The 115,343-nt window shown below is 63.4% G+C and carries 93 protein-coding genes and 4 tRNA genes (2 of these 97 only partly in view); 59 read left to right on the top strand and 38 right to left on the bottom strand.

Translation table 11 applies throughout. The features are described from left to right. The 3 genes from BV82_RS19100 to BV82_RS19090 all read left to right on the top strand — a co-directional run. Positions 1–146, top strand: partial view of an acyl-CoA thioesterase gene (locus tag BV82_RS19100; RefSeq protein WP_036996474.1) — the final stretch only. 295 nt of this gene lie to the left of the window's left edge; the window shows 146 of its 441 coding nt (coding positions 296–441); the start codon falls outside the window, past its left edge; it ends in the stop codon at positions 144–146. 49 nt (positions 147–195) lie between these two features. Continuing rightward, on the top strand, positions 196–1,155 hold the full coding sequence (locus BV82_RS19095; RefSeq protein ID WP_036996473.1) for a tRNA dihydrouridine synthase: 960 nt from the start codon (positions 196–198) through the stop codon (positions 1,153–1,155). A gap of 115 nt (positions 1,156–1,270) precedes the next feature. Further along, the gene (locus BV82_RS19090) at positions 1,271–1,717 is read left to right on the top strand and encodes an Hsp20 family protein (protein WP_036996472.1); all 447 of its coding nucleotides are present in this window, start codon (positions 1,271–1,273) and stop codon (positions 1,715–1,717) included. 481 nt (positions 1,718–2,198) lie between these two features. Here the strand turns inward: BV82_RS19090 and BV82_RS19085 are convergent, their stop codons facing one another. Together BV82_RS19085 and BV82_RS19080 are read right to left on the bottom strand one after the other, a co-directional pair. Then, the gene (locus BV82_RS19085) at positions 2,199–5,495 is read right to left on the bottom strand and encodes a sensor domain-containing protein (protein ID WP_036996471.1); all 3,297 of its coding nucleotides are present in this window, start codon (positions 5,493–5,495) and stop codon (positions 2,199–2,201) included. A gap of 61 nt (positions 5,496–5,556) precedes the next feature. Beyond that, the gene (locus BV82_RS19080) at positions 5,557–6,441 is read right to left on the bottom strand and encodes a LysR family transcriptional regulator (protein WP_010223251.1); all 885 of its coding nucleotides are present in this window, start codon (positions 6,439–6,441) and stop codon (positions 5,557–5,559) included. A 130-nt stretch (positions 6,442–6,571) separates the two neighbouring features. On the opposite strand from BV82_RS19080, the gene leuC reads away from it, so the two are divergent. The 22 genes from leuC to BV82_RS26465 all read left to right on the top strand — a co-directional run bounded on the left by leuC (position 6,572) and on the right by BV82_RS26465 (position 26,580). After that, positions 6,572–8,005, top strand: a complete 1,434-nt coding sequence (gene leuC, locus BV82_RS19075; protein ID WP_010223252.1) for a 3-isopropylmalate dehydratase large subunit — start codon at positions 6,572–6,574, stop codon at positions 8,003–8,005. Continuing rightward, positions 8,002–8,646 (top strand): 3-isopropylmalate dehydratase small subunit, encoded by a 645-nt coding sequence (leuD, locus tag BV82_RS19070; RefSeq protein ID WP_036996470.1) that lies wholly within the window; start codon positions 8,002–8,004, stop codon positions 8,644–8,646. The genes leuC and leuD overlap by 4 nt, the downstream gene beginning before the upstream one ends. Before the next feature lie 116 nt (positions 8,647–8,762). Next, positions 8,763–9,527: a class I SAM-dependent methyltransferase gene (locus tag BV82_RS19065; RefSeq protein WP_010223254.1), complete on the top strand. Its 765-nt coding sequence runs from the start codon at positions 8,763–8,765 to the stop codon at positions 9,525–9,527. A 53-nt stretch (positions 9,528–9,580) separates the two neighbouring features. Further along, the gene (gene leuB, locus BV82_RS19060; protein ID WP_036996469.1) at positions 9,581–10,663 is read left to right on the top strand and encodes a 3-isopropylmalate dehydrogenase; all 1,083 of its coding nucleotides are present in this window, start codon (positions 9,581–9,583) and stop codon (positions 10,661–10,663) included. A 68-nt stretch (positions 10,664–10,731) separates the two neighbouring features. Beyond that, positions 10,732–11,844: an aspartate-semialdehyde dehydrogenase gene (gene asd, locus BV82_RS19055; protein ID WP_010223256.1), complete on the top strand. Its 1,113-nt coding sequence runs from the start codon at positions 10,732–10,734 to the stop codon at positions 11,842–11,844. Between the two features lie 232 nt (positions 11,845–12,076). Beyond that, a complete protein-coding gene (locus BV82_RS19050) occupies positions 12,077–13,087 on the top strand; it encodes an aspartate-semialdehyde dehydrogenase (RefSeq protein WP_036996468.1) in 1,011 nt (336 codons plus the stop codon). A gap of 70 nt (positions 13,088–13,157) precedes the next feature. Further along, on the top strand, positions 13,158–15,881 hold the full coding sequence (locus tag BV82_RS19045; RefSeq protein ID WP_036996466.1) for a motility hub landmark protein FimV: 2,724 nt from the start codon (positions 13,158–13,160) through the stop codon (positions 15,879–15,881). 119 nt (positions 15,882–16,000) lie between these two features. Then, positions 16,001–16,825 carry a tRNA pseudouridine(38-40) synthase TruA gene (gene truA, locus BV82_RS19040; RefSeq protein ID WP_010223259.1) on the top strand — a complete coding sequence of 275 codons (825 nt, stop codon included), beginning with the start codon at positions 16,001–16,003 and terminating at the stop codon, positions 16,823–16,825. A 61-nt stretch (positions 16,826–16,886) separates the two neighbouring features. Continuing rightward, positions 16,887–17,507: a phosphoribosylanthranilate isomerase gene (locus tag BV82_RS19035; protein ID WP_010223260.1), complete on the top strand. Its 621-nt coding sequence runs from the start codon at positions 16,887–16,889 to the stop codon at positions 17,505–17,507. Between the two features lie 279 nt (positions 17,508–17,786). After that, on the top strand, positions 17,787–18,707 hold the full coding sequence (accD, locus tag BV82_RS19030; protein WP_010223261.1) for an acetyl-CoA carboxylase, carboxyltransferase subunit beta: 921 nt from the start codon (positions 17,787–17,789) through the stop codon (positions 18,705–18,707). Further along, a complete protein-coding gene (gene folC, locus BV82_RS19025; RefSeq protein WP_010223262.1) occupies positions 18,704–20,011 on the top strand; it encodes a bifunctional tetrahydrofolate synthase/dihydrofolate synthase in 1,308 nt (435 codons plus the stop codon). The genes accD and folC overlap by 4 nt, the downstream gene beginning before the upstream one ends. Continuing rightward, positions 19,995–20,663, top strand: a complete 669-nt coding sequence (locus BV82_RS19020) for an SPOR domain-containing protein (protein WP_036996464.1) — start codon at positions 19,995–19,997, stop codon at positions 20,661–20,663. Before folC ends, BV82_RS19020 begins: the two co-directional genes overlap by 17 nt. A 99-nt stretch (positions 20,664–20,762) precedes the next feature. Continuing rightward, complete coding sequence (locus BV82_RS19015) at positions 20,763–21,317, top strand: CvpA family protein (RefSeq protein WP_036996463.1); 555 nt, start codon at positions 20,763–20,765, stop codon at positions 21,315–21,317. Positions 21,318–21,358: 41 nt separating this feature from the next. After that, positions 21,359–22,864: an amidophosphoribosyltransferase gene (gene purF, locus BV82_RS19010; RefSeq protein ID WP_010223267.1), complete on the top strand. Its 1,506-nt coding sequence runs from the start codon at positions 21,359–21,361 to the stop codon at positions 22,862–22,864. Between the two features lie 15 nt (positions 22,865–22,879). Continuing rightward, positions 22,880–24,091, top strand: coding sequence for an O-succinylhomoserine sulfhydrylase (locus BV82_RS19005; RefSeq protein WP_010223268.1), 1,212 nt, complete (start codon positions 22,880–22,882; stop codon positions 24,089–24,091). An 11-nt stretch (positions 24,092–24,102) separates the two neighbouring features. Then, entirely contained in the window at positions 24,103–24,861 is a 759-nt protein-coding gene (locus tag BV82_RS19000; RefSeq protein WP_200874285.1) for an SDR family oxidoreductase, read from the top strand. A 159-nt stretch (positions 24,862–25,020) separates the two neighbouring features. Beyond that, a tRNA-Val gene (locus tag BV82_RS18995) sits at positions 25,021–25,096 on the top strand. A gap of 76 nt (positions 25,097–25,172) precedes the next feature. Further along, positions 25,173–25,249, top strand: a tRNA-Asp gene (locus tag BV82_RS18990). A 98-nt stretch (positions 25,250–25,347) separates the two neighbouring features. Continuing rightward, a tRNA-Asp gene (locus BV82_RS18985) sits at positions 25,348–25,424 on the top strand. A 111-nt stretch (positions 25,425–25,535) separates the two neighbouring features. After that, positions 25,536–25,612 (top strand) — tRNA-Asp (locus tag BV82_RS18980). 217 nt (positions 25,613–25,829) lie between these two features. After that, positions 25,830–26,465, top strand: coding sequence for an SDR family NAD(P)-dependent oxidoreductase (locus BV82_RS18975; RefSeq protein ID WP_244993525.1), 636 nt, complete (start codon positions 25,830–25,832; stop codon positions 26,463–26,465). After that, positions 26,389–26,580 (top strand): hypothetical protein, encoded by a 192-nt coding sequence (locus tag BV82_RS26465; protein ID WP_244993524.1) that lies wholly within the window; start codon positions 26,389–26,391, stop codon positions 26,578–26,580. The genes BV82_RS18975 and BV82_RS26465 overlap by 77 nt, the downstream gene beginning before the upstream one ends. Before the next feature lie 8 nt (positions 26,581–26,588). On the opposite strand, the gene BV82_RS18970 is transcribed toward BV82_RS26465, so the two are convergent. Next, positions 26,589–28,142: a methyl-accepting chemotaxis protein gene (locus BV82_RS18970; RefSeq protein WP_036996461.1), complete on the bottom strand. Its 1,554-nt coding sequence runs from the start codon at positions 28,140–28,142 to the stop codon at positions 26,589–26,591. 271 nt (positions 28,143–28,413) lie between these two features. On the opposite strand from BV82_RS18970, the gene BV82_RS18965 reads away from it, so the two are divergent. Beyond that, positions 28,414–29,289, top strand: coding sequence for a DUF2242 domain-containing protein (locus BV82_RS18965; protein ID WP_036996460.1), 876 nt, complete (start codon positions 28,414–28,416; stop codon positions 29,287–29,289). A gap of 203 nt (positions 29,290–29,492) precedes the next feature. Here BV82_RS18965 and BV82_RS18960 read toward each other — a convergent pair whose 3' ends face one another. Together BV82_RS18960 and BV82_RS18955 are read right to left on the bottom strand one after the other, a co-directional pair. Continuing rightward, on the bottom strand, positions 29,493–30,533 hold the full coding sequence (locus BV82_RS18960; protein WP_036996459.1) for an AraC family transcriptional regulator: 1,041 nt from the start codon (positions 30,531–30,533) through the stop codon (positions 29,493–29,495). 4 nt (positions 30,534–30,537) lie between these two features. Further along, positions 30,538–31,659, bottom strand: coding sequence for a nitrilase-related carbon-nitrogen hydrolase (locus tag BV82_RS18955; protein ID WP_010223275.1), 1,122 nt, complete (start codon positions 31,657–31,659; stop codon positions 30,538–30,540). Positions 31,660–31,852: 193 nt separating this feature from the next. Here BV82_RS18955 and BV82_RS18950 point away from each other — a divergent pair, with 193 nt between their 5' ends. Both BV82_RS18950 and BV82_RS18945 read left to right on the top strand, forming a co-directional pair. Continuing rightward, on the top strand, positions 31,853–33,889 hold the full coding sequence (locus tag BV82_RS18950; protein ID WP_036996457.1) for an NADPH-dependent 2,4-dienoyl-CoA reductase: 2,037 nt from the start codon (positions 31,853–31,855) through the stop codon (positions 33,887–33,889). A gap of 78 nt (positions 33,890–33,967) precedes the next feature. Further along, positions 33,968–34,867, top strand: coding sequence for a 1-aminocyclopropane-1-carboxylate deaminase/D-cysteine desulfhydrase (locus BV82_RS18945; protein ID WP_036996455.1), 900 nt, complete (start codon positions 33,968–33,970; stop codon positions 34,865–34,867). Here BV82_RS18945 and BV82_RS18940 read toward each other — a convergent pair. Then, positions 34,864–35,412: a cytochrome b gene (locus BV82_RS18940; protein WP_010223278.1), complete on the bottom strand. Its 549-nt coding sequence runs from the start codon at positions 35,410–35,412 to the stop codon at positions 34,864–34,866. The genes BV82_RS18945 and BV82_RS18940 overlap by 4 nt on opposite strands. Positions 35,413–35,583: 171 nt before the next feature. Between BV82_RS18940 and BV82_RS18935 the strand changes: the two genes are divergently transcribed. Beyond that, positions 35,584–36,870, top strand: coding sequence for an arsenic transporter (locus BV82_RS18935; protein WP_010223279.1), 1,287 nt, complete (start codon positions 35,584–35,586; stop codon positions 36,868–36,870). A gap of 75 nt (positions 36,871–36,945) precedes the next feature. Here the strand turns inward: BV82_RS18935 and BV82_RS18930 are convergent, their stop codons facing one another. Then, a complete protein-coding gene (locus tag BV82_RS18930; RefSeq protein WP_036996454.1) occupies positions 36,946–37,890 on the bottom strand; it encodes a DUF1853 family protein in 945 nt (314 codons plus the stop codon). A 133-nt stretch (positions 37,891–38,023) separates the two neighbouring features. Between BV82_RS18930 and BV82_RS18925 the strand changes: the two genes are divergently transcribed. The 11 genes from BV82_RS18925 to BV82_RS18875 all read left to right on the top strand — a co-directional run bounded on the left by BV82_RS18925 (position 38,024) and on the right by BV82_RS18875 (position 50,049). After that, positions 38,024–38,914 (top strand): NAD(+) kinase, encoded by an 891-nt coding sequence (locus tag BV82_RS18925; protein ID WP_010223281.1) that lies wholly within the window; start codon positions 38,024–38,026, stop codon positions 38,912–38,914. Continuing rightward, positions 38,914–39,885, top strand: coding sequence for a metallophosphoesterase (locus BV82_RS18920; protein WP_010223282.1), 972 nt, complete (start codon positions 38,914–38,916; stop codon positions 39,883–39,885). The genes BV82_RS18925 and BV82_RS18920 overlap by 1 nt, the downstream gene beginning before the upstream one ends. Next, on the top strand, positions 39,882–40,754 hold the full coding sequence (locus BV82_RS18915) for a rhomboid family intramembrane serine protease (protein WP_036996453.1): 873 nt from the start codon (positions 39,882–39,884) through the stop codon (positions 40,752–40,754). Before BV82_RS18920 ends, BV82_RS18915 begins: the two co-directional genes overlap by 4 nt. A gap of 14 nt (positions 40,755–40,768) precedes the next feature. Continuing rightward, positions 40,769–41,029 (top strand): YeaC family protein, encoded by a 261-nt coding sequence (locus BV82_RS18910; RefSeq protein WP_010223284.1) that lies wholly within the window; start codon positions 40,769–40,771, stop codon positions 41,027–41,029. Beyond that, a complete protein-coding gene (locus BV82_RS18905; protein WP_026001334.1) occupies positions 41,026–41,856 on the top strand; it encodes a DUF2797 domain-containing protein in 831 nt (276 codons plus the stop codon). Before BV82_RS18910 ends, BV82_RS18905 begins: the two co-directional genes overlap by 4 nt. A gap of 14 nt (positions 41,857–41,870) precedes the next feature. Further along, positions 41,871–44,528: an aminopeptidase N gene (pepN, locus tag BV82_RS18900; RefSeq protein WP_036996452.1), complete on the top strand. Its 2,658-nt coding sequence runs from the start codon at positions 41,871–41,873 to the stop codon at positions 44,526–44,528. 231 nt (positions 44,529–44,759) lie between these two features. Continuing rightward, positions 44,760–45,815, top strand: coding sequence for a WD40/YVTN/BNR-like repeat-containing protein (locus BV82_RS18895; RefSeq protein ID WP_081839698.1), 1,056 nt, complete (start codon positions 44,760–44,762; stop codon positions 45,813–45,815). Between the two features lie 20 nt (positions 45,816–45,835). Further along, positions 45,836–48,214 (top strand): efflux RND transporter permease subunit, encoded by a 2,379-nt coding sequence (locus BV82_RS18890; protein WP_036996519.1) that lies wholly within the window; start codon positions 45,836–45,838, stop codon positions 48,212–48,214. 147 nt (positions 48,215–48,361) lie between these two features. Then, on the top strand, positions 48,362–48,655 hold the full coding sequence (locus BV82_RS18885; RefSeq protein WP_010223289.1) for a DUF5629 family protein: 294 nt from the start codon (positions 48,362–48,364) through the stop codon (positions 48,653–48,655). Then, entirely contained in the window at positions 48,618–49,748 is a 1,131-nt protein-coding gene (locus tag BV82_RS18880) for a lactonase family protein (RefSeq protein ID WP_081839697.1), read from the top strand. Before BV82_RS18885 ends, BV82_RS18880 begins: the two co-directional genes overlap by 38 nt. 121 nt (positions 49,749–49,869) lie before the next feature. Beyond that, the gene (locus BV82_RS18875) at positions 49,870–50,049 is read left to right on the top strand and encodes a hypothetical protein (protein WP_010223291.1); all 180 of its coding nucleotides are present in this window, start codon (positions 49,870–49,872) and stop codon (positions 50,047–50,049) included. A gap of 212 nt (positions 50,050–50,261) precedes the next feature. Here BV82_RS18875 and BV82_RS18870 read toward each other — a convergent pair whose 3' ends face one another. From BV82_RS18870 to BV82_RS18810, 13 genes are all read right to left on the bottom strand, one after another. Next, a complete protein-coding gene (locus BV82_RS18870; RefSeq protein WP_036996449.1) occupies positions 50,262–50,855 on the bottom strand; it encodes a glutathione S-transferase in 594 nt (197 codons plus the stop codon). After that, positions 50,852–54,499, bottom strand: coding sequence for an AAA family ATPase (locus BV82_RS18865; RefSeq protein ID WP_036996448.1), 3,648 nt, complete (start codon positions 54,497–54,499; stop codon positions 50,852–50,854). The genes BV82_RS18870 and BV82_RS18865 overlap by 4 nt, the downstream gene beginning before the upstream one ends. Further along, complete coding sequence (locus tag BV82_RS18860) at positions 54,496–55,737, bottom strand: exonuclease SbcCD subunit D C-terminal domain-containing protein (RefSeq protein ID WP_036996447.1); 1,242 nt, start codon at positions 55,735–55,737, stop codon at positions 54,496–54,498. Before BV82_RS18860 ends, BV82_RS18865 begins: the two co-directional genes overlap by 4 nt. A 51-nt stretch (positions 55,738–55,788) precedes the next feature. Next, positions 55,789–57,414: a BatD family protein gene (locus tag BV82_RS18855; protein WP_036996446.1), complete on the bottom strand. Its 1,626-nt coding sequence runs from the start codon at positions 57,412–57,414 to the stop codon at positions 55,789–55,791. Further along, entirely contained in the window at positions 57,411–59,132 is a 1,722-nt protein-coding gene (locus BV82_RS18850) for a VWA domain-containing protein (RefSeq protein WP_036996445.1), read from the bottom strand. The genes BV82_RS18855 and BV82_RS18850 overlap by 4 nt, the downstream gene beginning before the upstream one ends. Continuing rightward, positions 59,129–60,205, bottom strand: a complete 1,077-nt coding sequence (locus tag BV82_RS18845; protein ID WP_010223298.1) for a vWA domain-containing protein — start codon at positions 60,203–60,205, stop codon at positions 59,129–59,131. The genes BV82_RS18850 and BV82_RS18845 overlap by 4 nt, the downstream gene beginning before the upstream one ends. Next, positions 60,198–60,692, bottom strand: coding sequence for a DUF4381 domain-containing protein (locus BV82_RS18840; protein ID WP_036996444.1), 495 nt, complete (start codon positions 60,690–60,692; stop codon positions 60,198–60,200). Before BV82_RS18840 ends, BV82_RS18845 begins: the two co-directional genes overlap by 8 nt. Continuing rightward, positions 60,689–61,633: a DUF58 domain-containing protein gene (locus BV82_RS18835; RefSeq protein WP_010223301.1), complete on the bottom strand. Its 945-nt coding sequence runs from the start codon at positions 61,631–61,633 to the stop codon at positions 60,689–60,691. Before BV82_RS18835 ends, BV82_RS18840 begins: the two co-directional genes overlap by 4 nt. Before the next feature lie 4 nt (positions 61,634–61,637). Then, the gene (locus BV82_RS18830) at positions 61,638–62,597 is read right to left on the bottom strand and encodes an AAA family ATPase (protein ID WP_010223302.1); all 960 of its coding nucleotides are present in this window, start codon (positions 62,595–62,597) and stop codon (positions 61,638–61,640) included. A 213-nt stretch (positions 62,598–62,810) separates the two neighbouring features. Beyond that, positions 62,811–64,139: an MFS transporter gene (locus BV82_RS18825; protein ID WP_036996443.1), complete on the bottom strand. Its 1,329-nt coding sequence runs from the start codon at positions 64,137–64,139 to the stop codon at positions 62,811–62,813. Positions 64,140–64,184: 45 nt separating this feature from the next. After that, positions 64,185–65,378 (bottom strand): L-2-hydroxyglutarate oxidase, encoded by a 1,194-nt coding sequence (gene lhgO / locus BV82_RS18820; RefSeq protein WP_036996442.1) that lies wholly within the window; start codon positions 65,376–65,378, stop codon positions 64,185–64,187. 110 nt (positions 65,379–65,488) lie between these two features. After that, positions 65,489–66,199 carry a FadR/GntR family transcriptional regulator gene (locus BV82_RS18815; RefSeq protein ID WP_010223305.1) on the bottom strand — a complete coding sequence of 237 codons (711 nt, stop codon included), beginning with the start codon at positions 66,197–66,199 and terminating at the stop codon, positions 65,489–65,491. A 75-nt stretch (positions 66,200–66,274) separates the two neighbouring features. Beyond that, complete coding sequence (locus tag BV82_RS18810; protein ID WP_010223306.1) at positions 66,275–66,628, bottom strand: hypothetical protein; 354 nt, start codon at positions 66,626–66,628, stop codon at positions 66,275–66,277. A gap of 347 nt (positions 66,629–66,975) precedes the next feature. Here BV82_RS18810 and BV82_RS18805 point away from each other — a divergent pair, with 347 nt between their 5' ends. Then, a complete protein-coding gene (locus tag BV82_RS18805; RefSeq protein ID WP_036996440.1) occupies positions 66,976–71,841 on the top strand; it encodes an NAD-glutamate dehydrogenase in 4,866 nt (1,621 codons plus the stop codon). 147 nt (positions 71,842–71,988) lie between these two features. Here BV82_RS18805 and ppsR read toward each other — a convergent pair whose 3' ends face one another. Continuing rightward, positions 71,989–72,807: a posphoenolpyruvate synthetase regulatory kinase/phosphorylase PpsR gene (gene ppsR, locus BV82_RS18800; RefSeq protein WP_036996439.1), complete on the bottom strand. Its 819-nt coding sequence runs from the start codon at positions 72,805–72,807 to the stop codon at positions 71,989–71,991. A gap of 176 nt (positions 72,808–72,983) precedes the next feature. On the opposite strand from ppsR, the gene ppsA reads away from it, so the two are divergent. The 8 genes from ppsA (at position 72,984) to BV82_RS18760 (ending at position 81,170) form a co-directional block, all read left to right on the top strand. Continuing rightward, on the top strand, positions 72,984–75,359 hold the full coding sequence (gene ppsA, locus BV82_RS18795; protein WP_010223311.1) for a phosphoenolpyruvate synthase: 2,376 nt from the start codon (positions 72,984–72,986) through the stop codon (positions 75,357–75,359). A gap of 107 nt (positions 75,360–75,466) precedes the next feature. Beyond that, the gene (locus BV82_RS18790) at positions 75,467–76,456 is read left to right on the top strand and encodes an alpha/beta fold hydrolase (protein WP_010223312.1); all 990 of its coding nucleotides are present in this window, start codon (positions 75,467–75,469) and stop codon (positions 76,454–76,456) included. A 197-nt stretch (positions 76,457–76,653) separates the two neighbouring features. Then, the gene (gene rraA, locus BV82_RS18785; RefSeq protein ID WP_036996437.1) at positions 76,654–77,142 is read left to right on the top strand and encodes a ribonuclease E activity regulator RraA; all 489 of its coding nucleotides are present in this window, start codon (positions 76,654–76,656) and stop codon (positions 77,140–77,142) included. 28 nt (positions 77,143–77,170) lie between these two features. Then, a complete protein-coding gene (locus BV82_RS18780; protein ID WP_010223314.1) occupies positions 77,171–78,166 on the top strand; it encodes a zinc transporter ZntB in 996 nt (331 codons plus the stop codon). A 93-nt stretch (positions 78,167–78,259) separates the two neighbouring features. Beyond that, complete coding sequence (locus tag BV82_RS18775) at positions 78,260–78,514, top strand: CrfX protein (RefSeq protein WP_371128640.1); 255 nt, start codon at positions 78,260–78,262, stop codon at positions 78,512–78,514. Between the two features lie 2 nt (positions 78,515–78,516). Further along, positions 78,517–79,341, top strand: coding sequence for a mechanosensitive ion channel family protein (locus BV82_RS18770; RefSeq protein ID WP_010223316.1), 825 nt, complete (start codon positions 78,517–78,519; stop codon positions 79,339–79,341). A gap of 114 nt (positions 79,342–79,455) precedes the next feature. Continuing rightward, on the top strand, positions 79,456–80,022 hold the full coding sequence (gene sigX, locus BV82_RS18765; protein ID WP_010223317.1) for an RNA polymerase sigma factor SigX: 567 nt from the start codon (positions 79,456–79,458) through the stop codon (positions 80,020–80,022). A 110-nt stretch (positions 80,023–80,132) separates the two neighbouring features. Next, a complete protein-coding gene (locus BV82_RS18760) occupies positions 80,133–81,170 on the top strand; it encodes an OmpA family protein (protein ID WP_010223318.1) in 1,038 nt (345 codons plus the stop codon). Between the two features lie 64 nt (positions 81,171–81,234). On the opposite strand, the gene BV82_RS18755 is transcribed toward BV82_RS18760, so the two are convergent. Continuing rightward, positions 81,235–83,358, bottom strand: a complete 2,124-nt coding sequence (locus BV82_RS18755) for a flavin monoamine oxidase family protein (protein ID WP_036996436.1) — start codon at positions 83,356–83,358, stop codon at positions 81,235–81,237. A gap of 197 nt (positions 83,359–83,555) precedes the next feature. Between BV82_RS18755 and BV82_RS18750 the strand changes: the two genes are divergently transcribed. After that, on the top strand, positions 83,556–85,976 hold the full coding sequence (locus BV82_RS18750) for a penicillin acylase family protein (protein WP_036996435.1): 2,421 nt from the start codon (positions 83,556–83,558) through the stop codon (positions 85,974–85,976). On the opposite strand, the gene cobA is transcribed toward BV82_RS18750, so the two are convergent. The 5 genes from cobA to BV82_RS18725 form a co-directional block, all read right to left on the bottom strand. Beyond that, complete coding sequence (cobA, locus tag BV82_RS18745; protein WP_010223321.1) at positions 85,887–86,690, bottom strand: uroporphyrinogen-III C-methyltransferase; 804 nt, start codon at positions 86,688–86,690, stop codon at positions 85,887–85,889. The two genes, BV82_RS18750 and cobA, sit on opposite strands and share 90 nt — an antisense overlap. Positions 86,691–86,719: 29 nt before the next feature. Then, positions 86,720–88,390, bottom strand: a complete 1,671-nt coding sequence (locus BV82_RS18740; RefSeq protein ID WP_010223322.1) for a bifunctional protein-serine/threonine kinase/phosphatase — start codon at positions 88,388–88,390, stop codon at positions 86,720–86,722. Positions 88,391–88,400: 10 nt separating this feature from the next. Beyond that, positions 88,401–89,612 carry a nitrate/nitrite transporter gene (locus BV82_RS18735; protein ID WP_036996434.1) on the bottom strand — a complete coding sequence of 404 codons (1,212 nt, stop codon included), beginning with the start codon at positions 89,610–89,612 and terminating at the stop codon, positions 88,401–88,403. 150 nt (positions 89,613–89,762) lie between these two features. After that, on the bottom strand, positions 89,763–90,338 hold the full coding sequence (locus BV82_RS18730) for an ANTAR domain-containing response regulator (protein WP_010223325.1): 576 nt from the start codon (positions 90,336–90,338) through the stop codon (positions 89,763–89,765). 14 nt (positions 90,339–90,352) lie between these two features. Then, positions 90,353–91,567, bottom strand: a complete 1,215-nt coding sequence (locus BV82_RS18725) for a CmpA/NrtA family ABC transporter substrate-binding protein (protein ID WP_036996432.1) — start codon at positions 91,565–91,567, stop codon at positions 90,353–90,355. Positions 91,568–91,719: 152 nt separating this feature from the next. On the opposite strand from BV82_RS18725, the gene BV82_RS18720 reads away from it, so the two are divergent. Then, positions 91,720–92,742 carry a quinone-dependent dihydroorotate dehydrogenase gene (locus BV82_RS18720; protein ID WP_036996431.1) on the top strand — a complete coding sequence of 341 codons (1,023 nt, stop codon included), beginning with the start codon at positions 91,720–91,722 and terminating at the stop codon, positions 92,740–92,742. A 96-nt stretch (positions 92,743–92,838) separates the two neighbouring features. Here BV82_RS18720 and rmf read toward each other — a convergent pair whose 3' ends face one another. Next, positions 92,839–93,054, bottom strand: a complete 216-nt coding sequence (gene rmf, locus BV82_RS18715) for a ribosome modulation factor (RefSeq protein ID WP_010223328.1) — start codon at positions 93,052–93,054, stop codon at positions 92,839–92,841. Between the two features lie 537 nt (positions 93,055–93,591). Between rmf and rlmKL the strand changes: the two genes are divergently transcribed. Both rlmKL and BV82_RS18705 read left to right on the top strand, forming a co-directional pair. Next, entirely contained in the window at positions 93,592–95,790 is a 2,199-nt protein-coding gene (gene rlmKL / locus BV82_RS18710; protein ID WP_036996430.1) for a bifunctional 23S rRNA (guanine(2069)-N(7))-methyltransferase RlmK/23S rRNA (guanine(2445)-N(2))-methyltransferase RlmL, read from the top strand. A 102-nt stretch (positions 95,791–95,892) separates the two neighbouring features. Continuing rightward, positions 95,893–98,286, top strand: coding sequence for a sensor domain-containing diguanylate cyclase (locus BV82_RS18705; RefSeq protein WP_010223330.1), 2,394 nt, complete (start codon positions 95,893–95,895; stop codon positions 98,284–98,286). 7 nt (positions 98,287–98,293) lie between these two features. Here the strand turns inward: BV82_RS18705 and dacB are convergent, their stop codons facing one another. Next, the gene (dacB, locus tag BV82_RS18700) at positions 98,294–99,757 is read right to left on the bottom strand and encodes a D-alanyl-D-alanine carboxypeptidase/D-alanyl-D-alanine endopeptidase (RefSeq protein ID WP_026001339.1); all 1,464 of its coding nucleotides are present in this window, start codon (positions 99,755–99,757) and stop codon (positions 98,294–98,296) included. Between the two features lie 214 nt (positions 99,758–99,971). Between dacB and BV82_RS18695 the strand changes: the two genes are divergently transcribed. Continuing rightward, entirely contained in the window at positions 99,972–100,316 is a 345-nt protein-coding gene (locus BV82_RS18695) for a YggL family protein (RefSeq protein ID WP_010223332.1), read from the top strand. Between the two features lie 57 nt (positions 100,317–100,373). On the opposite strand, the gene BV82_RS18690 is transcribed toward BV82_RS18695, so the two are convergent. The 6 genes from BV82_RS18690 to BV82_RS18665 all read right to left on the bottom strand — a co-directional run bounded on the left by BV82_RS18690 (position 100,374) and on the right by BV82_RS18665 (position 107,503). Next, entirely contained in the window at positions 100,374–104,024 is a 3,651-nt protein-coding gene (locus BV82_RS18690; RefSeq protein ID WP_036996429.1) for a transporter substrate-binding domain-containing protein, read from the bottom strand. Between the two features lie 8 nt (positions 104,025–104,032). Continuing rightward, the gene (locus BV82_RS18685; protein WP_010223334.1) at positions 104,033–104,665 is read right to left on the bottom strand and encodes a response regulator transcription factor; all 633 of its coding nucleotides are present in this window, start codon (positions 104,663–104,665) and stop codon (positions 104,033–104,035) included. Between the two features lie 286 nt (positions 104,666–104,951). Continuing rightward, positions 104,952–106,283: a deoxyguanosinetriphosphate triphosphohydrolase gene (locus tag BV82_RS18680; RefSeq protein WP_010223335.1), complete on the bottom strand. Its 1,332-nt coding sequence runs from the start codon at positions 106,281–106,283 to the stop codon at positions 104,952–104,954. 189 nt (positions 106,284–106,472) lie between these two features. Further along, a complete protein-coding gene (locus tag BV82_RS18675; RefSeq protein WP_036996428.1) occupies positions 106,473–106,805 on the bottom strand; it encodes a hypothetical protein in 333 nt (110 codons plus the stop codon). Further along, positions 106,802–107,179, bottom strand: a complete 378-nt coding sequence (locus BV82_RS18670) for a phage holin family protein (RefSeq protein ID WP_010223337.1) — start codon at positions 107,177–107,179, stop codon at positions 106,802–106,804. The genes BV82_RS18675 and BV82_RS18670 overlap by 4 nt, the downstream gene beginning before the upstream one ends. A gap of 9 nt (positions 107,180–107,188) precedes the next feature. Beyond that, entirely contained in the window at positions 107,189–107,503 is a 315-nt protein-coding gene (locus tag BV82_RS18665) for an ElaB/YgaM/YqjD family protein (protein ID WP_036996427.1), read from the bottom strand. Positions 107,504–107,803: 300 nt separating this feature from the next. Between BV82_RS18665 and BV82_RS18660 the strand changes: the two genes are divergently transcribed. Next, entirely contained in the window at positions 107,804–109,012 is a 1,209-nt protein-coding gene (locus tag BV82_RS18660) for an ammonium transporter (protein ID WP_036996426.1), read from the top strand. Between the two features lie 5 nt (positions 109,013–109,017). Here the strand turns inward: BV82_RS18660 and BV82_RS18655 are convergent, their stop codons facing one another. Continuing rightward, positions 109,018–110,976 carry a monovalent cation:proton antiporter family protein gene (locus BV82_RS18655; RefSeq protein WP_036996425.1) on the bottom strand — a complete coding sequence of 653 codons (1,959 nt, stop codon included), beginning with the start codon at positions 110,974–110,976 and terminating at the stop codon, positions 109,018–109,020. A gap of 178 nt (positions 110,977–111,154) precedes the next feature. Here BV82_RS18655 and BV82_RS18650 point away from each other — a divergent pair, with 178 nt between their 5' ends. The 4 genes from BV82_RS18650 (at position 111,155) to BV82_RS18635 (ending at position 113,259) form a co-directional block, all read left to right on the top strand. After that, positions 111,155–111,391 carry a glutaredoxin family protein gene (locus BV82_RS18650; protein WP_010223342.1) on the top strand — a complete coding sequence of 79 codons (237 nt, stop codon included), beginning with the start codon at positions 111,155–111,157 and terminating at the stop codon, positions 111,389–111,391. A gap of 94 nt (positions 111,392–111,485) precedes the next feature. After that, entirely contained in the window at positions 111,486–111,917 is a 432-nt protein-coding gene (locus BV82_RS18645; RefSeq protein WP_010223343.1) for a D-Ala-D-Ala carboxypeptidase family metallohydrolase, read from the top strand. A gap of 92 nt (positions 111,918–112,009) precedes the next feature. Further along, on the top strand, positions 112,010–112,321 hold the full coding sequence (locus BV82_RS18640; RefSeq protein WP_010223344.1) for a hypothetical protein: 312 nt from the start codon (positions 112,010–112,012) through the stop codon (positions 112,319–112,321). A 50-nt stretch (positions 112,322–112,371) separates the two neighbouring features. Further along, a complete protein-coding gene (locus tag BV82_RS18635) occupies positions 112,372–113,259 on the top strand; it encodes a pseudouridine synthase (RefSeq protein WP_036996424.1) in 888 nt (295 codons plus the stop codon). 42 nt (positions 113,260–113,301) lie between these two features. On the opposite strand, the gene BV82_RS18630 is transcribed toward BV82_RS18635, so the two are convergent. Both BV82_RS18630 and BV82_RS18625 read right to left on the bottom strand, forming a co-directional pair. Further along, the gene (locus tag BV82_RS18630) at positions 113,302–114,867 is read right to left on the bottom strand and encodes a methyl-accepting chemotaxis protein (RefSeq protein WP_010223346.1); all 1,566 of its coding nucleotides are present in this window, start codon (positions 114,865–114,867) and stop codon (positions 113,302–113,304) included. Positions 114,868–115,057: 190 nt separating this feature from the next. Then, a protein-coding gene (locus BV82_RS18625; RefSeq protein ID WP_010223347.1) for a CPBP family intramembrane glutamic endopeptidase crosses the window boundary here: on the bottom strand, positions 115,058–115,343 show its end. Its footprint extends 491 nt past the window's final position; 286 of the gene's 777 nt are visible here — the last part of the coding sequence; the start codon falls outside the window, past its right edge; the stop codon is at positions 115,058–115,060.

The following is a 115,343-nucleotide window of genomic DNA, read 5'->3' as shown; positions in this document are numbered from 1 at the left end:
AGCTGGTTCGTCCCAGCGACGGCACCACCTTGCTGCGCGCGCAGACCACCTTCGTCTGCATTGAGTTATCCACGGGGCGGCCCAAGCGCATGCCGGGCGAGTTTATTGACGGCTATGGCCCGGCGCTGATGGCCGGAGCGCTGTAGGTCGCGGATTTTGCTAGACTGCCGGCCTTTTCCAGCCGAGATGCAACCCATGCAAATTGCCCTGGCCCCGATGGAGGGGCTGGTCGACGACATTCTTCGCGACGTACTGACCCAGGTGGGCGGCATCGACTGGTGTGTCACCGAGTTCATTCGGGTCTGCGACCGCTTGTTGCCGGCGGCCACCTTCGAAAAGCTCGCGCCGGAGCTGAGCCAGGGTGCGCAGACCGCTGCCGGGGTGCCGTTGCGCGTGCAATTGCTGGGCTCCGACCCGGTGTGCCTGGCCGAAAACGCGGTGCTGGCCTGTGAACTGGGCGCGCCGGTGATCGACCTCAACTTCGGCTGTCCGGCCAAGACCGTGAACAAGTCGCGTGGTGGTGCGGTGTTGCTCAAGGAACCAGAGCTGCTGCATGCCATCTTGCGAGAAGTGCGTCGCGCGGTCCCAGCGCATATTCCGGTCACGGCCAAGATGCGCCTGGGCTTTGACAGCCCCGACGGCGCCCTGGACTGCGCCCGGGCCCTGGCCGAAGGTGGCGCCGAGCAATTGGTGGTGCACGCGCGAACCAAGGTCGACGGCTACAAGCCGCCTGCCCATTGGGAGTGGGTGGCGCGGGTGCAGGACGTGGTCAAGGTGCCGGTGTATGCCAACGGCGAGGTCTGGACCCTGGAAGACTGGCGGCGTTGCCGAGAAGTCAGCGGTGTTGAAGACATCATGCTGGGCCGTGGCCTGGTTTCGCGCCCGGACCTTGCCCGGCAGATCGCCGCCGAACGTGATGGTGTCGAGTTCGTGCCCATGGGCTGGCACAGCTTGCTGCCGCTGATCCGGGACTTCTGGGGCCAGGCCCGGGCGCAGATGACGCCGCGCCAGGCACCGGGGCGCTTGAAGCAGTGGGTGGCGATGTTGACCCGCACCTACCCCGAGGCGGTGGCGCTGTTCACTGAATTGCGCCGGGAAACCGACTGTGACCGGGTCGGGCAGTTGATCGGTGTGCCGGTCTGCGAGGCGGCCTGAAAAAAATTTTGCAGGGTTGCTTGAAAAGCAGGCGAGGGTCCTTATCTAGGGAGTACGCGATGCCGAAGTCGGGTCGCGCTACTACACAACCTCGCTGATTTTCAGGAGATGCATCATGACTACTGCTTTTTCTCTGGCTCCACTGTTCCGTCATTCCGTGGGTTTCGACCGTTTCAACGACCTGTTCGAATCTGCGGCGCGTAATGAGGCGGGTAGCAGCTACCCTCCCTACAACGTTGAAAAACATGGCGATGACCACTATCGAATCGTCGTTGCTGCGGCAGGTTTCCAGGAGCAGGATCTGGATCTGCAAGTGGAAAAAGGCGTCTTGACCGTGACTGGCGGCAAGCGTGACAGCAACGCTGATAGCGTTACCTATCTGCATCAGGGCATTGCCCAACGGGCGTTCAAGTTGTCGTTCCGGTTGGCTGACCATATCGAGGTCAAGGCGGCTGGTCTGGCTAACGGGCTGCTGAGCATTGATCTGCTGAGGATCGTGCCGGAAGAGGCCAAGGCCAAGCGGATCCCGATCAATGGGGATGGCAAGCCTGCTCTGAATTGATTGGTTGATGTTGATGTTGATGTTGATGAGGGCACCTTCGGGTGCCCTTTTTTATGGTCTTTGGTTTTTGGTGATTATCCGTTGGCGAGGGTGGTGCTGAGTCACCTTTCCGCCCTTACGGCGGGTTACTTTGGCAGTCGCCCCAAAGTAACCAAAGGGCTTGCCCCACCAGGGGCCCTACGCTGCGCTTCGGGTTCCCTCGCTACGGTGTCGCTACGGGGCATTGCGAACTACGAGTTGCAAGCAACTCTACGTTTCGCAACTTCGGCTAACGCCGAAGGTGCTGCGCACTAGCCCCTTCGCAACACCTGCACTCGGCCCTTCTGGTTAACGGGGCCGGTAGATCAAGATCACAAGCAGATCAAGATCAAGAGCACAATTCGCTTCGCTCTTGCTTTGTGGAAGCGGGCTTGATCCGCGATGCGATTTGGCAGGCAGGGCGCTATCGCGGGGCAAGCCCGCTCCTACATTTTCGGTCGCTTTAGTAGCCTGCCGGCGCTTCAAGCAACATCGCCCGAAACTCCCCCAGCGGCAACGGCCGGCTATGCAGGTACCCCTGGTACAAATGACACCCCAGCCGCTCGAGAAACTCCAGCTGCTCCGACAGCTCCACCCCTTCGGCGATCACCGCCAGGTCCAGGCTGCGGGCCATGGCGACGATGGCGCGGACGATCTCGGCGTCGTTGGGGTCCAGCGGTGCGTCGCGGACGAACGATTGGTCGATCTTCAGGGCGTCCACCGGCAGGCGTTTGAGGTAGGTCAGCGAAGAGTAGCCAGTACCAAAGTCATCCATGGCAAAGCTCACGCCCAAGGCCTTGAGCTCGCGCATTTTGCTGATGGTGTCTTCCAGGTTCTGAATGACGATGCCTTCGGTAATCTCCAGCGTGAGGATTCTGTGCGGCAGGCGGAAGTCGTCGAGGCTGCGCATCACCCGCTCGACGAAGTCGTTCTGGCGGAACTGTCGCGGGCTGATGTTCACGCACAGGCTGAAGTCGTCCGGAGCGATCAGGCCGTCGCGTAGCATGCCGGCACAGGCATCGCAGGCTTCGTCGAGGATCCAGTTGCCAACTTCCAGTATCAGCCCGCTTTCTTCCAGCACCTGGATGAACTGCGCCGGCGGCTGCTGGCCCAGTTGCGGGTGGTGCCAGCGCAACAGCACTTCGGCACCGACGATGCGGTTGTCGCGGGCATCGACCTGGGGCTGGAAGTGCAGGGCCAGTTCGCCGCGGGCCAAGGCCAGGCGCAGGTCGTTTTCCATGCGCAGGCGCTCGCTGGCGGCCTTTTGCATGGTGGTGTGGAACATTTGCGTGGTGTTGCGCCCGGAATCCTTGGCCCGGTACAGGGCGATGTCGGCGCGTTTGAGCAGGTCGGCCGGGGTCGAGCCGTGGTCGGGGATCAGCGCCACGCCGATACTCGGCGTCACCTGCAGGCGCTGGCCGTCCAGCGACATCGGCTCGGCCAGCAGTTCGCGCAGGGTGTCGGCCAGTTCGCGGACTTTCTCCGTGACTTCCTCGCGGCTGCCTTCCAGGCCGCTGAGCAGGACCACGAATTCGTCACCGCCCAGGCGCGCGACGGTGTCCTCCAGGCGCACGCTGGCTTCTAGGCGCGCGGTGATGATCTTGAGCACCGTATCGCCGACCGGATGGCCGAGGGAATCGTTGATGTGCTTGAAGTGATCGAGGTCGAGAAACAGCAGGGCGCCACGCAGGTTGTGGCGCTTGAGCAGGGCGATCTGCTGGCTCAGGCGGTCCATCAGCAGGGCGCGGTTGGGCAGGTTGGTCAGCGGGTCGTGGTAGGCCAGGTGACGGATTTGCGCCTGGGCGTTCTTCAACTGGCTGACGTCGCGGGCGGTGAGCAGCAGGCACTCGGTTTCGTTGAGGTTGATCGGCTCGATCGACACCTCGACGGTAAGAATGTCGCCGCGCTTGTTGCGCCCGAGCATTTCCCGGTGATGCACACGGCCTTTTTCCTGAAATTCGCTGAGCAGCGCCGCGCGCTGCTTGTCGTCGGCCCAGATGCCGATGTCGTGCACGGTCTGGCCGATCACTTCGGCGGCGCTGTAGCCGGTCAGGCGGCAGAAGCCATCGTTGACCTCCAGGTAGCGGCCGCTGTCGCGCTCGGTGATGGTGATGGCATCGGGGCTGGAGTGAAACGCCTTGGCGAATTTCTCTTCGCTGGCCTTGAGCGCCGCCTCGGCGCGCTGCTGCTGAGTGATATCGCGCAGGGTGGTGACGCTGCAGGGCTGGTTGTCGACCTTGATCAGGCGGCTGGAGATCACGCAGGTCAGCGGCTGGCCGTCCTTGTGGTTGACCACCACGGCGACGTTGTTCAGGGCCTGGTCACGGATCACCCGTTCGATGCGTCGGGCGCGTTCGGCGGACTCGGCCCATAGGCCGATCTGTTCGGCGGTGTTGCCCAGTACCTGCTCGGCGTTCCAGCCAAACACCTGGGTAAAGGCCGGGTTGATCTCGATGAACTGGCCGCTGTCCTGGCGAGTGACGCAGATCGGGTCGGGGCTGGCCTGGAACAGGCTGGCGAACTTTTCTTCGGAGCTGGTCAGGCGCTGTTCGCGTTCGACCTGGTCGCTGATGTCCAGCAAGGTGCCGGCCATGCGCAGCGGGTTGCCTTGTTCGTCGCGGTACAGCCGTGCACGGCTTTCGATGTAGCGCGAGGTGCCATCTTCCAGCTGGATGCGGTAGGTGATCTGGTAGTTGCCGGCCGGGCCTTCACGCAGGCTGCGATAGGCCTGGCGCATGGTGCTGCGCTCCAGTTCCGGCACGCCTTCGAAAAACGCCTCGAAGGATTCGTGAAAGGGGGCCGGTTCAAGGCCGTGTAACTGGGCCGCGCGCGCCGAGCCGTAAAGCATGCCGCTGGGGATGTGCCAGTCCCAGGTGCCCAGTTGCGCCGAGTCCAGGGCCAGGTCCAGGCGTTCCTGGCTGTCCTTGAGTGCTTGTTCGGCGCGCTTGCGTTCACTGGTGTCGACAAAGGTACTGAGCAGGTAGGCGGTGCCTTCCAGCTCGATATTCTGGGTGCAGAGAATGCCGTCGTGAATTTCGCCGTTGCTGCCGCGAAACTGCACTTCGAGGGTCACCGGGCCGCTGGTGCCGCTGGTCGCCGCCAGTACCTGGTGGCGCTGCTGTGGATGGACCCACAGGCCCAGCTCCAGGGTGCTCTTGTGGATGATCTGGTGGCCCGGCCAGCCGAGGATGTTCTCAAAATGCTGGTTGACCTCGTAGATCATGCCGTCGGCACGGCGGGTCAGCAGGATGACATTGGGGCTCAGGTGGAAGAGGGTGGCGAAGCGCTTTTCCGAGTTGATCAGTGCCGCTTCCCGTTCGCGTTGACGGGTGATCTCGCGGATTACCCCGACCATTTGCCGCCGTCCGCTGCGGTCCTTGGTGATGCTGCCATTGATTTCCAGCCAGTGCAGGCTGCCATCGGGCCAACGGATGCGATGGCGCAGGGCCTGCTCCACCGGCTCGCCGTTGACCACTGCATGAAATGCCTGCAGGGCACGGGGGCGGTCTTCCATGGGCACTAGTTCGAGGTAGTCCAGGTCGTTGGGCAGTGGGTGGTGCGGATCGAAGCCGAACAGTGCCTGGGTGCCGCGCGACCAGCTGATCTGCCCGGTCTCGACATCCCAGAACCAGGCACCCAGGCGCGCACCGTTGAGTGCCGCCAGCAGTTGCGGGGCGTTTTCCCAGGTTTGCTCCGATTCCTGAGGGTCCGCCGCATGAATTCGGGGCATGCGCGGAAAACGGTTTGCTGATTTGGGCATCGATACCAGACCTTTGGCAGATAACGCGTCCTTGAGCGGGCAGGCTTGCCCGGATGCTACCTCAGTGGTTCAAGGGGCTTGCTTGGCTGTCGAGCAGTGCCATAAAGGCCCTGGCGGCATTCGATAACGTTCGCTCGGTGTGCAGAATGTAGCCTAGCTGGCGCGACAGCTGTATGCCCGGCAAGGCGATGGGCGCAACCTGCTCATCGAGCATAGTACGTGGCAACACACTCCATGCCAGGCCGATGGAAACCATCATCTTGATAGTTTCCAGGTAGTTGGTGCTCATGGCGATGTTCGGGGCCAGGCCCTGGGCTTCGAACAGGCGCTGGACAATATGGTGTGTGAAGGTGTTGCCGCCGGGAAAAACCGCCGGATGGTGGGCAATGTCGGCCAGGCTCACCGCGCCCTTGCGCGCCAGTGGATGCTCGGGGGCGGCGACGAAGTCCAGCGGGTCGTCCCATACCGGCACGGCGCGTACCAGGTGGTGGGGCTCCGGGGCCAGGGTGATTACGGCAATTTCCGCTCGGCCATGGAGGATTTCTTCGTAGGCTACTTCTGAATCGAGAAACTGGATGTCCAGCGCCACCGCCGGGTACTGGCGGGTAAAGGCTCTTAATAGCGGTGGCAGGCGGTGCAGGCCGATGTGATGGCTGGTGGCCAGGGTCAGGCGCCCGCTGACTTCACCGGTGAGGTTGCTCAGGGCCCGGCGGGTGTCGTCCAGCACATTGAGTATCTGGTAGGCGCGCGGCAGCAAGGCGCGGCCGGCCTCGGTCAGGTTGACCTCGCGGCCCAGGCGGTCGAACAGGCGCACATCCAGCTGCTGCTCAAGGCCGGCGATGCGTTTGCTGATCGCCGGCTGGGTCAGGTGCAGGCGTTCGCCGGCCCCGGAAAAGCTGCCGGTCTCGGCGATCGCGATAAAGGCATTGAGGTTGGCCAGGTCCACTACTCGAATTCCTTTTGGTTATCCAAAGTATAAAAAATATGAATTTGAGTTATTCAATCTACCGGCATAGCATCGTCCGTACAAGCCAAGGGGTTATTGGCATAGAAAGACGCTGATGAGGAACAGTCTGATGGCCGGCAAAACGCTTTACGACAAGCTCTGGGATTCGCATTTGGTCAAGCAGCGCGACGATGGTTCGGCGCTGATCTACATCGACCGTCACATCATTCACGAAGTGACGTCGCCGCAAGCCTTCGAAGGCCTGCGCCTGGCCAATCGCAAACCCTGGCGCATCGATGCCAACATCGCCACGCCTGATCACAACGTGCCCACCACTCCTGAGCGCAAGGGCGGTATCGACGCCATTGTCGACCAGGTTTCGCGTTTGCAGGTTCAGACCCTCGATGAAAACTGCGACGAGTATGGCATCGTCGAATTCAAGATGAATGACGTGCGTCAGGGCATCGTCCACGTCATCGGCCCGGAGCAGGGCGCGACCTTGCCGGGCATGACCGTGGTCTGCGGCGACTCGCACACCTCGACCCACGGTGCCTTCGGCGCCCTGGCCCACGGTATCGGCACCTCCGAGGTCGAGCACGTGCTCGCGACCCAGTGCCTGGTGGCCAAGAAAATGAAGAACATGCTGGTGCGCGTCGAAGGCAAATTGCCGTTCGGCGTCACTGCCAAGGACATCGTCCTCGCCGTGATCGGCAAGATCGGTACCGCAGGCGGCAACGGCCATGCCATGGAATTTGCCGGCAGCGCCATTCGCGAGTTGTCGGTCGAAGGTCGCATGACCATCTGCAACATGTCCATCGAAGCCGGTGCCCGGGTTGGCCTGGTGGCTACCGATGAAAAAACCGTCGAGTACGTCAAGGGCCGCCCGTATGCGCCCAAAGGCGAGCAGTGGGCGCAAGCGGTCGAAGCCTGGAAAGACCTGGTGTCCGACGCCGATGCGGTGTTCGACACAGTGATCGAGCTGGACGCTGCGCAGATCAAGCCGCAGGTCAGCTGGGGCACCTCGCCGGAGATGGTCCTGGCCGTCGACCAGCACGTGCCGGACCCGGCTGCCGAAGCCGACCTGGTCAAGCGTGGCTCGATCGAACGGGCCTTGAAGTACATGGGCTTGAGCGCCAACCAGGCGATCACCGACATCCAGCTTGACCGGGTGTTCATCGGCTCCTGCACCAACTCGCGCATCGAAGACCTGCGCGCCGCCGCCGAAATCGCCAAGGGCCGCAAGGTGGCCGCGACCATCAAGCAGGCGATCGTGGTGCCTGGCTCGGGCCTGGTCAAAGCCCAGGCGGAAAAAGAAGGCCTGGACAAGATTTTCCTCGAAGCGGGCTTTGAGTGGCGTGAACCGGGTTGCTCGATGTGCCTGGCGATGAACCCCGACCGCCTGGAGAGTGGCGAGCATTGCGCCTCCACCTCCAATCGCAACTTTGAAGGGCGCCAGGGTGCCGGTGGTCGTACCCACCTGGTGAGCCCGGCAATGGCCGCCGCTGCCGCCGTTACCGGCCGTTTTATCGATGTACGTGAGTTGATCCAAGGGAGCGCAGCATGAAAGCCTTTACCCAGCACACTGGCCTTGTCGCGCCATTGGACCGTGCCAACGTCGACACCGACCAGATCATTCCCAAGCAATTCTTGAAGTCGATCAAGCGCACCGGCTTTGGCCCCAACCTGTTCGATGAATGGCGCTACCTGGATGTCGGCCAGCCGTACCAGGACAACAGCAAGCGCCCGCAGAACCCGGATTTCGTACTCAACCACGCGCGTTACCAGGGGGCCAGCGTATTGCTCGCCCGCGAGAACTTCGGTTGCGGTTCGAGCCGCGAGCATGCGCCCTGGGCCCTGGAAGAATACGGCTTTCGCAGCATCATCGCGCCGAGCTACGCCGACATCTTCTTCAACAACAGCTTCAAGAACGGCTTGCTGCCGATCATCCTCAGCGAGCAAGAGGTCGATGAGCTGTTCAAGCAGGTCGAAGCCGAGCCTGGCTACCAGTTGAACGTGGACTTGCAGGCGCAGACCGTGACCCGCCCGGACGGCAAGGTGCTGAGCTTCGAGATCGACGCGTTTCGCAAGCACTGCCTGCTCAACGGCCTGGATGACATCGGCCTGACCTTGCAGGACGGCGATGCGATCGCCGCCTTTGAAGCCAAGCATCGGGCTAGCCAGCCCTGGTTGTTTCGTGACGTCTGACTAATACGGTGAACCGGCTGACGCCATCGCCGGCAAGACCGGCTCCCACAGGTGCTGTGAGCACCACAGCCTGTGTGGGAGCTGGCGTTGCCAGCGATGAGGCCAAGGAGATCGCAATGACCAGCACCACCCATAAGGACGTCGTCCAGCGCCAGTTCGGCGAACAGGCCAGTGCCTACCTGAGCAGCGCCGTGCATGCCCAGGGCAGTGAGTTTGCCTTGTTGCAGGCCGAACTTGCCGGCCAAGGCCGCGCACGCCTGCTGGACCTTGGCTGTGGCGCCGGCCATGTGAGTTTCCACGTTGCCCCGCTGGTGCGTGAAGTGGTGGCCTATGACCTGTCGCAGCAGATGCTCGACGTGGTTGCCGCCGCAGCTGCCGAACGCGGCTTCGAGAACATCGTTACCGAGCGTGGCGCCGCCGAGCGTCTGCCGTTCGCCGATGCTTCCTTCGATTTCGTCTTCAGCCGCTACTCGGCGCACCACTGGAGCGACCTCGGCCTGGCCTTGCGTGAAGTGCGCCGGGTGCTCAAGCCGGGTGGCGTGGCGGCCTTCATCGACGTGATGTCGCCGGGCAGCCCGCTGCTCGACACCTACCTGCAGAGCGTCGAAGTGCTGCGCGATACCAGCCATGTGCGCGATTATTCGGCCAGCGAATGGCTGCAACAGGTCAGCGAAGCCGGCCTCTTCACCCGCAGCCACAGCCGCCAGCGCCTGCGCCTGGAGTACAGCTCCTGGGTCGAGCGCATGCGCACCCCTGAAGTGATGCGTGGCGCCATTCGCCAATTGCAGCAGGCGATGGGCGAAGAAGTACGGCAGTATTACCAGATTGAAGCCGACGGCTCGTTCAGCACCGATGTCGTGGTGCTCTGGGCCGAACGCTAGGTTTTTTCCGGCAGGCCAACAGGGCGTGCCGCTTGAATTGAATAGAGGAAAGCATGAGCAAGCAGATTCTGATTCTTCCAGGTGATGGCATTGGTCCGGAAATCATGGCCGAGGCGGTCAAGGTTCTGGAGCTGGCCAACGACAAGTTCCAGCTCGGCTTCAGCCTGGAGCACGACGTGATCGGTGGCGCCGCCATCGACAAGCACGGCGTACCCCTGGCCGACGAGACCCTGGCTCGTGCACGCAAGGCCGATGCAGTGCTGCTCGGCGCCGTTGGCGGGCCGAAGTGGGACAAGATCGAGCGCGACATTCGCCCCGAGCGCGGCCTGCTGAAGATCCGTTCGCAACTGGGCCTGTTCGCCAACCTGCGCCCGGCGATCCTCTACCCGCAACTGGCCGACGCCTCGTCGCTCAAGCCGGAAATCGTCGCGGGCCTGGACATCCTCATCGTTCGTGAGCTGACCGGCGGCATCTACTTCGGCGCGCCACGCGGCACCCGCGAGCTGCAAGGCGGCGAGCGCCAGGCCTACGACACCCTGCCGTACAGCGAAAGCGAAATCCGCCGTATCGCCCGGGTCGGTTTCGACATGGCCCGCGTGCGCGGCAAGAAGCTCTGCTCGGTGGACAAGGCCAACGTCCTGGCTTCCAGCCAGCTGTGGCGCGAGATCGTCGAGGAAGTGGCCAAGGACTACCCGGATGTCGAGCTCAGCCACATGTACGTCGACAACGCCGCCATGCAACTGGTGCGTGCACCCAAGCAGTTCGATGTGATGGTCACCGACAACATGTTCGGCGACATCCTGTCGGATGAAGCTTCCATGCTCACCGGCTCCATTGGCATGCTGCCATCAGCGTCGCTGGATGCCGACAACAAAGGCATGTACGAGCCTTGCCACGGCTCGGCACCGGACATCGCCGGCCAGGGCATTGCCAACCCGTTGGCGACCATTCTTTCGGTGTCGATGATGCTGCGCTACAGCTTCAACCAGCAGGCGGCAGCCGAAGCCATTGAAAAGGCCGTCAGCCTGGTGTTGGATCAGGGGCTGCGCACCGGCGACATCTGGTCGGCCGGTTGCAGCAAGGTAGGTACGCAGGAAATGGGCGACGCAGTAGTCGCAGCGCTGCGGAATCTGTAATCTCTCGGGCCCGCTGCTGTTTTTCCTTGTGAAGCAGCGGCCCACTTTTTAGCAAAGGTGTAGTTGCGATGAAACGTGTAGGTCTGATCGGTTGGCGCGGTATGGTCGGTTCCGTGCTCATGCAGCGGATGCTGGAAGAGCAGGATTTTGATCTGATCGAGCCGGTGTTCTTCACCACCTCCAACGTCGGTGGCCAGGGTCCGGCAGTGGGCAAGGATATTGCTCCGCTCAAGGACGCTTACAGCATTGAAGAGCTCAAGACCCTCGATGTGATCCTGACCTGTCAGGGCGGCGACTACACCAACGAAGTCTTCCCCAAGCTGCGCGAAGCCGGCTGGCAGGGCTACTGGATCGACGCCGCCTCCAGCCTGCGCATGCAGGATGACGCGGTCATCGTCCTCGACCCGGTCAACCGCAAGGTCATCGACCAGCAGCTCGACGCGGGCACCAAGAACTACATCGGCGGCAACTGCACCGTCAGCCTGATGCTGATGGGCCTGGGCGGCCTGTTCGAAGCGGGCCTGGTCGAGTGGATGAGCGCCATGACCTATCAGGCAGCCTCCGGCGCCGGCGCGCAGAACATGCGTGAGCTGATCCGCCAGATGGGTGCCACCCACGCCGCCGTGGCCGATGACCTGGCCAACCCGGCCAGCGCCATCCTCGACATCGACCGCAAGGTCGCCGAGGCCATGCGCAGTGAAGCCTACCCGACCGAGAACTTCGGTGTGCCGCTGGCTGGCAGCCTGATCCCGTGGATCGACAAGGAACTGCCTAACGGCCAGAGCCGTGAAGAGTGGAAGGCCCAGGCCGAGACCAACAAGATCCTCGGCCGCTTCAAGAGCCCGATCCCGGTCGACGGTATTTGCGTGCGCATCGGCGCCATGCGTTGCCACAGCCAGGCGCTGACCATCAAGCTGAACAAGGACGTGCCGATCGCCGACATCGAAGGCATGATCAGCCAGCACAACCCTTGGGTGAAACTGGTGCCGAACCAGCGTGAAATCAGCATGCAGGAGCTCAGCCCGACCAACGTCACCGGGACGCTGAACATCCCGGTGGGTCGCCTGCGCAAGCTGAACATGGGCTCCCAGTACCTGGGCGCCTTCACCGTCGGTGACCAGCTGCTGTGGGGTGCGGCCGAGCCGCTGCGGCGCATGCTGCGGATCCTGCTGGAGCGTTGATCGCCAGTCAGTGTTGAACCCAAGCCCGTGCTGGAAACAGCGCGGGCTTTTTTGTTGGCCCTCAAAGCATCGCTGGCAAGCCAGCTCCCACAGGTTCGGTTTGTACAGACCCTTGTGGGAGCTGGCTTGCCAGCGATGGGCTGCATAAGCAGCGCCAGTAGCAGCAGGCACAAGACTGCAAGACGAAATCCAAGTAAAGTGCCGCTCCCGCCGTTTCAGCAGAGGATTTTCCATGAGCCAGCCTATTGATATCGCCGTCATCGGTGCCACCGGTACAGTCGGTGAGACCCTTGTACAAATTCTGGATGAATGCGATTTCCCGGTCGGCACCCTGCACCTGCTGGCCAGCAACGAATCGGCGGGCAGCGGCGTGATGTTTCGCAGCAAGAGCCTGCGCGTGCGCGAGGTCGACAGCTTCGACTTCAGCAAGGTCAAGCTGGCTTTCTTTGCCGCCGGCCCGGCGGTGACCCGCAGCTTCGCGCCACGGGCGCAGGCGGCCGGTTGTGCGGTGATCGACCTGTCCGGCGGCCTGCCGGCCGAACAGGCGCCGGCGGTGGTGCCAGAAGCCAACCCGGCGGTGCTCGACAACCTCAAGGCGCCGCTGCAACTGAGTAGCCCAAGCGCCGCCGCGATCGCCCTGGCGGTCACCTTGGCGCCACTCAAGGGCTTGCTGGAGCTTGAGCGCATCAACGTTACCGCGTGCCTGGCAGTCTCGGCCCAAGGGCGCGAGGCGGTCAACGAGCTGGCCCGGCAGACCGCCGAGCTGCTCAATGCCCGGCCGCTGGAGCCACGCTTCTTCGACCGGCAGATGGCCTTCAACCTGCTGGCCCAGGTCGGCGCCAGCGATGCCGAAGGCCATGGCGTCCTGGAGCGCCGCCTGGTCAGCGAGTTGCGCGAGGTGCTCGGCTTGCCTTCACTGAAGATTTCCGTGAGCTGCGTTCAAGTCCCGGTGTTTTTCGGCGATAGCTACAGTGTGTCCGTGCAAAGCCGTACGCCGGTCGACCTGGCGGCGGTCAACGCCGCGCTGGAAGCCGCTGACAGCATCGAGCTGGTGGAGGAGGGCGATTATCCGACGCCAGTGGGTGACGCAGTGGGCCAGGACGTGGTCTATGTTGGACGGGTACGCGGTGGAATCGACGAGGCTGAGCAGCTCAACCTCTGGCTGACCACCGACAATGTGCGCAAAGGCGCGGCCCTGAACGCGGTCCAGCTGGCGCAATTGTTGATAAAAGGCCTTGTGTAAAAGATACTTGCCGACAATTTGCCCCACTTGTTCTCGGTTGCCGGGGAAGGTTCATTCAAAGGAAGAGGTCATGCTTCGAATTCGCAAACTGGTCTTAGCAATTGCCGCGGCGTCGGCGCTGTCGTCCGGTATGGCGCATGCCCTCGGGTTGGGCGAGCTGACGTTGAAGTCAGCGCAGAACCAACCCCTGGATGCCGAGATCGAACTGCTCGATGTCCGCGACCTGACGGCGGCCGAAGTGGCGCCGAGCCTGGCGCCGCCCGAGGAGTTCGCCAAGGCCGGTGTCGAGCGCCAGGCGTTTCTCAATGACCTGACCTTCACCACGGTGATCAACCCCAACGGCAAGAGCGTGTTGCGGGTGACCTCGAGCCAACCGCTGCCGGCCCCGATGGTCAAGTTCCTGGTTCAAGTCATGTGGCCGAGCGGTCGACTGCTGCGCGACTACAGCGTGCTGGTCGACCCGGCCAAGTTCAACACACCGGCCGGGCAACCGGCGCCGGCGGGCGTTGCACCTGCGGTGACGGCAGCCAACTACACCACCGTGCGTCGCGATACCCTGTGGGAAATCGCCTCGAAAGCCCGTCAGGGTGGTTCGGTGCAGCAGACGATGCTGGCCATCCAGGCGTTGAACCCGGATGCCTTCATCAACGGCAACATCAACCTGCTGAAAACCGGCCAGGTCCTGCGCCTGCCCGATCAGCAGCAGATCACCAGTATTCCTCAGGCCCAGGCCGTCACCGAAGTCGCCGAGCAGTACGCTGCCTGGCGCGAAGGCCGGCGCCTGGGCCCGCGTGCGCGCCAGCTCGACGCCACCCGGCGCAGCGGCACCGAGGCGGCGCCGGCGCGCATCGCCAATCAGGACAACCTCAAGCTGGTCGCGCCCGGCAGCAAGGCCGCCGCGGGCAGCAAAGGCCTCAGCGACAAATTGGCCATGGCCCAGGAAAGCCTGGACACCAGCCGTCGCGACAATGAAGAACTCAAAGGCCGCATGGCCGACCTGCAGAGCCAACTGGACAAACTGCAGCGCCTGATTGCGCTGAAGAACGACCAGTTGGCCAAGCTCGAGGCCCAGGGCGCCGCAGATGCCGCTGCGCCTGAAGCCGCCGCGACCCAGCCACCGGCGATCTCTGCCGAGCTGCAACCGGCCCCGGCACCTGCGCAGCCAGCAGTCACGCCAGCGCCGGCAGCGGTCGATACCGCACCGGTTGACCCGGCGCAGCCTGCGGTCGCCGAACAGGCGCCGGCCGATTCGAACAAAATGCTCGACGATCTGCTCGGCAACCCATTGCTGCTGGCGCTGATTGCCGGCTCCGCGGTGTTGGTGCTGTTGCTTTTGCTGCTGTTGCTGGCCCGCAAGCGCAAGGCCGACCAGGAAGCGGAAAAACACCTGCGCATGGCCCGGGCCCTGGCGGAGGAGGGCGAGCGCGCTGCAGACCTGGACCTGCCGCCAAGCAGCTTTGAAGGCCTGGACGTGGTGCCGCCGAGCGTTACCCTGGCGCCGGCAGTGGTGGCCGCGTCCGCGGCTGCCGCGACAGCCGCCGCATTGCCTGCCGAAGAGCCTGCGCCTGAACCTGCGCAAGCTGCGCCGAGCACACCGGTGCAAGGCCCGATTGCCGCGCCGCTGGTTGCCCCGGCGGCCAGTGCTGCGGCACCGACCGGCGATACCTTGCTCGACGAAGTGGAGCTGAACATCGCCCGTGGCCGCCTCAATCACGCCGCCGAGCTACTGGAGCCCGCGGTTGCCGCCGCGCCGGAGCGCAGCGACCTGCGCTTGAAGCTGATGGAAGTCTACGCCCGTCAGGGCGACCGGGATGGCTTTGTCGGCCACGAGCGCCAGTTGATCGCCACCGGCCAGAACCATGCCGATGTCGAAGCCCTGAAAAACCGCTTCCCGGCCATGCTGGCAGTCGCTGGCGCAGGTGTCAGTGCTGCGGCGCTGGCGGCCGAACTGGACGCCCAGTACGTCCAGGAACTGCTGCAGGACGAAGCGCTTGCCGAGCCGGTTGCTGAAGTCGAGCCTGTGCTCGAGGCCGAGCCGGTCGTTGAGCCTGAGGCTGCCGTTGAGGAGTCGCTGGCGGATCTTGATCCGTTGCCTGAAGACGACCTGGACAGCGCTTTCGACCTGAGCCTGGAGGAAGATCTGCAAGGCCTGGAGCTGGACGAACCGCCACTGCTCGATGAGCCTTCGCTGGCCGTTGAAGAGCCGCAGGTGGCAGAAGTCGCGGGCGAAACCAGCCCCGCTCAACCCGACTTCGACGCCTTGCTGGAAGAGCATCTTGCCCAGCCTGAGCAGGCCCTGGACGACCTGGCCGATTTTGACCTCGATGTCGCCAGCGACGAGCCTGCGCCACAGCCGAGCAGCGAGAACGTCGATGTCGCCGCCGAGCTGGCGGCGTTCGACGAAACCATGCCGGAGTTCGACCCGCTGAGCGAGCTGGACCTGCCGGAAGACTTCGACCTGTCGCTGTCGCTGGACGACTCGGAGGCGGACAAGCACTTTGCCTCGGAGCTCGATGACGTCAACGCCGAACTCGACAAGTTGTCGCAAAGCCTTGAGCAGCCATCGATCGAAGCGCACTTCACTGAAGCGGACGCCGCCTTGAGCGACGACCTGGACGATGATTTCGACTACCTCGGCGGTGCCGACGAAGTGGCCACCAAGCTTGACCTGGCCCGGGCCTATATCGACATGGGCGACCATGACGGCGCCCGCGACATCCTCGATGAAGTGCGCAAGGACGGCAGCGATGCCCAGCGCCAGGAAGCCGACGAGCTGCTCTCGCGCCTGGTCTGAGTTCAGCCTGTGTACCGCCGACGGCAGCCCAAGTGGCTGCCGTTGTCGTTATAATTACCGCCATCTGCTAAACCAACAGGCTGTATCCCTTGGAAATCATTGATAACGCGGCTGCCGAAGTGGCGGCCGAAGGCTTCTTTCGTATTGCTTTGGGCGTTGAGTACAAAGGCTCGCGCTACCGCGGCTGGCAGCGCCAGGCCAGTGGCGTGGCGAGCGTGCAGCAAACCCTGGAAGAAGCCTTGTCGCGGGTGGCTGATTCGCCGGTCACCCTGCACTGCGCCGGGCGCACCGATGCGGGCGTGCATGCCTGTGGCCAGGTGGTGCATTTCGACACCCAGGCGGTGCGCAGCATGAAGGGCTGGACCATGGGCGCCAATATCAACCTGCCCCATGACATCAGCGTGTCCTGGGCCAAGGAAATGCCCGCGCACTTCCATGCGCGCTTCAAGGCCATCGCCCGGCGTTACCGCTATGTGATCTACAACGACCAGATCCGCCCGGCGCACCTGGGCGAAGAGGTGACCTGGAACCACCGGCCGCTGGACGTCGAGCGCATGGCCCTGGCCGCCGAGTACCTGGTCGGCACCCACGACTTCAGCGCCTTCCGCGCTGGCCAGTGCCAGGCCAAGTCGCCGATCAAGAATCTTCATCACCTGCGCGTTACCCGCCACGGCCAGATGATTGTCCTCGACATCCGCGCCAGTGCCTTCCTCCACCATATGGTGCGCAACATTGCCGGCGTGCTGATGACCATCGGCGCCGGCGAGCGTCCGCCGGAGTGGGCCAGGGAAGTGCTGGAAAGCCGCGAGCGGCGCGCCGGCGGGGTGACCGCGCATCCGTACGGGCTGTACCTGGTGCAGGTCGAGTACCACGACGAGTTCGAGCTGCCCGAGCGTTACATTGGCCCACACTTCCTGACCGGCTATGAGACATTGACAGGCTGACGGCCCGCAAGCCATTTGCTAACATCCGGGACTTTCCGCTTTCTGCTGAGGTTCACAGGTCATGAGCGCCGTTCGCAGCAAAATCTGCGGCATTACCCGCATCGAGGATGCGCTGGCCGCAGCCGAGGCGGGTGCCGATGCCATCGGCCTGGTGTTCTATGCCAAAAGCCCGCGGGCGGTCAGTGTGCAGCAGGCGCGGGCGATCATCGCCGCACTGCCGCCGTTCGTCACCACGGTGGGTCTGTTCGTCAACGCCAGCCGCTGTGAGCTGACGGAAATCCTCGAAGCGGTGCCGCTGGACCTGCTGCAGTTTCATGGCGATGAAACCCCGGCCGAGTGCGCAGGTCTCAACCGCCCATGGATCAAGGCATTGCGGGTGCGCCCGGGCGACGACCTGGAGGCCAGCTGCAAGCTCTACAGCGGTGCCAGCGGTATTCTTCTCGATACCTACGTGGCCGGCGTGCCTGGCGGTACCGGCGAGGCCTTCGACTGGTCGCTGGTGCCTGCGCAACTGAGCAAGCCGATCATCCTCGCCGGTGGCTTGTCGCCTGAGAACGTGGCGCACGCCATCCAGCAGGTGCGGCCTTACGCGGTGGATGTCAGCGGGGGCGTGGAGCAGGCCAAGGGCATCAAGGACCCGGCACGGATCGAGGCATTTATCCGCGCGGTCAAGCAGGCGTGAAATCGCTGCATGCTGCGGATGTGACGGCTGGCCGCGCGCCATCGTCCATAGCTTTCGCAGCCTGGTGCTGCCGGATCGCGCCCATGGGCCGGTCGAAATTACCGGGTGACGCCACTGGCGTCGCCCTTACAGGTTGACGATGGTGCGGTATCGGGGTGGCTCGCTGCAGGCGGGCGCCGGAGCCGGACCATCATCGCGTCATACACGAATTGAGCTCAAGGGCATACGCGCGAGCTGGCAGCCATAGCCTGCCGGTCGCCGCTACTGGAGAAAGAAAGCATGAGCAACTGGTTAGTAGACAAACTGATCCCTTCGATCATGCGTTCCGAGGTGAAGAAGAGTTCGGTCCCTGAAGGTCTGTGGCACAAGTGCCCGTCCTGCGAGGCCGTGCTGTATCGTCCGGAGCTGGAAAAGACCCTGGATGTCTGCCCTAAGTGCAACCATCACATGCGTATTGGCGCCCGCGCCCGTATCGACATTTTCCTCGACGCCGAAGGCCGTGTTGAGCTGGGTGCCGACCTGGAACCGGTCGATCGCCTGAAGTTCCGCGATGGCAAGAAGTACAAGGACCGCCTGACTGCCGCGCAGAAGCAGACCGGCGAGAAAGACGCGCTGATCTCCATGAGCGGTACCCTGCTGGGCATGCCGGTCGTGGTCAGTGCCTTCGAATTCTCCTTCATGGGGGGCTCCATGGGCGCCATCGTCGGCGAGCGTTTCGTGCGTGCCGCCAACTATGCCCTGGAACACCGCTGCCCGATGGTCTGCTTCTCGGCCTCCGGTGGTGCGCGCATGCAGGAAGCGCTGATCTCGCTGATGCAGATGGCCAAGACCTCGGCGGTACTGGCGCGCTTGCGCGAAGAAGGCATCCCGTTCATCTCGGTGCTGACCGACCCGGTCTACGGCGGCGTTTCCGCCAGCCTGGCGATGCTCGGCGACGTTATCGTCGGTGAGCCCAAGGCGCTGATCGGCTTCGCCGGCCCGCGCGTGATCGAGCAGACCGTACGCGAGAAGCTGCCAGAAGGCTTCCAGCGCAGCGAGTTCCTCCTCGAGCACGGTGCCATCGACATGATCATCCCGCGTCAGGAACTGCGTCAGCGCCTGGGCAGCTTGCTGGCGCAAATGATGGGCCTGCCGACGCCGAAGTTCGTCGCTCCAGTGAGCGAGCCGCTCGTCGTTCCGCCGGCGCCTGCCACCGTATGACCCAACGTACCCTTGGCGACTGGCTCGCCTATCTCGAGCAGTTGCATCCGTCGGCCATCGACATGGGCCTGGAGCGTTCGCAACAGGTCGCTGCGCGGCTCGGGCTGGGCCAGCCGGCGCCACGGGTAATCACCGTGACCGGCACCAACGGCAAGGGCTCGACCTGCGCCTTCATGGCCGCGTTACTGCGCGCCCAGGGTCTCAAGGTCGGGGTCTACAGCTCGCCGCACCTGCTGCGTTACAACGAGCGGGTGCAGATCGACGGCGCTGAAGCCGGCGATGAGCAGCTGTGCGAAGCCTTTGCCGCCGTCGAGGCGGCCCGTGGCGAAATTACCCTGACCTACTTCGAAGCCGGCACCCTGGCGGCGTTCTGGCTGTTCAAGCAGGCGGCGCTGGACGCCGTGGTGCTCGAAGTCGGCCTGGGCGGGCGCCTGGATACCGTCAATATCGTCGATGCCGACCTGGCGCTGGTGACCAGCATCGGTGTCGATCATAGCGATTACCTGGGGGATACCCGCGAGTCGGTAGCCTTCGAGAAGGCCGGGATTTTCCGCGCAGGCAAGCCGGCCCTGTGCGGCGACCTCAATCCGCCACAGCCCTTGCTGGACAAGGCTCGCGCCTTGCACAGCCCGCTGTTCCTGCGTGGCCGCGACTTCGACCTGGCCAGCACCGACCAGTTCTGGCAGTGGCGCGGGGTCGATGCCCGCGGCGAGGTGGTCGAGTTGCAGGACCTGCCGTTACTCGACCTGCCGATGGAAAACGCCGCGTTGGCGCTGCAGGCCTACCTGTTGCTCGACCTGCCGTGGGATGCCGGGCAAATCGCCGCGGCCCTGCGCAGTACACGCATGGTCGGCCGCCTTGATCGCCGGGCCTTTACCTGGCAAGGCAAAGCGTTGACTATCCTCATGGATGTCGGGCACAACCCGCATGCTGCCGAGTACCTGGCTCAGCGCCTGGCCGCCCGGCCGCTGCCGGGCAAGCGCCTGGCGGTGTTCGGTCTGCTCGCCGACAAGGACCTCGAGGGTGTGCTCAAGCCGCTGCAGCAACAGGTTCAGGCCTGGGCCGTGGCGCCGCTGGATACCGCCCGCAGCCGGCCGGTCGCCGAGCTGCACGCGGCGCTGACGAACCTTGGCGCTGCGGTGCAGTCTTACGCCAGTGTCGCTGCCGCTCTGGAAGGGCAGTGCGCGCAGGCAACGGCGGATGATGAAATCCTGCTGTTCGGATCATTTTTCTGTGTCGGCGAAGCCTTGCAGTGGCTCGACCGGCAGGCCACGGAGGACGGGGCAAATGGCATTGCTGGATAAAGTGGTCAAGCAACGCATGGTCGGGGCGCTGGTGCTGGTGGCACTGGCGGTGATCTTCCTGCCGATGCTGTTCTCCCGCGAAGATGAAATGCGCCAGGTGCGCGTCGAAGCCCCTGAGGCGCCGGCTGCACCGACCCTGCCGCAAGTGCAGGTGGAGCCGGTGCAGGTGCCGGAGCCGCAGGTATTGCCTGAGGAGCCCGTCATCGTCGAGCAGTCCGCTGCCCCGGCGCAGGCGCCCAGCGCGCCAATTGCCCCGGTGCCAAGTGCCACGCCGGCGCCAACCCCGGCCCCGGCTGTACCGGCTGTCGCCGCAAAACCGGCCGAGCCTGCGCCAGCCAAGGCGCCGGCCAAGCCCGCGGCCACGGTCGCCACGGCGCCCAAGCCGGCAGCGGGCAAGATCGACGCCAACGGCCTGCCGGTCAGTTGGTCGATCCAGATGGCCAGCTTGTCCAACCGCGCCAGTGCCGACAACCTGCAGAAAACCCTGCGCAGCCAGGGCTACAACGCCTATATCCGTTCGGCCGAAGGCATGAACCGGGTGTATGTCGGGCCGTTGATCGAGCGCGCTGAGGCCGAGCGCCTGCGTGATGTGATCAACCGCCAGCAGAAGCTCAAGGGCTTTGTCGTACGCTTCCAACCCGAGCGCAGTTGAACCCTTGCCGCCCGGCCCGCACCGGGCGGTAAATCACTGCTTACCGACAGCCCGTTGCTCTGGTAAAATGCGCCGCCTTATCCGTTTGCAGGCACCACTGTGGCATTTACCTGGGTCGACTGGGCGATTCTCGCGATCATCGCCATTTCTTCGCTGATCAGTCTCAAGCGCGGCTTTGTCAAAGAGGCCTTGTCGCTGCTTACCTGGATCATCGCCGGTGCCGTGGCCTGGATGTTCGGTGGCTCGCTGTCGCAGTACCTGGAAGCCTATATCCAGACGCCTTCGGCCCGGGTCATCGGCGGATGCGCCATTCTTTTCGTCGCCACCCTGCTGGTGGGGGCCATGATCAACTTTCTCATCGGCGAGCTGATTCGCGTCACCGGGCTGTCCGGGACCGATCGCTTCCTGGGCATGGCCTTTGGCGCTGCCCGCGGGGCCTTGCTGGTGGTAGTGGCCGTCGGGTTGTTGAGCCTGGGGCCGGTACAACAGGATCAGTGGTGGCAGGAGTCTCGCCTCCTGCCACAATTTCTATTGGTAGCTGACTGGTCGAAAAACCTCATTCTGGGGTTCACCAGTCAGTGGCTAGCCAGCGGGATCAGCGCACCGGCTGATCTCCCGTTCCAGGAACAGCTGCTTGGGCCCAAAACGCCTTGACCGCTGTTCAGTCCAGTTTCATTAAGTAGGGGTTGCGTCGCATGTGTGGCATCGTCGGTATCGTCGGTAAGTCGAACGTCAATCAGGCGCTGTATGACGCGCTAACCGTCCTCCAGCACCGCGGCCAGGACGCTGCCGGTATTGTGACCAGCCATGATGGCCGGTTATTCCTGCGCAAGGACAATGGCCTGGTCCGTGACGTGTTCCAGCAGCGTCATATGCAGCGCCTGGTCGGTCACATGGGTATTGGCCACGTGCGCTACCCGACCGCGGGCAGCTCGACCTCGGCCGAGGCTCAGCCGTTCTACGTCAACTCGCCCTACGGCATCACCCTGGCGCACAACGGCAACCTGACCAACGTCGAACAGTTGGCCAAGGAGATCTACGAGTCCGACCTGCGCCACGTCAACACCAGTTCCGACTCGGAAGTGCTGCTCAACGTCTTCGCCCATGAGCTGGCGGTGCGTGGCAAGCTGCAACCGACCGAAGAAGACGTATTCGCCGCGGTCACCGACGTGCACAACCGTTGCGTCGGCGGTTACGCGGTGGTGGCGATGATCACCGGCTACGGCATCGTTGGCTTCCGTGACCCCAATGGCATCCGCCCGATCGTTTTCGGCCAGCGTCACACCGACGAAGGCGTCGAGTACATGATCGCCTCCGAAAGCGTTTCGCTGGACGTGCTGGGCTTCACCCTGATCCGTGACCTGGCGCCGGGCGAAGCGGTGTACATCACTGAAGAGGGCAAGCTGCACACCCGTCAGTGCGCGACCAACCCGCAGCTGTCGCCGTGCATCTTCGAGCACGTCTACCTGGCTCGCCCTGACTCGATCATCGACGGCGTTTCGGTCTACAAGGCGCGCCTGCGCATGGGCGAGAAGCTGGCCGAGAAGATCCAGCGCGAGCGTCCGGACCACGACATCGACGTGGTCATCCCGATTCCCGACACCAGCCGCACCGCGGCGCTGGAGCTGGCCAACCACCTGGGCGTCAAGTTCCGCGAAGGTTTCGTCAAGAACCGCTATATCGGCCGTACCTTCATCATGCCCGGCCAGGCCGCACGCAAGAAGTCGGTGCGCCAGAAACTCAACGCCATCGAACTGGAATTTCGCGGCAAGAACGTGATGCTGGTGGACGACTCGATCGTGCGCGGCACCACCTGCAAGCAGATCATCCAGATGGCCCGCGAAGCCGGCGCGAAAAACGTCTACTTCTGCTCGGCCGCCCCGGCGGTACGCTTCCCTAACGTCTACGGCATCGACATGCCGAGTGCCCACGAGCTGATTGCTCATAACCGCAGCACCCAGGATGTCGCCGAACTGATCGGCGCCGACTGGCTGGTCTACCAGGACCTGCCGGACCTGATCGAAGCGGTCGGCGGTGGCAAGATCAAGATCGAGCATTTCGATTGCGCGGTGTTCGACGGCAAGTACGTCACCGGCGACATCGACGAAGCCTACCTGGACAAGATCGAGCAGGCGCGCAACGACGCCTCCAAGGTCAAGAACCAGGCGGTCAGCGCGATCATCGACCTCTACAACAACTAAGTTAGGAGCAGCGGCATGACACAGGAATGGGATGCCGGGCGCCTGGACAGCGACCTCGAAGGGGTCGCTTTCGACACGCTGGCGGTACGCGCCGGCCAGCATCGCACGCCGGAAGGTGAGCACAGCGATCCGCTGTTCTTCACCTCCAGCTATGTGTTCCGTACGGCGGCCGATGCCGCCGCGCGGTTCGCCGGCGAGGTTCCAGGCAACGTCTATTCACGCTACACCAACCCGACCGTGCGCGCCTTCGAAGAGCGCATCGCCGCCCTTGAAGGCGCCGAGCAGGCGGTGGCCACCTCCACCGGCATGTCGGCGATCCTTTCGACCGTCATGGCCCTGTGCAGCGCCGGCGATCATGTGCTGGTCTCGCAGAGCGTCTTCGGTTCGACCATCAGCCTGTTCGAGAAGTACTTCAAGCGCTTCGGCGTGCAGGTCGATTACGTGCCGCTGACCGATCTGGCCGCCTGGAACCAGGCGATCAAGGCCAACACCAGGCTGCTGTTCGTCGAGTCGCCCTCAAACCCCTTGGCTGAGCTGGTGGATATCGCCGCCCTGGCCGAGATCGCCCATGCCAAGGGTGCACAACTGGTGGTCGACAACTGCTTCAGCACTCCGGCCTTGCAGCAGCCGCTGAAGCTGGGCGCCGACATTGTCGTGCACTCGGCGACCAAGTTCATCGACGGCCAGGGCCGTTGCATGGGCGGCGTGGTTGCCGGGCGCAGCGAGCAGATGAAGGAAGTGGTGGGCTTTTTGCGCACCGCCGGGCCGTCGCTGAGCCCGTTCAACGCCTGGATCTTCCTCAAGGGCCTGGAGACCCTCAACCTGCGCATGCGCGCCCACTGCGCCAACGCCCAGGCCCTGGCCGAATGGCTGGAGCAGCAGGAGGGCATCGACAAGGTCCACTACGCGGGCCTGCAGAGCCATCCGCAGCATGAGCTGGCCAAGCAGCAGATGAGCGGTTTCGGCGCCGTGGTGAGCTTTGAGGTCAAGGGCGGCAAAGAGGGCGCCTGGCGCTTCATCGATGCCACCCGGCTGATTTCGATCACCGCCAACCTGGGTGACAGCAAGACCACCATCACCCACCCGGGCACCACCTCCCACGGCCGTCTGTCGCCGCAGGAGCGTGAGGCCGCCGGCATTCGCGACAGCCTGATCCGGGTCGCGGTGGGGCTGGAAGACGTGGCTGACCTCAAGGCCGACCTGGCCCGCGGGTTGGCGGCGCTGTGATCGACTGGTCGGTGGGCGACAGCAGCCATAACGGTCGCGTCGCCCTGGTCACCGGCGCGGCGCGCGGTATTGGCCTGGGCATTGCTGCCTGGCTGATCAGCGAAGGCTGGCAGGTGGTGCTCACCGACCTCGACCGTGCCCGTGGCGCGAAAGTGGCCAAGGTGCTCGGCGACAACGCCTGGTTCGTCGGCATGGATGTCGCCGACGAAGCCCAGGTGATGACTGGTGTGGCTGAAGTGCTGGGCCAGTTTGGCCGGCTCGACGCCCTGGTGTGCAATGCGGCGATTGCCGACCCGCACAACACCACCCTCGAAAGCCTGAGCCTGGCGCACTGGAACCGGGTGCTGGCGGTCAACCTTGGCGGCCCGATGCTGCTGGCCAAGCACTGTGCGCCGTATCTGCGCGCCCATTGCGGGGCGATCGTCAACCTGGCGTCGACCCGCGCCGGGCAATCGGAGCCCGACACCGAGGCCTATGCCGCGAGCAAGGGCGGGCTGCTGGCCCTGACCCATGCCCTGGCCATGAGCCTGGGCCCGGAGATTCGCGTCAACGCGGTGAGCCCCGGCTGGATCGATGCACGTGATCCTTCCCAGCGCCGTGCCGAGCCGCTGACCGAAGCCGACCATGCCCAGCATCCGGCGGGCAGGGTAGGGACGGTGGAAGACGTCGCGGCGATGGTGGCCTGGTTGCTGTCGCGCAATGCCGGCTTCGTCACCGGCCAGGAATTTGTGGTCGACGGTGGCATGACCAAGAAGATGATCTATCGGTAGCTGCAAGATGTCCGCAATGTGCTTTTGATTTTGCTTTTTCTTGTGGCTTGCAGCTTGAAGCTTGAAGCTGTTTTTTTCACCTCAGTGAAAAAAACTTCAATCAGGCTATTGACTTAGGTTCGATACCTGCGTAAATTTCGCCACCTCAGCGAAGCACACGGGTGATTAGCTCAGCCGGGAGAGCATCTGCCTTACAAGCAGAGGGTCGGCGGTTCGATCCCGTCATCACCCACCACTTCCTGAGATGTTCCTGACCCGACACTTTCGCAAGAAGGTGTTACCAGAGAGGAACCGGACGCAAGTCCATATGCGCAGCGGTAGTTCAGTCGGTTAGAATACCGGCCTGTCACGCCGGGGGTCGCGGGTTCGAGTCCCGTCCGCTGCGCCACTATTCTCCAGATCGGTTTAACGACCGGTTTGAGGTTTCAAGGCCAACAGCCTTGTAGCCAGATCCCAGTTTCAAGCGGGCGCAAGCCTGTACGATACGCAGCGGTAGTTCAGTCGGTTAGAATACCGGCCTGTCACGCCGGGGGTCGCGGGTTCGAGTCCCGTCCGCTGCGCCATCTTCGCTTCGAGGCCCTTGAACTCCTCGAAGTAACAAAGAGAGCGACCTGAGGTTGCTTTTTTTGTGCCTGAGTTTTGCAGCCTTCGCGCAACTCAGGTGAGCACGACACGCAGCGGTAGTTCAGTCGGTTAGAATACCGGCCTGTCACGCCGGGGGTCGCGGGTTCGAGTCCCGTCCGCTGCGCCATATCGAAGTAACAAAGAAAGCGACCTTCGGGTCGCTTTTTTTGTGCCTGAATTTCGGCACCGTGGTGCGGCCATCGCCGGCAAGGCCGGCTCCCACAGGAGCGCGGTGTACACAAAACTTGTGAGAGCTGGCCTTGCCAGCGATGAGGCCTACTTGGTCTACATCCAGTCCTCACAACCGTTATGCTAGCGCCTTCAGTCTTCCACTGAGGTTCAGGATGAACAATCTTCAAGACTCGATCGCGGTGATCACCGGCGCCGGACGCGGCCTGGGTGCCGCCCTGGCCATCTCGCTGGCCGACGCCGGTTGCAAGGTGGTGCTGTGCGGGCGCAATGAAGCGGCGCTGGCACACGTCGCCGCCACTATCGAAACCCGCACAGGCCAGCTGCCGACCACGGTCCAGGTCGACCTGGCCGACAGCGCCAGCGTTACCCGCGCCACGCAAACCATCAGTCAGCGCTTTCCCACCCTCGACGTGCTGATCAACAACGGCGCCATGTGGCTGGAAGCGAACGAGCAGGGCTACTCGCCCGAAGACGTGCAGGGCGTGATCAACGCCGCGGTCACCGGCACCTTCCTCTTCACCCAGGGCCTGCTGGCGTCGCTACGCCGCTCCCGGCGCCCGGACATCGTCACCCATAGGTTCGATCAGCGCATTGCCCAATGCCGCCTTGCACAGCGTCTCAGTGCCGTTCTACGCCGCCAAGCACGCCCAGCGGGCGCTGGCCGAAGGGTTGCGTCAACAGCTGGCGGGTACGCCGATCCGTTCGTTGTGCGTGCACCCGCCGTACCTGGACGATATCTCCCCGACCGAACCTGCCTGGGAGGCCGTCAGCGAGCGCCAGAAGGGTGAGCGCGGCACCAATCGGGATGTGGTCGAGGCGGTGCTGTTTGCCGTGACCCGGCCGCGGCATGTGAGCCTGTCGTCGATCGTCATCGACAGCGACGACGGCGGCCTGTTCGGCTGAGTCAACGGCTAAACCCTGAAGCGCGCCACCAGCTGTTGCAGTTCGCAGCCCAAGCGCGCCAGTTCCACTGACGAGGCCGCAGTCTGCTGTGAAGCGGTGGACGACTGTTCGGCGACATCACGAACGCTGAGCACGCTGCGGTTGATCGATTCGGCCACGGCGCTCTGCTGTTCGGCGGCGGTGGCGATCTGCAGGTTCATGGTCTGGATGCTGGTCACGGTCTGGGTGATGGCCTGCAGTTCGATACCGGCCTGATTGGCCATCTCTACCGTGCCGCCGACCTGCTGCTGGTTGGCGTGCATCATTTCGGCGGCCTTCTGTGCGCCCTGTTGCAAGGAGACGATCAGCGCTTCGATCTGTGCTGTCGACTGCTGGGTGCGCAGTGCCAGCCCGCGAACCTCGTCGGCCACCACGGCAAAACCGCGGCCGGCCTCGCCAGCGCGCGCCGCTTCGATGGCGGCATTGAGCGCCAGCAGGTTGGTCTGCTCGGCGATGGCGTTGATCACCGTCATCACCGTACCGATGCGTTCGCTTTCTTCCGACAGCTGGCTGATCGCGCTGGCCGAACTGCCGATATCGTCCGCCAGCTGGCCGATCTGGTTCAGGGCCTGCTGCACCACGCGGTTGCCCTGTTTGGCCTGGCTGTCGGCCTGGCGCGTGGCTTCGCTGGCTTCTTCGGCATTGCGCGCGACTTCCTGGACGGTGGCGACCATTTCGCTCATCGCCGTGGCTACCTGGTCAGTCTCGACCTTCTGGCTGGTGATGCCGGCGCTGGTCTGCTCGGTGATGGTCGACAGCGCTTCGGCGGCGCTCGACAGCTGGCGGGTGACATGCCCGGCCTGGCCGAGCATCTCCCGCAGGTTATCGCCGCTTTGCGCCAGCGCCTGCAACAGCTGGCCGAATTCGTCGCGGCGCGGTTCGCTGGCGGTGTTGGTCAGGTCGCCTTCGCCAATGCGCCGGGCAATCTCCAGCGCCTGGCGCAGTGGCTGGGTGACCTGGCGGATGATCAGCGCACTGATCAGCACACCCAGCACCAGGGCGGCGAACAGCAAGGCGAGCATCAGGCTGCGGCTGTTGCTGGATTCTTCGGTGCTCTTCTGGTTTTGCAGGGTGATCAACTGGTTGATCGCCTCCAGGCCCTGGTGGACGTTTTCCAGCAGTTGATCGTGAAGCTTGGTCTGCAGCAGGGTGCCGCCGGTCGCAGCCTTGAGTTGCTCGAATTGTTCCAGGTACAGCTTGAGATCGTCCCCAGTGGCCTTGAGCAGGCGCTGCGAGTCGGCATCGGGCAGGGCGGCGAGGTTTTCCTCCACCAACGCTGTGGCCCGCTGATGAGCCTTGGTCAGCTGGCTGGTGAAGGTGCCTTCGCGGCGTTGCTCGAAGCTCAGCTGGGCGGCACGCATTTCATTGAGGTTGTCGAGGATGTAATTGACCGACACCAGGCGGTCGGCCCGTTGGGTCAGGGTATTCAGGCTACTGATGGCGGTAATGGCCAGCAGCGCCATCAATACCAGGATGGGCGTAAAGCCGAGCAGCAGCTTGATTTTCACGGATAGGTTTTTCACCGAGGTAACTCCTGTCGACCGGTATGGCGTCAATAATGGCTAGTTGCCAGCGTAGTCGCAGAATGTGCAGGGCAAAAGTCAGATGGATCCGATCAGACAGTAGGGTTTGAGTGAAGTAATTGTGGGCTTATCGACCAATGGTCAACCCTAGGCACCGGGGGTGATCGCTGGCGCTTTGGGTGAAATTTCTGCGGTGATTGGCAGCCTACGGTTTCAGCATGCCGCCGATGTGATGCACAATAGGCACCGACCGTTTTCCTCAGGATTTGCAATGTCAAAGTCAACCGTCTGCGGTGCGCTCGGGCTGGCCCTTGTGCTGGCGGGTGTTTCCGGCTGTTCTTCGAAGAAAGCAGCCATTTACGAACACGAGAATTTCGACGACTCGGGTACCTTTTCGCGCAGCTTTCCGGTCAGTGAGGCCGGTACCTGCGAGGCTGCCCGCCGTGCCTTGCTCAGCCAGGGCTACATCATCACCAGCAGCGATGCAGGCCAGGTCAATGGCAACAAGAGTTTCCAGCAGACCGGCGATTCGCACCTGCAGATCAGCTTCAACGTGGTCTGCGCCCGTGACAGCGGCGACGAGCAGCGCTCGACCATGTTCGCCAACGCCCTGCAGGATCGCTATGCGCTGAAAAAATCCAACACCTCGGCCAGCCTTGGCGTGGGTGTGCTGGGGTCGGTGTCGATGCCGATCGGCTCCAGTGACGACTCGATGGTCAAGGTCGCCAGCGAAACCGTGACTTCGGCCAAGTTCTACGAGCGTTACTTCGCCCTGGTCGAAAGCTTCCTGCCCAAGGAAAACAAGAAAAAGGCCGGCCCCAAGCCTGCGGATAAGCCGGCAGTGGAACTGGGCGTGCCCGAGCCTGCGCCGCTAGCGCCAGCGGCCGCCCTGGCCCCGACGCCTGCGCCAGCACCTGCGACGCCAGCGCCGGCTGCAGCAGTACCGGTCACCGAGCCGGCTGCGGCACCAGCTGCCGAGGTGCCTGCCGCACCCGTGGTCGATGACAGCAATGGCTCGCAGCCGGTACCGCCGCCGGCAGAAGCTGCGCCGATCAGTGTCCAGGACAGCAGCACGCCGGCTGCCGAACCGGCCCCGACCGTCGCCCCGGCAGCGCCGGCCAGCAGCGCCGAGCAGGCGCCGCTGTAACTTCGCCAGTGTCTGCTACGTTGTTTTGACAAGCGTCATTGTCATTTTTCTTTCATCACGGCACTTTAGGCTCGTTGACGAATCAATGACGTGAATGAGAAACGACGGAGCAGATGATGGACGACTATCAAGAAGAACTACTCGAATACCGCGCCATTGAGCTCGACCCGGTCGAGCCCGCTGAAGACGCCACCGAGCTGTAATCAGCCGGTACGCCGCTGGCTGCGGCGAAACTCGCCCGGGGTGATGCCGTTCCAGCGCTTGAACGCGCGTTGAAAGGCCTCTGCCGAGGCAAACCCGAGTAGATAGGCAATCTCGCCGAAGGCCAGCTCCGTGTCGCGAATGTAGGTCATGGCCAGGTCGCGCCGGGTATCGTTGAGGATCGCGCGAAACTGCGTGCCTTCCTCGGCCAGCTTGCGCCGCAGGGTCCAGGTCGGCAGTTGCAGGTGCCTGGCCACTTCCTCCAGATCCGGTTCTCGTCCACCGTTCAGCAACGGCCCCAGCAGATGGGCGATGCGCTCGCCCAGGCTGCGTATCCGCGTGCGCTGTTCAAGCTCGGCCTCACACAGTTGCAGCAGGTGCTGCCAGGTGCTCGGGCAGTGCGCGGGGTTGCGCAGGGCCAGGTTGGCGCGGCTCAGGCGCAGCTGATTGGTGCCTGCGCCGAACTGCACCGGGTTGCTGCTCAAGGCCTGGTAGTGGGCGGCGTAGGCAGGCGCGTCGAATTCGATCTCGACCCGTTCTGCCAGCAGGGTCACCCCCGCCAGGCTCGACAACTGCGCCAGCCAGCCGGCCAGCAGTGAGTCCACCACGAAGCGGTTGTAGGCGTTGTACGGGCTGATCGAGTAGAAACGCAGCCAGGCGCCGCCACTGTCTTCATGAAAGCTTGAATGCCCGCGGTAATTGGCCGCATACAGTGGTTCGAAGCGCAGCAAGGTGCGCGCGGCTTCGCCCACGGTCGGCGCTTGTGCCGCCGTGACGCCGGCCAGGCCTGCCTGGCCGAGGCGGCTGATATGGCCCATGTGCAGGCCCAGGGCCGGATCGCCGGTCAGCTCGATGGCGGCATGGCCCAGGTGCATGTAGCGCGGGATCGACAGGCGCGCCCCCGGTTCGGCCAGGCGCGCCGGGTCCAGGCCGTAGCGGGCGAGCAGGGGAGAGGGATCGATCCCGCGTTGCTGCAGGGTTTCACTCAGCGGCTGAATGAAACCGACCGACAGGTCGCCCAAGCGCACACGTGGGCGATTCATGCGTTTACAACCAGACGTTCAGCAGGCGCGCACCGGGGCTGGCAGTGCCGCCCAGGTTCACCCCGTTGAGCTGGGCAAAGCCCTGGCCATCGGCGGCCTGGTCCCAGAAGCGCCCGCGCAGGAACACACTCATGCTGCTGACCTTGGCGGTGTTGGCCTCCAGGGTCAGGCGCTGCCAGGCGTCGCGTTCGCTCACTTCGCCCGGCTTGAGCGTCAGCGACGAGGCCAGGGGTTGGTGGCGGTTGCCGCGCCATGGCGCGCTCCAGCTGTTGTGGCCGCTGAGGAACACCGGGTTGGCGACGATCTGGGCAAACTGGTTGACCAGTTGCTGCTGGTTGCTCGGGTACCAGCTGTCGCTGCCGATCAGCACGCCAAGGCGCCCGGCAGGGGTTTGCAGTACCTGTGGCGGTTGATCGGTGCCGCTGCTGATAAAGCGCCGCACTTCGCTGTCGGGGTGCTGTTGGCGCTGCGGCTGGCCAAGCACCGAGCCGTCGCTGGCGAAGACCAGGCTGGCGTTGTACAGGGCACCGGAGCCGATCCGCAGGGTGCCGCGCTCGACATAAGGTTCAGGCAAGACGATAGAGCCCGCCACCAGGGTCACGCCGAACTCCTTGGCCAGGCCCCCGAACAACTGCTGGTAATCCTCGGCCATCTGCCCGGCTTTCATTCGCAGGTGCGCATCGGCACGGCGGTCGTCGCCTTCGGCGCCGAGCATGGCCAGGCCGTAGCGCAGCGGGTTGCTCAGCTCCAGCCACTGCAGGGCTTCGCGGCGCTCAGTGACCTGGTACAGCTCGTTTTTCTCGCCACGGGCCCACAGCCAGGTGCCGATGTGCTCGGGCAGGATGACGATGGTCTTGGCATTGACCAGGCCTTGGGCGCGGGCGTGTTCAAGGTAGGCGGCCAGCTTGCGGTGCAGGCGTTGCAAGCTTTGGTAGTCGCCAGGGAACAGTTGCGGCTCGACCCCCAGCAAATTGCCGTGATCGGCCGGCACGCCTTCGCTCAGGGCCAGCTCGATGCGCAGGTCCGACAGGTAGTGCCCGGCCGGGCGCTGCTCGGTCCAGAACCCGTAGCCACTCAGGGCGGCTATGACAACCAGCGCCAGGGCGCTCAACAGAAGTTTTCGCATGAAACGGGACAGCGCCGACAAGGGATTCGGCCCCTAGGGTAGACCCCGCGCGCAGTAGGATCAATAACTTGTCACTTTCGGTCATTGAGCCGCGCCCGCTGGCTCTTTAATGTCGGCCTCAGATAACTGACGGGCCCCGCCAGCCTTGGCGAGGCGCCCGCATTCCGTGATTACGCCTGTTGTGGAGTTGACTATGGCCGCCGCTCAATACCCGCATTTGCTCGCCCCGCTGGACCTGGGTTTCACCACCTTGCGCAACCGCACGCTGATGGGCTCGATGCACACCGGCCTTGAAGAGAAGCCCGGCGGTTTCGAGCGCATGGCGGCCTACTTTGCCGAGCGCGCCCGTGGCGGCGTCGGCCTGATGGTGACCGGCGGCATTGGCCCGAACGTGGAGGGTGGGGTGTATTCCGGCGCTGCCAAGCTGAGCACGCCGGAAGAAGCCGATAAACACCGCATCGTCACCAAAGCGGTGCATGAGGCCGGTGGCAAGATCTGCATGCAGATCCTCCACGCCGGTCGCTATGCCTACAGCCCGAAATCGGTAGCGCCAAGCGCCATCCAGGCGCCGATCAACCCGTTCAAGCCGCGCGAGCTGGATGAAGAGGGCATCGAGCAGCAGATCCAGGACTTCGTCACCTGCTCGCTGCTGGCGCAAAGCGCCGAGTACGACGGCGTCGAGATCATGGGGTCGGAAGGCTACTTCATCAACCAGTTCCTCGCCGCCCACACCAATCAGCGCACCGACCGCTGGGGTGGCAGCTACGAGAACCGCATGCGCCTGGCGGTGGAAATCGTCCGCCGGGTGCGTGAAGCGGTAGGGCCGAACTTCATCATCATCTTCCGCCTGTCGATGCTCGACCTGGTCGAGGGCGGCAGCAGCTGGGAAGAGATCGTGCAGCTGGCCAAGGCCGTGGAACAGGCCGGCGCGACCCTCATCAACACCGGTATCGGCTGGCACGAGGCGCGGATCCCGACCATCGCCACCAAGGTGCCGCGCGCGGCGTTCAGCAAGGTCACCGCCAAGCTGCGCGGTGCAGTGCAGATCCCGCTGATCACCACCAACCGCATCAACACCCCAGAAGTCGCCGAGCAGATCCTTGCCGAAGGCGATGCCGACATGGTCTCGATGGCGCGACCGTTCCTGGCCGACCCGGAGTTCGTCAACAAGGCCGCCACCGGGCGTGGCGACGAGATCAACACCTGTATCGGTTGTAACCAGGCCTGCCTGGACCACACCTTCGGCGGCAAGCTGACCAGTTGCCTGGTCAACCCGCGCGCTTGCCACGAAACCGAGCTCAATTACCTGCCGGTGACCCAGGTCAAGCGCATCGCCGTGGTTGGCGCCGGCCCCGCCGGCCTGGCTGCTGCCACCGTGGCGGCCGAGCGCGGCCATGAGGTGACCCTGTTCGATTCGGCCAGCGAGATCGGCGGCCAGTTCAACGTGGCCAAGCGCGTGCCGGGCAAAGAGGAGTTCTACGAGACCCTGCGCTACTTCAAGCGCAAGCTGCAGACCACCGGTGTCGAGCTGTGCCTGAACACCCGCGTCGATGCCGAGCAGCTGACGGCGGGCGGCTTTGACGAGATCATCCTCGCCACCGGTATCGCTCCGCGCCTGCCGGCCATTCCCGGCATCGAGCACGCCAAGGTGCTGAGCTACCTGGACGTGCTGCTGCAGCGCAAGCCGGTAGGGCAGAAGGTTGCGGTGATCGGCGCTGGCGGTATTGGCTTTGACGTCTCCGAGTACCTGGTGCACCAGGGCGTGGCCACCAGCCAGGACCGCGAAGCGTTCTGGAAGGAGTGGGGCATCGATACCCAGCTTGAAGCCCGCGGTGGCGTAGCCGGGATCAAGGCCGAGCCGCATGCGCCAGCGCGCCAGGTGTTCCTCCTGCAGCGCAAAAAGACCAAGGTCGGCGATGGCCTGGGCAAGACCACCGGCTGGATTCACCGCACGGGCCTGAAGAACAAGCAGGTGCAGATGCTCAACAGCGTCGAGTACCTGAACATCGACGACGCCGGCCTGCACATTCGCATCGCCGAGGGCGAGCCGCAGGTGCTGCCGGTGGATAACATCGTCATCTGCGCCGGCCAGGACCCGCTGCGCGAACTGCAGGACGGCCTGGTCGCCGCCGGCCAGTCGGTGCACCTGATCGGCGGTGCCGATGTCGCCGCCGAGCTGGATGCCAAGCGCGCCATCAACCAGGGGTCGCGCCTGGCCGCCGAACTCTGACTGGCGCAGCGCGGCGGGCTGCCGGGCCCGTCGCGCTGTTACACTGCGCTGCCCTGGCAGCCCTGTTGTGCCCCTCCCATGATCGGCAGATTCGACGACCTTCCTCTCGCGCCCCTGCAACCCTTGCCCCTGAGCTGGCTGCGCCCGCATGGCGTGGAGCTGGCGGTGTTGCGCCTGGACCTGATCGACCCGCTGATCAGCGGCAACAAGTGGTTCAAGCTGCTCGAACACCTGCGAATCGCCCAGGCCCAGAGGGCGCCTGGGGTGATCAGCCTTGGCGGCGCCCATTCCAATCACTTGCATGCCCTGGCAGCCGCCGGCAAGCGTTTCGGCTTTGCCACCGCTGGCCTGCTGCGCGGGCACGAGCAAGACACACCGACGGTGCGCGACCTGCAGGCCTTTGGCATGCAGCTGCATTGGCTGGGGTATGGCGGCTATCGCGAGCGTCATCAGCCGGGTTTCTGGCAACCCTGGCACGCGCTTTACCCCGGTTGGCATTGTGTCGCCGAAGGCGGCGGCGGGCCCCTGGGCGCCAAGGGCTGCGCCTTGATCGTCGAGCAGGCGCACGGGCAATTGGCGGCGCTGGGCTGGGCGGATTATCACGGCTGGTGGCTGGCGGCAGGTACCGGTACCACCCTGGCCGGGTTGGTGCTGGCGGAAGCGGGCAGGCACGAGGTCCATGGTGCCTTGGCAGTGCCGCTGGACCATGGCGTGCCCGAGGCGGTGCAAACGTTGGTGGGCAAGGCTGGTTACCGCTTGCATGAGGCCTGCCGTGGCGGCTTTGCCAAGGTCGATGACGAATTGTTGGCGTTCATGGCCGAGTGCGAGGCGCAGTCGGCGATGCCGCTGGAGCCGCTGTACACCGCCAAAGCCTTGCTGGCGCTACGTCGGGAGGTCGAAGCCGGGGCCTTTGCCCCTGGTACCCGCCTTATCTTCCTGCACAGCGGCGGCCTGCAGGGCCGCCGCGGTTTTGCCTAGTTGTTGCGTGGCAACATGCGCAGCAGGGTGTTATCGCGCTGCACGTAATGATGGTACAGGCCTGCGACCGCATGCAGGCCGATCAGCCAGTAGCCCCAGGTGCCGATACGCTCGTGCCAGCCCTTGATGAATTTGGCCTGGTCCGGGTCCGGGGCGATCAGCGCCGGCAGCTCGAAACCGTAGAACGGGATCGGCTTGTTGGCGGCGCTGAGCAGCAGCCAGCCGGCCAGCGGCAGGCCGATCATCAGCAGGTACAGGGCCAGGTGCATCAGGTGCGCCAGGCCTGTCTGCCAGGCCGGTGGCGCCGGAATGATCGCTGGGGTCGGGCGACCCAGGCGCAGGGCCAGGCGTAACCAGACCAGCACGAACACGCTCAGGCCCAGCATGAAGTGCAGGTCTTTCATCAAGGCGCGTTCGGCGCTGTCCTTGGGAAACATGCCGCGCAGTTCGATAAAGGCGTAGACCGCCGCCAGCAGCACCAGCATCAGCCAGTGCAGGGCAATCGACAGGCCACTGTAGCGGGCCTGGTTTTGGCTCAGAGTCATGGGTGTTCCTCATCATCAGGTCGAAGTCCGCGCTCTTCTGGCGCAGTCAGCTAACTGTAACCGCTTGCCAGCCGGTTACCCGGGCATTGCAGCAGAAATTCATCACCGCCGTCTTGATCTGTCGCTAGAATCCGGCGCTTGTGCCCCACTATTTTGCAAGGTTTGTACTTCATGCTGATGGCATCTTTGATTTTCCTGCTGACCATTACCCTGGTGATCTGGCAGCCCCGTGGCCTGGGCGTGGGCTGGAGCGCCACGGGCGGGGCGCTGCTGGCGTTGCTTTGCGGGGTGGTGCAGTGGAGCGATATCCCGGTGGTCTGGCACATCATCTGGAACGCCACTGGCACCTTCATCGCCCTGATCATCATCAGCCTGCTGCTCGATGCCGCCGGCTTCTTCGCCTGGGCGGCGTTGCATGTGGCGCGTTGGGGACGCGGCAGTGGCCGGCGCTTGTTCTGCTACATCGTGCTGCTGGGGGCACTGGTGTCGGCACTGTTCGCCAATGATGGTGCGGCGCTGATCCTTACCCCGATCGTGGTGGCCATGCTCCTGGCCCTGCGCTTCAGCCCGGCGGCGACCCTGGCGTTCGTCATGGCCGCAGGCTTTATCGCTGATACCGCCAGCTTGCCGCTGGTGGTGTCGAACCTGGTCAATATCGTCTCTGCCGACTTCTTCGGTATTGGCTTCAACCGCTACGCGGCGGTGATGGTGCCGGTCAACCTGGTCGCCGTGGCGGCCACCCTGGCAGTGCTGCTGTGGTACTTTCGCCGCGACATTCCGCGCAACTACGACCCGCTGCAACTGGATGCCCCGCGCAGCGTGGTGCAGGACCCGGCGACCTTCGTCGCCGGCTGGCTGGTGCTGATGATCCTGCTGCTGGGTTGCTTTGCCCTGGAGCCGCTGGGCATTCCGATCAGCGCGATTTCTGCAGTGTGCGCCCTGGTGTTGCTGCTGGTGGCGGCGCGCGGGCACAAAATCTCCACGCGCAAGGTGCTCAAGGAAGCGCCCTGGCACATCGTGGTGTTCTCCTTAGGCATGTACCTGGTGGTCTACGGCCTGCGCAATGCCGGGCTGACCGATTACCTGGCCGGCTGGCTCGACGGTTTTGCCATGGGCGGGGTGTGGGGAGCGGCGCTGGGCACCGGGCTGCTGACCGCGGTGCTGTCGTCGATCATGAACAACCTGCCGACGGTGCTGATCGGCGCCTTGTCGATCGATGCCAGTACCGCCACGGGTGTGGTCAAGGAGGCGATGATCTACGCCAACGTGATCGGCAGCGACCTGGGGCCGAAGATCACCCCGATCGGCAGCCTGGCGACCCTGCTGTGGCTGCATGTGCTGGAGCGCAAGGGGGTGAAGATTGGCTGGGGGTATTACTTCAAGGTCGGGATCGTGCTGACGGTGCCGGTGTTGTTGCTGACCTTGGTGGCGCTGGCGCTGCGGTTGACTGTGGTCTAGAGGTGGCCTGATCGCGGGTCAAGCCCGCTCCCACAGTGGATCTGTGTGCATGTGGGAGCTGGCTTGCAAAACCCGTCACCCTGGCAGGTTCGGCCATAAGTCCGAGACCAGAAACAACCGCTCGGCTTCCTCCCACTCGCCACGCTCACCCTCGACCAGCCGCACCAGCAACTGCGCTGGCGCCAGCGGGTCCAGCGCCTGCAACCAGGTCTCGAAGCGCTGTGCCGACCAGCAGTCCTGCGCCGGGTAACAGGCCGGCGCCAACCAGGCATGGCGCGGCAATGGCTGCCAGCGACCGGGCGCACTCTGGGCACGGAACGCTGCCCAGTCACGCTGGTGCAACCATCGCCCACGCAAGTGCTGTGGATTGGCCCCGCGCGGCGCTTGCGCCTGTCCCGGCCAGGGGTACAGCAGGTAGCCGCCCAGCCACAGCTGCGCACTGAACTGCTCGATCTCCAGCGCCGCCAGCGCTTCGCGGCTTTCGCTACGGGCCGATATCGGCAGTTGATGCTCGGCCAGGTGCGCAAGCTTGCGGTCCAGGCGATCGTGACAACCCGGCCCCAGCCACTGCGCCGGGTTGTCGTCGGTGCCGTGCTGCGGGCCCAGGTATAGCTTGATTGCCAGTTCCAGGTGGTGCACGCCGTCACTGTCGCGCAGCAGCAGGTCCAGCTCGCCGAGGGTATGCCCGCCGTTGCGGATCGGCAGGTTGGCGGCCAGCAGGGTCACGCCCGGGGCATGCTGGAGGACAAACTGCCATAGACGTTCGTAGTACAGCCCCAGGCGCCGGGTGCTGGCCTGGGTCAGCCAGTACAGCAGGGCGTGGCTGTCACGGTCCTGCTCGAGCAGCCACTGCTGCAGCCGTTCTGGCTCGGCCACCCAACGGCTGGCGGCCAGTGGATGACGCTGCGGCCACGGCGTGTCGCGCAGCATCGGCGGCGCGAGAATGACCCAGGCCAGGTCGCGCACCTGAGGCTGGCGCAACTGGCGGGGCAGGTCGATCAGGCTGGGAAACGGGTTCATTCAGCGAGCATAGCCGCTAAGCCTGCGCGCCTGGCGAATTTCTCCGGCGTTTGCCGCTGCACGGCGCTTTCGCCCATAATCGAACTCTTTGGCGAGCATCGCCTTTTTACCCGCCGTAGAGCCCTGGAGCCCCATGGAGCAATTTCGCAATATCGGTATCATCGGCCGCCTCGGCAGCTCCCAGGTGCTCGATACCATTCGCCGACTGAAAAAATTCCTGCTGGAGCGGCATCTGCACGTCATCCTTGAGGACACCATCGCCGAAGTCCTGCCCGGCCACGGCCTGCAGACCTCAACGCGCAAGCTGTTGGGCGAAGTCTGCGACCTGGTGATCGTCGTCGGTGGCGACGGCAGCTTGCTCGGCGCCGCCCGCGCCCTGGCCCGACACAACATTCCGGTGCTGGGTATCAACCGTGGCAGCCTGGGCTTCTTGACCGATATCCGCCCCGATGAGCTGGAAGTGAAAGTCGCCGAGGTACTCGACGGCCATTACCTGGTGGAAAACCGTTTCCTGCTGCAGGCTGAAGTCCGCCGCCACGCCGAAGCCATCGGCCAGGGCGACGCCCTCAACGATGTGGTGCTGCACCCGGGCAAGTCGACGCGGATGATCGAATTCGAGATCTACATCGACGGCCAGTTCGTCTGCAGCCAGAAGGCCGATGGCCTGATCGTCGCCACCCCGACCGGTTCCACCGCCTATGCGTTGTCGGCGGGCGGGCCGATCATGCACCCCAAGCTCGACGCCATCGTCATCGTGCCGATGTACCCGCACACCTTGTCCGGGCGGCCGATCGTGGTCGACGGCAACAGCGAGCTGAAGATCGTGGTGTCCAAGGACCTGCAGATCTACCCGCAGATTTCCTGCGACGGCCAGAACCATTTCACCTGTGCACCGGGCGACACCATCACGGTGAACAAGAAGCCGCAGAAGCTGCGCCTGATCCACCCGCTGGATCACAATTACTATGAGGTATGCCGGACCAAGCTCGGCTGGGGCAGCCGCCTGGGTGGTGGAGGCGAGTGATGCTCGATCCCGCTCGCAGTTTCGACCTGATCGGTGACGTGCACGGTTGTGCGCACACCCTCGAACGCCTGCTCGATGCCCTCGGCTACAAGCGCCAGGGCGGCGTCTGGCGTCACCCGTCGCGCCAGGCGCTGTTCCTCGGCGACATCATCGACCGTGGCCCGCGGATTCGCGAAGCGCTGCACATCGTCCATGACATGGTCGAAGCCGGCCAGGCCTACTGCATCATGGGCAACCACGAGTACAACGCCCTGGGCTGGAACACCCCGGCGTTGCCCGAGAGCGGCAAGCATTACGTGCGCGAGCACACCCCGCGCCATGGGCGGCTGATCTATGAGACCCTGACCCAGTTCGAACAGCACCCGGGCGACTGGCAGGACTTCCTCGAGTGGTTCTACGAGCTGCCGCTGTTCATCGACGCCGGGCGTTTTCGCCTGGTGCATGCCTGCTGGGACGCGCGCCTGATCGAGCCGCTGCGCCAGCAGTACCCGGACGGGCGCATCGACGAGCATTTCATCCAGGCTTCGGCGGTGCCGGAGAGCTTTGCCGCCACGGTCTGCAACCGCCTGTTGCGCGGCACCGACATGCGCCTGCCGGACGGTTTGACCCTGACCGGGGGCGACGGCCTGACCCGCGCGTTTTTCCGCACCAAGTTCTGGGAAGAAGACCCGCAAACCTACGGCGATATCGTCTTCCAGCCCGATGCGCTGCCCGAGCAGGTGGCCAACGCGCCGCTCAGCCACAGCCAGAAGAACGCCTTGCTGCGCTACAGCGAGGACGAACCGATGCTGTTTGTCGGCCATTACTGGCGCAGCGGCAAACCGGCGCCGATCCGCGCCAACCTGGCCTGCCTGGACTACAGTGCGGTGCTGTACGGCAAACTGGTTGCTTACCGTCTGGATGCTGAAACCCGCATCGACCCACGCAAGTTCGTCTGGGTCGATGTCGACCGGCCGGAGGCCAGCCAATGACTGTAGTGGAGGTATTACGCATGCCGCTGAGTACCGATCTCAGCGGTTTTGTCGGCCTGTTACGGCGCCTGCAGGTGCCGCACCGGGTCAGCGAGGAGGGCGGCGACCTGGTGTTGTGGGTGGCCGAGGACTTCGCCGAAGACGTGCGCGAGCTGTATCAGCGCTTCCCAGAGGGCAATGCGGAGTTTGAATTGCCGGCCGACACCGCCCTGGCGCCACCGGCACAGCCAAGCGTCGGCGAGCAGTTGCGCGCCAGCAAGGCCACGGCGGCGATCCTGCTGCTGTGCCTGATCGTCGCCGGCCTCACCGGGCTTGGCGACAACTTCGCCACCTTGAGCTGGCTGACCTTCCTCGATTTTCGCGTGCAGGGCGATTACCTGTACTTCACCCCGCTGGCCGCAAGCCTTGCCGATGGCCAGTGGTGGCGCCTGTTCACACCGATGCTGGTGCATTTCGGCATCCTCCACCTGGCCATGAACGGCCTTTGGTACTGGGAGCTGGGCCGGCGCATCGAGCTGCGCCAGGGCCCGTGGAACCTGCTCGGCATGACCCTGCTGTTCAGCCTGGTGTCCAACGCCGCCCAGTACCTGTTTGGCGGCCCGAGCCTGTTCGGCGGCCTGTCGGGGGTGCTCTACGGTTTGCTCGGGCATGTCTGGCTGTACCAATGGCTGGCGCCCAACCCTGTGTATCGCATGCCGCGCGGCGTGCTGGTAATGATGCTGGTCTGGCTGTTGCTGTGCCTGTCCGGTTTGATCAGCCTGCTCGGCTTCGGCCAGATCGCCAACGCCGCTCATGTCAGCGGGCTGTTGGTCGGTTGCCTCAGCGGGCTCTTGGGCGGGGCGCTGGCCCGGCGTAAACTGACCGCTTGATTTTGGGAGACGTTATGTCCACTTTTGCGCAAATGATTGAAAACATCACCCCGGAAATCTACCAGAGCCTGAAACTGGCCGTGGAACTGGGCAAATGGGCAGACGGGCGCAAGCTCACCACCGAGCAGAAAGAGCTGTCGCTGCAGGCGGTGATCGCCTGGGAACTGCAGAACCTGCCCGAGGAAGAGCGCACCGGTTACATGGGGGCGCAGGAATGCAGCTCCAAATCGGCACCGGTGGCGAACATCCTGTTCAAGTCGGATGCGATCCATTGATCGAACTCGGCCGCGGCTCCATCAGCAAAATGTCGGCGCGCCTCGACGCGTCGATGGTGCAGTACGCTTTTCGCCTGGGCGAGCAGGAAGTGCCGGTCAACCCCTTGATCGGCAAGACCGTGCGCCTGGAATACCTCGGTGCCATCCATTGCAGCCACTGCGGGCGCAAGACCAAGACCAGCTTCAGCCAGGGTTACTGCTACCCGTGCATGACCAAGCTTGCGCAGTGCGACGTGTGCATCATGGCCCCGGAAAAATGCCATTACGATCAGGGCACCTGCCGCGAACCCGCGTGGGGCGAGCAGTTCTGCATGACCGATCATGTGGTGTACCTGGCCAACTCCTCGGGCATCAAGGTCGGCATCACCCGCGCCAGCCAGCTACCGACGCGCTGGCTTGACCAGGGCGCCAGCCAGGCGCTGCCGATCGTGCGGGTTGCCACCCGCCAGCAATCGGGGCTGGTCGAGGACCTGTTCCGCAGCCAGGTCGCCGACCGCACCAACTGGCGCGCCTTGCTCAAGGGCGATGCCGAGGCGGTCGACCTGCTGGCCGTGCGTCAGCAGTTGTTCGACAGCTGCGCCGAGGGCTTCAGCGCCCTGCAGACGCGATTCGGCCTGCAGGCGATCCAGCCGCTGACTGACGCCGAGGTGCTGGAAATCCGCTACCCGGTCGAGGCCTACCCAAGCAAGATCGTCAGCTTCAACCTGGACAAGAATCCCGTGGCTGAAGGCACGCTGCTGGGCATCAAGGGCCAGTACCTGATCTTCGACACCGGCGTGATCAATATTCGTAAATACACGGCGTACCAGCTCGCCGTGCATCAGTAAAAAAGGACCGCCACATGCGTACCGAACAGCCGCAAGTGATCTACCTCAAGGACTATCAGGCCCCCGAGTACCTGATTGACGAGACGCACCTGACCTTCGAACTGTTCGAGGACCACAGCCTGGTCCACGCGCAGCTGGTCATGCGCCGCAACCCGGCCCGTGGTGCTGGCCTGCCGCCGCTGGTGCTCGACGGCCAGCAGCTGGAGCTGCTCAGTGTGGCCCTGGACGACCAGGCCCTGGCTGCCGGCGACTACCAGCTTGACGATAGCCACCTGACCGTACAGCCCAAGGCTGCGACCTTCACCCTCGACACCAGCGTGAAGATCCACCCCGAGAGCAACACGGCCCTCGAAGGCCTGTACAAGTCCGGCAGCATGTTCTGCACCCAGTGCGAGGCCGAAGGGTTTCGCAAGATCACCTACTACCTCGACCGCCCGGACGTGATGAGCGCGTTCACCACCACGGTGATCGCCGAGCAGCATCGCTACCCGGTGCTGCTGTCCAACGGCAACCCGGTCGGCAGCGGCCCACAGGACGACGGCCGGCACTGGGCGACCTGGGAAGACCCGTTCATGAAACCGGCCTACCTGTTCGCCCTGGTCGCCGGTGACCTGTGGTGCGTTGAAGACAAGTTCACCCGCCAGTCGGGCCGTGACGTGACCCTGCGCATCTATGTCGAGCCGGAAAACATCGACAAGTGCCAGCACGCCATGACCAGCCTGAAGAAGTCCATGCGCTGGGACGAAGAAGTCTACGGCCGTGAGTACGACCTGGACATCTTCATGATCGTTGCGGTCAACGACTTCAACATGGGCGCCATGGAAAACAAGGGCCTGAACATCTTCAACTCCAGCTGCGTGCTGGCCCGCGCCGAAACCGCCACCGACGCCGCCCACCAGCGGGTCGAGGCGGTGGTCGCCCACGAATACTTCCACAACTGGTCGGGCAACCGCGTGACCTGCCGCGACTGGTTCCAGCTGTCGCTCAAGGAAGGCTTCACGGTGTTCCGTGACTCCGAATTCAGCGCCGACATGAACTCGCGCACGGTCAAGCGCATCGAGGATGTCGCCTACCTGCGTACCCACCAGTTCGCCGAAGATGCCGGGCCCATGGCCCACGCCGTGCGCCCTGACAGCTTTATCGAGATCTCCAACTTCTACACCCTGACCGTGTACGAGAAGGGTTCGGAAGTGGTGCGCATGGTCCGCACCCTGCTTGGTGCCGAGGGTTTCCGCAAAGGCAGCGACCTGTACTTCGAGCGTCATGATGGCCAGGCGGTGACCTGCGATGACTTCATCAAGGCCATGGAAGACGCCAATGGCGTCGACCTGAGCCAGTTCAAGCGCTGGTACAGCCAGGCCGGCACGCCGCGCCTGGCGGTCAGCGAGGCCTACGACAGTGCTGCGCAAACCTACAGCCTGACCTTCCGTCAAAGCTGCCCGGCAACCCCGGACAAGGTCGAGAAAAAACCGTTCGTGATCCCGGTGGAACTGGGCCTGCTCGATGCCCAGGGCAACGATATCGCCCTGCGCCTGCAAGGCGAGGCGGCTGCGGTCGGCACTTCGCGGGTGCTGTCGGTGACCGAAGCCGAGCAGACCTTCACCTTCGAAGGCGTTGCCGCCAAGCCGCTGCCATCGTTACTGCGTGGTTTCAGCGCACCGGTCAAGCTGAGCTTCCCCTATGACCGCGACCAGCTGATGTTCCTCATGCAGCACGACAGCGATGGCTTCAACCGCTGGGAAGCCGGCCAGCAATTGTCGGTGCAGGTGCTGCAGGAGCTGATCTCCCAGCACCAGCAGGGTGCCAAGCTGGTGCTTGACCAGCGCCTGGTGACCGCGTTGGGCACGGTGCTGGCCAACGAGCAACTGGATCAGGCCATGGTCGCCGAAATGCTTTCGCTGCCCAGTGAGGCCTACCTCACCGAAATCAGCGAAGTGGCCGATGTCGATGCCATCCACGCCGCCCGCGAGTTCGCCCGCCAACAGATCGCCGAGCAGCTGTTCGAGGCCCTGAATGCACGCTACCAGGCCAACCGCGGGGTATCGCGTGGCACCGAGTACCTCGCCGAGGCCGAGCACTTTGCCCGGCGCAGCCTGCAGAACATCGTGCTGTCGTACCTGATGCTCAGCGCCAAGCCTGAAGTCCTGGCCGCGACCCTGGAGCAGTTCGACGCCTGTGACAACATGACCGAGCGTCTCACCGCGCTGGCCGTGCTGGTCAATTCGCCGTTCGAAGCCGAGCGGGCCAAGGCCCTGGAGAGCTTTGCCGAGCACTTCAAGGACAACCCGCTGGTCATGGACCAGTGGTTCAGCGTACAGGCGGCCAGCACCCTGCCGGGCGGCCTGGCACGGGTCAAGGCACTGATGCAGCACCCGGCGTTCACGATGAAGAACCCGAACAAGGTCCGCGCCCTGGTCGGTGCCTTCACCGGGCAGAACCTGGTCAACTTCCACGCTGGCGATGGCTCGGGTTACCGCTTCCTGGCGGACCTGGTGATCGAGCTCAACGCACTCAACCCGCAGATCGCGTCGCGCCAACTGGCGCCGCTGACCCGCTGGCGCAAATACGACAGCGCGCGTCAGGCGCTGATGAAAGGTGAGCTGGAGCGCATTCTGGCTAGCGGTTCGCTGTCCAGTGATGTGTATGAGGTCGTGAGCAAAAGTCTGGCTTGATGGCCTCATCGCGGGTCAAGCCCGCTCCCACATTTAGTGTGGGAGCGGGCTTGACCCGCGATTGCTTCCCCGCAAATCCCCCCCGCTTAACAAAAGATAACGTCCCGTTCGTTGTCAGTCCTTTGCAAACCCCGATAGGATGGCTCTCAGCTATTGCGGGGCTCTGGAACACGGTTTTTGGCAGTACCTGCATATAGATTGACCCAAATAACAATAAAGGGGGATAGATCTATGACTGAGCCTGTCATGGCGGGTCTCGGCGGTGCTGCGCGTAAAGCCGGCAGTCGCCCTTGGGCATTGGCCGCCAGCGGCTTGCTGGTAGTGGCAATCGGGCTTTGGGCCAACACGGTCGAGGCTGCAGCCGCTGCAACCGATGTCTACTCCACCGAATCGTCCAAGGCGGTAAACAGCCTGCTGCTGGACGTCACCAAGGCCGGCGCGCGCCTGGTCGCTGTCGGTGATCGCGGCCATATCCTGTTTTCCGATGACCAGGGCAAGACCTGGACCCAAGCCAAGGTACCGACCCGGCAACTGCTCACGGCGGTCTATTTTGTCGACGACCAGCACGGCTGGGCGGTCGGCCACGATGCGCAGATCCTTGCCAGCACTGACGGTGGCGCCACCTGGAGCAAACAATTTGAAGACCTGGCGCGCGAAGCGCCGTTGCTCGACGTCTGGTTCAAGGACACCCAGCACGGCTTCGCCGTGGGTGCCTACGGCGCATTGCTGGAAACCACCGACGGCGGCAAGACCTGGAACGAGGTCGGCGATCGGCTGAACAACGAAGACCAGTTCCACCTCAACGGTATCGCCGCGGTGAAAGACGCCGGCCTGTTCATCGTTGGCGAGCAGGGCAGCATGTTCCGCTCCAGCGACGACGGTCAGACCTGGGAAAAGCTCGAAGGCCCCTATGAAGGCTCGCTGTTCGGTGTCACCGGCACCGCCCAGCCGCGTACCTTGCTGGCCTACGGATTGCGCGGCAACCTCTACCGTTCCACGGATTTTGGCGATAGCTGGCAACAGATCGAATTGAAAGCCGCGCGCGGCAACCTCGAATTTGGCCTGGCAAGCGCTACGCTTCTCGATGATGGCAGCCTGGTACTCGTGGGCAATGGCGGCAGTGTGTTGCGCAGCAGCGACGACGGCCAGAGCTTCAGCGTGTTCAACCGGGCCGATCGCATCGCCCTGGCCGGCGTCAGCGGGCTGAGTGGAGGGCGCCTGGTGCTGGTAGGCCAGGGTGGCGTGCACCTGGCTTCGGCCCAGGGCGCCGAAGGAGTGCAGCCATGACCGGTCAGGAGCAGTTCAACATGAACCAGCAACACCATCAGGACAAGACAACTTTGCTCGAACGCCTGATCTTCAACAATCGCCCGGTGGTGATCCTCATCTGCTTGCTGGTCAGCGTGTTCCTGTTCTGGCAGGCCACGCAGATTCGTCCTTCCACCAGTTTCGAAAAAATGATCCCGCTCGAGCACCCCTTCATCGAGAAGATGCTCGAGCACCGCAATGACCTGGCCAACCTCGGCAACATCGTGCGCATCTCGGTGGAGGCCACCGACGGCGATATCTTCAGCAAGGAGTACATGGAAACCCTGCGTCAGGTGCATGACGAGGTGTTCTACATTCCCGGCGTCGACCGTTCCGGGCTGAAGTCGTTGTGGAGCCCCAGCGTGCGCTGGACCGAAGTGACCGAAGAGGGCTTTGCCGGTGGCGAAGTCATCCCGCAGACCTACAACGGCTCGCCGGAAAGCCTCGACAAGCTGCGTAACAACGTGCTCAAGTCCGGGCAGGTCGGGCGCCTGGTGGCCAACAACTTCAAGTCGAGCATCATCGATATTCCGCTGCTGGAGTCCTATCCCGACCCGCAGGACCAGGGCAAGCTGATCAAGCTCGACTATCAGCAGTTCTCCCATCAGCTGGAAGAGAAGATCCGCGACAAGTTCCAGGCCCAGAACCCCAATGTGAAGGTACACATCGTCGGCTTCGCCAAGAAGGTCGGCGACCTGATCGACGGCCTGATGATGGTGGCGATGTTCTTCGGGATCGCGCTGGTGATCACCTGGGTGCTGCTGTACTGGTTCACCTGGTGCATCCGCAGCACCATCGCCGTGTTGATCACCACCCTGGTGGCGGTGGTCTGGCAACTGGGGCTGATGCACGCGGTGGGCTTCGGCCTTGACCCGTACTCGATGCTGGTGCCGTTTTTGATCTTCGCCATCGGCATCTCCCACGGGGTGCAGAAGATCAACGGCATCGCCTTGCAGTCCAGCGATGCCGACAACGCCCTGACCGCCGCGCGGCGTACCTTCCGCCAACTGTTCCTGCCGGGGATGATCGCCATTCTCGCCGACGCCGTGGGCTTCATCACCCTGTTGATCATCGACATCGGCGTGATCCGCGAGCTGGCCATCGGTGCGTCGATCGGTGTAGCCGTGATTGTCTTCACCAACCTGATCCTGCTGCCGGTGGCGATCTCCTATGTCGGCATCAGCAAGAAGGCCATCGAGCGCAGCAAGAAGGACGCCACCCGCGAGCATCCGTTCTGGCGCCTGCTGTCCAATTTTGCCAGCGCCAAGGTGGCGCCGGTGTCCATTGTCCTGGCCTTGCTGGCCTTCGGTGGCGGTCTCTGGTACAGCCAGAACCTGAAGATCGGCGACCTCGACCAAGGCGCGCCGGAGCTGCGTCCGGACTCGCGCTACAACCAGGACAACGCCTTCATCATCGACAATTACTCGACCAGTTCCGACGTGCTGGTGGTGATGGTCAAGACCCCGACCGAAGGCTGTTCGGTACACGCGACCATGGCGCCGATCGACGAGCTGATGTGGAAGATGGAGAACACCCCTGGGGTGCAGTCGGCGATCTCGCTGGTGACCGTGTCCAAGCAGATGATCAAGGGCATGAACGAGGGCAACCTGAAATGGGAAAGCCTGTCGCGCAACCCGGACGTGCTCAACAGCTCGATCTCCCGTGCCGACGGCCTGTACAACGCCGACTGCTCGCTGGCGCCGGTGCTGATCTTCCTCAACGACCACAAGGCCGAGACCCTCGACCGTGCGGTCAAGGCGGTGCAGGAGTTTGCCGACAGCCATAACAAGGAAGGCCTGGAATTCCTCCTGGCTGCCGGTAACGCCGGTATCGAGGCGGCCACCAACGAAGTGATCAAGTCGGCCGAGCTGACCATTTTGATCTTGGTGTACATCTGCGTGGCGGTGATGTGCATGATCACCTTCCGCTCCTTCGCCGCGACCCTGTGCATTGTCCTGCCGCTGGTGCTGACCTCGGTGCTGGGCAACGCGCTGATGGCCTACATGGGCATCGGCGTCAAGGTCGCGACCCTGCCGGTGGTGGCACTGGGCGTAGGCATTGGCGTGGACTACGGCATCTACATCTACAGCCGCCTGGAGAGCTTCCTGCGCGCCGGGTTGCCGCTGCAGGAAGCCTACTACCAGACCCTCAAGTCCACCGGCAAGGCGGTATTGTTCACCGGCCTGTGCCTGGCCATCGGCGTGTGCACCTGGATCTTCTCGGCGATCAAGTTCCAGGCCGACATGGGCCTGATGCTGACCTTCATGCTGCTGTGGAACATGTTTGGTGCGCTGTGGCTGCTGCCGGCTCTGGCGCGGTTCCTGATCAAACCGGAGAAAATGGTGGGCAAGGAGGGCGGTTCGATTTTTGCCCATTGACCGCTGCTGTCATCGGGGCTACTTCGTAGCCCATCGCCGGCAAGGCCGGCTCCCACAGGTGCGCATTACCTGTGGGAGCCGGTCTTGCCGGCGACGCTTTTGACGATCAGGTATCATGGGGGTTTTCCCGCCAGTGATCTTCCTGCAATGACAACCCTCTCCCAAGCCCTCGAATCCAGCAACATGCTCCTGATCGACGGCCTGCACGCCTTTGACTTCACCTTCGACGAAACCGGCCTGAGCATCGAGCTGATGGACGGCCGTGCCTTGAAAAAATACAAGTTCTCCCCCGAGCAGATCGGCGCCGCCCGGCTTGAAGGTACCGACTGGCTGGTCGCGGCCGAGACTGGCGAGCATCGGCTAGTCTGTATGAGTGCCTTTAGTGCCTGCGATGAGGAAGACGATGACGCGCCTGCTGAAGAACCTGCTGATCGCCAGTAGCATGAGCCTGACGCTCACCGCCCAGGCCCACGACCTGCTGGTCGGCAGCTATACCGCAGGCAGCAGCGAAGGTATCTACCGCTACCGCTTCAACAGTGACAGCGGCCAGATCGACCCTGCGCCGCTGCAGATCCTCATGAGCGAAAACCCGTCCTGGCTGACCCTCTCGGTGGACAAGCGCCTGCTGTTTGCCGTCAACGAGAACGGCGCCGGCAACGGCCAGGTCAGCAGTTTTGCGATTGGCAAGGACGGCAACCTCAAGGCGCTGAACCAGGTGCCAAGCCAGGGCGATGAACCAACCCATTCCAGCCTCAGCCAGGACCAACGCTACCTGTTCGTCGCCAATTACGGCGTGTTGCCCGCCCCGGGCGGCAGCCTGAGTGTGTTGCCGGTGGGGCGTAACGGCTACCTGCAAGCCTCGGTGCAACAAGACCGGCACAAGCCCAGCGGCGTCAACCCGGAGCGCCAGACCGGGCCCCATGTGCACTCTGTGGTGTCATCGGACGACGGCAAGTACGTGTTCGCCAGCGACCTGGGGGCCGACAAGGTGTTTGTCTACCGCTACGACGGCGCCAGCCCCACGCAACCGCTGAGCGCGGTCGAGCCGGTCAGCCTGCCACCGGGCAGCGGGCCGCGGCACCTGCTGTTTGACCGCGATGGCAAGCATGCCTACCTGACCCTGGAGATGAGCGCCCAAGTGGTGGCCTTCGATTATCAGGACGGCAAGCTGGTGGAGCTGCAACGCCTGCCATTGACCGAGCAGAACGATGCCTCGGCCAAGGCGGCGGGGGGATTGCACCTGTCGGCCGACGGGCGCTTTCTGTATGTCAGCAACCGTGGCACGGCCAACGAGCTGCTGGTGTTTGCCGTGGATGACAAGAGCGGCAAGCTGATGCAGGTGCAGCGGCGCAGTGTCGAGGGCGATCACCCGCGGGAATTTACCCTCGACCCTACCGGCAAGTACCTGTTGGTGGCCAATCAGAAGAGCAACCAGATCGTGGTGATCCGCCGTGATCCACGCAGTGGCCTGCTGGGCGAAACCGTACAGAAGCTGGCCCAGGATGCGCCGTCGGACCTGAAGTTCGTCAACTGACTATCAATTGCCTTGATGTTGGCTACTGCTGCAATGAATTTCTGTGCGCCGCGCCAGCGGCGTAAGTTTGAACCACGGCCCCAAGCGGCCACTTCAAACCACAGACTTCGAGGTCAGCGCCATGAACTTCAACCTTTTCCCGGTCATCGCCGCTTCCGCCATTTCTGCTTCGGTGGTCCTGCCGGCCAACGCCCATGTCGAGCTCAGCGAGCGTAAATCGTCGACCCAGAGCTATACCCAGAAATACCTGCAACAAAGTGCCAACTTCTACGCTGCGCTGGACCACAAGTCGCAGCATTGAGCGTGTAGATTTTTCTGGTAATAGCATATCGCCATGTGATTGAATTTGACGCTAATTTATTGACGTCAGGGGATAACACATGAAATGGCGAATTCTGGCGGTGTTGCTGTTCCTCTATTCTTCGCCGATTCTGGCGCTGTAGCTTCTGGCCTCATCGCTGGCAAGCCAGCTCCCACAAGGGCCCTGTGGGAGCTGGCTTGCCAGCGATGGGTTCAACGCGCCATGATCGCCTTGAACAATGCCGACTCCAGCCACCTCTGCAACCATGCCCGCAAGTGCGGGTAGGGCGCGTGGGCGAACCACTCAGGCTCCACCCCGGCAAACTGGCGCATCAACGGCAACAATGCCGCGTCAGCCAGGCTGGGATGGTCCGCGAACAGGTACGCCTGCTGCGCCAGTCGCGCATCCAGTTCCACCAACCAGCTTTCGGCCTGGGCCCGGTAATGTTCCCGTGAATGCTGCGGATAGCGTTCGGCGTACTTGTACAGGTTGACCTGGGCCTTGAACTCGCGATCATTGCGTGCGATCAGCGCATCAGCGGCTTGCGCCGCCTGCGGGTCGGCCGTCAGCCGCCAATCGTGCGGGTCGTGCCGGGCCAGGGCCCAGCGCATGATGTCCAGGCTTTCCTCCAGTACCAGGTCATCGGCACTCAACACCGGCACCGTGCCCTTGGGCGACAGGGCCAGCAGTTCGGCTGGCTTGGCCTTGAGGCTGACTTCGCGGATCTCTACCGGGCACTGGGCGTAGCGCAGGGCCAGGCGCGCGCGCATGGCCCAGGGGCAGCGGCGGAACGAGTAGAGGATCATCCGCTGACCTCCACGGTACTCAGGCCATTACCCTGGCGGCGGACCTGGATCTGCACCGGGATGCGCTCGTGCATCTCCTGCACGTGGGAGATCACCGCGACCTTGCGGCCCTGGGCCTGCAGGCCGTCGAGCGCGTCCATGGCCAGTTGCAGCGATTCCGGATCGAGGCTGCCGAAGCCTTCGTCGATAAACAGCGATTCGATGCGCAGGGTGCTCGAAGCCATCGAGGCCAGGCCCAGGGCCAGGGCCAGCGAGACCAGGAAGGTCTCGCCGCCCGACAGCGAATGCACCGAGCGCAGTTCGTCACCCATTTCCGTGTCCAGCACCAGCAGCCCGAGCAGGCTGCCACCGCGCTTGAGCCGGTAGCGCCGGGCCAGTTGGCGCAACTGGGCGTTGGCGTGGTGCACCAGCAGGTCGAGGTTGTAGCCCTGGGCGATCTTGCGGAAGGTATCGCCGGTGGCCGAGCCGATCAGGGCATTGAGCCGTGCCCAGCGCTGCCACTCGCTGTAGGCTGTGGCGATCTGCTCGGCCAGGGCCTGGTGAGCCAGTTGCCGGCGCTGGTCTTCGGCCTGGGCGGCACGCAATTCGGCGCAGGTCTGTTCGCTGGCGGTCAGTTGCACCTGCAGGCTGTCGAAGGCCTGTTCCAGCGTTTCGCGGGTGAGCTCGGCATTGCCCTGGGCCTGATGCTGGTCCAGGCGTTGCTGGCGCTCCTGCAGCAGGGTACGCGCCTGTTCGATGGCCTTCTCGCTGTCCTGCAGCTCCTGGCGCAGTTGCGCCACGGCGTTGTCGTCGAGCGCCAGCAACTGCTCCAGGCCGCTGTCGTCCAACTCCGGGTGGCCCTGGCGCCATTGTTCGATCTGGCCGCGCACCTCATGGTGTTCCTGCTCCAGCGCGCTCAGGCGTTCGCCCTTGGCCTTGAGCTCGGCGGCCAGTTCGATCAAGCGTGCCTGGGTCTCCTGCAACTGTTGGCCGGCCTGGGTTTCGGCCTGGCGCGCTTGCTCCACCGCCTGGTCCAGATGCTGCTGCCAATGCTCGGCGCTGGCCTGTTCGCCGAGCAGGCTGGCAAGGCTGTCGCGGCTGGCTTGATGCTGGCGCTCCAGCTCGCTGAACTGCTGTTGCAGTTCTTCCTGCTTCTGAATCCGTGCCTGTTGCTGCAACTGGGCTTTGTCCAGGGTCTGCTGGCGCTCGCCGTGCTCCTGCTGTTCGTCCTTTTGCCGTTGCAGCAGGTCCAGGCGCAGGGCCAGTTGCTGGTCCAGGCGCATGAAGGCGGCAGCCGGCTCCTGGCGCAGGTCGTTGAGGATCTCGCCAGGCAACAGGCTGGCGAAACTGGCCAGTTCCTGCTCCAGGCGCTCTTGGTCACTGGCCAGCGCCGTTTGCTGCTGGCTCAGGTGCTGGTTGGCCTGCTGACTGGTATCTTGGGCTGCCTGCAATTGCTGTTGCAGGCGGCTGGCGTCTTTCTGCAGGGCCAGTAGGGCGTTCTGGCGCTGTTCGTCACGACTGATGTCGTGGTTCAGGTTGCGCGCCTGCAAGTCCAGCCAGGCGCTGCGCTGGCTGGCGTCCTGGTCGGCCAGCGACGGGTACAGCGGGTGCGCTTCAAGGCTTGGCTGCAACGCGTGTTGCTGGTTGCCCAGTTGTTCCTGCTGGTGCAGGTATTCCTTGATCTGGCCGTTGACGCCACCCAGTTGAGTGCGCAGTTCATCGAGCTGTTTCTTCAGCCCGTCGACCATTTGCTGTGCGTTAGCCTCTTCGTTCTGGTCGTGGCGGCCGAGGCTTTGCAGCAGGGCTTCGGGCTGGTGATAAGGGTGCTCCTGGCTACCGCACACCGGGCAGGGCTGGTCGTCTTGCAGTTGCGCGCGCAGGTCTTCGACGCTCTGGCTGCGGGCCAGGCGTTGGCGTTCGAGCAACTGGCGGGTAACGCTTAGCGCTTGCTCGGCGGCGGTCAGCTGGTTCTTGCCATTGAGGCCTTCGCTGATCAGCTGCTCGCGTTGCTTCAACGCCGCTTGCTGGCGCTCGCGCAAGGCTTGCAGGCGCTGTTCGAGGTCCTGCTGGTTGCTCCACAGCCGGCTCAGTTCTTCGACCTGACGCTGCTGCTGGCGGTTTTTCTGCAGCAGCTCGCCGAGCAGGCCGATCTGTTCGGCCAGGGCCTGGGGTTCAGCCTCGGCTTCGCGGTAGAGCAGGGCCAGGGCGGCGCGCTGCTCCTCAAGCTGGGCACTGGCCTGGCTGGCACGCTCCTGCAGGCCAGGCAGCTCGGCGTGGCCCTGGTTGAGGCGGTTGCCCAGCTGCATCAGTTGCTGCAGGCGGTCGCGATAGGCGCTCCAGGCTTCGCTCAGCCCGGCCAGCGGCGCGCTTTGCTCCAGCTGTTGGCCGATCTGCTGCAGGCGCTGTTCGCTCAGGCGTTGCTGTTCATCGAGGGTCAACAGCTGTTGCTGGCCCTCGGCACTGGCCTGCTCGGCCTGGTGCTTGAGCGTCGCGCTGTTGGCCAGTTCCTGGTGCAGGCGGGCGAGGGTGTTCTGCTCGGCAAAGGCCTGGCGCACCGATGGCGCGCTGTCGGTTTGTTGTGCCAGGGCCTGGGCGAGGGCCGCGTGGGCCTTGCCCAGGTCGTCCTGCAGTTGCTGCTGGTGGCCATGCAACAGGTCATGCTGCTGGCGCTGCGCGGCGATGCTCATCGCCAGCGGGCTGAGCTGGGCATTGAGCGCCTGCTGGCGGGCAAACTGGTGACGCTGCGGCGCCAGCTGTTCCAGGCGCGCGAGTTTCAGCCGCTCGCTGTGCAGGCTGTCGTTGTGCTGCTGGGCACTGTGCAGTTGCGCCGTGCTGGTCTGCACCTGTTCCTGCAGTTGCAGCAACTCGGTGAGCCAGCTGCGCTGCTGTTCAAGCTGGCGCAGTTGCGCCTGTTCGGTCTTGAACCGATCGAGGGCCCCGCTGTAGCGCTGGTCGAGTTCGGCGCGGGCCTCGGCGGCCATAGGCATCACGCCGCTGGCCTGGTCCAGCAGGGCCTTGTGCGCCTCTTCGGCTTCCTTGCTCTTGCTGTAGGCGCGGCGGCCCAGCTGGCTGTAGATCGCCGTGTTGGTAAGCTTTTCCAGCAGCTCGCTGCGCTCTTTGTCATCGGCCTTGAGAAAGGCGCTGAACTCGCTCTGGGCCAGCATCACCGCGCGGGTGAACTGTTCGAAGTTCAGGCCCAGGCGCGACTCGATCAGTTGCTTGTATTCGGCCTTGCTCTGGTTGCTCAGCAGCTGGTCGCTGTCCAGGTCATGCAGGCTCTGACGGCTGCCTTGCAGCTTGCCGTTGGCCTTGTCGCGGGCGCGGTTGGTTTCCCAGCGGGCGCGGTAGCGCCGGCCGTCGATGCCGACGAAATCCACCTCGGCAAAACCGCTGCCCGAGCCCCGGCGCAGCAGGGTGCGCGGGTCGCTGGTGAGGATGTCGCTGTCGAGATCCGGCAGCTTGGTCTCGCGGCCGATGTTGTTCAGCCGTGGCACGGCGCCGAACAGCGCCAGGCACAGGGCGTCGAGCAGGGTACTCTTGCCGGCGCCGGTGGGCCCGGTAATGGCAAACAGGCCGGCGCTGGCCAGCGGCTCGGCGGTGAAGTCGATCTCGATCGGGCCTTCCAGCGAGGCCAGGTTCTTCAGACGGATGGCGAGAATCTTCATGGCTGTTCTTCCTCCTGCTGGACGTCCTGCAGCAACAGGGCAAAGTCGGCCAGGGTCTGTTCATCGACAACATTGCCATAGGCCTGCTCCCAGGCGCGGCTGAACAGCTCGTGCGGGGTCAGTTGGCCCAGTTCCAGCAAGTCGGCGCCGCTCTCATCCTCGCTGCGCCCGTTGCCGGCATACTCGGCCGCGATGCGCACCAGGCGCACGGCCTTGCCGTGCAGGGCGCCTTCGAGCTGGGCGCGCAGGTCGGGCAGGGGCTCGTCCAGGCGTACGCGGATCTCCAGCCAGGGTTGGCGCTGCGGATCGTCCAGCAGGTCAATCACCGGCAGCTCGGCCAATTGCTCGAGCACTTCGGCCAGTGGCGCCGGGCCCAGCCGTTGCAGGTGCACGGCCCGCGGCACCAGGCGCGATTCGACGCTGGCCAGGTTGGCGCCATCCAGTTCGATTTCAAGGATCTGGTGTTGATAGCCGATTTCCGAGAACGACAGCGGGATTGGCGAGCCGCTGTAGCGGATGCGCTCTTCGCGGTTGACCTTCTGCGGCTTGTGCAGATGGCCGAGGGCGACATAGCTGATTTGCGGGGCGAACAGGCGCGCTGGCAAGGCTTCGGCGTTGCCGATGATCAGGCTGCGTTCGGAGTCTTCCGAGACCGAGCCACCGGCCATGTGCGCGTGGCTCACGGCAATCAGTGCCTGGCCGGCCTTGCGCCGTTGCAGGGCGGCGGCGATGAGTTTCTCGTGGACCTGGGCAATGCCACGCAGGTAGTCATCGCCCAGGTGCGCACCGGTGACTTCCGCCGGGCGCAGGAACGGCAGCGCCAGGCACCAGGCGGCGACCTTGCCCTTGGCGTTGGTCAGCGGAATCAACAGGCGCTCGCTGTCCAGTTCACCTTCGTCCAGCCACTGCACCCGGCCCAGGGCGTGGGTGCGCAGGCGGCGCATCAGCGGCGCCGGTAGTTCAATGCGCGAGCCGGAGTCGTGGTTGCCGGCGATCATCACGATGTTCAGCTTGGGCTGCTGTTCGTGGGCCTGGACGATGAAGTCGTAGAGCCGCTCCTGGGCTTTGACCGGCGGGTTGACGGTGTCGAAGATGTCGCCGGCAATCAGCAGCGCATCGGGCTGGCGCAGCTTGAGCTGGCCGAGCAGCCATTCGAGAAAACAGGCGTGTTCGAAATCGCGTTCCTGGCCGTGCAGGGTTTGTCCCAGGTGCCAGTCGGAGGTGTGAAACAGACGCATGAAGGGTTCCGCAGTGTGCCGGCATAGCGCCCGGGGCGCCACGCCTTGAGTTTATTTGGGGTACAGCGGCGGCAGGCTGCCGCTCTCGCTTTGTGCAGGCTGGACCTGCTCGGCGGCCGGGATGGTGCCAATGGCCCGCCATAATTCTTCACCTTGCCAATACTGCCCGCTTTCGCTGTACAGCGCGCCGTTGAGGCCATCGAGGGCATCGGACAGCGGTACGAAACGTGCGGCCATCTCGGCCAGGGTTTCCGGTTGCTGACGCGCCCAGGCATCCAGGGCCTGGCGCGTGGCTTGGGGGTCGTTGGTCTGGCACGCGCGCTTGAGGTCATCAAGCAGGGTGCGCGGGCTCGGCCCGGTTTGCGCCGCACGCAGCACCGCCGGTTGCGAGCGCGCCCGCCACCAGAGGGCAAAGCCCAGCAGGGTGGTCAGGGCCAGTACCAGGGTACTCAGTTGCCAGGGCCAGAGCAGGTGGGTTTGCACTGTGACCGGATCGACGCTGGCCGGTTTGTCGGCGCTCAACGCCGGGTTGTCCTCGATCTGCAGGCTACGAGCGGGCAGGCTGCTGCGTTCCAGGTGATCTTCGCGGGTGTTCCACCAGACCACTTCCTGGCTCGGCAGTTCCAGCCGGCCGCTGTGGGTCGGCACCAGCGCTTCGCGCTCTTCACGCACACCGAGCAGGCCACGGTCGTTGACCTGGTTGCGCAATTGCGGCTGGTCCGGGTAGCGGCGCAGGCCGGTGACTTCGGTGCCCGGCAGCGGCGGCAGCTGGGCGCTGGACAAGCCCTCGGCCTGGAGGATCACGGTGCGGGTCAGCGAGTCGCCGATCTGGGTCTGCTGCTGGGCCGGGTCCGGGCTCCAGTGTTCTTCCAGGGTCAGGCTGTTGGCCGGCAGCCAGGGCGCATTGGCCGGGTAGTCGGCCGGGATCGGGTCGACTGTCAGCACCAGCGGCGTCGAGCTGACCTGCACCTGCTTGCCGGCGCGCGGGGTGTTGAGCTCCTGCTCGGCATCGTTCTGGGCAGCGGTGGCACTGAAGTTCAGGGCCGGGATTTTCAGGTCGCCACTCTGCTGGGGGTAGATCGCATAGCGCATTTCGATCACGCCGTGGCGCACGCCGTCGATGAGTTTCTCGAAGGTGCGCGACTCGCCCAGCGGCTCGACCCTGGCGTTGTCCAGTTGCAGCGGGCTGAGGCTGCTGTCGTCGTACAGCGGTACCGAGTGGTAGATGCTCAGGGTCAGCACCGCCTGGGCCTGGACGTAGACTTGCGGCTGGTCGAGGCTGGCGTCGATGAACACCGGGCCCTGGTTTTCGCGACTGACCTCATTGGCCTGGATCTGCAGGCTGATCGGCTGGCTGCGCACTTCGCCCAGCTGCAGGGCGGGAATTTCCACACTGCCGCTCTGGCGCGGCAGCAGGGTAATGATCCAGCGCGTGTTGGCGCTGCTCTCGTCAAGGCTGTTGAGGCTGTTGACCTGGCGCGTGCCACGTACTTCGAAGTTGGCCTGCAGTGGCGTCAGGTCGGGTTTGCCGAATTGGGTGACGTCCTGGGTCTCGAGGGTCAGCTCAAGGGTTTCGCCGGCATTCAGGCGTGTGCGGTCGACACTGGCGAGCAGCGCCGCTGCCTGCACCTGCAGGGCGAGAAAGAGGCTGAAGACCAGGACGCAAACGCGACTCATCGATGGGTTTCCTGATGTTGTTGCTGTTCATACCAGAATTTACGCCGCAACAGTTCGGCCGGGTTGTCCGGGATCTGTCGCAGCCATTGTTCCAGGGCCTGGCGCTGTTCGGCATCGAGGCTGCTGTCAGCCGGGCGCTGGGGCGGCCGGGTAGTGTCATCGTCGTCAGCGCCGCTGGCGCTGTTCTGCGCCTGCTCGCTGCTGCTGTCCTCGGCCTTGGCCGCTTCATCCGGATCCTGCGCAGGTTTTGCCGCGGCCTGGTCCTGGGCGTTCTGCGAGCTGCTGGCAGTATCGCTGCTGCTGTTGGGGTTGCTCTGCGGGTTGTCTTCCGGCGGCTGTTCGGGTGCGTGTTCGGCCTGGCGTTGTTGCAGCAACTGTTCGACCAGTGCCTTGTTGACGAGTGCCGGTTGCAGTTCCGGTTGGCGTTCCAGGGCCTGCTCGTAGGCATCCAGCGCCGCTTCCAGTTCACCGCTGCGGGCCAGGGCGTTGCCGCGATTGTAATGGTCGGCGGCGCTGTTGCCCTGGGCGAACTGGCGGGCGGCGCCGTTGAAGTCGCCGGCCTGGTACAGCGCCAGGCCTTTCCACTGCGGGTCTGCGAAGTGCCGGGCGGCATCGGCCGGACGTTGCCGTTCAAGCAGGCGCTGGCCTTGCTGGTCAGGGCGCAGCCACAGGTCGTTGAACTCGAAGGCGTGGCTGGGCTGCGGCACGGCCAGCAGCAACGGCAGGCAGAACAACCAACCGCGACGGCCGGCGCACGCGGCCAGCAGCAACAGTGGCAGCAACAGCCAGTAGCCTTGGTCGGCCCAGCTGTCGAGTTGTACGGTTTGGCCATCGTCACGCAGACTGCGCGGGTTGTCGAACAGGCGCAGGCCGCGTAGGTCGAGGTCGTCGATACGGGCACTGCGGTAGCGCCCGCCGGTGCTGTTGATAAAAGCCTTGAGGCTGGCGCTGTCCAGGCGCGGCAGGAGGATCCCGCCCTGGTCGTCCTTGAGGAACTCGCCGTTGGCCTGCTTGACCGGCGCCCCCTCGGCGCTGCCGACGCCGAGCATCAGCAGGCTCGGGCCCTGGCGGCCGAGGGCCTGGACAATGCCCTGGCGTTCCTGGGCATCGAGCGAGGAGCCGATCAACAGCAGGCGGCCCTGGCCCAGGCCGGCCTGAGCGAGCAGGGCCAGGCCCTTGCGCACGGCCAGGTCGGCGTGCTGCCCGGCTTGCGGCATGATCGCAGGATCCAGGGCTTCGAGCAGATTGCGACTGGTGGCCAGGTCGTCGGACAGCGGCACCAGGGTGTGGGCGCTGCCGGCATAGACGATGATCGCAGTCTGGCTGTCGCGGCGGTGCTCGAGCAGGTCGAGGATCTTGCGTCGGGCCTGTTCCAGGCGGGTTGGCGCCGCGTCGTCGGCGAGCATCTGCGGGGTCAGCTCAAGCAGGATCACCAGCGGGTCGGCCGGGCGCTGGCGGGTATCTTCCAGGCGTTGCCAGCTGGGCCCGACCAGGGCCAGCACGGTGATCAACCAGGCCAGGCCCAGGGCGATCCACGGCAGTTTGCTGTCGCGGCCGCTGCCGCCACCCAGCAGCACGGCATGAAAGGCCGGTGGCAGGATCATCTGCCAGCGCCCGGCGCGTTTTTGCCGGTGCCACAGCTTCCATAGCAGCCAGGCCAGCAGCGGCAGGACGAGCAGCCACAGCGGGCGCAGCCATTGCGGCCACAATTCGCTCATCGGCGCCTCCTCAAGCGCAGCCGTTGCAGGCGCTGACGCCATTCCGGGTGCGGCTGCAAGAAGCGCGGGCGGCGCAGCAAGCGCTGCAGCAGGTTGTCCGGCCATTGCTGCTCGATCACCAGCAGCAGGCTCAGCACCAAGGCCAAGGCCAGCGGCCAGCTGTACAGCGGCTGGGCGGTGCGCGCCTGGGTTGGCTGCTGGGCCACAGGTTCCAGGCGGTCGAGCGCTTCGCCGATGGCATGCAGTTCTTCGCCGTCGTGGGCGCGGAAGTAGCTGCCACCGGTGAGCTCGGCGATTTCCTTGAGCGAGGCTTCGTCCAGGTCCAGGCTTGGGTTGATGCCCAGCAAGCCGGCGGTACCGGTTTGTTCCGGGTCGGCACCGATGCCGATGGTGTAGATGCGCACGTTTTCCTGGGCGGCCAGGCGCGCGGCGGTCAGCGGGTGAATCTGCCCGCCGTTGTTGGCGCCGTCGGTGACCAGCACCAGCACCCGGCTCTGGGCCGGACGTTGGCGCAGGCGCTTGAGGGCCAGGCCAATGGCGTCGCCGATGGCGGTGTTCTTGCCGGCGATGCCGATCTGCGCTTCGTCGAGGAAGGTACGTACGGTGCGCCGGTCGAAGGTCAACGGGGCCTGCAGGTAGGCCTGGCTGCCGAACAGGATCAGGCCGACGCGATCGCCCTGGCGGTCTTCAAGAAAATCACCGAGCAGGGCCTTGACCAGGGTCAGGCGGCTGACGTCGTCGCCTTGCCACTGCATGTCGGGAAAGTCCATGGAGCCGGAGACGTCCACCGCCACCAGCAGGTCGCGGCCACTGGCGGCCACCGGTAACGGCTCGCCCAGCCATTGCGGGCGGGCGGCGGCAAACAGCAGCAACAGCCACACCAGCACGAACGGCGCCTGCTGGCGCCAGGTCGGCAGGTTCAGGCGCGCGCGGCGCCCAGCCAGGCCTTCGAGTTCATCGAGAAAGCTGACCTTGAGCACCGGCTCACCACTGTCGGCGGCCGGCAGCAGCAGGCGCGCCAGCCAGGGCAGCGGCAACAGTATGAAGACCCACGGCCAGGCCAGCTCAAACATGTTTGCGGATCCAGGTTTCGACCGACTGGTTGAGGCCGTTGATGGCTTTGTCGTCGAGTTTGCATTCGGGTTTGTAGGCGCCTTCGACCAGCACCATCCAGCGGGTCAGGCCGGCGGCCGGGCAGCGGTTATCGAGAAACGCCAGCCATTGGCGACCGTTGAGGGTATGGCTGTGACTGCCCGGATAATGGTTGCGGCACAGGCGTTTGAGCAGGGCGTTGATCTGCTGCAGCCAGGCACCGGCCGGGGCGCCGTCGTAGGGTTTGGGCAGGCGCGCGAGTTCGGCCAGGGCTTCGATGCGTACCGGGTCCAGGGGCAGCTCGGCGCGCACGATGGCCTTTTTGCCTGGGCGCCAGTGGCGCAGCCGCCACAGGCCCCAACCCAGCAGGGGCAGCAGCAACAGCAGTGCCCACCAGCCCGGGGCCAGCGGCCACCAGCCGATCGGCGTCGGGGTGATCAAGGGTTGCAACTGATCGAGCGGGTTCACGAGGTTTTCCCCGGTCGTTGCGCGTTGAGGTACTCGCGCAGTTGCTCGATCATTTCGCTCTGGGTGCTCAACGGCATCAACACCACCCGCAGCTTTTGCGCCAGCAGTTCCCAGCGCTCGATGCGCGCTTCGCTTTGCTGGCGGTAGCTCTTGCGCAGGGTCGGGTCGAGGGTGTCGAGCTCCAGTTGCGCACCGTGCTGGGCAAAGCGCAGCAGGCCGGCGGCGGGCAGGGCGTGGTCGAGCGGGTCGGACAGCGGCAACAGCAGCAGGTCGCAATGGCGCGAAAGCAGGCTCAGCTGTTGTTCGACCGCAGGCGTCAGCGCCCGCTCGTCGCAGATGATGATCGCCAGGCTGCCGGGGCGCAGCACTTCACGGGCGCGGCGCAGGGCAATGCCGAGGCTGTCGGCCTGGGGCACGGCTTCGGTATGCAGCGACTGGTTGACCCGCGCCAGGCGGTTGAGCAGTTGCAACAGGCTCTGCTTGCTGCGCCGTGGCTTGATCTCGTAGTGCTCGTTGTCACCGAACACCAGGCCGCCAATGCGGTCGTTGTGGCCCAGGGCGGCCCAGCCGATCAGCGCCGCGGCCTGGGCGGCGAGCACCGACTTGAACATCAGTCCCGAGCCGAAGAACAGGCGCTGGCTTTGTTCGACGAGAATGAAGATCGGTCGCTCGCGTTCCTCATGAAACAGCTTGGTGTGCGGCTCCTGGGTGCGCGCGGTGACCCGCCAGTCGATGTTGCGCACATCGTCGCCGGCCTGGTAGACCCGCACCTGGTCGAAGTCGACCCCGCGTCCGCGCAGTTTCGAGTGGTGCAGGCCCACCAGCGGGCTGCGCTGGCCCGGCCGGGAGAACAGTTGCACTTCGCGCACGCGGTGACGCATCTCGATCAGCTCGGTGAGGCTGATGCGGATTCCGGGCGCGGCCAGCAGGCGATTGGGCATGGGCTCAGGCGACGGCGACGACGTCGAGGATGCGCTGGATCACCCGGTCCTGGTCAATCCCGGCGGCCTCGGCCTCGAAGGACAGAATGATGCGGTGGCGCAGTACGTCGAACAGCACCGCCTGGATGTCTTCGGGGCTGACGAAGTCGCGCCCGGCAAGCCAGGCATGGGCCCGCGCGCAGCGGTCCAGGGCAATCGAGCCCCGCGGGCTGGCGCCGTAGGCGATCCAGTCGGCCAGTTCCAGGTCGTACTTGGCCGCAGTGCGGGTGGCCATGACCAGCTGCACCAGGTATTCCTCCACCGCATCGGCCATGTACAGGCCGAGGATTTCCTTGCGCGCGGCAAAGATCGCTTGCTGGCTGACCCGGCGCTCCGGCTTGGTCTCGCCATTGAGCGCTTCGCCACGGGCCTGCTGGAGGATGCGCCGCTCGACGGCGGCATCCGGGAAGCCGATCTTGACGTGCATGAGGAAGCGGTCGAGCTGGGCTTCGGGCAGCGGGTAGGTGCCTTCCTGTTCGATCGGGTTCTGCGTGGCCATCACCAGGAACAGCGGCGACAGCTCGTAGGTACTGCGCCCGACACTGACCTGGCGCTCGGCCATGGCTTCAAGCAGCGCCGATTGGACCTTGGCCGGGGCGCGGTTGATTTCGTCGGCCAGTACCAGGTTGTGAAAGATCGGCCCTTGCTGGAACACGAAGCTGCCGGTTTCCGGGCGATAGATCTCGGTGCCGGTGATGTCGGCAGGGAGCAGGTCGGGGGTGAACTGGATACGATGGAACTCGGCTTCGACACCTTCGGCCAGTTCCTTGATGGCCTTGGTCTTGGCCAGGCCCGGGGCGCCCTCTACCAGCATGTGGCCGTCGGCGAGGAGGACGATGAGCAAGCGCTCGACGAGTTTTTCCTGGCCCAGGATCTGGGTTGAAAGAAAGGTGCGCAGCGCGATCAGCGCCTCACGGTGTTCCATCGTTGAAGGTTCCTGGAAATAAGCCAGGGCGTGCGGCGTAAAAGCGCCCGGGCGGGGGCTGATACTTTAATCCATCCGGAGGGCTGGCGACTAACGGCAGCAGGGAAATTTGTTCAAATCGCAAAGTCAGGGGCTGCTGCGCAGCCCATCGTCGGCAACGCCAACTCCCACAGGGATCGCGCTGACCCAGTGGGAGCTGGCCTTGCCGGACACTCAGTTCTTGAAGCTGGAATGCTTGCGCCCCTGGTCACACAGGGCAAACACCACCACCAATACCGCCGCTACCACCAGGATCAGCGCCACGCCATCGGTGGAGTGAGTGGCCGAATTGGCCACCAGCGCCAGGCCACCCAGCGGTGCCAGGCCGCCCGCCACCGCCGTGCCGATCTCGCGCCCGGTGCCAAAGCCCGAAGAGCGGGTCTGGGTCGGGAACTGGCGGCTGAGGAACGAACCCTGCGGGGCAAACATCATCGGCGCGAGGATGCCGGTGCCGATGGCAATCGCCAGGTAGATCATCATCGGCTCGCCGGTGTTGAGCAGGCTCAGGAACGGGTAGGCGAACAGCACCGAGAACATCCCGCCGAGCATCAGCACGGTCTTGCTGCTCCATTTGTCGCACAGCCAGCCGAAGAACGGCACGGCAATGATGGCCACCAGGCTGGCGATGGTCACCGACAGCGAGGTGACATGGGCTTCGACGCCCTTGTACTGGGTCAGGTAGGCCAGCGAGAAGGTCTTGAAGATGTAGCTCAGGGCGTTGTAGCCGATGGCCACGAAGAACACCACGGCCAGGCCTTTGAGGTCATTCCTGAACAGCAGCTTGAGCGGCGATTCCTGGTTTTTGGCCGGGGTTTTGTCGAGCTCTTTGAAGTCCGGGGTTTCCGGGATGCTTTTACGCACCCAGAGGCCGACACCGACCAGCACGATGCTGCAGATGAACGGGATGCGCCAGCCACCGGAAAGCAGGAACTCGTTGCCGTTCATGGTCAGCAGGTAGACGGTCAGCGACGACAGCAGCAGGCCCAGGTTCAGCCCCAGTGCCGGCCAGGCGCCCTGGCTGCCACGCTTGCCTTCGCTGGCGTGCTCGTAGGAGGTCACTGCCGCGCCAGACAGCTCGGCGCCGGCGCCCAGGCCCTGGATGATGCGCACCAGCACGAGGATGATCGGTGCCCAGATGCCGATCGAGGCGTAGCTTGGGATCAAGCCGATCAGGGTGGTGCACACGCCCATCATGCAGAAGGTGATGACCAGCACCTGCTTGCGCCCGAAGCGGTCGCCCAGGTAGCCGAACAGCACACCGCCGAAGGGGCGGGCGATAAAGCCGATGGCAAAGGTTGAAAACGCCAGCAGCGACGCCACCGCCGGGTTGCTCGGGTCGAAGAAGATCTTCGAGAAGACGATCGCCGCCATGGTCGCGTACAGGTAGAAATCGTACCACTCCAGCATCGAGCCGAAGATGGTCGCGGCGGCGACCTTGCGCAGGCGCTTGCGTTTTTGTTCCGGGGTTTCGGTCGCGGCCGCAGCCGCCTCATGTACCGACATCTGAGGTTTCCTTTTTTGTCTTTGTAGTTAGGTGTGCAGCAGGGTTCAGCGGGCGTTGAAGATCCTTTCGGCGATCATCTGGCCGATCGGGATGGCCGAGGTGGCCGCCGGTGACGGGGCATTGCAGACGTGCACCATGCGGGGGGTCTCGGCGAACAGGAAGTCGTGCACCAGGGTGCCGTCGCGCATCACCGCCTGGGCGCGGATGCCGGCTTCATAGGGCTGCAGGTCTTCGACATTCAGCGATGGGCAGTACTTGCGGCACTGCTCCAGGTAGCCGCTTTTGAACAACGAGTTTTTCATCTCGGCGGTGCCGGAACCGAGGTTGTTCCAGAGGGTTTTCCAGAACCCCGGAAAGCGTGCGTACTCGGCCACGTCGCGCCAGTTCACCGAGAACTTGCGGTAGTTCTCCCGGCCAAGGCCGAGCACGGCGTTGGGCCCGACGGTAACGCTGCCGTCGATCATCCGCGTCAGGTGCACGCCGAGAAACGGCAGCTCCGGGTCGGGGATCGGGTAGATCAGGTGGTTGACGATGTCGTTCTTGGCCGCTGGCAGGCGGAAGTATTCGCCGCGGAAGGGGATGATCTGGTGGTCGATTTTGACCCCGGCCAGGGTGGCCAGGCGGTCGGATTGCAGGCCGGCGCAGGCGACCAGCTGGCGCGCGCTCCAGACCTTGTCGTCGCTGCTGATGGTGACCTTGTCGGCGGTTTCGACGATGGCCCGCACGGTGGTCTGCAGCTGCACTTCGCCGCCGAATCTCTGGATCACCCGGGCCATGGCTTCGCAGACCTGCGTGTAGTCGACGATGCCGGTGGCATCGAGGAACAGGCCGCCGAGGCCGATAATGTTCGGCTCGCGCCGTTGCAGCTCTTTGGCATCCAGCTGCTCGACCTTCAGGCCGTTCTGTTGCGAGCGCTGGTACAGGGCGTGCATGCGCTCGACTTCCAGCGGCGTGGAGGCCACCAGCAACTTGCCGCAGACCTCGAACTTGATCTGGTGCTCGGTGCAAAAGTCCTTGGTGGCCTGGGCGCCGCGCTTGCACAGGTCGGCCTTGAGGCTGCCCGGGGCGTAGTAGATGCCCGCGTGGATCACGCCGCTGTTATGCCCGGTCTGGTGCTTGGCCAGGCTGCTTTCCTTTTCCAGGATCAGCAACGAAGCGCCCGGTTGGCGTTCCAGCAGCGCCATGGCGGTGGCAAGGCCGACGATGCCGCCGCCGATGATGCAGTAGTCGTAGATCATGCAGGTGTCACCTTGGTTTGTTCTTATCAGAGAGTCTGCTTATCAGGTTGTCAGACTAAGTAGGTCAAACAAAAGGGCGCTATCTATCGGCGCCCGTTAAATACGCGGGTTCAGTCGATGCTCGGCAGGTCCAGTTTCAGGCGCTTGGCCGACGCCCGCAGGTGCGCTTCGGCGCAAGCTGCAGCACCAGCCCGGTCGCCATCGGCGATGGCCTGGTACAGCGCCTGGTGCTCACGATGGGCATCGGCCGAGCCGCCCACCGAATGCGCCGCGGAGTTTTCCCAGGCAGTACGGCGGGCAGCGGCCAGCTGGCCACGGAGAAAATCATGGAAGGCGACGAAGTAATCGTTCTTGCTGGCTTCGGCGATGGCGCGGTGGAACTCGACATCAGCCGCGGCGGCCACGGCAAAGTCGCTGCGCTTGTCGAGCATTTCCTGCAGGGCCTTGCTCATGCGCGCAAGGTCGGCGGCATCGCGGCGCTGGGCAGCCACCGAGGCGGCCTGGGTCTCGATCCACAGGCGCACTTCGAACATTTGCACCAGGTCCGGGCTGCGGCCTTGCGCAGAAGGAAAGCGGAATACCGTGCCGGTCGGGGTTTGCGAGATGTACGAACCCAGGCCACGGCGGGCGATCAGCACCCCGTCAGCCTTGAGCTGAGCCACGGCCTCACGCACCACCGAGCGGCTGACGTTCAATTGCTCGGCCAGTTGCTGTTCGGTGGGCAGGCGCGATTCGGCCGCCAGGCGACCGGAATCGATTTCGGCACGGATGGCGCCGACAACCCGTTCGACCAGGGTATCGGGGCGCTGAAGCTCAAGCATGAAGGGTGGCTCATTAATCAGGTTGTCAGACAATGCCTCTTGCGGCGGTTCCTTGTCAAGAAACCGCGTGGGCGATTACAGCTCGCTGACGTAGGTGCCGGTGCCCTTGAGGATGTTCTGCAGGGTTTCTTCGACCTCGGCAAGGTCGGTGCCGTCGGAGGTCAGGGTAATCTCCAGGTGATCGTCGCCTTTGAACACATCGGCATCGCCTGGCGCCACCTCGATCAGCAAACGCTTGGCGCTGAGGCTGACCTTGAGGCCGTCGAGGGTGCTTGGCTCGTCATCCAGGGTGATGTCCACCGTGTCTTCGTCCGGATAGCGGGTCATGAGAAACATCTGGCCCTTGTCGCTGTGGCAGCACAGGGTGGCCATGTTGTCCTCTTCATCATCGCAGGGGGTGGCGAAGAGCAGGGCGGTTTTCAGTTGCATGAGCGGCTCGATCAGTAAGTTGAAAGAGGATTCTGCCAGTCTTCGGCCGGTGGATAAACGTGCGGTTGCACCTCAATGACCGAATATGTCGCAGCATCGCAAGCAGGGGCGGGCGGGCACTCGTTAAGCTGCGCTGTCGATGGACACCCGTAAAGACACAGCCCGTCTGGCAGTCGTTTTTGCAGATGCCCATCCGTGGAGCGGGAAGATGTGACTTGCAGGTCACATCGAGCGCCTGTTTCTATGGTTTTACCGTCCTCCTGCTACGGGTTGGCTATCGTTGATCCGTAAACGGCGGACGCGCGCGACGCTTCACTCAATAATAAAGCCCAAGCGGAGTACCACAGATGGCGTTTTTCACCGCAGCCAGCAAAGCCGACTTCCAGCATCAACTGCAAGCGGCCCTGGCGCAGCACATCAGCGAACAGGCACTGCCACAAGTGGCGCTGTTCGCCGAACAGTTCTTCGGCATCATCTCTCTGGACGAACTTACCCAGCGCCGTATGTCGGACCTGGCCGGTTGCACCCTCTCTGCCTGGCGCATCATCGAGCGTTTCGATCACACCCAGCCTCAGGTTCGCGTCTACAACCCCGATTACGAGCGCCATGGCTGGCAGTCGACCCACACGGCGGTCGAAGTCCTGCACCATGACCTGCCATTTCTGGTCGACTCGGTCCGCACCGAGCTCAACCGCCGCGGCTACAGCATCCACACCCTGCAGACCACTGTCCTGAGCGTGCGTCGCGGGCCGAAGGGCGAGCTGCTGGAAATCCTGCCCAAGGGCACCCAGGGCGAAGGCGTACTGCAAGAGTCGCTGATGTACCTGGAGATCGACCGCTGCGCCAACACCGCCGAACTCAACCTGCTGACCCGCGAGCTTGAGCAGGTGCTGGCTGAAGTGCGCGTCGCCGTTGCCGATTTCGAGCCGATGAAAGCCAAGCTGCGCGAGGTCGTGGCGCTGGTTGAACAAACCGCCTACGCCCCGGCACAAAATGAAAAGGCCGAGGTCAAGGCGTTCCTCGAGTGGCTGCTGGGCAACCACTTCACCTTCCTCGGCTACGAAGAATTCGTCGTCCATGGCGACGCCCAGGGCGGCCAGCTGCAATACGACGAGCAGTCGTTCCTCGGCCTGACCCGCATGCTGCGCGCCGGCCTCACCGCTGAAGACCTGCGCATCGAAGACTACGCCGTCAACTACCTGCAAGAGCCGCTGCTGCTGTCTTTCGCCAAGGCCGCGCACCCAAGCCGCGTGCACCGTCCGGCTTACCCGGACTACGTGTCGATCCGCCAGCTGGACGCCGACGGCAAGGTCATCAAGGAATGCCGCTTCATGGGCCTGTACACCTCCTCGGTGTACGGCGAAAGCGTACGCGCGATCCCGTACATCCGCGGCAAGGTCGCCGAAGTCGAGCGCCGCTCGCACTTCGACCCCAAGGCGCACCTGGGCAAGGAACTGGCCCAGGTTCTCGAAGTGCTGCCCCGTGACGACCTGTTCCAGACCCCGGTCGACGAGCTGTTCAGCACCGTCATGTCGATCGTGCAGATCCAGGAGCGCAACAAGATTCGCGTGTTCCTGCGCAAGGACCCGTACGGGCGCTTCTGCTACTGCCTGGCCTACGTGCCGCGCGACATCTACTCCACCGAAGTGCGGCAGAAGATCCAGCATGTGCTGATGGAGCGCCTCAAGGCCAGCGACTGCGAGTTCTGGACCTTCTTCTCCGAGTCGGTCCTGGCCCGCGTCCAGCTGATCCTGCGTGTCGACCCGAAAAACCGCATCGACATCGACCCGCAGCAACTGGAAAACGAAGTGATCCAGGCCTGCCGTTCGTGGCAGGACGACTACGCCAGCCTGACCGTCGAAAGCTTCGGCGAAGCCCAGGGCACCAACGTCCTGGCCGACTTCCCGAAAGGCTTCCCGGCCGGTTACCGCGAGCGTTTCGCCGCCCATTCGGCAGTGGTCGACATGCAGCACCTGCTGACCCTGTCCGAGCGCAAGCCGCTGGTGATGAGCTTCTACCAGCCGCTGACCCAGGCGGGCAAACAGCAACTGCACTGCAAGCTGTACCACGCCGATACGCCGCTGGCGCTGTCGGACGTGCTGCCCATCCTGGAAAACCTCGGCCTGCGCGTGCTCGGCGAGTTCCCGTACCGTCTGCGCCATGCCAATGGCCGCGAGTACTGGATTCATGACTTTGCCTTCACCGCCGCCGAAGGCCTGAACCTCGACATCCAGCAGCTCAACGACACCCTGCAGGATGCGTTCGTGCACATCGTCAATGGCGATGCCGAGAACGACGCCTTCAACCGCCTGGTACTGACCGCCGGCCTGCCGTGGCGCGACGTGGCGCTGCTGCGTGCCTACGCCCGTTACCTCAAGCAGATCCGCCTGGGCTTCGACCTGGGTTACATCGCCAGCACCCTGAACAACCACACCGACATCGCCCGCGAGCTGACCCGGCTGTTCAAGACCCGCTTCTACCTGGCGCGCAAGCTCACCAGCGACGACCTCGACGACAAGCAGCAGCGTCTGGAACAGGCCATCCTGACTGCCCTGGACGACGTTCAGGTGCTCAACGAAGACCGCATCCTGCGTCGCTACCTGGACCTGATCAAGGCCACCCTGCGCACCAACTTCTACCAGACCGATGACCAGGGTCATAACAAGTCGTACTTCAGCTTCAAGTTCAACCCCAAGCTGATCCCCGAGCTGCCCAAGCCGGTGCCGAAGTTCGAAATCTTCGTCTACTCGCCACGGGTCGAGGGTGTGCACCTGCGCTTTGGCAACGTCGCCCGCGGCGGCCTGCGCTGGTCGGACCGCGAGGAAGACTTCCGTACCGAAGTGCTGGGCCTGGTAAAAGCCCAGCAGGTGAAGAACTCGGTGATCGTGCCGGTCGGCGCCAAGGGCGGTTTCCTGCCTCGCCGCCTGCCGCTGGGCGGCAGCCGCGATGATATCCAGGCCGAAGGCATCGCCTGCTACCGGATCTTCATCTCCGGCCTGCTGGACATCACCGACAACCTCAAGGACGGCGCCCTGGTGCCGCCGGCCAACGTCGTGCGTCATGACGACGATGACCCGTACCTGGTGGTGGCCGCCGACAAAGGCACCGCGACTTTCTCCGACATCGCCAACGGCATTGCCATCGACTACGGCTTCTGGCTGGGCGATGCGTTCGCCTCCGGTGGTTCGGCCGGTTACGACCACAAGAAGATGGGCATTACCGCCCGTGGCGCCTGGGTCGGCGTGCAGCGGCACTTCCGCGAGCGCGGCATCAATGTCCAGGAAGACCCGATCACCGTGGTCGGTGTTGGCGACATGGCCGGTGACGTGTTCGGCAACGGCCTGCTGATGTCCAACACGCTGCAACTGGTGGCGGCGTTCAACCACCTGCACATCTTCATCGACCCGAACCCGGAGCCTGCCAGCAGCTTTGCCGAGCGCCAGCGCCTGTTCGATCTGCCGCGTTCGGCCTGGAGCGACTACGACACCAGCATCATGTCCGAAGGCGGCGGGATCTTCCCGCGCAGCGCGAAAAGCATCGCGATCACCCCGCAGATGAAAGAGCGCTTCGCCATCGAAGCCGACAAGCTGACCCCGACCGAGCTGCTCAACGCGCTGCTCAAGGCGCCGGTCGACCTGCTGTGGAACGGCGGTATCGGTACCTACGTCAAGTCCAGTGAAGAAACCCACGCCGACGTCGGCGACAAGGCCAACGACGCCCTGCGCGTGGACGGCAACGAGCTGCGTTGCAAGGTGGTGGGCGAGGGCGGCAACCTCGGCATGACCCAGTTGGGCCGGGTCGAGTTCGGCTTGAACGGCGGTGCGACCAACACCGACTTCATCGACAACGCCGGTGGTGTGGACTGCTCCGACCACGAGGTCAATATCAAGATCCTGCTCAACGAAGTGGTGCAGGCCGGCGACATGACCGAGAAGCAGCGCAACCAGCTGCTGGGCAGCATGACCGACGAAGTGGCCGGCCTGGTGCTGGGCAACAACTACAAGCAGACCCAGGCATTGTCGCTGGCTGCACGTCGGGCCAAGGAGCGCATCGCCGAATACAAGCGCCTGATGGCCGATCTTGAGGGCCGCGGCAAGCTGGACCGTGCCATCGAGTTCCTGCCGACCGAAGAGCAACTGACCGAGCGCCTGGCGGCCGGCCAGGGCCTGACCCGTGCCGAACTGTCGGTGTTGATCTCCTACAGCAAGATCGACCTCAAGGAGCAACTGCTCAAGTCGCTGGTGCCGGATGACGACTACCTGACCCGCGACATGGAAACCGCGTTCCCGCCGTCGCTGGTGAGCAAGTTTGCCGAGGCCATGCGCCGCCATCGCCTGAAGCGCGAGATCGTCAGCACCCAGATCGCCAACGATCTGGTCAACAACATGGGCATCACCTTCGTTCAGCGTCTGAAAGAGTCCACCGGCATGAGCCCGGCGAATGTCGCCGGTGCCTATGTGATCGTGCGTGACATCTTCCACCTGCCGCACTGGTTCCGTCAGATCGAGGCCCTGGATTATCAGGTCCCGGCGGAAATCCAGCTGACCCTGATGGACGAGCTGATGCGCCTGGGCCGCCGCGCGACCCGTTGGTTCCTGCGTAGCCGTCGCAACGAGCAGGATGCTGGTCGTGACGTGGCGCACTTCGGGCCGAAGATCGCCGCACTGGGCCTGAAGCTCGACGAACTGCTCGAAGGGCCGACCCGCGAGCGCTGGATGACCCGTTACCAGGGCTTCGTCGACGCCGGCGTGCCGGAGCTGCTGGCGCGCATGGTGGCCGGTACCACGCACCTGTACACCCTGTTGCCGATCATCGAAGCGTCCGACGTCACCGGCCAGGACCCGGCCGAAGTGGCCAAGGCCTTCTTCGCCGTTGGCAGTGCCCTGGACCTGACCTGGTACCTGCAGGAAATCAGCAACCTGCCGGTGGAAAACAACTGGCAGGCCCTGGCCCGCGAAGCCTTCCGCGATGATATCGACCTGCAGCAGCGGGCGATCACCATCTCGGTGCTGCAGATGGACGATGCGCCGGAGGACATGGACGCCCGCGTGGCCCTGTGGCTGAACCAGCACCGGGTCATGGTCGAGCGCTGGCGTGCCATGCTCGACGAGCTGCGCGCGGCGACCGGTACCGACTACGCCATGTACGCGGTGGCCAACCGCGAGCTGGTGGACCTGGCCTTGAGTGGCCAGGCAACGGTGATGCCGTCCTGAGCGTGAGCTGAAATGAAAAAGCCCCGGCATTTGCCGGGGCTTTTTTTGTGCCTGTCCCGGCCTCATCGCGGGTCAAGCCCGCTCCCACAGGGTGGATCGTGCTGTACCTGTGGGAGCGGGCTTGACCCGCGATGAGGCCGGAGAATTTTATTTGAACCTTCGCTCTACACCTTTCTCGACCAGAATCTTCGCCGCAATCTCTTCCACGGAGAAATGCGTGGAGTTGATGTGCGCAATGTTCTCGCGGCGGAACAGGTTCTCCACTTCACGTACCTCGAACTCGCACTGGGCAAAGCTTGCGTAGCGGCTGTTGGGCTTGCGCTCGTGGCGGATGGCGGTCAGGCGGTCGGGGTCGATGGTCAGGCCGAACAGCTTGTGCTGGTGGTTCTTCAGGGCCTGGGGCAGTTGCAGGCGCTCCATGTCGTCTTCGGTCAACGGGTAGTTGGCCGCACGGATACCGAATTGCATGGCCATGTACAGGCAGGTCGGGGTCTTGCCGCAACGCGACACGCCGACCAGGATCAGGTCGGCCTTGTCGTAGTAGTGGGTGCGCGCGCCGTCGTCGTTGTCGAGGGCGAAGTTGACCGCCTCGATGCGTTCCATATAGTTGGAGTTGCCGCCGATCGAGTGGGATTTGCCCACCGAATACGAGGAATGGGCAGTCAGCTCCTGTTCCAGCGGGGCCAGGAAGGTCGAGAAAATGTCGATCATGAAACCGTTGGAGGTGGCCAGCACCTCGCGGATATCCTGGTTGACGATGGTGTCGAAGATGATCGGACGGACGCCGTCCTTTTCAGCGGCGCTATTGATTTGTTGTACCATCGCACGCGCTTTTTCTACGCTGTCGATGTACGGACGCGTGAATTTATTGAACGGAATGGTATCGAACTGCGCTAGAAGACTTTGTCCCAGCGTCTCGGCGGTAATGCCGGTGCCATCGGAGATAAAGAAAGCAGATCGTTTCATTTGCGCCTTGGGCCTTAAGCTGGTGACGAATCTTGGATATGATAGGTTCGGTTTACCGAACACTGCGTTCGGCATTCTCACTTATTTTCCAGGTCCAGGCCACAAGCGCCCGGCCAAGCCAGAGCTGGCAGGCGGGCGACCTGAGCTTTTCCAACACAGTTAGTGGAGAGATCACCTTGGTAGAGTACGTAGTTTCCCTCGATAAGCTCGGCGTCCATGATGTAGAGCATGTGGGGGGCAAGAACGCATCCCTCGGCGAGATGATCAGTAACCTCGCGGGCGCCGGTGTCTCGGTCCCCGGCGGCTTTGCCACTACGGCTCAGGCGTATCGTGACTTTCTCGAGCAGAGCGGCCTGAACGCACAGATCCACGCCGCCCTCGATGCGCTGGACGTTGACGACGTCAACGCTCTGGCCAAGACCGGTGCGCAGATTCGTCAGTGGATCATGGAAGCCGAGTTCCCCGAGCGCCTGAACGCCGAAATCCGCAGCGCCTTCGCCGAAATGTCCCAGGGCAACCCGAACATGGCCGTGGCCGTGCGCTCTTCGGCCACCGCCGAAGACCTGCCGGACGCCTCGTTCGCCGGCCAGCAGGAAACCTTCCTGAACATCCGCGGCGTCGACAACGTCATCCGCGCCGCCAAGGAAGTATTCGCCTCGCTGTTCAACGACCGTGCCATTTCCTACCGCGTACACCAGGGCTTCGACCACAAGCTGGTGGCCCTGTCGGCCGGCGTGCAGCGCATGGTCCGCTCCGAAACCGGCACCGCCGGCGTGATGTTCACCCTCGACACCGAGTCGGGCTTTCGTGACGTGGTGTTCATCACCGGCGCCTACGGCCTGGGTGAAACCGTCGTGCAGGGTGCGGTCAACCCCGACGAATTCTACGTGCACAAGGGCACCCTGGAAGCCGGCCGCCCGGCGATCCTGCGCCGCAACCTGGGCAGCAAGGCGATCAAGATGGTCTACGGCGAAGAGGCCAAGGCCGGTCGCTCGGTCAAGACCGTCGATGTCGACAAGGCCGACCGCACCCGTTTCTGCCTGACCGACGCCGAAGTCAGCGAGCTGGCCAAGCAGGCGATGATCATCGAGAAGCACTACAAGTGCCCGATGGACATCGAATGGGCCAAAGATGGTGACGATGGCAAGCTGTACATCGTTCAGGCCCGCCCTGAAACCGTGAAGAGCCGCGCCCAGGCCAACGTCATGGAACGTTACCTGCTGAAAGAAACCGGCACCGTGCTGGTCGAAGGCCGGGCCATTGGCCAGCGCATCGGCGCCGGCAAGGTGCGGATCATCAAGGACGTCTCGGAGATGGACAAGGTCCAGCCCGGCGACGTACTGGTTTCGGACATGACCGACCCGGACTGGGAACCGGTGATGAAGCGCGCCAGCGCCATCGTTACCAACCGTGGCGGGCGTACCTGCCACGCGGCGATCATCGCCCGTGAACTGGGTATTCCGGCGGTGGTCGGTTGCGGCAACGCCACCCAGCTGCTCAAGGATGGCCAGGGCGTGACCGTGTCCTGCGCCGAAGGCGACACCGGCTTGATCTTCGAAGGCGAGCTGGGCTTCGACGTGCGCAAGAACTCCGTCGACGCCATGCCGGAGCTGCCGTTCAAGATCATGATGAACGTCGGTAACCCGGACCGCGCCTTTGACTTTGCCCAGCTGCCCAACGCCGGTGTCGGCCTGGCGCGCCTGGAATTCATCATCAACCGCATGATCGGCGTGCACCCCAAGGCGCTGCTCAACTACGCCGGCCTGCCCGCCGAGCTGAAAGAGAGCGTCGACAAGCGCATTGCCGGTTACAACGATCCGGTCGGCTTCTACGTCGAGAAACTGGTCGAAGGCATCAGCACCCTGGCTGCGGCGTTCTGGCCGAAGAAGGTCATCGTGCGTCTGTCGGACTTCAAGTCCAACGAATACGCCAACCTGATCGGCGGCAAGCTCTACGAGCCGGAAGAAGAAAACCCGATGCTGGGCTTCCGCGGTGCTTCGCGCTACATCAGCGAAACCTTCCGTGACTGCTTCGAGCTCGAGTGCCGCGCCCTCAAGCGCGTACGCAACGAGATGGGCCTGACCAACGTCGAGATCATGGTGCCGTTCGTGCGGACCCTGGGCGAGGCCAGCCAGGTCGTCGACCTGCTCGCCGAAAACGGCCTGGCCCGTGGCGACAACGGCCTGCGCGTGATCATGATGTGCGAACTGCCGTCCAACGCCATCCTCGCCGAAGAGTTCCTCGAGTTCTTCGACGGTTTCTCGATCGGTTCCAACGACCTGACCCAGCTGACCCTGGGCCTGGACCGCGACTCGGGGATCATCGCGCACCTGTTCGATGAGCGAAATCCTGCGGTGAAGAAGCTGCTGGCCAACGCCATCCAGGCCTGTAACAAGGCGGGCAAGTACATCGGCATCTGCGGCCAGGGCCCATCCGATCACCCGGACCTGGCCAAGTGGCTGATGGAACAGGGCATCGAAAGCGTCTCGCTGAACCCGGACTCGGTCCTTGAGACCTGGTTCTTCCTGGCTGAAGGCCAGGCCGCGAACTGATGCGCTGAACCGGAACCTTCACCTGGCCGTTACGCCGGTGAAGGTTCCGATCGTATTCCAGGGCGTGTTCCAGTGATGGACCTCGCCCTTTTTTGTGCAAGAACCCTATGCAAAGCAGCAGTACCCTTTTTCCCGTGGCCTTGCTCAGTGCCGAGCGCCGTGGCGACCTGAGCGAGGACGTGTACCGGATCAAAGCCGGTAACAGCCCGGATCGCACCGTGGAGTTGGCGCTCACCCGTCTGGGCATGGCCGATCAAGCCGAGGTGCGTGGCACCCCGGTGGTTTTGCTGCATGGCAGCTTTTCCAACCGGCGCTTCTGGTTTTCGCCCCGGGGCATTGGCCTGGGCGCATACCTGGCGCGCGCCGGTTTCGATGTGTGGATCCCGGAGATGCGCGGCCACGGGCTGTCGCCGCGCAACCATGACTACCGGCACAACCGCGTGGCCGACTACGCCCGTTACGACCTGCCGGTGATTGCTGCCTTTGTCTGTGAGCAGGCCGGCCAGCCGGCACACTGGATCGGTCATTCCCTCGGTGGCACGACCCTGGCGGCAGCGCTGGGCGGCGAGTACCTGGGGCCTGAGCAGGTGGCCAGCGTGGCGTTTTTCGGCACCCAGGTCAGCCGCACCTATTGGCCGTTGAAATTGCCGCCGGTGGAGTGGGGCGGGCGGCTGCTGCTCAAGCGCTTTGCGCAGATTTCCGGCTCGCGGCTCAAGCGTGGGCCGGAAGACGAGCCCATTGGCCTGGCCCTGGAGAGCCTGCGCTGGTTCGGTCTGTTTGGTCGCTTTGGCGACAAGGACCGTGACTGGTGGGCGGGGCTTGCCGGGGTCGAGGTGCCGGTGCTGGCGGTGGCCGGCGCGGGGGATCACCAGGACCCGGTGTGGGCCTGCCGCAAGCTGTTCGAGCAGCTGGGCAGTGAGCACAAGCAGTTTGTTCGCCTGGGGCGCGAAGAGGGCTTCGACAATTTCGGGCATGTCGACATGCTGGTCAGCAAGCCGGCGCAGGCGCAGGTCTGGCCTTTGGTCGAGCGCTGGTTGCAGGATCCGCGGGCAGCTTTGCTGCCGGAGACGGCACAGGGCATTTCGCCGGCAGGCTGATCCCGTTAAGATATGACGATTGTGAAGGTTCTGGTCATTTTTTGGGTTTTTCAGCGAACATCTGTTCTCTGATTGCTCTGCCAAGGTGACCGCGCCGCCAGTGACGTGTAGCCTTGGGGCTAAAGCTGCCTCGCTGGGCCTCGTTCACTGAGTGAAACTGCGACATTCATCGTCTCGATAATCGACAGGAGTTTCCCATGCATTACATCACCCCCGATCTGTGCGACGCCTACCCGGAACTGGTGCAGGTGCTGGAGCCGATGTTCAGCAACTTCGGTGGCCGCGACTCCTTCGGGGGTGAGATCGTCACCATCAAGTGCTTCGAGGACAACTCGCGGGTCAAAGAGCAGGTCGAGCTCGATGGCACGGGCAAGGTGCTGGTGGTCGATGGCGGCGGTTCGCTGCGCCATGCCTTGCTGGGCGACATGCTGGCCGAAAAGGCGGCGAAGAATCACTGGCAAGGCCTGGTGATCTATGGCTGCGTGCGTGATGTCGATGTCCTGGCGCAAACCGATGTCGGCGTGCAGGCCTTGGCCAGCCACCCCCTGAAGTCCGTGCGCCGCGGCATTGGCGAACTCAACGTGCCAGTGACCTTTGCCGGCGTGACTTTCCGTCCGGGCGAATACATCTACGCCGACAACAACGGCGTGATCGTCTCGCCAAGCCCGTTGAAAATGCCTGAGTAAAGCTCTGAAACCGGTCAGTGGGGTAGGGATGTTCGAGGAAGAAAACGCGCAATGGGGGCTGGTGCATGCCCTGGTGCTGGATGGCAAAGGCGGTGCCCGTGCGATCGCCCGAACTGAACTGGACGCCCTTGCCCTGCAGCCCCAGGAAAGCCTGTGGCTGCACTGGGACCGCAGCCACCCGCAGACCCGCACCTGGTTGCGCCACGACAGCGGCCTGAACGAGTTTGCCTGCGATCTGCTGCTGGAGGAAAACACCCGTCCGCGCCTGCTGCCATTGCCGGATGCGCAAATGCTGCTGTTTTTGCGCGGGGTCAACCTCAACCCCGGCGCCGAGCCTGAAGACATGGTCTCGGTGCGCATCTTCGCCGAGGCCCAGCGGGTGATCTCGTTGCGTCTGCGGCCATTGCGCGCCAGTGATGAACTGCTGCAGCAACTGGCCGAGGGTCGTGGGCCGAAAACCGCCTCGGAGCTACTGCTGAGCATGGCGCAACTGTTGACCGAAAAGGTCCAGGCGCTGATCAGCGACCTGTCGGAAGTGGTCGATGGCGAAGAAGAGAAGCTTGAAGTCGACAAACGCTATGCCCCGGACCAGGGCAGCCTGCAGCAGATCCGCCGACGCGCGGCCGGATTGCGGCGTTTTCTCAACCCGCAGCGGGAAATCTACGCGCAATTGGCGCGCAACAAGTGGACCTGGTTCGCCGCCGACGACGCCGATTACTGGAACGAGCTCAACAACAGCCTGACCCGCTACCTGGAAGAGCTGGAACTGACCCGCGAACGCGCCGCCCTGGTGCTCGAAAGCGAGGACCGGCGCCGCAGCGAGCGGATGAACCGGACCATGTACCGCTTTGGCATCATTACCTGCATTTTCCTGCCCATGAGCTTCGTGACCGGGCTGTTGGGCATCAACGTCGGCGGTATTCCCGGTTCCGACAGCCCCTACGGCTTCCTCTTCGCCAGCCTGCTGGTGCTGGCCCTGGCGCTGGGGCAATGGTGGCTGTTTCGCCGCCTGCGCTGGGTGTGAAGATGAAATTTGTGAACATGCAGTCACAAACTGCCTGGCCGGTTCATGTGACCCGTTGTGTGGCGACCTCGTCTTTGACAGATATTGCGCGAGGTGCCTATGCACGATCCGTTTGAAGAATCCCTGCGAGACCTGCTCAAGGCATCGCCGTCCGGCCAGGACCGCGACGACGATGCCTGCCTGGGCCGGGTCCTGAAAACCGCCAACCGCCAGGTTGGCGCGGGCGATCTGTTCAGCCTGCTGGGCCGTTGGAGCCAGGCGCTGATGATTGCCGTGAACAATGGCTCGGCGCATGTTGCGCCGGTGCGCCGTAACGCTACCGCTCGTAAAGCTGATAAGGCCGATTGAATATGGAACTTGATCTCTGGACCCAGAGCCTGGTCACTGCCATGACAGCATTGTGGACCAAAGTGGCGAACTTCATCCCCAACCTGTTCGGCGCCCTGGTTGTGGTGTTGCTCGGTTTCGTCGTGGCCAAGCTGCTCGACACCTTGCTGTCGAAACTGCTGGCCAAGCTCGGCCTGGACCGCCTGATGGGCGGCACCGGCCTGACCAAGATGCTCAGCCGGGTTGGCATTCAAGTGCCGATCTCGACCTTGATCGGCAAGATCGTCTACTGGTTCGTCCTGCTGATTTTCCTTGTCTCGGCCGCTGAATCCCTTGGCCTTGAGCGCGTCTCGGCGACTCTCGACATGCTTGCCCTGTACCTGCCGAAAGTGTTCGGCGCGGCGTTGGTGCTGCTGGCGGGCGTATTGCTGGCGCAATTGGTCAACGGCCTGGTGCGCGGTGCCGCCGAAGGCATCGGTCTGGAGTATGCCGCAGGTGTTGGGCGTATCGCCCAGGGCCTGGTGATTATCATCAGTATCTCGGTGGCAATCAGCCAGCTCGAGGTCAAGACCGACCTGCTCAACCACGTGATCGTCATCGGTTTGATTACCGTTGGTCTGGCCGTGGCGCTGGCCATGGGCCTGGGCAGCCGGGAAATTGCCGGGCAGATTCTGGCTGGAATTTACGTGCGTGAACTGTATCAAGTGGGCCAACACGTGCGGATTGGCGAGGTCGAAGGGCACATTGAGGAGATCGGCACGGTCAAGACGACCCTGCTGACCGACGACGGCGAGCTGGTCTCGTTGTCCAACCGGATTCTGCTCGAACAGCGAGTCAATAGCCGCTAACCGGGCAAATCCTGCTAATGTATGCCGCCGCAAAAATGCCCCAGGCAGGGGTATGCGGCGACATTGACCTGACTGTCGGCCAGATCCGTTTTGAATAAAGTTCACTCGCTGCCCATGCGTTACGACCCCCGCGAGCTCACTGATGAGGAGTTGGTGGCGCGTTCGCATGAGGAGCTGTTTCATGTTACTCGCGCGTATGAGGAGCTCATGCGCCGCTACCAACGGACCCTTTTTAACGTCTGTGCACGTTATTTAGGGAACGATCGGGACGCTGACGATGTCTGTCAGGAGGTGATGCTCAAGGTGCTCTATGGGCTGAAGAACTTCGAGGGCAAATCGAAGTTCAAGACATGGCTCTACAGCATCACCTACAACGAATGCATCACCCAGTACCGCAAGGAGCGGCGCAAACGTCGACTGATGGATGCCTTGAGTCTTGATCCGCTCGAGGAGGCCTCGGAAGAGAAGGCGCCTAAACCGGAAGAGAAAGGCGGGCTGGACAAATGGCTAGTGCATGTCAATCCGATTGACCGCGAGATTCTGGTGCTACGATTTGTCGCAGAGCTGGAATTCCAGGAGATCGCCGATATCATGCACATGGGTCTGAGCGCAACGAAAATGCGGTACAAGCGTGCGCTTGACAAGCTACGTGAGAAATTTGCGGGCCTCACTGAAACTTAGTGGCGCGCAAATATCTCTAACGTACCGGCAAGTTCTGCTAAACTTGCCGTCGAGTTGTCCCCCGGATGTTGGTGGGACTGCTTAACTATCACCAGATGGGGATTTAACGGATGAAATTGAAAAACACCTTGGGCTTGGCCATTGGTTCTCTTGTAGCCGCAACTTCCTTCGGCGCTCTGGCACAAGGCCAAGGCGCGGTCGAAATTGAAGGCAACGTCACCAAGCAGTACTACGATAGCGAGCGCAATTTCAAGAACACTGGCACCAATCCAGGTGTTCGCCTTGGTTACTTCCTGACCGACGACCTGTCCCTGGACCTGGGCTACAACGAGACTCACAACGCTCGTGGTGAAGTCTTCAACAAAGACATCAAAGGTTCCAAGGCCAAGCTGGACGCTACCTACCACTTCGGTACCGTCGGCGACGCTCTGCGTCCTTACGTTTCGGCTGGTTTCGCTCACGAGAGCCTGGGCCAGGCTACCCGTGGCGGCCGTGACCACTCCACCTTCGCCAACGTTGGCGCTGGCGCCAAGTGGTACATCACCGACATGTTCTTCGCCCGTGCCGGCGTTGAAGCCATGTACAACATCGACAACGGCAACACCGAGTGGGGTCCGACCGTTGGTCTGGGTCTGAACTTCGGTGGTAGCGGTGGCAAGGTTGAAGCCGCTCCTGCTCCAGTTGCTGAAGTCTGCTCCGACAGCGACAACGATGGCGTCTGCGACAACGTCGACAAGTGCCCTGACACCCCAGCCAACGTTACCGTTGACGCTGACGGCTGCCCGGCTGTTGCCGAAGTCGTACGTGTTGAGCTGGACGTCAAGTTCGACTTCGACAAGTCGGTCGTCAAGCCAAACAGCTACGGCGACATCAAGAACCTGGCTGACTTCATGAAGCAGTACCCACAGACCACCACCACTGTTGAAGGTCACACTGACTCCGTCGGTCCTGACGCTTACAACCAGAAGCTGTCCGAGCGTCGTGCAAACGCCGTTAAGCAGGTTCTGACCAACCAGTACGGTGTTGAGTCGAGCCGCGTTGAGTCGGTTGGCTACGGTGAAACCCGTCCGGTTGCTGACAACGCCACCGACGCTGGTCGCGCTGTTAACCGTCGCGTAGAAGCACAAGTAGAAGCCCAAGCCAAGTAATTGGTCCAAGCCCTACTGAAAAGCCCGGCCTAGGCCGGGCTTTTCTTTGCCTGCGATTTGCCCCTCAGGCAACCGCTGCCAAGGTGGTGAACAGCTTGCGCGCCTCGACATTGAGGCTGTTGAGCGAACCGTCGTTGGCGGCGACCACAACCCCCGCCACTGCATTGATCGCACTCATGAATGCCCCTTCAATCCAGCCTCCCAGGTGACTGTAGCTGTCACAGGCAAGGAAAAAGCGGTTATCCAGGGTGCTGTTTTGCGCATGGGTGTGATAGCGGAAACACAGATTGCTCTGGTAGTGATCGCCGCACATGTCCAGCTTGAAGCCGCCGGCACTGGTGTTGGTGGTCCAGTCGAACACCAGGCGGCCATCACCTTCGACCTTGTTCAGCAGCGCACCGAACCACCAGCGCTTGTAGCCCTCGGTGTCGGGGTCGTAGAGCTCATGGTCGACCCGATTGACCATGCGCTGGAACATGTAATGGGGGCTTTGCTGTTCACTGCCGTTGTCAGGGTTTTGCGGGTACTGGTCATAGTCATGTTGCAGGCGGGTCGAGTCGTCGTCCCAGCTGTAGCTGGCGAGGAAGCTTGAGTATGGCTGGCCGCTCAGGGTGCTGGGAACGATGTAGCTGGCGGCAAGCCCTGTGTCGCTGACCACGGCCTGGATGGGACTGCCGTTGAATGTCGGCACCTCGGGCCCGCTGCTTTCATCGTTATGAATCAGGCCGAATACTTTCGAGGTGCGGGTCATGTGCAACTGGCTGATGGCGCTGGCCATGCGTGCGTTGGGAGCGCTATAGGCCCGGCTCAATTGCAGAGAAGGCTGAGTGTTGATGACCGTGCGAGGCTGCAAGCCGAGATACCGATCACCGACCTGGAGCCTGGGCGTAACCTCTGGGTTGTGACCGGCGCGTTTGACCAGCGGGCTGAGCTGATCCTGGGGCATGGCCAGCACGACATAGTCGTAGCTGGCTTCGATCAGGGCCGGCTGCGGGGTATCGGCTGGGTAGTAGCAGACATTGGCGCAGCGATTGCCCGTCTGGGTGCTGTGATAAACGTCACTGACGCGGGCGCTGCGGAAGTTGACCGTCAATTGGCTACCGCCTATGGACTGTGCAGCCTGGAACAGCCGTTCGATGAACTGCACATTCTCTTTCACCGGCAAGGTGTACTCGTTGCTGTAGTCCCACAGCACCAGGCGCATCATTTCCACCAGGGAAATGTTGTACAGCGGTTTGAAACCACCAGTGCCGAAACCGAAGCGACCGAACAGTTCCACGCAGTAGTTCACCGTTTCGGTTGTGTTCAAGCCAGCGATAACCGGCAGCTCTGCCTGAGCGCTGGCATGCTCCATGATTGTTCTGATTGCCCCGGCCAAGGTCGTGGCGTCATAGTCCTGGATGAAGGTGGCCCAGTCCCTTTCGATCCTGTCCAGCTCGCCGGCGGCCGGTGCTGCTTGCGCCAGAATTCCGGCAACCACAGCGGGGTCGCGGCTGCCGATCTTGAACAGCGAGGCGCCGGTGAGTTCACCGTTTTCGATGTTCACGCCCGGGAAATACTTGAGCACCAGGGCAAACACCTGCCGAGTGGGGGATTGCGGATCCTGCCATTGACCATTGCCATAACGATCAACGCGATCGGCAAAGACGAATTCGGTCGCGACCTTGCCTGGATTGGGGAAGACATTGACCTGAGTCGTCGGGTTGAATACCCGGCTGGCGTAGAGCCAGGTCAGCCCGGCAATTTCCGGGAAGCGCATGGCGCCGATTTCGTACACCGATCTTTCAGTTTCACTGCCACCCAGGCCGGTCGTCGCCCTGGCTGCACTGACTCGGCCGGCTCTTTTACCCGCAGTGCGCACACCTCGCTCGTGGCCGTTGGTTGGCTGCTCGTGCAGGAAGTGATCCGGATCGTTGTCGTACAGGTCGACTTCGATCTGCGCACCCCCTGTGAGCGTGCGTGACAGCTCGTACAAGGCAGTAATACCCGCCACACCGGCGCCGACGATGGCGATGCGATGGCGGCCGACGGGAAGCTCGCCCAGGGGGGCGTCAACCGTGGTGGGGTAGGCGATGTGCACCGAGTCGGGATGGCGGTAGTAGCGTGATCGCTCTACCAGATTGGCAATGGTTTCGCTGTTGGGCATTTGGGCCGAACGGGCCCAGTTCCAGATGACAGTAACGCTCATGGCGGTTTCTCCGAAGAAAGTAAGCTCCGAGTACTTACTGTCTGTCTTACTTCCCTGCGGAGTTGGTTCAGTGTAGTCCAGCCTTTGCGAGGCGAGTCTGTAACGCTTGGACAAACTTCCTTTGGCGGGAAGGCTAGCCTTAAGTGATACGGTTATTTCCGTGAAGGCAAATAATTTGTATCTTATCTGGGGGTTGAATGTGTCATCTACTGCGTCTTGGGGGATTGCTGGGTGTGCTCATGGCAATGGCGGGCTGCCAGATTGCCGGGCAACAGCCTGAAGGTGACATCCTGATCAAGCGTGATGAATGGGGTACGCCGCATGTCTACGCCGACAGTCCTTACCGGCTGTTCTACGGCTACGGTTACGCCATCGCCCAAGACCGCCTGTTTCAACTGGAGATGTCTCGGCGCACCACCCAGGGGCGGGTGGCCGAGGTGCTAGGGCGCGACTACCTGGCCTTCGATGAGGGTATTCGCCGGCAATATTCGCCACAGGCCATTGCCCGACAGCTGGCTGCGCTGGCCCCTCAGGAGCTGCAGATACTCCAGGGCTACGCAGAGGGTATCAACCGCCATCTTGGCGAGATTGAACAGCGCCCCGACAGCGTGTTGCCCAAGCAGTTTTCGCATTACCAATTCCAACCCAGGCCCTGGACGGCGTTTGATGTGGCGATGGTTTACGTCGGCTCGATGATCAACCGTTTTGGTGATTACAACACTGAACTGGACAACCAGAACCTGCTGGCCGGGCTGATCGAAAAGCATGGGCTCAAGGGCGGACAGTCATTGTTCGAAGTGCTGCTGGCCAATGACGACCCACAGGCGCCGACCACTATCGCCCGCGGCGAGTGGGACCCGGCACGGCGAAGTGCGGCGGTGGTGCCACGGACAGCAGGCACGGCAGTGGAGCCACCGTTGCCGATGCGTGCCGTTCACCCGATAGACCCCAGTAGCGGGCGCGGTTTCAGCAATATCATCGTCCTGGGGGCAAAAAAGAGCGCCGATGCCCGGGCAATCCTGGTCAACGGTCCGCAATTCGGCTTTTTTCAACCCGCTTACACTTATTCAATCGGTCTGCATGGGGCTGGCTACGATGCGGTTGGCAACAGCCCGTTTGGCTATCCGCTGATCCAGTTCGGTCACAACCGCGAGATATCCTGGGGTAGCACCTGGGGCGCGGGTGATAACGTTGATGTCTATCGGCTCCAGCTCAACCCGCAGAACCCGAACCAGTACTGGTTCCAGGGCCGCTATCGGGATTTTGAGCGGCGGGTCGAAACGATTGCGGTCAAAGGTGAAGCGCCCCGACAGCTCACGGTGTATCGCAGTGCCCAGGGTGCGGTGTTCGAGCATCTGCCCGAACAGGGCGTGGCCTATGCTCGCCGCCGCGGCTGGGAAGGCCAGGAGCTGGCGACCCTGATGGCCTGGAACCAGGTGGCCAAGGCCGGCAATCACGCGCAGTGGCTGGCCCAGGTGGAGCGCTCGGCGATCAACGTCAATTGGTACTACGCCGACCAGCAAGGCAACATTGGCTATGCCCTCGGCGGGCGTTATCCGGTGCGTCTGCAAGGGCATGACAGTCGCTTGCCGATGCCCGGCAATGGTGACTATGAATGGCAGGGTTTCCTGCCGTTCGCTTCCAATCCGCAGGTGTTCAATCCGGCCAGTGGCTACATTGCCAATTGGAACAACCAGCCGGCAGAGGGCTTCCCCGGGCCGGACCAATGGTGGTATGCCTGGGGTGCTGCCGATCGATACGCAGTGCTCGACGAGCGGTTGCGCCAGCAAGCCCGTTTCACCCCGGAGCAAGCCTGGAGCCTGATGATGGAGGCCGCGTTCGAGGACCCCAATGCGCGCTATTTCATGCCGCGCCTGCTGGCGCTGAGCGAACGCTTGCCAGCAGAGCTCGCTGCCGTCCACCAGGCGTTGGCGGCCTGGGACTATCAGGACCTGGACCGCAATCGCGACGGTTTCTACGACCAGCCCGCCACGGCGATTTTTCGGCGTTGGCTCGGGCAGATGCTTGACTTGACCCTGGCCGATCAGTTACCGCCCGCGCAGGCCGGCTGGTTTACCGACACCGGTTACAGCGCCCCCGGCGCCAGCTCGCCGGGCAGTCACAATATTTCGGTGGGCACCAAGGTGCTGTACCGGGCATTGACGGCAAAAGAGCAAGGCGAGTCCTTGCCCTTCGATCTGTTCAAAGGCCACAACGTCGATGAGCTGATGCTCCAGGCATTGCGCCTGAGCGTTGCCCAGCTCAAGCGCGAACAAGGCCCGCAGGTGTCGGCCTGGCGCCAGGGGGTCTCGACCTTGCGCTTTGCCCACAAGAACTTCCTGGGCGTCCCGCAAGCGTTGCAACGCGAAGAGCAGGCCCTGGCGCCAAGCATGAACCTGGGTACTGAAAACAACATGGTCGTGCTCAGCGAGGGCAAGGTCAGCGGCTTCGAACTGGCGGCACCCGGGCAATCCGGATTTATCGCCGCCGATGGCAGCCCTGGCAAGCACTATGACGACCAGGTGCCGCTACTGCGCGAGCAGCGCAAGCGGCGTACCTGGTTGAGCGAAGACGAGATCGAGCGCCACACCGTCGAGCGCTTGCGGCTGCAGCTCTAGTGCGCCAGCGGCATTGACCACCTCGCCGATCACCAGCACCGCCGGGCTCTTGAGCTCGAATTCGGCGGCGCGTTGCAGGAGCTGGTACAGCGGACTGCGACAGGCGCGCTGCCCAGGTAGCGAGGCGTTTTCGATCATCGCCACCGGCGTGCTGCCCGGCATGCCGGCGGCGAGCAGTTGCTGCTGGATATCGGCCAGGCGCGCTACGCCCATGTAGATCACCAGGGTTGTCGCTGACGCCGCCAGCGCCTGCCAGTTCAATGGGCTGTCATCCTGGGTATGAGCGGTGACCAGGGTGACGCCACGGCTGATCCCGCGCAGGGTCAGGGGAATGCCGCACTGGGTGGCACCGGCGAGGCCGGCGGTAATGCCATTGACCACTTCGACTTCTATGCCGCGTGCTTGTAGCCAGCAGGCTTCTTCGCCGCCACGGCCGAAAATGCAAGGATCGCCGCCCTTGAGGCGCACTACGCAACGCCCCTGACGGGCATGGCGCAGCATCAGGCGCTGGATGAAGGCTTGTGGCGTGGAACGGCAGCCGCCGCGTTTGCCCACGGCAATGACCCGGGCGTCGGGGCAGTGTTGCAGAATGGCCGGATTGACCAGGTCATCGATCATCACGACAGCGGCTTGCCCCAGCGCGCGCACCGCTTTCAGGGTCAACAGCTCCGGGTCGCCCGGGCCCGCGCCTACCAGCCAGACTTTTGCATTCATGGTGATTTCCTCATCGGCAGTATTGGCCATCAGCCTTTGAACAGGCAGATCAGCAGGATCAGATTAAGGAGCAAAGACAGCAGTGCCAGGCTGCGCCAGACCTTCAGGGGCTCGCGTTCAAGCAATGGCCGCGGGCGCACACTCAGTTGCTGACGCTCGCCCTGTTCGAGCAGCAACAGCCATTGCTCGGCGGTTTCAAAGCGTTGCTGTGGATCGCTGAGCAGTGCCTGGGCGAGGTTGTGCTCAAGCCACTCGGGCAGGTCCGGGCGATAGCGTGCGGCGCTGACCGCCTGGGTGAAACGGGGGTGCTGGAAGGCTTCGATTTCGCCATAGGGGTAGTGCCCGGTGAGCAGGTAGAACAGCGTTACGCCCACGCTGTACAGGTCTTGCCGGGGGCTGGGCGGCTCGCCTTCAAAGGCTTCCGGGGCAATGAACGATGGCGTGCCCGGCAGCTCATGGGCGCGGTCTTCGGAGAGCCCCGGGCAGAAGGCCAGGCCGAAATCCAGCACGCGCAGTTGGCCGTCATCACCCAGGTGCAGGTTTTCGGGCTTGATGTCGCGGTGGAGGATATTGCGCCGATGCAGCGTGCCTACGGCCTGCAGCAGTTGCTGGGCCAGTGACTGCCACTGCGCCAGCGGTAGCGGGCCGCTGGCGGCGAACAGTTGCGCCAGGGTCTGGCCGGGGTATTCGCGCATCAGGTAGTACAGGTGCTGGCGCTGGCTGGCCAGGTGCACTTCGGGGAAGTAACGCCCGGCCACCCGGCGCAGGAACCATTCTTCCAGCAGCAGGCTTTGCAATGCGCCGGGTTCATCCTTGCGCTCTGCAGGCAGGGTTTTCAGCAGCCACGCCTGTTGCTGGTGGTCGCGCACGCGGTACAGCAAGGACTGGCGGCTGTGGCCCAGCGGTTGCTCGACGCTCCAGCCGTCGATCGTCTGCCCGCAGCGCAGGGCAAGCGGCAGCGGCCATTGCTGCAGTTGCGCCAGGGAGTCGCCAAGGTTGCTGGCGCCCAGTCGCTCGACCCGCACCAGCAGCGCGCTGGCGTTGTCCTGGCTGCCACTGTGATGGGCCGAGCTGACCAGGGTCTGGGCGGCATCCTGCAGGTCGATCTGTTCGCGCAGCACGGCCCTGATCTGCGCTTCGCTGAGGCTGGCCCAGACACCGTCGCTGAGCAGCACGAAGCATTCGCCAGCCTGCAGCTCGCCTTCCAGGTAATCGACCTGCAGGTGCTGGTCCAGGCCCAGGGCGCGCTTGAGCACGTGCTGCATGCCCGGTTGGTCCCAGACGTGATCTTCGCTGATGCGTTGCAGCTGCCCGGCAGCCCAGCGGTAGATCCGGCAGTCGCCGACATGCGCCAGGGTAAAACGCCGCCCGCGCAGCACCAGGGCGCTGAGGGTGGTCAGCAACGGCTGGCCGCCTCCGTTGGCGCGCAGCCAGCGGTTTTGCGCCAGCAGCAGGCGGTCCAGGGCCTGGGCCACGCCCCAGGTGGCGGGGGTGGCGTAGTAGTCCAGGGCCAGCGCCTGCAGGCTGGCCCGCGCCGCCAGGCCGCCATCGGCGCACTGGCTGACACCGTCGGCGAGGGCGAACAGGTAGCCTTTGCTGGCGGCCAGTTCCGGGTTGGGGGTCACCAGGCGCAGGGCGTCCTGGTTTTCCTCCCGGGGGCCGCTGGCGCTAGCCTGGGCGAAGCTCAGTTGCAGGCTCATGGCGTAACCCTCAGACCCGCGCCGCGGTCACCGCCGCCGAGCCCCAGGTGGTGCGCCAGCGCTGCTTGACGCCGTGCAGACCGAACCAGGCAAGGATGCCGAGGCTGGCGAACAGCCACAGGCCCGACTGATAGTCGCCAGTGTGCTGCTTGATCATCCCCAGGCCCGCGGCGAGCAGGAAGCCGCCGATGCCGCCGGCCATGCCGATCAGCCCGGTCATCACGCCGATTTCCTGGCGAAAACGTTGCGGCACCAGCTGGAACACCGCGCCGTTGCCGGCACCCAGGCCGAGCATGGCGCTGACGAACAGGGCCAGGGCGGCCACCGCGCTGGGCAGGTTGAAGCCGACGGCGGCAATGCAGATGGCGGCGACGCTGTACATCGCCAGCAAGGTGCGGATACCGCCGAAGCGATCAGCCAGGGCGCCACCCAACGGGCGCATCAGGCTGCCGGCGAATACGCAGGCGGCAGTGTAGTAGCCGGCGGTCACCGGGCTCAGGCCGTACTGGTCGTTGAAGTAGCCGGGCAGGGCACTGGCCAGGCCAATGAAGCCGCCGAAGGTAACGCTGTAAAAGAACATGAACCACCAGCTGTCACGGTCACCCAGGGCCTTGAGGTAGTCGGCCAGGGCTTTGGGTTTGGGCCGCTCGGGGGCGTTGCGCGCCAGCAGGCTGAACAGCACCAGGGTCAGCAGCAGCGGGATCACGGCAAAACCGAAGACGTTGTTCCAGCCAAAGCCTGCGGCCAGGGCCGGGGCCAGCAGCGCGGCGAACACGGTGCCGGAGTTGCCGGCGCCAGCGATGCCCATGGCCTTGCCCTGGTGCTGGGCCGGGTACCACTGCGAGGCCAGCGGCAGCGATACGGCAAACGAGGCCCCGGCAACGCCGAGGAACACCCCGAGCAACAGGGCTTGTTCATAACTATGGATGCCCAGGCGCCAGGCGCAGAACAGTGCGACGATGACAATCACCTGGCCGATCAGCCCGGCGGTCTTGGGCGACAGCCGGTCCACCAGCAGGCCCATGACAAAGCGCAGGATCGCCCCGGCAAGGATTGGCGTGGCGACCATCAGGCCGCGTTGCTGGGTGGTCAGTTGCAAATCAGCGGCGATCTGCACCGCCAGCGGGCCGAGCAGGTACCAGACCATGAAGCTCAGGTCGAAGTACAAAAAGGCGGCGAACAGGGTAGGGACATGCCCGGACTTCCAGAAACTCGTATTCATCGAACACCTCGTTGAACAGGGACGGAAACGAAAAAGACGTCGCCACCCGACCCGCTTGCGCGAGTGGGGGTGCGACGTCTTTGTCGTGAAGGGGGCAACCGCCGTTGGCTACCTGTCCTTTGCTGATAGCAAGAGCCGGGCCAGAATGCCTCAGCCGAGCAGGTCGCTCATGGCAATGATCTGCTCGGCCACCTGGATCAGCTTTTGTTGCTTGCTCATGGCCTGGCGGCGCATCAGGGTGTAGGCCTGTTCTTCGTTGCAGTCCTTCATTTTCATCAACAGACCCTTGGCCAGTTCGATCCGCTTGCGCTCCGCCAGTTGCTGGTCGCGGGCCTGCAGCTGGGCCTTGAGCGCCTGGTCGCTTTCAAAGCGGGCCATGGCCACGTCAAGGATCGGCTGCAGCCGCGTGGCCTGGATGCCTTCGACGATGTAGGCGCTGACCCCGGCCTGGATGGCCTGGCGCATCACGCCGGGGTCGTGCTCGTCAGTGAACATGACGATCGGCCGCGGCCGGTCGCGGCTGACCAGCACCACTTGCTCCATGACATCCCGGCCCGGTGACTCGGTATCGATCAGCACCACGTCCGGATGCACCGTTTCGACGCGCGCCGGCAGGTCGATGGTCAGGCCCGACTCTTCGATCACCTCGAACCCGGCCTGGACCAGGGCGGCCTTGAGGCGACCGACTTTTTTCGCAGTGTCGTCGATCAACAGGATTCGCAGCATGGTGGCGTCTCCTTTCAGCGGCGGGCGAGGGTGGCTGGCGGTTCCGCCAGTGCATGCAGGCGAAAGCTGCGGGCGTAGCCATACGGGTCGCTGCCATCCCAATGGCTGCCATCGATCAGCGGGCTGCTGCGCATGTCGGGGCCTGCGCAGGGCACGCCGATCGCTGTGGCGGCATCGCGGTACAGCGCCAGTTGCTGGACCTGGCGGGCCACGGCGAGGTAGTCGGGATCTTCGCGCAGCAAGCCCCAGCGGCGGAACTGGGTCATGAACCACATGCCATCGGACAGGTATGGCACGTTGGCCCGGCCTTCATCGTGCAGGCGCAAGGCGTGGGGGTCATGCCACTGGTTGCCCAGGCCGTCCTGGTACTGGCCGAGCAGGCGTGGCTCGATACTCGACAGCGGTGCATCCAGGTACGCCTTGCCGCTGAGCAACTGCGCGGTACTGCGCCGATTTTCGTTGTTCTGCTCGATGAAACGACTGGCGGCCAGCACCGCCATCACCAGGGCCCGGGCGGTGTTCGGGTACTGTTCGACAAAGGCCCGGGTGCAACTCAGGACCTTTTCCGGATGGTCCGGCCAGATCGACTGGCTGGTAGCCAGGGTAAAACCCTGGCCCTGCTCGATGGCGCCCGCCGACCAGGGTTCACCGACGCAAAAGCCATCGATGCGTCCGGCTTGCAGGTGCGCGAGCATCTGTGCAGGCGGCACCACTACGCTATTGACGTCATGCAACGGATGGATGCCCTGGCTGGCCAGCCAGTAATACAGCCACATGGCATGGGTGCCGGTGGGAAAGGTCTGGGCAAAGGTCAGTTTTGTCCTGCTTTGGTGCACGAAATGCTCCAGTGCCTCGGGACTGGTCACACCTTGGCGTTGCAGTGCCGCGCACAGGTTGATGCCCTGGCCGTTCTGGTTCAGCCCCATCAGCACCGCCATGTCGGTGGCCGCGCTACCGCCGATGCCCAGTTGCAGCGCATAGATCAGGCCATAGAGGCTGTGAGCGGCATCCAGCTCGCCACTGGCCAGCTTGTCACGCAGGCCGGCCCAGGAGCTTTGGCGCTGCAGGTTCAGGCTCAGGCCGTAGGCCTGGGCGAAGCCCTGGGTGGCAGCCACCACCACCGAGGCGCAATCGCTCAGGGCCATGAAACCGAGATTCAGGCTGGGCTTTTCCGGGGCATCGCTGCCGATGACCCAGGCCAGGGAAGTTACGGGAATAGGGTTGGTCACGTCATTGCGCCTGTGTCGAAGGTCAGGCCGTACCGCTCGCGTGGCAGGCGTTGTAAGAGGGATCTAGCAACGCATATGCCAAGGCGGCCCTGTCCCCCGGACGACGCCACCGCTATAATCGCCCCCTCACTCACGTCGAGCTAAGCCCGCCCATGTATACCCTGGCCCGCCAGTTGCTGTTCAAGCTCTCCCCGGAGACTTCCCATGACCTGTCCCTGGACCTGATCGGCGCCGGTGGCCGCCTGGGCCTCAACGGGCTGCTGACCAAGGCGCCGGCCTCTTTGCCGGTCACCGTCATGGGCCTGAACTTTGCCAACCCGGTCGGCCTGGCAGCAGGCCTGGACAAGAACGGCGCGGCCATCGACGGCTTTGCCCAACTGGGTTTCGGTTTTGTCGAGATCGGCACCGTCACCCCGCGTCCGCAACCGGGCAACCCCAAGCCGCGCCTGTTCCGCCTGCCGGAAGCGCAAGCGATCATCAACCGCATGGGTTTCAACAACCTGGGTGTCGACAACCTGCTCAACCGGGTACGTGCGGCCAAATACCGTGGCATTCTCGGTATCAACATCGGCAAGAACTTCGACACTCCGGTCGAGCGCGCGGTCGACGACTACCTGATTTGCCTCGACAAGGTCTATGACCAGGCCAGCTACATCACCGTCAACGTCAGCTCGCCCAACACCCCGGGCCTGCGCAGCCTGCAGTTCGGCGATTCGCTCAAGCAACTGCTCGACGCCCTGGCCGAGCGCCGTTCGCAACTGGTGAGCGAGCGCGGCAAGCAGGTGCCACTGGCAATCAAGATCGCCCCGGACATGAGCGATGAAGAAACCGCGCTGGTCGCCTCGGCCCTGGTCGAATCGGGCATGGACGCGGTGATCGCCACCAACACCACCCTCGGCCGTGAAGGCGTCGAGGGCCTGCTGCATGGCGACGAGGCCGGTGGCCTGTCGGGTGCGCCGGTGCTGGAAAAGAGCACGCATATCGTCAAGGTGCTGGCCGGCGAGCTGGGCGGCAAGTTGCCGATCATCGCCGCAGGCGGGATTACCGAAGGCAAGCATGCGGCGCAGAAGATTGCCGCCGGTGCCAGCCTGGTACAGATCTACTCGGGGTTCATCTACAAGGGCCCGGCCCTGATCCGCGAGGCGGTGGACGCCATCGCTGCCATGCCGCGCTGAAACCGCAGGCATAAAAAAGGGCCCCCTCAAGGGGCCCCTGGGCCTTAGCCCGCCGCCCGGATGGGGCGTGCATGGTAATCGGATTCAGTTCCTCGTTCAGCCAACGGCGTGAAGTTCGTTGAGTCTATGGATACCCGCAGTGCCGGTCATACCGTCCCAGTTGTCGCCGCGTCCTTCGCGCCAGCCATTGATCCATGCCTGACGTACAGACGGTAGAGTAAAGGGGCAAAGCTCGCGGGATTTGCCGGTGACCCCATATTGGTAGCCACGTGAAAAAGCTCGTTCCAACGGATCACGCTTAAGTCTTCTCATAGGGTGTTGCCCTCACTTGTTGACTGTAATGTCCCGTCGACCTCTAGAAGGTCGGGCAGAATCGTTCTGCCGGTTTGCGCTCGCTGCCGGCGTCGCGAGCGGAAGTGTTGTACCGTTGCGGTGACAACCTGAGATCAGTTCTAACCAATGCACGACACAGTGTGAATGATCGTTTTGTCATAAGGACGTAACCTTTCATAGGGTCACAGGATAAGTAAATAAATGCGTCTGATTAGGATCTGGCGCAAAGCCCGCTATGATCAGGGTTTGGTCTGAAACGAAATCATCTGGCCATTGCCATGTGATAATTTGTAACAACGAAGGTAAAACGACGAAGGGTCATTTTTCCCGGTTTTTTACCTGAATTTTTCATTCTGCTCGGCAATCAAAGACTTTTCTGCCATGGCAAAAGTCAGGTTGGCGGGTGGCCCGGCGTAAAAAAGCGCCACTCGAACGCTGTGGAAAGGCGTTCGATTAAACATCGGAAGGGCGATGCGCTTGCTCTTCCACTTTATTGCTCAAGGCTCTGGATACCCCATGTCGGACCGTTTCGAACTTTACCTCACCTGCCCCAAAGGCCTTGAAGGCCTGCTTGCCGAAGAAGCGCGTGGCCTTGGCCTTGAAGAAGTGCGTGAGCACACCTCGGCGATTCGCGGCACCGCCGACATGGAAACCGCCTACCGGCTGTGCCTGTGGTCGCGTCTGGGCAACCGCGTGCTGCTGGTGCTCAAGCGCTTCAACATGAAAAACGCCGACGACCTCTACGACGGCGTCAATGAAGTCGAGTGGCAGGATCACCTGCAAGCCAGCGGCTCGCTGGCGGTGGAGTTCAGCGGTCATGGTTCGGGCATCGACAACACCCACTTCGGCGCCTTGAAGGTCAAGGATGCGATCGTCGACAAACTGCGCACCAGCAGTGGTGAGCGCCCGTCGGTGGACAAGCTCAACCCTGACCTGCGCGTGCACCTGCGCCTGGAGCGCGGCGAGGCGATCCTGTCCCTGGACCTGTCTGGCCACAGCCTGCACCAGCGCGGCTACCGTCTGCAGCAAGGCGCTGCACCGTTGAAGGAAAACCTCGCTGCCGCGGTGTTGATCCGTGCCGGCTGGCCGCGCATCGCCGCCGAAGGCGGCGCCCTGGCTGACCCGATGTGCGGCGTGGGCACCTTCCTGGTCGAAGCGGCAATGATCGCCGCCGATATCGCACCGAACCTGCGTCGCGAGCGTTGGGGTTTCAGCGCCTGGCTCGGCCACGTGCCAGCACTGTGGCGCAAACTCCATGACGAGGCGCTGGCCCGTGCCGAAGCCGGCCTGGCTCGTCCACCGCTGTGGATCCGTGGTTACGAAGCCGATCCACGGCTGATCCAGCCAGGCCGCAACAACGTCGAACGCGCAGGCCTGAGCGATTGGGTGAAGATCTACCAGGGCGAAGTCGGCACCTTCGAGCCGCGCCCGGACCAGAACCAGAAAGGCCTGGTGATCTGCAACCCGCCGTATGGCGAGCGTCTGGGCGACGAGGCCAGCCTTTTGTACCTCTATCAGAACCTCGGCGAGCGTCTGCGCCAGGCCTGCCTGAACTGGGAAGCGGCGGTGTTCACCGGTGCCCCGGACCTGGGCAAACGCATGGGCATCCGTAGCCACAAGCAATACGCCTTCTGGAACGGCGCCTTGCCGTGCAAGCTGCTGTTGATCAAGGTCCAGCCCGATCAGTTCGTCACCGGCGAGCGCCGTCAGCCGGAGCGCAACGGCGAAGTTGCCGAGCAGCGTTCGCCCGCTGCCGTGGCCAGCGAGCCGGCCCGCCTGAGCGAAGGCGGGCAGATGTTCGCCAACCGCCTGCAGAAGAACCTCAAGCAACTGGGCAAGTGGGCCAAGCGCGAGAACGTCAGTTGCTATCGCCTGTACGATGCCGACATGCCCGAGTACGCCCTGGCCATCGACCTGTACCAGGATTGGGTGCATGTGCAGGAGTATGCCGCACCGCGCTCGATCGATCCGGAAAAAGCCCAAGCGCGCCTGTTCGACGCCCTGGCAGCGATTCCCCAGGCGTTGGGTATCGACCAGAGCCGGGTGGTGGTCAAGCGCCGTGAGCGCCAGACCGGCACCCGTCAGTACGAGCGCCAGAGCACCCAGGGTCAGTTCCTGGAAGTGCGGGAGGGCGGCGTCAAGCTGCTGGTCAACCTCACCGATTACCTGGACACCGGGCTGTTTCTCGACCACCGTCCGATGCGCCTGCGCATTCAGCGCGAGGCTGCGGGCAAGCGCTTCCTCAACCTGTTCTGCTACACCGCCACGGCCAGTGTGCATGCGGCCAAGGGCGGTGCGCGCAGCACCACCAGCGTCGATTTGTCCAAGACCTACCTGGACTGGGCGCGGCGCAACCTGTCGCTCAATGGCTTTTCGGACAAGAACCGCCTGGAGCAGGGCGACGTCATGGCCTGGCTGCAAGCCTGCCGCGACGAGTACGAGCTGATCTTCATCGACCCGCCGACCTTCTCCAACTCCAAGCGCATGGAAGGCGTATTCGACGTGCAGCGCGATCATGTCGAGTTGCTCGACCTGGCCGTGGCACGCCTGGCGCCGGGGGGCGTGCTGTACTTCTCGAACAACTTCCGCAAGTTCCAGCTCGATGAAAACCTGACTGAGCGCTACGCGGTGGAAGAGATCAGTGCCCAGACCCTGGACCCGGACTTTGCCCGCAATAGCAAGATTCACCGGGCATGGAAGATCCAGGCGCGCTGATCGGCTGATTGTCGCGGGCGATGATTGCTTCGTTAATGGCTAATGGCTATAACTCAATCAGAGCCCGCGATCCGCAGGACGCTGGCGTTTTGAGTGCTTTCTATGTCGATGCACGTCGCTCGTCCGAAGATGCTCGGCTTTGTCAGCGAAGAAGTTTCCGCCTGGCTGGTGGCCGGTGTGGCGTTTGTGGCCGGCAGCCTGTTGACAGCGCTGCTGGCGCTGGCGACTCATGACCTGTACCACCAGCAGCTGCGGCAGCGCTTCGAACTGCTGGCCAGCGAACGCTACAGCCGTATCGAAGAACGCTTCGAGGACCAGGTGCAGCGTCTTGACGGCCTGCGCCGTTTCTTTGTGTTCTCCTCAAACGTTACCCTGGATGCGTTCAACGGCTATGCCCAACCTTTGCTCTACCGGACCCAGGCCTATGCCTGGGCGCCACGGGTAGCCGGCGAGGCGCGCGAGGCGTTCGAGCGCGGCGCCGCACAGACACTCGGCAAACCCTTTGCCATCCATGAACTCACTGACGCGGGCAGCCTGCAGGTCGCGGCGCCGCGGCCGTTTTATTATCCGCTGTACTACACCCAGGCGCTGAGTCACCAGGCGCAGCCCCTGGGCCTGGATATGCTATCCCAACCGCTGCGCCAGGCTGCTCTGGATCGCGCCCGGCAGCCTGGCAGCATGGCCGTTTCGGCGCCGCTGAACCTGAGCAATGTCGATCCGGCTTTTACCCGGGGCGTGCTGATGGTGGCCCCGGTGTTCGCGCCCGGCAATACTGCCAGCGCCCCTGACGGCTACGTGCTGGCGGTGATCAGCCTGCAGCAACTGATGGCCGAAGGGCTGCCCAGCCCGAGCCAGGACAATCTGGTAGTGCGCATTCTCGACCTGTCCGGGCAAGGCCGGCGCGAGGTGTTGTTTCAGTCGGGCAACGAGGGCGCCAGCACTGAGCTGACCGCCAGCCATCTGTTGCGCCTGGCCGATCATGACTACCAGCTGGATATTCAGCCGAGTCTGGCGTTCATGGAGGCCAATCGCTCCTCGGCGGTGAACGCCGTGGTACTGCTTGGCGGCCTGCTCAGCCTGTTGCTCAGCGCGTTGCTGTTCAGCCTGTTCGGCCAGCGCCAGCGGGCCCTGACCCTGGTCGAGCAGCGCACTGGCGAGTTGCGCGTCAGCGAGCAGTCGTTGCGCGACACCCATAATCAGCTGCGCAGCGTGCTTGATGCCGCGACCCAGGTGGCAATCATTGCCACCAGCTTGCGCGGGGTGATCAGTACCTTCAACGCCGGTGCCGAACGCATGCTCGGCTATCACAGCGCTGAAGTCATCGGCCAACTGACCCTTGAAGATCTGGTATTGCCGCAGGAACTGCAGGCCCGCGCACGAGCCTTGAGCCAACGTTATGGCCGCGAGGTCAGCGCGGCCCAGGCGATGTTTGCCGAGACGGTCCAGGAGGGTGAAAGCGAACCGGGCGAGTGGACGCTGTTGCGCAAGGATGGCAGCCACCTGCTGGCCAATATGCTGGTCACCGCGGTGCTCGACGAGCACGGGCTGTGGGTCGGGCACCTGGCCATTTGCATCGATGTCACGGAGCGCAAGCGTGTGCACGAGGCCCTGGCAGCCCGTGACCGCCTGCTGGAGAAACTCAGCGCCGAGGTGCCCGGTGGCATCTATCAGTTCCACCTCGACCGCGATGGCCACTCCTGTTTCAGCTATGCAAGCGAAGGTTTGCGCGATATCTACGAGATCGACCCGCAGCGTCTGCGCGAGGATGCGACGGCGGTGTTCGAGCGCATTCACCCGGACGATCTGGCGCGGGTGCGCGCGTCAATCCGCTACTCCGCCGATCACCTGACGCCCTGGCGCGAGGAGTATCGGGTGGTCCTGCCGGCGGCCGGGATGCGCTGGATACGTGGCGAGGCCACGCCGGAGCCGGCCGAGCAGGGCGCTACCTTGTGGCATGGCTACCTGACGGATATTTCCGATCTCAAACGCGTCGAGGAGGAGCTGCGGGCGTTGTCAGTGACGGACTCGCTGACCGGCATCCACAACCGGCGTTACTTCCAGGAGCGGCTCAAAACCGAACTTGAGCGGGCCCAGCGCGATAGTCAGGATCTGGCAGTGATCATGCTGGATATCGACCACTTCAAGCGGATCAACGACCTGTATGGTCATGCCGTGGGTGACCATGTACTGCGCAGCCTGTGCCAGCGCATCAACCATCGCTTGCGCCGCACCGACGTGTTCTGCCGCCTGGGTGGCGAGGAGTTCATGGTCCTGTGCCCGGGCAGCAATGCCGAACGGGCCTACACCCTGGCCTTGGAACTCTGGCAGGGCTTGCGCAGTATGCCGGTGGACGGTGTCGGCATGGTCACGGCGAGTTTCGGCGTAGCCGGCTGGCGCCCCGGGGAGGGCGCCGATGCCTTGCTGCTGCGCGCCGACTCGGGGGTGTATGCGGCCAAGCAGGCTGGCCGCGACCGGGTCGAGGGCGAACAGCCCTGAGCCAGGCTCAGGGCTGAATGGCGGCGGTGCTGTTGACCAGCTTTGGCTGGCGGTACAGGTCCAGCAGGACCTGATCGAGCACTGCCGAAGCACCCCAGGGTTTCGGATCGTTGAGGATCGCCGCCACCGCCCAGGTGTTGCCGTTGCTGTCGCGGCTGAAGCCGGCGATGGCCCGTACGGTATTCAGGGTGCCGGTCTTGATGTGCGCTTCACCGGTCATGGCGGTGCGCTTGAGGCGCTTGCGCATGGTGCCGTCCATCCCCACCAGCGGCATCGAGCTGATGAACTCGGCGGCGTACGGGCTGTTCCAGGCAGCTTGCAGCAGGGCCGCCATTTCCCGGGTGCTGACCCGTTCGGCGCGCGACAGGCCCGAGCCGTTTTCCATGATCAGGTGCGGCGCGGTGATGCCTTTTTTCGCCAACCACTGACGCACCACGCGCTGGGCGGCACGGGCGTCGTCACCATCGGCGTCGGTACGGAACTGCGCACCCAGGCTCAGGAACAACTGCTGGGCCATGGTGTTGTTACTGTACTTGTTGATGTCGCGGATGATCTCGACCAGGTCCGGAGAGAAGGCGCGCGCCAGCAAACGGGCGCTTTTCGGCACGTTGTCGACCCGGTCGCGGCCCTGGATGCTACCACCCAGTTCGTTCCAGATCGCCCGTACCGCACCGGCGGCGTAGGTCGGGTGATCAAGCAGCGACAGGTAGGTTTGCGAGTTGCAGCCATCGCCCAACTGGCCACTGACCACGACGCTGACGCCGTCGGCCTGAACCACCGGGTTGTAGCGCACGTCGCCGCTGCACTGCTTGGCGTTGACCGCCTTGACCTGGTTGTCGATGCGAATGTTGGCAATCGGCGGCTCGACCGACACCAGGACCTTGCCACCGTCGTTACGGGCGACGAAGCGCAAGGCCTTGAGGTTGATCAGCAGCGAGTCGGGCTTGACCAGGAAGGGCTTGTTCTCATCGCCGCCGTCATCGTTGAACTGCGGCAGTTGCGGCTGGATGAAGTGGCTGCGGTCAAGCACCAGGTCACCGCTGATGGTCTGCACGCCATTGGCGCGCAGGTCGCGCATCAGCAGCCAGAGCTTTTCCATGTTCAGTTTCGGGTCGCCACCGCCCTTGAGGTACAGGTTGCCCTGCAGCACGCCATTGCGCAGCGGGCCATCGCTGTAGAACTCGGTCTTCCACTGGTGGGTGGGGCCGAGCATTTCCAGGGCGGCATAGGTGGTCACCAGCTTCATGGTCGAGGCCGGGTTGACCGAGACATCGGCATTGAACACGGTCGGGGTGCCCGGGCCGTTGAGCGGCAGCATCACCAGCGACAGGGCCGAATCCTGCAGTTTGTTGGTTTTCAGCGCTTGCTGCACTTTCGGTGAGAGCGTGGTGTTGACCGCGGCCGCGTGGCTGGAAAGCGCCAGGGGCATCAGCAGGCCGGCAAGCAAAAGAGGGCGAAGAGATCTGATCATGTGCGATAAAACCCTGCGAGCGAGGGGTGAAAAAAACGGAGCGAAAAAAGGTGAAGGCCCCGATACGGAAAAATATAGCGCGCATTATGCCCCAAGCCGAAGGCCCATGGGCCTGTGAATACCGGATCGAGCAGCAGCTTATCGGCTTTTAGTCCGGCAAGGGCGCGGCGAAACTGGTAAAGTGCCGCGCGTTAATACTCAAGAGGATTGTTTCATGGCCACTAACCGTTCCCGCCGTCTGCGCAAAAAACTCTGCGTGGATGAATTCCAGGAGCTGGGTTTTGAGCTGAACCTGGAATTCAAGGAAGATCTGTCCGACGAAGCCATTGACGCCTTCCTCGATGCTTTCCTGGATGACGCCATGGATGCCAATGGTCTGGACTACGTTGGCGGCGACGACTTCGGTCTGGTCTGCAAGGCTGAGCGTGGCTCGGTCACTGAAGAGCAGCGTGCAACTGTTGAAAGCTGGCTCAAAGGCCGCAGCGAACTGACCAAAATCGAAGTCAGCCCGTTGCTGGACGCCTGGTATCCGGAAAACCCGGTTAACCCGGCTTCCTGATCCTGCTGAAACGGCGGCCCCAGTGGCCGCCGTTTTCGTTTCTGCCCCGCCGCCTGTTCAGGTGTTGCCCCGCGATGGTTGGGCTGGCTGTGCGTGCAAGTACCCCTGCAACGCGTCTTCAAGCGCGCTCAAGACGCTCAGTAGCTGCTGCTGGCGATCCTCCAATACCGATGCTGCCTGGTTGCTCTGGCAATCGGCCTCCAGCTGCTCGCAGGCCTGAATCAGACTGTCGGCCTGAATGATGCGGGCGGGTCCGAGAATTTTGTGTGCCTGATTCATCAGTTGCACTGCATCGCCGAGCGGATCGATGGCCTTGAGCGAGGCGCGGTCATGTTTGAAACTGCGCAGCAGTTCTTCGAGCAGTTGGCGTAAATCACTCATGCTCTTGCCCACTACCGGCTCCAGCCCCTGCAGGTCGAATGGCAGCGGTGCAGGCGCTGGCGGCTGTGCGGCCAGCAAGGGCGCTTCGGCCAGGCGCCGGCTCAGTGCATTGAGGCTGATGGGCTTGAGCAGGCAGTCGTCCATGCCAACCTGGCGGCAGCGCTCGCGTACCTCCGGCTGGGCGTTGGCGGTGTAGCCGAGGATGGTGCAGGGGACCCATTGATACTGCCGTTCGTGGTCTCGCGCTGCCTGGGTGAACTGGTAGCCATTCAACTGTGGCATGTTGCAATCGACGATCACCACATCGAACTGCCCCTGGCGCCAGGTGCTCAGGCCACTCAGTCCATTGTCGGCGCTTGCATGCTCAAGCCCCAGAAAGGTCAGCTGCTGGGCAATCAGCAGCAGGTTGGCGGGATGGTCATCGATGACCAGTACGCGCAGCGGAGGTAGCACGGCACAGGGCTCTGGCGGTGCCGGAGCAGGCTTGGGGGTTTCCGCCAACAGGGTCATGGGCATGCCGATGTGCACACGGGTGCCCTGGCCGAGCACGCTGTGCAGGGTCAGGTTGCCTCCCATCGACTGGCACAGGTCGCGGCTGATCGCCAGGCCGAGGCCGGTGCCGCTGCGGGCCAGGTTGCTGTCCGGGTTGGCCTGGGCGAACGGCAGGAACAAGCGCTGCTGGTCCTGTGGGCTAATACCGATGCCACTGTCCTGTACCGTTACCCGCAAGGTCGGCCGGTTGGCAGCGGGGCCGGGCTCCAGGGCCAGGTGTACGGTGACTTGCCCTTTTTCGGTGAACTTGATCGCGTTGCTGACCAGGTTCGACAGGATTTGCTTGAAACGCAGGGGGTCGAGCAGGACCTCGCAGTGGGCCTGCGGGGCAATCTCCAGGCGCAGGAGCAGGTCCTTTTGCCGGGCCACGCCATCGAACACGCGACCGACCGATTCGACCAGCTCCGCCAGGTTGACAGGCTCCGGTGCGAGGGTCAGGTGCCCGGATTCGATGCGCGCCATGTCGAGGATGTCGCCAATCAAGGCCAGCAGTTCTTTGGCCGAATTGTAGGCTACCTCGATGGCCGGGCGATCGATATGCCCTTGATCCGCGCGTTTGAGCGTAAGTTCGAGCATGCCGATGATGGCATTCATCGGCGTGCGTATTTCATGGCTGATGGTCGCCAGGAAGACGCTTTTGGCGCGATTGGCGTCATCGGCCCGCTGCTTGGCCAGGCGCAGGTCCTGAATCAGCTGGCGTCGCTCGCTGATATCGATCCAGCCGCCAATGATCCCCTGGACTTCGCCCAGGGAATCCCGATAAGGCAGGATCCAGTGGTAGATGGTCAGTTCGCGCTCCTTGAGCAACAGCGGCCGGTCAACGATCAACGGGATCCCTTCGTGCATGACCTTCTGGTAATCGGCCTGGATCTGACTGGCATAGCAACTGTCGCCCAGGGTGCTGTCCTGGATCCTTTTGCCCAGCACGTCGCTCAGTTGCGCCTCGACAGCTTCCAGGTAACTGTCGTTGCAACTTTGCAGCAGTCCGTCGCGATCGCGAACGTACATGGGATGGGGAGTGCCGTTGAGCAGGGCGCGCATGAACTCGAGCTGGTCGTTCAGGGCCCGTTCGGCGGCCTCACGTTGCTTGATCTGGCGGCGCATCCAGGCGTTCCAGGCCAGTGACAGCAGGAGCAACAGGCTGGTACCCAGGACCACCTGGAGAATCAGGCGCTGGTATTTTTGCCAATAGGCGTCGGTTTCGGTGCTGTAGCCGCGCCAGCGGCTATTGATGATGCCCAGTTCCTCCGGGTCGATGCTCAACAGCGCCTTGTCGAGGATCGACGCCAGTTCCTGGGCGTTGCGCGCAGTGGCCATGGCGAAGGTGGCCGGTTCCGCGCCGACCGAGGAGCGGATCATCAAGTCGCGCTGGGACACGAGGCTGAAGTTGGCATTGATCAGCGCCGTGATGGCCGCATCGACTTGGCCACTGGCCAGCAATGAAGTGGAGTAGAACGTGCTCTCGGTCTCCACCAGTTGAATGTCGGGAAAGCGTTGGCGCAAATCATCGTACAAGGGGCTGTCGCGGGTCAGGGCCAGACGCCGGCCGGCCATCTGCTCGAGCGAATCGGGGCTGTCGGCACCCTTGCGGGTCATTAGTACGTAGGAGTTTTCCAGGTAAGGGCGACTGATCGCCAGGGTCCCGGCGCGACGAGGGCTGGGTGAAATCGCTGCGATGACGTCCGCCTGGTCATGGTTGAGGCGGTCGATCATATCGCTGATACCGCTGGCCCGTTGCACTTCGAAGCGCAACCCGGTACGCAGGCGGATAAGTTCCAGCAAATCGGCGGCAATCCCGCGAAAGTTGCCGGCGCTATCGAAGAAGGTCAACGGCGCAGCGGTTTCGTTAACCACCACCCGCACCACCGGATGCCCGCTCAGCCAGCGCTCCTCACGTTGTGACAACTGCAGTTTGCGGTCGGTCAGCAAGACGTCGCTGCCGGCACTCCAGCGTTTGAAGATGCTTTCTCGGGTGCTGCTGGACACCAGGTCGAGGGTGGTGTTGACCAGTTCCAGCAGGGTCTGGTTGTCGTGTCGCACGGCGAAGCTGAAGCCTACGGGCTCGTGCTTGCCGAAGTTGGCCATCTTGACGTTTTGCAGATGGCCCTGGTTGATAAGGTAGTGGGTCGAGATGGTATCGCCCAGAAACACATCGGCCTGGTCGAAGGCGACCGCATTGAGTGCATTCTGATAGGACGGGTATGACTGGATGGTGGCATCAGGATAACTGGCCAGCACTTCATCCAACGGCAGGTAGTGATAGACCATGCTCAGGCGCAGGCCCGCCAGGCCCATATCGAGCGGGCGTGACTCGTTCTCGCGGGTCACCAGCACCGGCTGATCGACGGCATAAGGCTTGGACAGGGCAATGCCGGGAGTCGCTGCCTCGAAGCCGTTGGTACTGCCCAGCAGGTCGATCTGTCCTTGTACCAGGGCCTTAACCGCCTCCTGGCGAGTAGCGAAACGTTGAACCTGGATCGGCAGGTTCAGTGCCGAACCGATCAACCCGGCGAAGTCGGCGGTCAGGCCTTCGTAATCACGGCCGCTGGCGGTCATGTCAAAGGGCGGGTAGTCCGGCGCTGAAGTCCCCAGAACCAGTTGGCCCTTGCCTTGGACCCACATCCGCTGGGTCGACGTCAGTGGCAGTTTTGTGGGCAGCGCACCGGCACGGCTGAACAGCGTGAACAGGCTGGCGGCGACTTCATCTGCCTGGGCGGCAAGGCTCAGACAGGCCAGGGCAGCGCACAGTAACAGGATCAGGCGTTGCCTATGCATGAGTGGCCTCAAACCAGTGCATTGCGTTTCGCCATCTCAATCAATTCGACCAGTGAGTTGGCTTTGAGCTTTTGCATCAGTCTTTTCTTGTAAGTACTGACGGTCTTGTTGCTGAGGAACATGCCCTGGGCGATCTCCTTGTTACTTCTACCTTGGGCAAATAGTTGCAGAACCATCAGTTCGCGATCGTTGACCTGTTTGAACAGGTCCAGTTCCGATACCGAATCATCCTGGCGACGTACAGGGTTGATGGCCTGACTTGGGAAATAGTTGTAGCCGGAAAGTACAGCTTTTATTGCGCTGAGCAGTTCGCAGAGGTCTTCTGCTTTGCACACATAGCCAGCGGCGCCCGAATGCATGCAGCGGCTGCCGAAGAGCGCCGGCGATTGCGCGGTCAGTACCAGGATTTTCATTTTTGCGGGGACGCCCATGGCATGGAAGCGCGAGAGCACCTCCAGGCCGTCCAGCCGCGGGATGCTGATGTCGAGGATGATCAGGTCAGGCAGGCATTCACGAACCATTTGCATGGCGTCCACGCCATTGTCCGATTCCCCGACCACTCGATAGCCTTCGTTCTCCAGAAGCATGCGCACCGCCAGGCGGATGACCGGGTGATCGTCGACGATGAATACAGAGTACATGTTGAACTTCCATAAAGGTGCCAGAGAGGAATAGCACCTTAACGCAGATAGAACTGGTCGCACATGAACTCAAGGCGTGTTAATCGATATATAGGAAAAGTCCTACTAACTTTGCAAGCGGAGATTACAGAGGGTTCTTTGTAGGGCGGGTGTTGGGCGGGTTGAAAGTAAGGTGAAGTTACGAAAGTGCCGGTCTGTTGATGATCGTTATCTGCGTGTAAGTTATTTCCTACTTGCTACGGATACGCACGCACCGTCCGGTACCCGGACAGTGCGTCGCAGCCGTTCAGGTTGGGCTGGAACGGCCAGTCATTTCACGGGCCATTTCACTGGCATAGCTGTCCGTCATCCCGGCAATGAAGTCGATCATGCGCAGGAAGGAGGTGTGCAGTGAGGCGTTGGGGCTTGGCGCGTTGTTACCCAGCAGGTCGAGGATACGCCGGCTCTTGAACGAGGGCGTGCGGCCGCCGTGCTGCTCCAGGGCGGCGCCACAGAACGAGTTGAGGAGAATTTCCAGGGTGGTGTAGGCACCAATTTCATGCAGGGTCTTGCGTTTGTCCTGGAAGATCTTCTTGCGCGCGATGTCCTTGGCCTGCAATACACAGCGTTTGGCCGGGCCATGCATATGCTCGACCAGATCGCCGTGGAGTGTGCCTGCCAGCAGGGCGTGCTGTTGCTCGACGAAGGCACGCGCGGCGGCGTTGGTCAGGTGTTCGATGGCTTTCCCGCGCAGGATCGCCAGTTTGCGCCGTCGAGAGTCGTCCGGGCCCAGCTGACGGTAGGTTTCCGGCAGGTCGTCACCCACCAGGCTCAGCAGGAGCGACTCCACTTCGGCATAGTCAAGCAAGTCCATTTCCAGGCCGTCTTCCAGGTCGATCAGGGCATAGCAGATGTCATCGGCCGCCTCCATCAGGTACACCAGTGGATGGCGTGCCCAGCGTTGTTCTTCGAGCTGTGGCAGGCCGAGCTTGCGGGCAATCTGTTCGAGCAATGGCAGTTCGCTCTGGTAGCAGCCGAACTTGTGTTTCTTGTAACCCAGTGCGTCGGCATGGCGCGCAGTCCAGGGGTACTTCAGGTAGGTGCCCAAGGTGGCATAGGTCAGTCGGGTGCCGCCATCGAACTGGTGGTACTCAAGTTGGGTGAGCACCCGGAAACCCTGGGCATTGCCTTCGAAGTTAAGAAAGTCGGCGCGCTCGGGCTCGCTCATCGCATCCAGCCAGCCGCGCCCGGCGGCCTGCTGGAACCAGTGACGGATAGCGTCTTCGCCGGAATGGCCGAAGGGTGGGTTGCCGATGTCATGGGCCAGGCAGGCTGACTGCACGACCATGCCCAGGTCGCTGGGTTCGCACCATTGCGGCAGGCTGGCGCGCAGGGTTTCGCCAACGCGCATGCCCAGCGAGCGGCCGACGCAGCTGACTTCCAGGGAATGGGTCAGGCGGGTGTGGATGTGGTCGTTGCTTGACACCGGGTGTACCTGGGTCTTGCGCCCCAGGCGGCGAAAGGCGCCGGAGAAGATGATCCGGTCGTGGTCTTTGTGGAACGGGCTGCGGCCGAGTTCTTCGGGGCTGTGCAGGGGTTTGCCGAGGCGTTCGCGGGTGAGCAGGGTGTGCCAATCCAAGGCCATTTCTCCGGTGCGGGGGCTGGGGGGTAGCTTCGCGGTTAGGGGGCGGCGCTGCAAGTGGCTTTGTGAGCTTAGGTCGGGGCAGGTAGATCAAGAGTGAGCGCGCCGATCTGTGGGAGCGGGCTTGACCCGCGATCACGCGCGCAGCGGTCGTAACCCAGGCGCTGCCTGTCGTGCTGGCGGCACTTACCGCTTGCTACCAGCGCCTTGCATGGCCAGCTTCAACAACGGGATCAAGCTGGTGGCCAATTTCACCAAGCGGCTGACGCTAACGCTGCGGGCGCCTTTGCCGGTCAGGAAACCCAGCAGCACCACGGCACCAATGCCCCACAACGGCGCGTGCTTGATGCCCAGGCCGCCTTGCAGCGAGTCGCCCATGGCGCGCAGGCGGGTCAGGGGGTTGAGCAGTTGCCCGGACTCATGGCGAATCTCCTGGCGGTGCATCTCCAGGCGCAGGCGCACCAGGGCCTTGCGCAGCTCTCGGCGGTTGGCGGACTGCGGTAGTTCAGGCAGGCTCATGGCAACAGGCGCTCCCGGTCCTTGGCAAGTTCTTCGAGGGTCGAGCTGAACGGCGACGATTCATCGAACATCGCAGCCTTCAGGCGCAGGCCGCAAAACAGCGCCGCCAGCCCATAGAACACGCACAGGCCAACGATGCCCGCCAGACGATAACTGTCCCAGAGCATCACCAGCACCAGGCCGGAGAGGGCGGTCAGCAACAGCAGGGCAAATACCAGGGCCAGCCCGGCCAACAGCAGCAGGCTCAGGGTCCGGGCCTTCTGCTCCTGCAATTCGATGCCAAACAGTTCGACATGGCCGTGCAACAGGCCCAGTACCGCCGCACCGAGGCGCTTGCTGGAGGGGCCGGCGCCGGCCAGTGGTTCGCTTTCCATGCTCGGTCCTCAGCGGCGGGTGGCCAGCAAGCCAATCAGGAAGCCGACACCGGCGGCGATGCCGATCGACTGCCAGGGATTGCTCTGCACGTAATCTTCAGTGGCGCTCAGGGCCGCCTGGCCTTGTTCGCGTACCGAGTCCTGGGTCAGTTGCAGGGTTTCCCGGGCGCGCAGCAGGCTGTCGTGGATCTGTTCGCGCAGTTCATCGGCCTGATCGCCAGCCAGGGTTGCCGTGTGTTCCAGCAGCTTCTCGGTATCGCGTACCAGGGCCTGGAAGTCAGCCATCAGTATTTCTTGAGCAGTCTTTGCCGATTTGCTGGCCATGGGGCTCTCCCTAACAGTGTGTATGGCTATTTCGAGTCGTGGGCGCGGGCGAAGGTTCAAGTGCAATTCACTGGTACAGCTTTTGCTTTGCCGTGGTGCGCCAGGGCCGGTGCCTGCGCCGCTTGTGGGCGTGGACAAACACCGGACCTGTAAACCTTAACCCAATCCACGACAAACCCAAGGAAAAACTCCCGTATCACCCGGATTGGCCAGGGAGGTGGCCGTGACAACGATCCAGGTTGGTGCACGAAGGGGTGTATCTGAGCTGTCTTGGTGCTTTTTTGCAGGCCTGCCTACTCCATGGAAAATTTGCAAAGCGCAGTGGACACCCTGGTCCACGGCTCCAACACGCTGTTCATTTTGCTCGGTGCGGTGATGGTCCTGGCCATGCACGCAGGTTTCGCCTTCCTTGAGGTGGGCACTGTGCGGCACAAGAACCAGGTCAACGCCCTGTCGAAGATTCTCAGCGATTTTGCCGTCTCGACCCTGGCGTACTTTTTCATCGGCTACTGGATTTCCTACGGCGTCAGCTTTCTGCAGCCGGCGCAGGTGTTGAGCCAGGCGCATGGGTACAGCCTGGTGAAGTTCTTTTTCCTGCTGACCTTTGCCGCGGCGATTCCGGCGATCATTTCCGGCGGTATCGCCGAACGGGCACGCTTTGCCCCGCAACTGTGCGCCACGGTGTTGATCGTGGCCTTTGTCTACCCATTCTTCGAAGGCATCGTCTGGAATGGCAACTTTGGCCTGCAGGCCTGGCTGGCGGCACGTTTTGGTGCAGGCTTCCATGATTTTGCCGGCTCTGTCGTGGTGCATGCCATGGGGGGCTGGCTGGCACTGGCGGCGGTATTGCTGCTGGGGCCGCGCAACGGCCGTTATCGCGACGGCAAGCTGGTGGCGTTTGCGCCGTCGAACATTCCTTTCCTGGCGCTGGGTTCGTGGATCCTGATCGTCGGCTGGTTCGGTTTTAACGTCATGAGCGCACAAACCCTGCAAGGGGTCAGCGGCCTGGTGGCGGTCAACTCGTTGATGGCCATGGTTGGCGGAACGGTGGCGGCCTTGGTGGTAGGGCGCAATGACCCGGGCTTCCTGCACAACGGCCCGTTGGCCGGGTTGGTGGCGGTGTGCGCAGGTTCCGACCTGATGCACCCGGTGGGCGCGCTGGCTACCGGGGCGATTGCCGGCGCCTTGTTTGTCGGCTGCTTTATCGCCGCGCAGAACACCTGGAAGATCGATGACGTGCTGGGCGTGTGGCCGTTGCATGGCTTGTGCGGGGTATGGGGCGCAATTGCCTGCGGGATCTTCGGCCAGAGTGCCTTGGGCGGGCTGGGCGGGGTCAGCCTGGTCAGCCAGTTGCTCGGCAGTTTGGCCGGAGTTCTGGTGGCCTTGATCGGCGGCTTTGCCGTGTACGGGGGGATCAAACTGTTGCTCGGTCTGCGCCTGAGTCAGGAGCAAGAGTATTACGGCGCCGACCTGTCGATTCACAAGATCGGCGCCACCAGTCAGGACTGAATCGTTCAGCGCCCGGCGAGCAAGCGTGCTTGGCAGGCTTCCACGGCGCTCAACGGGCCGCTGACCAGCACCGCATCACCGGCGTGCAGGCAGGTGCCGGTATCCACTTGCAGCTCCTCGCCCTGGCGCTGGACCGCCTGCAGCTCGACGCCCAGTTGTTCAAGGCCCAGCTCGCTCAAGGTACGGCCACAAGCGAAGGCTTCGGCGCCGAGGTTGACCGCGTGCATCATGGCCTTGGGCAGGCCTTCACTGTCGACCGGGCTGGTCTGGGCGCCATGGTAGAAGGCATGCAGCAGGCGGTAGCGGGTCTTGCGCACCTCATCCACCCGGTGCTGTACCTGATCTTGCGGCAGGCCGAGCATCACCAGGGCATGGGAGGCCAGCATCAGGCTCGATTCCAGCAGTTCCGGGACCACCGCCGTGGCGCCGGCCGCACGCAGCTCGTCGCGCTGGCTGTCGTCGCGGGTGCGTACCAGGATCTGCACCTGGGCGTGACGTGCGCGGGCGGCCTTGAGCACGCTCAGGGCGATGTCGGTCTTGTCCACGGCTATCACCAGTAGCCGCGCCCGCTCAAGGCCGATGGCCGTGAGCAGTTCGCCACGGCGCGAGTCGCCGTAGTGCACGCAACTTTCCCCGGCGGCGGCTTCCTGAACCCGCACCGGGTCGTCATCCAGCGCGATGAAGGGAATGTCCTCGCGGCGCAGGAAGCGCCCGATCGACTGGCCAACCCGGCCGTAGCCGCAAATCAGCACATGGCCGTTCATCGAGGCGCTCTGGGCTTCGATTTCTTCCAGTTGAACTTCCTGGTTGGGCTTGCGATGCAGGCGCGCGGCAATGCCGGGGGCGGCCCGGAGCAGCAGGGGGGTGACCAGCATCGAGCAGAAGGTCGCGGCCAGCAGCAGGTGCCCCAGCTCCTCGGGCAGCAGCTGGGTCTGTTGCATCTGCGCCATCAGGGCGAAACAGAACTCGCCCCCCTGGGCCAGGGCCAGGCCGCTGCGCCAGGCGGTTTCAGCGTCGCTGCCGCGCACCCGCACCAGGGCGGCGACGATGCAGCCCTTGACCAGCAGCAGTGCCAGGGTCAGGCCGAGGATCTGCAGGCCATGGCTGGCAAACAGTTGCAGGTCGATAAGCATGCCGATACTGACGAAAAACAGCCCCAGCAGGATGTCGCGGAACGGGCGGATGTCCGCTTCGATCTGATGACGGTAATTGCTTTCGCCCAGCAGCATGCCGGCGAGGAAGGCCCCCAGGGCCGGGGACAGCCCCAGCAAATGAGTCAGCCATGCCGTCAGCAGCACGATCACCAAGGCCAGAAGCACGAACAATTCCGCCGAATGCGAGCTGGCCACTTCATGGAACAGGCGCGGCAGCAGCCAGCGGCTGGCCAGCAGCAGGCCGACGAAGAGGATGACGGTCTTGCCCAGGGTCAAGGGCAAGGCCCAATACCAAGCCTGGCCGCTCTGGCCGGCAAACACCGGGACCAGGGTCAGCAGCAACACCGCCACCACATCCTGGAACAGCAGCACGCCGATGGCGTTCTGGCCGTGGCTGCTGAAAATCTCGCCGAGGCTGGTCAGCTCCTTGCTGACGATTGCCGTGGACGAGAGCGCAAGACCTGCGCCTAACAGCAATGCCGCGTTGCTCGGCATGCCCAGCAGGGCCAGCAGCCCGGCAAGCAGGATGCTGGTGCAGATCACCTGCAGGCTACCCAGGCCAAACACCACCTGGCGCAAGGCAAGCATCTTCGACAGGGAAAACTCAAGCCCTAAGGAAAACAGCAGAAACACCACACCCATTTCAGCCAGGTCCGGCAGCTCCTCACTTTCATTGACCCAGTCCAGGGCGGTAGGGCCAACGAACAGGCCGACGCACAAATAGCCGAGTACCGGCGGCAACTTCAGGCGCCGGAAGATAGCGATGACGACCAGCGATGAGGCCAGGATGATCAACAGGTTGGCAAACACAAAACACTCCCTTGCGAAAACAGCGAAAAAACCATTAAGTCTGAACGACTTGCGCCATTTGGCCATTGATGTGCATCAGCACTTCAATGCCGTTCGCCGACTTCAAGGGCGGCGCTCGACTGGCCCCGAATGCAGACCTAGAATAATGATCCGTTCCTACAGATGCTGGTACCCATAAATGCCTCCTGAATGCCAATTGTTCGGCACCCTGGGGTGTCACCTGTGTGAAGTGGCCGAGGCGCTGCTGATGCCGTTTGTCGAGCATGGGCTGCTGGTCGAGTTGGTTGATATTGCCGACCATGAGGGCATGTTCGAAGCCTATGGCCTGCGTATCCCTGTGCTGCGCCGATGTGATTCCGGGGCGGAGCTGAACTGGCCGTTTGACGCCGAACAAGTCGTGACCTTTCTGAAGTAAAGCAGTCATGGGCGGGGAGCCGCTTCCTGTCGTGCGTTGATTGAGCGGTGCGGGGACAATCCTTGGCGAATTCAAAACGCCAAGGAATGGTCCCATGCTGCTTTCCCCGCATTTCACGCTCGCTGAGATGACCGTCTCGGAAACCGCCGCACGTCGCGGTATCGACAATACCCCCAATGAGCAGATCATCAGCAACCTGCAACGGCTCAGCGCCGGGCTCGAAGAGATTCGCAGCCTGATCGGGCGGCCGATCCTGGTCAGCAGCGGCTTTCGCTCGCAAGCGCTGAACCAGGCGATCGGTGGCTCAGCCGGCAGTGTTCATACTCAAGGCCTGGCGGCGGATATCAACGCTGCCGGGTTGTCGCCCCGCGAGCTGGCCATGCGGGTAATGGACAGTGACCTGGTGTTCGATCAGTTGATCCTGGAGTTCGGCCAGTGGGTGCACTTTGGCCTAAGCGCCAATGTGCCGCGCCGTCAGGTGCTGACCATTCGCTACGACAGTGGTTATCTGCCAGGCCTGGTCTGACAGCGGCTGTCTGATTGACGCCGGCGACATCTCTGAATATGCTGTATATAAATACAGTGTAGGGGTGGCGCTTGCGTCGAGGGTCCGGATCAATGGTCAATGTCGAACAACTGAAATATTCCGTCAATCGCATGGCTGTCGAGGTCGTGAGTGAAGCGGTGCTCGAGTTGCGCCTTGACGGCCTGGTGCTGGAAGGCAAAACGCCGTTCAACAAAGTGCACTTCAACACATGCTTCGCCGAGATCGAAGCCTTGTTCCAGCGTGCTGGCTATCATCGGCCACTGGATGTGGTCGGTTATCAGGGCCTGCTGTACGCCCTCTACGATCCCAGCCGTTGGGAGGCGGTCGAGGTGCTGCGCTGGCTCAAGGAGTACACCGAGGCTGCAGCCGCCGAAGCTGGCTGAGCGGGCGGGCATGGGGGATAATGGCCGGTCCACCTGTCTCGAGTGTTCCCATGGCCACGCCCCCCTTCGATCCGGCTCAGCATCAAGCCAGCACCGTGTGCCTGCCGCCTGGCAACTGGGCGACGGTACTCGATTGCTTGAGCGAGCACTTCAAGGCCATTGGCCGCGAGCAGTGGCTCGATCGCATCGCCCGCGGCCGGGTGCTGGATGCTCAGGGGGCGCCGATCAGCGCCTCGCTTGTCTACCGTCCGGGCCTGCGCATCCATTATTTTCGCGAAGTGCCGAACGAGAAGCCGATTCCGGTCGAAGAGGCCATCCTGCACATCGATGAGCACCTGGTGGTGGCGGACAAACCGCATTTTTTGCCGGTCACCCCGACTGGCGAGTATGTCGAGCAGACCTTGTTGCGCCGGCTGATCCGTCGTCTCGACAACCCCAATCTGGTGCCCTTGCACCGCATCGACCGGCATACCGCCGGGCTGGTGCTGTTTTCGGCCAACCCGCAGAGCCGTTCGGCCTATCAGTCGCTGTTCCCCAACCGGCAGATCGACAAGCGCTACCAGGCCATCGCCCGCGCCTTGCCCGAGCGTGCGTTCCCGTTGGTGCACAAGAGCCGCCTGGTCAATGGCGAGCCGTTCTTTCGCATGCAGGAGGTGGACGGGCTGAGCAACAGCGAAACCCTGGCCGACGTGCTGGAGAAAAACGGCGAACTGTGGCGCTACGGGCTGTCGCCGGTGACCGGCAAGACCCACCAGTTGCGCGTGCACATGACCGCGCTGGGCGCGAGTATCTGCAATGATCCGTTCTATCCGGACATCGTTCAGGGGCCGGACGACTACAGCAAACCATTGAAGCTGTTGGCCCACAGCCTGCGCTTCAAGGACCCGCTGAACGGTGCAGAGCGTTACTTCGAAAGCCGGCTGACGCTCGACTGGTAAGGCGCGAAGCCGCGCACCGCCAAAGGCGATGCGCGGAAGGGCTTAGCGGTTGAAACGCTCCACCAGCGAGTACTGGGTGGTCGCGGTACGGGTCAGCTCTTCGCTGAGCAGTGCCGAATGCTGGGCCTGTTCCGAGGTCTGGTCGGCCAGTTGGGCGATGGTGCTGATGTTGCGGCTGATTTCGTCGGCAACCGCAGTCTGCTCTTCGGTGGCGGCAGCAATCTGCGTGGCCATGTCGGTAATGTTGGCCACCGCTTCACTGATACCCACCAATGCCTGGTCGGCTTCCATCACCCGTGCAACGCCTTCTTCAGCCTGGCGATGACCGCTTTCCATGGTCTGCACGGCGCTGTTGGCGGTCTGTTGCAGCTTGGCGATCAGGCCGTGGATCTGCCCGGTGGACTCAGCGGTGCGTTGTGCCAGTTGACGCACCTCGTCAGCGACCACGGCAAAACCGCGCCCCATCTCGCCGGCACGGGCCGCTTCGATGGCGGCGTTCAGGGCCAGCAGGTTGGTCTGGTCGGCAATGCCCTTGATCACATCGACCACGCCACCGATCTCGTCGCTGTCGCGGGCCAGCTGCGTGACGGTCAGGCCGGTTTCGCCAACGGCAGCCGACAGGCGCTGGATGGCTTCGCGGGTTTCCCCGGCGATGTCGCGGCCACGGCCGGTCAGGCGATTGGCTTCCTGGGTGGCATCGGCCGTGCGCTGGACATGGTTGGCCACTTCCTGGGTGGTGGCGGCCATCTGGTTGACGGCGGCGGCGACCTGCTCGGTCTCGACCCGCTGGCGTTCCAGGCCCGAGGAGCTGTTGTGGGCCAGGGTGTCGGACTGACGCGCTTGCTCGTTAAGGTGTTCGGCGGTGTCCTGCAGGCGGGTCAGGCAGGTTTTCATCCGTGCGTCCTGGCTGAGCATGGCCATTTCCAGGCGCGCCTGCACGCCGCGGCTGTCGGTGTACATCTGCGCGATCAGCGGGTCGGAGGTGGTCTGTTCGGCCAGGCGCAGCAGGCGCTTGAGGCCGCGTTGCTGCCAGCTCAGGCCGAGCAGGCCGAGCGGTACCGAGAGGCCGGCGGCCAGGGCGAAGCCCCAGGAGTGGCCCAGCCAGTTGCCGATCAAAAAGCCGACCTGGCTGACCAGAATGAACGGCAGCCAGTCCTGTACCACCGGCAGCCACTTGTCGCGACGCGGAATCGCCGGTTTGCCCTGGTTGATGCGCTGGTACAAGGCCTCGGCGCGGCGTACCTGCTCGGCGGTGGGCTTGACCCGCACCGACTCGAAACCTACCACCTGATTGTTCTCGAACACCGGCGTGACATAGGCGTTGACCCAGTAATGGTCACCCGACTTGCAGCGGTTCTTGACGATGCCCATCCAGGGCAGGCCTTGCTTGAGCGTGGTCCACATATGCGCAAACACTGCGGGTGGCACATCCGGGTGGCGCACCAGGTTGTGCGGCGCGCGCATCAGCTCCTCGCGGGAGAAACCGCTGATCTCGACGAAAGCGTCGTTGCAGTAAGTGATCACGCCCTTGGCATCAGTGGTCGAAATCAACCGTTGCTGAGCTGGGAAAGTCCGTTCGCGCTGGGTAATCGGCTGGTTGTTACGCATTAGCTGTTCAATCCGCAAGGCTTTCGAAAGGTATCGGCACGCCGGGGGTTTTGTTGAATGAATATTTGCAGGGTTTGATTTTGATCAAGGAGTCCTGATCTGACCTGCGCTAAGACATTCGTGCAAAGTTCAACAAATTAGCTGCATTCTTTCATGGTTTTGACACAAAAGTCAGCTAATGACCGCCTGTTCACGACGGCATCAGCATCGGGTAGCTGAAACCGGCAAAATGCGCCAGGTTCAGGCCGAAATGGCACAGAACCGCAGCGAAAAGGCCGCCATAACGGTAAGCCAGGCCATAGCCGATACCCGCCAGGCCAGCCAGCAACACCCATTGCCAGCCGCCACCCAGGTGGGCCAGGCCGAACAGTGTGGCGGCCAATGGCAGGGCCAGGTTCTGGTTCTTTAGCAGCCGTTGCAGACCGCCCTGGATATAGCCCCGGAACAGCAGCTCTTCAGTCAGGCACACCAGCAGC

The organism is Pseudomonas donghuensis (genome assembly GCF_000696345.2).
Lineage (GTDB): Bacteria > Pseudomonadota > Gammaproteobacteria > Pseudomonadales > Pseudomonadaceae > Aquipseudomonas > Aquipseudomonas donghuensis.
This window is presented reverse-complemented; position numbering and strand designations above follow the sequence as displayed.

Excerpts from the sequence above, each read along its gene's own strand:
- BV82_RS19095 (WP_036996473.1), top strand. The coding sequence starts at position 196 with ATGCAAATTGCCCTGGCCCCGATGGAGGGGCTGGTCGACGACATTCTT.
- BV82_RS19090 (WP_036996472.1), top strand. The coding sequence starts at position 1,271 with ATGACTACTGCTTTTTCTCTGGCTCCACTGTTCCGTCATTCCGTGGGT.
- BV82_RS19085 (WP_036996471.1), bottom strand. The coding sequence starts at position 5,495 with ATGCCCAAATCAGCAAACCGTTTTCCGCGCATGCCCCGAATTCATGCG.
- leuC (WP_010223252.1), top strand. The coding sequence starts at position 6,572 with ATGGCCGGCAAAACGCTTTACGACAAGCTCTGGGATTCGCATTTGGTC.
- leuD (WP_036996470.1), top strand. The coding sequence starts at position 8,002 with ATGAAAGCCTTTACCCAGCACACTGGCCTTGTCGCGCCATTGGACCGT.
- BV82_RS19065 (WP_010223254.1), top strand. The coding sequence starts at position 8,763 with ATGACCAGCACCACCCATAAGGACGTCGTCCAGCGCCAGTTCGGCGAA.
- leuB (WP_036996469.1), top strand. The coding sequence starts at position 9,581 with ATGAGCAAGCAGATTCTGATTCTTCCAGGTGATGGCATTGGTCCGGAA.
- asd (WP_010223256.1), top strand. The coding sequence starts at position 10,732 with ATGAAACGTGTAGGTCTGATCGGTTGGCGCGGTATGGTCGGTTCCGTG.
- BV82_RS19050 (WP_036996468.1), top strand. The coding sequence starts at position 12,077 with ATGAGCCAGCCTATTGATATCGCCGTCATCGGTGCCACCGGTACAGTC.
- BV82_RS19045 (WP_036996466.1), top strand. The coding sequence starts at position 13,158 with ATGCTTCGAATTCGCAAACTGGTCTTAGCAATTGCCGCGGCGTCGGCG.
- BV82_RS19035 (WP_010223260.1), top strand. The coding sequence starts at position 16,887 with ATGAGCGCCGTTCGCAGCAAAATCTGCGGCATTACCCGCATCGAGGAT.
- accD (WP_010223261.1), top strand. The coding sequence starts at position 17,787 with ATGAGCAACTGGTTAGTAGACAAACTGATCCCTTCGATCATGCGTTCC.
- folC (WP_010223262.1), top strand. The coding sequence starts at position 18,704 with ATGACCCAACGTACCCTTGGCGACTGGCTCGCCTATCTCGAGCAGTTG.
- BV82_RS19020 (WP_036996464.1), top strand. The coding sequence starts at position 19,995 with ATGGCATTGCTGGATAAAGTGGTCAAGCAACGCATGGTCGGGGCGCTG.
- purF (WP_010223267.1), top strand. The coding sequence starts at position 21,359 with ATGTGTGGCATCGTCGGTATCGTCGGTAAGTCGAACGTCAATCAGGCG.
- BV82_RS19005 (WP_010223268.1), top strand. The coding sequence starts at position 22,880 with ATGACACAGGAATGGGATGCCGGGCGCCTGGACAGCGACCTCGAAGGG.
- BV82_RS18975 (WP_244993525.1), top strand. The coding sequence starts at position 25,830 with ATGAACAATCTTCAAGACTCGATCGCGGTGATCACCGGCGCCGGACGC.
- BV82_RS18965 (WP_036996460.1), top strand. The coding sequence starts at position 28,414 with ATGTCAAAGTCAACCGTCTGCGGTGCGCTCGGGCTGGCCCTTGTGCTG.
- BV82_RS18960 (WP_036996459.1), bottom strand. The coding sequence starts at position 30,533 with ATGAATCGCCCACGTGTGCGCTTGGGCGACCTGTCGGTCGGTTTCATT.
- BV82_RS18955 (WP_010223275.1), bottom strand. The coding sequence starts at position 31,659 with ATGCGAAAACTTCTGTTGAGCGCCCTGGCGCTGGTTGTCATAGCCGCC.
- BV82_RS18950 (WP_036996457.1), top strand. The coding sequence starts at position 31,853 with ATGGCCGCCGCTCAATACCCGCATTTGCTCGCCCCGCTGGACCTGGGT.
- BV82_RS18945 (WP_036996455.1), top strand. The coding sequence starts at position 33,968 with ATGATCGGCAGATTCGACGACCTTCCTCTCGCGCCCCTGCAACCCTTG.
- BV82_RS18940 (WP_010223278.1), bottom strand. The coding sequence starts at position 35,412 with ATGACTCTGAGCCAAAACCAGGCCCGCTACAGTGGCCTGTCGATTGCC.
- BV82_RS18935 (WP_010223279.1), top strand. The coding sequence starts at position 35,584 with ATGCTGATGGCATCTTTGATTTTCCTGCTGACCATTACCCTGGTGATC.
- BV82_RS18930 (WP_036996454.1), bottom strand. The coding sequence starts at position 37,890 with ATGAACCCGTTTCCCAGCCTGATCGACCTGCCCCGCCAGTTGCGCCAG.
- BV82_RS18925 (WP_010223281.1), top strand. The coding sequence starts at position 38,024 with ATGGAGCAATTTCGCAATATCGGTATCATCGGCCGCCTCGGCAGCTCC.
- BV82_RS18920 (WP_010223282.1), top strand. The coding sequence starts at position 38,914 with ATGCTCGATCCCGCTCGCAGTTTCGACCTGATCGGTGACGTGCACGGT.
- BV82_RS18915 (WP_036996453.1), top strand. The coding sequence starts at position 39,882 with ATGACTGTAGTGGAGGTATTACGCATGCCGCTGAGTACCGATCTCAGC.
- BV82_RS18910 (WP_010223284.1), top strand. The coding sequence starts at position 40,769 with ATGTCCACTTTTGCGCAAATGATTGAAAACATCACCCCGGAAATCTAC.
- pepN (WP_036996452.1), top strand. The coding sequence starts at position 41,871 with ATGCGTACCGAACAGCCGCAAGTGATCTACCTCAAGGACTATCAGGCC.
- BV82_RS18895 (WP_081839698.1), top strand. The coding sequence starts at position 44,760 with ATGACTGAGCCTGTCATGGCGGGTCTCGGCGGTGCTGCGCGTAAAGCC.
- BV82_RS18890 (WP_036996519.1), top strand. The coding sequence starts at position 45,836 with ATGAACCAGCAACACCATCAGGACAAGACAACTTTGCTCGAACGCCTG.
- BV82_RS18885 (WP_010223289.1), top strand. The coding sequence starts at position 48,362 with ATGACAACCCTCTCCCAAGCCCTCGAATCCAGCAACATGCTCCTGATC.
- BV82_RS18880 (WP_081839697.1), top strand. The coding sequence starts at position 48,618 with ATGACGCGCCTGCTGAAGAACCTGCTGATCGCCAGTAGCATGAGCCTG.
- BV82_RS18875 (WP_010223291.1), top strand. The coding sequence starts at position 49,870 with ATGAACTTCAACCTTTTCCCGGTCATCGCCGCTTCCGCCATTTCTGCT.
- BV82_RS18870 (WP_036996449.1), bottom strand. The coding sequence starts at position 50,855 with ATGATCCTCTACTCGTTCCGCCGCTGCCCCTGGGCCATGCGCGCGCGC.
- BV82_RS18865 (WP_036996448.1), bottom strand. The coding sequence starts at position 54,499 with ATGAAGATTCTCGCCATCCGTCTGAAGAACCTGGCCTCGCTGGAAGGC.
- BV82_RS18860 (WP_036996447.1), bottom strand. The coding sequence starts at position 55,737 with ATGCGTCTGTTTCACACCTCCGACTGGCACCTGGGACAAACCCTGCAC.
- BV82_RS18855 (WP_036996446.1), bottom strand. The coding sequence starts at position 57,414 with ATGAGTCGCGTTTGCGTCCTGGTCTTCAGCCTCTTTCTCGCCCTGCAG.
- BV82_RS18850 (WP_036996445.1), bottom strand. The coding sequence starts at position 59,132 with ATGAGCGAATTGTGGCCGCAATGGCTGCGCCCGCTGTGGCTGCTCGTC.
- BV82_RS18845 (WP_010223298.1), bottom strand. The coding sequence starts at position 60,205 with ATGTTTGAGCTGGCCTGGCCGTGGGTCTTCATACTGTTGCCGCTGCCC.
- BV82_RS18835 (WP_010223301.1), bottom strand. The coding sequence starts at position 61,633 with ATGCCCAATCGCCTGCTGGCCGCGCCCGGAATCCGCATCAGCCTCACC.
- BV82_RS18830 (WP_010223302.1), bottom strand. The coding sequence starts at position 62,597 with ATGGAACACCGTGAGGCGCTGATCGCGCTGCGCACCTTTCTTTCAACC.
- BV82_RS18825 (WP_036996443.1), bottom strand. The coding sequence starts at position 64,139 with ATGTCGGTACATGAGGCGGCTGCGGCCGCGACCGAAACCCCGGAACAA.
- lhgO (WP_036996442.1), bottom strand. The coding sequence starts at position 65,378 with ATGATCTACGACTACTGCATCATCGGCGGCGGCATCGTCGGCCTTGCC.
- BV82_RS18815 (WP_010223305.1), bottom strand. The coding sequence starts at position 66,199 with ATGCTTGAGCTTCAGCGCCCCGATACCCTGGTCGAACGGGTTGTCGGC.
- BV82_RS18810 (WP_010223306.1), bottom strand. The coding sequence starts at position 66,628 with ATGCAACTGAAAACCGCCCTGCTCTTCGCCACCCCCTGCGATGATGAA.
- BV82_RS18805 (WP_036996440.1), top strand. The coding sequence starts at position 66,976 with ATGGCGTTTTTCACCGCAGCCAGCAAAGCCGACTTCCAGCATCAACTG.
- ppsR (WP_036996439.1), bottom strand. The coding sequence starts at position 72,807 with ATGAAACGATCTGCTTTCTTTATCTCCGATGGCACCGGCATTACCGCC.
- BV82_RS18790 (WP_010223312.1), top strand. The coding sequence starts at position 75,467 with ATGCAAAGCAGCAGTACCCTTTTTCCCGTGGCCTTGCTCAGTGCCGAG.
- rraA (WP_036996437.1), top strand. The coding sequence starts at position 76,654 with ATGCATTACATCACCCCCGATCTGTGCGACGCCTACCCGGAACTGGTG.
- BV82_RS18780 (WP_010223314.1), top strand. The coding sequence starts at position 77,171 with ATGTTCGAGGAAGAAAACGCGCAATGGGGGCTGGTGCATGCCCTGGTG.
- BV82_RS18770 (WP_010223316.1), top strand. The coding sequence starts at position 78,517 with ATGGAACTTGATCTCTGGACCCAGAGCCTGGTCACTGCCATGACAGCA.
- sigX (WP_010223317.1), top strand. The coding sequence starts at position 79,456 with ATGCGTTACGACCCCCGCGAGCTCACTGATGAGGAGTTGGTGGCGCGT.
- BV82_RS18760 (WP_010223318.1), top strand. The coding sequence starts at position 80,133 with ATGAAATTGAAAAACACCTTGGGCTTGGCCATTGGTTCTCTTGTAGCC.
- BV82_RS18755 (WP_036996436.1), bottom strand. The coding sequence starts at position 83,358 with ATGAGCGTTACTGTCATCTGGAACTGGGCCCGTTCGGCCCAAATGCCC.
- BV82_RS18750 (WP_036996435.1), top strand. The coding sequence starts at position 83,556 with ATGTGTCATCTACTGCGTCTTGGGGGATTGCTGGGTGTGCTCATGGCA.
- cobA (WP_010223321.1), bottom strand. The coding sequence starts at position 86,690 with ATGAATGCAAAAGTCTGGCTGGTAGGCGCGGGCCCGGGCGACCCGGAG.
- BV82_RS18740 (WP_010223322.1), bottom strand. The coding sequence starts at position 88,390 with ATGAGCCTGCAACTGAGCTTCGCCCAGGCTAGCGCCAGCGGCCCCCGG.
- BV82_RS18735 (WP_036996434.1), bottom strand. The coding sequence starts at position 89,612 with ATGAATACGAGTTTCTGGAAGTCCGGGCATGTCCCTACCCTGTTCGCC.
- BV82_RS18730 (WP_010223325.1), bottom strand. The coding sequence starts at position 90,338 with ATGCTGCGAATCCTGTTGATCGACGACACTGCGAAAAAAGTCGGTCGC.
- BV82_RS18720 (WP_036996431.1), top strand. The coding sequence starts at position 91,720 with ATGTATACCCTGGCCCGCCAGTTGCTGTTCAAGCTCTCCCCGGAGACT.
- rmf (WP_010223328.1), bottom strand. The coding sequence starts at position 93,054 with ATGAGAAGACTTAAGCGTGATCCGTTGGAACGAGCTTTTTCACGTGGC.
- rlmKL (WP_036996430.1), top strand. The coding sequence starts at position 93,592 with ATGTCGGACCGTTTCGAACTTTACCTCACCTGCCCCAAAGGCCTTGAA.
- BV82_RS18705 (WP_010223330.1), top strand. The coding sequence starts at position 95,893 with ATGTCGATGCACGTCGCTCGTCCGAAGATGCTCGGCTTTGTCAGCGAA.
- dacB (WP_026001339.1), bottom strand. The coding sequence starts at position 99,757 with ATGATCAGATCTCTTCGCCCTCTTTTGCTTGCCGGCCTGCTGATGCCC.
- BV82_RS18695 (WP_010223332.1), top strand. The coding sequence starts at position 99,972 with ATGGCCACTAACCGTTCCCGCCGTCTGCGCAAAAAACTCTGCGTGGAT.
- BV82_RS18690 (WP_036996429.1), bottom strand. The coding sequence starts at position 104,024 with ATGCATAGGCAACGCCTGATCCTGTTACTGTGCGCTGCCCTGGCCTGT.
- BV82_RS18685 (WP_010223334.1), bottom strand. The coding sequence starts at position 104,665 with ATGTACTCTGTATTCATCGTCGACGATCACCCGGTCATCCGCCTGGCG.
- BV82_RS18675 (WP_036996428.1), bottom strand. The coding sequence starts at position 106,805 with ATGAGCCTGCCTGAACTACCGCAGTCCGCCAACCGCCGAGAGCTGCGC.
- BV82_RS18670 (WP_010223337.1), bottom strand. The coding sequence starts at position 107,179 with ATGGAAAGCGAACCACTGGCCGGCGCCGGCCCCTCCAGCAAGCGCCTC.
- BV82_RS18665 (WP_036996427.1), bottom strand. The coding sequence starts at position 107,503 with ATGGCCAGCAAATCGGCAAAGACTGCTCAAGAAATACTGATGGCTGAC.
- BV82_RS18660 (WP_036996426.1), top strand. The coding sequence starts at position 107,804 with ATGGAAAATTTGCAAAGCGCAGTGGACACCCTGGTCCACGGCTCCAAC.
- BV82_RS18650 (WP_010223342.1), top strand. The coding sequence starts at position 111,155 with ATGCCTCCTGAATGCCAATTGTTCGGCACCCTGGGGTGTCACCTGTGT.
- BV82_RS18645 (WP_010223343.1), top strand. The coding sequence starts at position 111,486 with ATGCTGCTTTCCCCGCATTTCACGCTCGCTGAGATGACCGTCTCGGAA.
- BV82_RS18640 (WP_010223344.1), top strand. The coding sequence starts at position 112,010 with ATGGTCAATGTCGAACAACTGAAATATTCCGTCAATCGCATGGCTGTC.
- BV82_RS18635 (WP_036996424.1), top strand. The coding sequence starts at position 112,372 with ATGGCCACGCCCCCCTTCGATCCGGCTCAGCATCAAGCCAGCACCGTG.
- BV82_RS18630 (WP_010223346.1), bottom strand. The coding sequence starts at position 114,867 with ATGCGTAACAACCAGCCGATTACCCAGCGCGAACGGACTTTCCCAGCT.